This is a genomic window from Prevotella sp. AM23-5 (assembly GCF_003473645.1).
Lineage (GTDB): Bacteria > Bacteroidota > Bacteroidia > Bacteroidales > Bacteroidaceae > Prevotella > Prevotella copri_A.
In genome coordinates, this window is record NZ_QUCG01000006.1 from 1 (window position 1) to 81,846 (window position 81,846).

The window sequence follows — 81,846 nt, forward strand, 5'->3', positions numbered from 1 at the left end:
GGCTGCGACTGAAGAGGGAGCAGCCGAAACCAAAAAAGAGGTAACAAATCAACTTTGCCACCTCTCTTTGTCTTAATACTCAAAGTTCTTTAGACCATTTCTTACCCCATGGGGTATAAAGCCATGCTAAAAAAGCCAATGCTGGCACTAAGCAAATAGCAAAAGTTAATCCTAAAGCATTCATAATTCTATCTTTTTGATATTATTAATCCAATTATAGCCAAGACTATTGTCAAGACAATCCCCAAGTATATAGCCGATACCGTGCCATCTTGGTCTGTCTTTATTATTTTAAAAAGTGCCGCCAATCCACCCAAGACCATGATAGTGTATGTAGATTTGCTCATGTCAAAGAAATACTTGATTACAGTTTCTCTGATAAACCTTTCTTTCTCATTTTTCTGTTTCATTTTCTTAATTGTTGGCAAAGTTACGAAAAAGTTTCGTAACTTGCAAGTTATTACTAATATTTATTTCACTATTCTACTATAATCCTTAGTTTGCCCCTTATCTTTGTTTTCGATACGGATTTGAACCATCGTTCTTGCAGGGATGGTATCTGGCATTCTAGCCATAAGATATTCAATAACATCATTTACATTATTGAAGCCGACATCTTCCACCTTCACTAGAGCCTTGCCTCTATAATACAGCGTACCTTTGATGAGCTGCTTATATGAGAATCTTTCGAAATGGTCACCTTTCTCATCTGAAACATGAGTAGTAGAGCGATCTTCCGTGAAGAAAATCTTCTCCACCACCTTTTCATTGAGTTCCCAGGCTGGCGTAAAATCTAGCTTCACATAAGTTCTCGTAACTCTATAGCGATCAGAGTGGTTCATTGCAAAGCCAACCTCTGCCAACGTAGCCCCACATTCATTTTGAGCCACAGTAGCCCACGTATGGCGAAAAGTATAGACGCAATAAGTTTCATCATGCTTCATACCAAGTGATTTCTCGCAAACTTTTCTTATGCCAATGTTGACATTGGCACCGAAAGAGTCACTGGAAGTCATTCTTTGGTGGAAATTAAACAAGTAAGGCGACTCGGTCTTATCCAAATACTTCTCAAATAAAGGCAGGATGATTCCAGGCACTCGCATCTCGATATAAGCATTATCTCGTCGGGCATTTCTTGTCTTTGCTCGCTCATAGCCAATTATTCCATCATGATAGTCCTTTTTCTTCAACCTGTAAATATCAACGGTATTGATACCAGCCAAGCACATGACCATCATAGCAACATCCCTGCCTAATTCTGGCAAAGGAAAGACTCTGTCGCTCTCTGGAAGTGGGGCAGCAAAGAACGCCCGAACTTCTTCCATGGTGATGGCCTTCTTCTCAGGAACATCAGAACTTGGTATTTTCACCTTTAGCCAAGGATTTGTAGTGATTCGAATCATACCATTATCATAATCATTGAACTCAGCCAATGCTTGCTTGAAAATCTGTCTCACACAAACAGGGTACATCTCCTTGGCTCTAGCTGTCTTAGATAGAGTTTTTATCCAACCATTGATAAACTGGGTAGTAAGCTGGGAGAACATAACCTTGTTGCTTCCGGCATATCTTTCCAAATGCTGATAAGCCAATTCGTAGTTTCTTGCATTTCGCTCATGCCCATCATTATACATTTCATCATGATATTTTCTAGCGTAGTCAGAAAAACATATGTCCGCAGTACCTTTCTCCAAATATGCCACAACATCATGGACGCTCCACTTTCTAATCTCCACCTTATTCAACAACTCTGCAAACTTTGCGATTCTTGCAGAACAAGACTGAATAACAAAAGGATCCTTAACCTCTCTGTTTTTCTTGTCCACACCTTTAGAATCAACTATCTTATCCGTCCTTATATATTTCACTCCACGATTGTGAGTGATACGGATGTAAACTGGCCAAAAGCCATCATTTCTCTGTTTCTGAACAATTACCTTAAATGTAGCCATAAAACTTCTAAACACGCTCTAAACGTTAAACAAAATTACTCTAAAACTTTTCTAAACATTTCGTTTCATTTTTAGCATTTTAGTGCTACTATTGCTAAAAACGAATTAAGAGGAAAGCCCCTGTTTAAAGGACTTTCCTCTTAATTAACTGATAATCAACAAATATTCTTTATTCCTCAACAGCAGCCTGAGCCGCAGCCAAACGTGCGATAGGCACACGGAATGGAGAACATGAAGCATAGTTCATACCAACCTTAGCACAGAACTTAACTGATGAAGGCTCACCACCATGCTCACCGCAGATACCTGTGCGGAGGTTAGGACGGGTAGCACGACCATTCTCTACTGCCATTTTGATGAGCTGACCAACACCCTCCTGGTCGAGAACCTGGAATGGGTCAACCTTCAAGATCTTCTTCTCCATATATGCAGGGAGGAATGAAGCGATGTCGTCACGAGAGTAACCGAAGGTCATCTGTGTCAAGTCGTTAGTACCGAATGAGAAGTACTGAGCCTCTTCTGCAATCTGACCTGCAGTAAGGGCAGCACGTGGAATCTCAATCATAGTTCCTATCTCGAACTCAACCTCTACGCCGTACTCGATGAATACTTCCTTAGAAGTAGCGAGGATGATAGCCTTCTGCTGCTTGAGCTCCTGAACGGTACCGATAAGAGGAACCATGATTTCTGGACATGGGTTGTAACCTTCCTTCTTCAACTCGCAAGCTGCACCGAGGATGGCACGAGTCTGCATAGCTGTAATCTCAGGGAATGTGATACCGAGACGGCAACCACGATGACCGAGCATAGGGTTGTTCTCTGCCAGAGAGTTCACGCGCTTCTTGATTTCCTCAACGCTTACGCCCATCTCCTTGGCCATAGTCTGCTGACCAGCCAAATCGTGTGGTACGAACTCGTGGAGAGGTGGGTCGAGCAAGCGGATGTTCACGTGGCAGCCATCCATAGCCTTCAAGATGCCGTAGAAGTCAGCCTTCTGATATGGGAGGAGCTTGGCAAGAGCCTTCTCGCGACCCTCTACAGTACCTGCCAGAATCATCTCACGCATGGCAACAATCTTCTGATCATCGAAGAACATGTGCTCTGTACGGGTCAAACCGATACCCTTGGCTCCGAATGCACGAGCTACCTCAGCATCGTGTGGAGTATCTGCATTGGTACGGATCTCCATCTTAGTATACTTGTCGCAGAGGTCCATCAGCTCCTTGAAGTCGCCTGAAAGCTCTGCAGCCTTTGTCTCAATCTGTCCTGCGTAAACCTGACCAGTAGTACCGTTCAGAGAGATGTAATCACCCTCCTTGTAAACTACGCCCTCAATCTCTACAGTCTTAGACTTATAGTCAACGTTGATAGAGCCGGCACCTGATACACAGCACTTACCCATACCACGGGCTACAACGGCAGCGTGAGAAGTCATACCACCACGAGCGGTAAGGATACCCTCGGCAGCAGACATACCAGCGAGGTCCTCAGGAGATGTTTCGATACGAACCATGATGACCTTCTTGCCATCCTCGTGCCACTCCTGAGCATCGTCAGCGTGGAATACGATCTGACCGCAGGCAGCACCTGGAGAAGCAGGGAGACCCTGAGTGATGACCTTAGCCTTAGAGAGCGCCAGCTTATCGAATACTGGGTGCAAAAGCTCATCGAGCTTCTGAGGCTCACAGCGCAGGATAGCAGTCTTCTCATCGATCATACCCTCGTGGAGGAGATCCATAGCAATCTTCACCATAGCGGTACCTGTACGCTTACCGTTACGTGTCTGGAGGAACCAGAGCTTGCCTTCCTGTACGGTGAACTCCATGTCCTGCATATCGTGATAGTGGTGCTCCAGCTTATCCTGGAGAGCATCGAGTTCCTTGTAAAGCTCAGGCATAGCCTCTTCCATAGAAGGATACTTAGCTACGCGCTCCTCCTCAGAGATGCCAGCACGCTCAGCCCAGCGCTGAGAACCGATCTTTGTAATCTGCTGTGGTGTACGGATACCAGCTACAACGTCCTCACCCTGCGCATTGATAAGATACTCACCATTGAAGAGGTTCTCACCATTACCTGCATCACGAGAGAAGCAAACACCAGTAGCAGAAGTTTCACCCATGTTACCGAATACCATCGCCATCACAGAAACGGCAGTACCCCACTCATCAGGAATACCTTCCATCTTACGGTAGAGGATAGCGCGCTCGTTCATCCAAGAACGGAATACTGCGCAGATAGCACCCCAGAGCTGCTCGATAGGATTGGTAGGGAAATCCTGACCAGTCTGCTCCTTGATAGCAGCCTTGAAGAGCTCAACGAGCTTCTTGAGAGACTCTACAGAGAGGTCCTTGTCGAGAGTAACACCCTGCTCTTCCTTCACCTTTTCGATGATAGCCTCGAATGGATCGATGTCTTCCTTGTTAACTGGCTTAAGACCCATAACAACATCACCGTACATCTGTACGAAACGACGATATGAATCGTAAACGAAATGAGGATTACCGGTCTTCTTGACCATACCCTCAGCCACCTCATCATTCAAACCAAGGTTGAGGATGGTATCCATCATACCTGGCATAGATGCGCGAGCACCTGAACGTACTGAAACGAGGAGAGGATTCTCTACGGAACCGAACTTGCTGTTCATCAAAGCCTCTGTATGAGCTACAGCAGCCATTACTTCATCCTGAAGAAGTTCCTTGATTTTTTCCTCACCTACCTCATAATACTCATTACAAGTGTCAGTTGTGATAGTGAAACCTGGAGGAACAGGTACACCGATAAGATTCATCTCAGCGAGGTTTGCACCCTTACCGCCAAGAACTTCGCGCATCTTCGCATTTCCTTCGGCTTGTCCATTGCCGAACGTATAAACTCTTTTTTCGTTCATTTTGTTATAGGTTCAAAAATATTATATAATTCTAGTTATTATCAATTTTTTGTTGATGATGCAAATATACAACATTTCTCTGAAACTACCAAACTTTTATACTCTTTTTTGCTATCTCGAGATTACATTTCACACTGTTGCCGCACACACGGGACTATTTTTAACAATCTACTATCAATATGCAACGATTGAGAGGAATTTATAAGTTGGCGAAGAAAGAGATTCTGACACTCTGAGGGGCAGAATATCCCCTCAGGGCCCCCTTTTTCCTACGTCGCGACGCGGGAATTATTACGTCGGGACGCAGGAATTGCTACGTCGCGACGTAGGAAAAAGGGCATCGGGAGAGGAAAGGTGAGGGTGTGTCATAAGAAAGTCTTCCGCCAGGCGTCCCGGCGGATTTGACCCCGGCAGGCGTCCCGGCGGATTTGCAATCCGTCGTTAAAAAAGGTTCGACCTATAGACAACGGGGGATTTGTAATCCCCCTATAAAAGAAAAAGCATACTCCTTTGCTGCGGATTACAAATCCGCAGAGCCGAAATAGGTTAGGACATTTTTTAACGCCGGATTGCAAATCCGGCGGGACGCCTAGCGGACTTGCGTTCTAGAAAAAGTAAAAAAGTCAAAAGGTCAAAAGGTCAAAAGTCACATTTGACAAAAGTGAAAATGTGAAAGGGAAAAAGTGAAAGTGAAAAGGTGAACGAGGTGAATGGTGAATTGGGTGAATCAGTCGGTTTTGCGAATGTGATTTTTCAAAGAACAGAAATGAGACGAATCCTAAACATCATATAACAATAATCAAATATCAAGATTAAGACTATTAAATACCATTAATTATCAAAAAAGCATTTAATAATGTACGCGCGTAAGTACTACTTTATTATATATAGAAGAAATCTTATACCAGAATATTCAAGAAACAGGCATCAACAATAATCAAGAAACTGGCATCAACCCATCTCTTTTTACGAAAAGTCACTTTTGACCTTTTGACCTTTTGACCTTTTTGCCATTCGCAGCATATTCATCAAATTCACCCAGTTCACCATTCACCTCATTCACCTTTTCACTTTCACCTCATTCACCTTTTCCTCTCGTCTTTCTTTCCCTTTCCCCTCCTATCTCCCTCACCATTCATTCCTCTCTACCTCACAACATCCGGAACAAAGACTGAAAAAATCCGGGACAACTCTTTCATTTCTCGCAAAAATGTATTAACTTTGCAGCCATAAAAAAACAAATTTGAATTATGGCAAGAAAACGTAAACCATTACCTCTCTTGGAGAACATCACCATCGAGGCCGTAGCAGCCGAGGGTAAGTGCATCACTCGCGTAGATGACCAGGTCATCTTCGTGCCTTTCTGCGTGCCTGGCGATGTGGTAGATTTGCAGGTAGTTAAGAAAAAACATAAGTATTGCGAGGCGAAGGTAGTTCGCTTCATCAAGAAGAGCGACGTAAGACAGGAGCCTATGTGCGAGCACTTCGGCATCTGTGGCGGTTGCAAATGGCAGAACCTTCCTTACGAGGAACAGATCAAGGCGAAGCAGAAGCAGGTGGAAGACCAGCTCACCCGCATCGGCAAAATCGAACTCCCTGAATTCCGCCCTATCATGGGCAGCGTGAAGACCCAGGAGTACCGTAACAAGATTGAGTTCGGATGCAGCAACAAGCGCTGGTTTACTTCTGAAGAGTTGGCTCAACTTCCTCAGAAAGAGGATGATACCGTAACTTCACTCAAGGAGCGTCACGCACAGAATGCCATCGGTTTTCATATCACCGGAGCCTTCGACAAGATTTATCCTATCAAGAAGTGCTGGCTGATGGATGACCTCTGCAACGAAATCCGCAACTTCGTTTTCGAATACGCAGACTCCCACAACTATACCTTCTACGATCTTCGTGAGCAGCACGGATTGCTCCGCGACATGATGATCCGCAATTCGAACACAGGCGAGTGGATGCTTGTATTCCAGTTCCACTACGATGAGGAGGGAGATGAGCAGAGAGCCTTGGAACTGATGCAGCAGGTGGCAGACAAGTTCCCTCAGATCACATCGCTCATGTATGTGGATAACCAGAAGGGAAATGATACCATCAACGATCTGGACCTCAGCCTCTTCAAGGGCAACGACCACATCTTCGAGCTGATGGAGGATTTGAAGTTCAAAGTAGGTCCTAAGAGTTTCTATCAGACTAACACCGAGCAGGCTTACCACCTCTACTGCGTGGCTCGCGAGTTTGCCAACCTCACCGGAGATGAGCTGGTTTACGACCTCTACACCGGTACCGGAACCATCGCCAACTTCGTGGCTCACAAGGCAAAGAAGGTGATCGGTATCGAGTACGTACCAGAGGCTATCGAGGATGCCAAGGTGAATTCCCAGGTAAACAACATCGAGAACACCCTCTTCTATGCAGGCGACATGAAGGATATTCTGACCAACGAATTCATCGCCCAACACGGTCGTCCAGACGTCATCATCACCGACCCTCCACGTGCCGGCATGCACCCGGATGTAGTGAACGTGATTCTGAACGCAGCACCTAACCGCATCGTATATGTAAGCTGCAACCCAGCTACCCAGGCTCGCGACCTGCAGCTGATGGACGACCACTACAAGGTGGCTGCCGTTCAGCCGGTAGATATGTTCCCTCATACTCCTCACGTAGAGAACGTGGTATTGCTCGAAAAGCGCAGCGATGCTGAAATCAAGCAGAAGAAGAAGGAGCGCAAGGAGCGTGAGAAGGCGATAGCAGAAGCCAAGGCTGCCAAGGAGGCTGAAAAGCTTGCATTGGAAGCAGCCAAAGCAGAAGACCTCACAGCAGAGGAACTCGCTGCCAAGAAATAAACCTAAAAACAAAATAGAAATAAGATGAAAAAAGGTATCATCCTGGCGCTCATGGCTTTGACTGCAGTCTCAGCCAGCGCCCAGAAAAAGCAGACCATCGAATTGCCTTCATGGTTGAGCAATGTGAAATTGTCGGGTTATGGAATGACCCAGTATCAGTACAGCGGGCAAAAGAATGCGGAATCCAACTCGTTCAACATCCGAATGGGCCGTATCGCCTTGGAGGGTCGCATTGCAGACGACTTCTACTGGAAGACTCAGATTCAGTTTAACGGCAACACTTCCAACCTGGGTTCAAGCCCAAGAATGGTGGATCTGTTTGCTGAATGGCAGAAGTACGACTATTTCAAGGTGAAGATTGGTCAGTTCAAGAACCCATTTACCTTCGAGAACCCGATGCATCCTATCGACCAGGGCTTCATGGGTTATTCACAGAACGTGAGCAAGTTGGCGGGTTTCAGCGACCGTGCCGGCGAACACGCATCCAATGGACGTGACATCGGTCTGCAGCTCCAGGGTGACTTCCTCAAGAATGCCAACGGCCGCAACCTGCTGCATTATCAGATTGGTGTATTCAACGGACAGGGAACCAACACCAAGGACGTTGACAATCAGAAGAATGTGATTGGTGGCGTATGGGTAATGCCAGTAAGCGGCATGCGTATCGGTGCCTTCGGATGGACGGGGTCTTATGCAAGAAAGGGTAACTGGACGGAAACCGTAGCCGACCCAACCTCTAGCGTAACTCCTGGCGCAGCAAAAGAGATTACTCATACCAACGAGGTTCGCAATCTGAACCAGAACCGCTACGCCTTCTCTTTCGAATACAAGAAAGACGGTTGGATTGTACGTTCTGAGTACATCCACTCTACCGGCAAGGCATTTGCCAAGAGTCTCACCAGCTTCAACGATGCCAACTCCAAGGATTGCAGCCTGAACGAGAAGATTGGCGATAAGGCACAGGGTGTTTACGGATTAGTGATCGCCCCATTGGCTCAGCTGCCAAAGAACAGCCGAATCGACTTCAAGGCACGTTACGACATGTATCAGCCTAACGGCAAGAGCAACATGCAGAAGACGCAGTATGAGGCAGGTTTGAACTTCCACATCGGCAAGCGAATCAGCATCCTCACCGAGTATGCATTGGTGAATGACAAGACCCTCGCCAAGCACAATTACTCCATGGCAGATGCAGAAGTCTGCTTCCGCTTCTAACACGCCCTGAAAGGGCAGAAGCTCCTAGCCCAGGGCAACACCCTGGGTAAAAAAGCGCATTCAACAGGACGCCCTGTAAGGGCAAAAGCTTTAAAGATATTAGAAAGCTTTTGCCCTTACAGGGCGTCCTGTTGAATGCGCTTTTTTACCCAGGGTGTTGCCCTGGGCTAGGAGCTTCTGCCCTTTCAGGGCGTGTGGGGCAAACCATTAAAGGGCGTGGGGAGCAAACCGTCACAGGGCGTGTGGGGCGATCTCTCTAGAAAGAGTAAGAGAATCCGATAGACATGAACTCCTTGAACTGCCAATAGCTCTGATCATCCTTACGCTTTGCTCCATCATCGAAACGAGGATAGAGGAAGATATTCGATGAAATATAACGATTGAACTGGAAGGTAATCGTATTTTCCCATTCTATCTCAGCACGCTTGTAAGTAGTATATGCCCAGAGACGGGTCTTCCACTTCAGGTTCTCCATCACCTGCCAAGACAGATCGAAGGTACACTCAGAACCGTAATCGGTCATACCATGCTGTCCCTCCTTCAAACCATATCTTGTGGCAAGATCCTCACGGCCCACATACTTCCAGTTGAACGCCAAAGGAGCCAGATGGGCACTACCCTTCAACCTGTGGTTGAGCCAATCCACCGAATAATCCATACCGACAGAGAGGTTCAGATTGAATGGTGAGAAGAAATCGGAATAAACCTTCTTGTCATTACTCTTGTAACCATGGGCAAACTGCGTCTGCGCCACCATCTGGATGGTATAATACCATTTTCTGGATGCCTGAAGACCCAACTTGCTGGTGTATCGGATCAAGTCGTCAGATGTCTTGAGCGAATGCACCGAGTCTCCCTTGGAAGTCTGGTAGCCCAATCGCATCTCCAGCTTATTCTCCCACTTCACCTTCTGCTTGTTGTTGTAGTTCGCCATCATCGTTACACGTCCCAACAGAGAGTAGTTGCTCTCACCACCCTTATACCAATTGTCAGACACATAGTTTTGCAGGAACTGCAGATAGTAATCACCTCCGAAAGTCCAGAAGTTAGGCTTGAAAATCACGATATCCGATGGCGCAGTTTCCGGTTCGAAGACCTTAGGCGCCACCTCTTCTATGATATCGCGCTTCGGCTTTTTGGCTTTAGAATCCGCCACAATCGGAGCGCCCACCTCTTCCAGATGTCGCTGCGTAGTCTTCACCAGGTCTGGACGGTTGAGATAGACATCCATCAAGGTCTTATCGAGCATCACGCCAAGCGAATCACCTACCCCTCCCTCAGGACGGAGGCGCAGGAACTGATTGGCAGGTGAACGATAATACGTGAGTGGGGTGAAGAGCATGGCATATCGGGAATCATCCGAAGACATCTCAGCAGAGTCGATACGCTCCCTGATGTGAGCCAGCGAGTCCACATAACTTTTCACTATCGATGGAGTTTTCACCACCACATTATGCCTGCGGGAACGTTGGGCATCTGCCGTCACAGCACCCGCAAGCAAAGCTAAAATGAGTAATCCAAATCTTATTTTCATTCCTTCATATACTAATTTGGGCACAAAGGTAACAAAATAATTCTAAATTCAACGCCATTCTTTACAAATATTTTGGCTAATTCATAATTTTATAGTAACTTTGCACCCAAATAATTCTAATTTAAATTATAAACATCGTGGCTGATACAAAGTACATCTTCGTTACCGGTGGTGTGGTTTCTTCTTTGGGTAAAGGAATCATATCTTCATCCATCGGTAAACTTCTTCAAGCAAGAGGCTACAACATTACTATCCAAAAGTTTGACCCATACATCAACATCGACCCGGGTACACTGAACCCGTACGAGCATGGTGAGTGCTACGTAACGGTAGATGGTATGGAGACCGACCTCGACCTCGGACACTACGAGCGATTCACCGGTATTCAGACTACGAAAGCGAATTCTCTCACCACTGGTCGTATCTACAAGGCAGTCATTGACAAGGAACGTCGCGGCGATTATCTTGGCAAAACCATCCAGGTGGTGCCTCACATCACCGACGAGATCAAGCGCAACGTGAAGCTGCTCGGCAAGAAGTATCACTATGACTTCGTGATTACCGAAATTGGCGGAACCATCGGCGACATCGAGAGTGCCCCATATATGGAAGCTATCCGACAGCTGAAATGGGAGCTGGGCAAGAACGCCGTCAATGTGCACCTCACCTATGTGCCTTATCTGAAGGCTGCAGGCGAGTTGAAGACAAAGCCTACCCAGCACTCCGTGAAGGAACTGCAGAGCGTAGGTATTCAGCCAGATGTTCTGATTCTCCGCACCGAGAAGCATCTCGATGAGGGAATCCTGAAGAAGGTGGCTAGCTTCTGTAACGTAGATATCGACTGCGTAATCCAGAGCGAAGACCTTCCTAGCATCTACGAGGTGCCTGTAAACATGCAGAACCAGGGCCTTGACACCGCCATCCTCCGCAAGATGGGAGAACCTATCGGCGAGAAGCCTGCGCTGGGTCCATGGAAAACTTTCCTCGACCGCAGAAACAAGGCTACAGAGGTGGTAAACATCGGTCTCGTTGGAAAGTACGACCTGCAGGATGCCTACAAGAGCATCCGCGAGAGCCTCTCGCATGCCGGCACCTACAACGACCACAAGGTGAACATTACATTCATCAACTCGGAATATCTCACAGAAGAGAACGTGGCTGAGCAGCTGAAGGGGCAGGATGGTATCGTCATCTGCCCAGGATTCGGCCAGCGCGGCATCGAGGGCAAGATCATCGCTGCCCACTATACCCGCACCCACGACATCCCTACCTTCGGCATCTGCCTGGGTATGCAGATGATCGTCATCGAATTCGCCCGCAACGTATTGGGCTACAAGGATGCCAACTCGCGTGAGATGGATGGGAAGACTCCACATAATGTCATCGACATCATGGAGGAGCAGAAAAACATATCAAACATGGGTGGAACCATGCGACTCGGCGCCTACGAATGCGTGCTGAGACAAGGCAGTCGCGTGTTCAACATCTATAAGAAGGAGCATATCCAGGAGCGCCACCGCCATCGCTATGAGTTCAACAACGAGTTCCAGAAGGAATTCGAGAAGCACGGCATGATGTGCGTAGGCCGCAATCCGGAAAGCGACCTGGTAGAGGTAGTTGAAATCCCGGGCTTGAAGTGGTACATCGGAACACAGTATCATCCAGAGTACCAGAGCACGGTATTGAAGCCACACCCATTGTTTGTTGACTTTGTAAAGACAGCCATCGCTAACAAGAAATAGCGCAGGCTGGCTTTAGGCAGCAGAATGGCACAGCATTTGCTGTCTTCTCAGAGAAAATAAAACAATAAAAATAATAATGAATAAGAACAACATTATCGGTTTCCTCCTGATTGCCGTAGTGCTGATAGGCTTTAGCTGGTACAACCAGCCATCAGCCGAAGAGCAGAGAGCGGCATTCGTTCAGGACTCCATCGCCAAGGCGAAGCACGCCGAGATGGAAAAAGCCAGCAAGACTGCCGCTGTTAAGCGCCAGGCGAATGCTAAGGCTAAAATTGAGGCAGACTCTACAGCCCTCTTCTATTCGGCGCTGAAGGGTCAGGCTCAGAAAGTAGTTTTGAAAAATGAGAAGGTTGAGTTGACTCTCAACACCAAGGGTGGTACTGTCGAGAAGGCAGTCATCAAGGGATACGTGGGTCACAACCTCAAGGTGAAAGATGGTTCTGCCGACCAGAAGGACGTAACTCTCTTCGACGGCAACGACCAGAGCCTCAAGTTCATGCTCGAGGCGAAGGAGGCCAACATCATCACCAGCGATTTCTATTTCACACCATCCAACGTGACCGACAAGTCTGTCACCATGACTGCAGTGGCTGGTCCAGGCAAGACCCTCAGCATGACCTATACTCTCGGCGACGACTATATGCTCCACATGAGCCTGCAGGCTGAGGGAATGGCAGGACTGTTCTCACCTAACTGCAACAAGATGAGCATCGACTGGAGCGACAAGGCGCGCCAGCAGGAGCGTGGCTTCATGTTCGAGAACCGCTACACCACCCTCACCTATCATGAGGCTGAGGGCGGCACCGACCACCTGAACGAGGGCAGCGAGAAAATCGACGAGAAGATTGAAGAGACTATCGACTGGGTATCTTTCAAGAACCAGTTCTTCTCAGCTATTATTGTAGCTAAGGACAACTTCGACAAGGATGCCTTCATGACCTCTATTCCTCAGGAGAAGGGTTCGGGCTACCTGAAGCAGTTCCAGGCTAAGATGAAGACAGCCTTCGACCCAACCGGCAAGAAGGCATCTGAGTTTGAGTTCTACTTTGGTCCTAACGACTTCCAGATTCTGAAGAATACAGAGAAGGAGAGCACCTTCGGCAAGGACCTGGAGTTCCAGAAACTCGTTTATCTGGGATGGCCTATCATCCGCTGGATCAACCGTTTCTTCACACTCTACGTGTTCGACTGGTTGAGTAATGTATTCCCAATGGGTATCGTATTGATTCTCATCACATTGCTCCTCAAGCTCATCACCTACCCTATGGTAAAGAAGAGCTATATGAGTTCTGCCAAGATGCGTGTGCTGAAGCCAAAGCTCGAGGCAGCTACCGCTCAGTTCAACAAGCCTGAGGACCAGATGCAGAAGCAGCAGGCGATGATGGCAGAATATGCCAAGTATGGTGTTAGTCCACTGTCAGGTTGCTTGCCAATGCTGATTCAGATGCCTGTTTGGGTTGCGATGTTCAACTTCGTGCCTAATGCCATCCAGCTTCGTGGTGAGAAGTTCTTGTGGATGAACGACTTGAGCACCTTCGACCCAATCTTCGAGTGGAACACCAACATCTGGTTGATTGGCGACCACTTGAGTTTGACCTGTATTCTCTTCTGCGTAGCCAACCTGTTGTACTCATGGATGACGATGCGCCAGCAGCGTGACCAGATGGTAGGTCAGCAGGCAGAGCAGATGAAGATGATGCAGTGGATGATGTATCTCATGCCATTGATGTTCTTCTTCATGTTCAATGACTACTCAGCAGGTTTGAACTTCTACTACTTCATCTCATTGTTCTTCAGTGCCGCAATCATGTGGACCTTGCGCAAGACCACCAACGACGAGAAACTCCTCGCCATTCTGGAGAAGCGCTACCAGGAGAACAAGAACAACCCTAAGAAGGCAAGCGGCCTCATGGCAAGAATGCAGGCCCTCCAGGAATTGCAGCGCCAGCAGCAGGAAGAGATGCAGCGTAAGCAGGCAGAACTGAACGAGAAAAAGAATAATCTCGGAAAATAAAGTTTTCTAGATAATAATGAAAGCGTAATGATTACCGGTAAAGGTATTCGTTACGCTTTTTTATTTCCCAAAGGATATATTTCGCTTTTCTACCCCCGAAAAGGTATAATTTGTTAAATGATATTATAAATTATACCTTTTCGGGGGTATTTTCATTTTTTATTCGTATATTTGCCACCGAAAGGGTATAATATAATATCATTAATAATAGGATTTTACCCGAAAGGGTATAAAAGAAATAAAATATGAGCAATACATTATCATCATACGTCAAGGAAATGCGCAAGCAATTCGGATTGACCCAAGTAGATCTGGCGGCGAAATCGGGCGTAGGCCTAAGATTCGTAAGAGAACTGGAACAGGGAAAGGAAACGCTGCGACTCGACAAGGTAAACCAGGTCCTCCTCTTGTTCGGTCAGGAAATCGGTCCCGTTCCCATCAGAAAAGAATAACGCTAGGTCTGCCCCATACGCCAAGGCAAGGCTATATGCCAGATTTGCCCCATACGCCCTGAAAGGGCAGAAGCTCCTAGACCAGGGCATCGCCCTGGGTATCAGCAATATATACAAAAACGCCCTGTAAGGGCAAAAGCTTTAAAATCCCATGAAACAAGGAAAGATTTATCTCTACGACCAATACGTAGGCCTGCTGACGGAAGACGAAACGGGCTTTACCTTTGCCTACGATGCAGATTATCTGGCATCGGATGGCGCCGAAGCCGTGAGCCTCACACTCCCGTTATCCGACGAGCCCTACCACGACACCGTTTTGTTTCCCTTCTTCGATGGATTAATCCCCGAAGGATGGCTGCTGAATATCGCAGAAAGCAGTTGGAAAATCAACCAACGGGATAGAATGTCACTCCTCCTCGCCTGCTGCAAGGATTGCATCGGAGCCGTCAGCGTCATCCCCGCAGAAGAACCTCCTGTAGAAGAAATGAACAGTTCAGCTGCAGAAGGAACAAACGCTTCATCTCAAAACTAGAAAGGAAAAAGAAATATGGAGAAATGTCTATATTGCTATAAACCACTCAAGCCAGGGCAGATAGATTACCACCCCGCTTGCGCCCGAAAACTCTTCGGCACCAAGGAAGCCCCTGTCCTACCCTATATTAGAAAGGAAATAGGCGACCTGGCTAAACAGGTAGTGCGTGCCCAGACCACCCTCACCGGTGTACAGGCAAAGCTCTCGCTCGATGTGAACCCAGGCGGAAAGAACGAACCATCCCGCTTCACCATTGTAGGACTCTGGGGAAAATACATCCTCAAGCCCCAGACCGACCGCTATCGCTGTCTTCCAGAAATAGAAGACCTCACGATGCATCTTGCCGAAGCCGCCAAAATCGCCGTGGTTCCGCATGGTCTGATTCGCTTTGCCGATGGCGAACTCTGTTACATCACCCGAAGAATTGACCGACTGGATGATGGCACCAAAGTACCAATGGAGGATATGTGCCAGCTGTCAGAGCGCCTTACCGAATACAAATACAAAGGTTCTTACGAACAGGTTGCCAAGCTCATCAAGAAGTATTCCTCCTTCTCGCAGCTTGATCTCGTGAACTATTGGGAGGTAGTCATCTTCTCGTGGATTACCGGCAACGCCGATATGCACCTCAAGAACTTCTCGCTCTATAACAACAGGAAGCTGGGCTATGGACTAACCCCAGCATACGACCTGCTCTGCACGAAGATAGTGATGCCAGAAGATACCGAGGAACTCGCCCTGACGCTGAATGGAAGAAAAAGAAAAATTCTGAAATCAGATTTCATCAAGGTGATGACAGCATCGGGACTCAGCGAAAAAGTGATCAATAACATCGCCAAGAAGTTCCGTCGCTCCATCGTGAAATGGCTCGACCTGATAGACGCCTCCTTTCTGCCGGATAGTATGAAGAAGGAATATAAAAAACTGATACTCAGCCGAGTCATGGCATTAAGATAAATTCTTTCTGTAATTGTTTCTGCCAAGCAGAACAAACAAGAAAAAAACAAAAAAAGCAAGAATAGTATAAACAAAACAAGATATGAAGAAAATACTCTTATCACTTTTAGCAGCTGTTGGCTTATCAACCACCGGCTGCTCAGCACAGGTTGACAAATCGGCCTCATCAGCAAAAACAGCCCCATCCGACGGCATCATCGTATTGGCTCCTCAAGCCTTTATCAACCAGGCAAAGGCAGATACCACCAGCTTCCTTCTCGATGTCCGCACTTCCAAGGAATATGCAGAAGGACATCTGGCTGGTGCCCAACAACTGGATTACCTCAATCCCGAGGCATTCGATGCCGGCATCAAGCAGCTGGATAAATCCCGCACCTACTACATCTATTGCAGAAGCGGAAAGCGGAGCCATGGTGCATGCCTGAAAATGAAGAAGCAAGGCTTTAAGGTCTATGATATGGAAGGGGGAATCCTCAACTGGACAAAGCTCGGAATGCCGGTTGAAAGATAAAAAAGTACCTTTTCCAAAACGCCCTGTAAAGGCAAAAGCTTTAAAGAAACAGGCAATAAACAAAGCTTTTGCCCTTACAGGGCGACGGGTTTGCGTTCATAATTACCCAGGGCGATGCCCTGGGCTAGGAGCTTCTGCCCTTTCAGGGCGTATTGGGTAATTTCAACCGTACAGGTCGAATTTACTTCTTCAACACAGGCTCGCAGGTGATATTCACTCCAAGCTTCTTGAAGATCTTCTGATCTACATCACTCAGCATCACGGTGCAATGAGCCTGGCAGCCACGGAGCTTAGGCAATTGCTCCAAAGCTTTCTTGCAGTTATCATCATTCTCTGAGAGAACAGAGAGGGCTACAAGAACCTCATCGGTATGAAGACGAGGATTATGACCGCCGAGATAATTAATCTTGGTATGCTGGATAGGCTCAATCATCGACTGAGGAATCAACTTCAACTCGTGGTCGATGCCAGCCAGATGCTTGGTTACATTCAAGATCAATGCCGCACTGCAACCCAGCAACTCACTGCTGTGACCGCAGATAATCGTTCCATCCTCCAACTCAATCGCAGCAGAAGTATGGCCTGTCTCCTTCTTATGATCCTTAGCCGCTACAGTCACCTTGCGATAATCCGTAGTAATCTTAGCCTGCTTGAAAAGCAGCTGAATCTTGCTGATCTCCTCCTCGTTGCACGCACCGGCAGCCAACTTGTTGGTAGCCGCATAATAACGGCGGATAATCTCATCCTTCGAAGCCTCGCAGCAAGCCTCATCATCCGAAATGCAGAAGCCCACCATATTCACACCCATATCCGTAGGCGACTTGTATGGATTGCTTCCGTAAATTCCCTCAAACAAAGCATTGAGCACTGGATAAATCTCTACGTCACGGTTGTAATTGATGGCAATCTTATTGTAAGCTTCCAGATGGAATGGGTCGATCATGTTCACATCGTTGAGATCGGCAGTAGCTGCCTCGTAAGCGATGTTCACCGGATGCTTCAATGGGAGATTCCATACAGGGAATGTCTCGAACTTAGCATAGCCTGCACGCACACCACGCTTGTTCTCGTTATAAAGCTGGCTCAGGCAGACAGCCATCTTACCGCTACCAGGACCCGGAGCAGTAACAATCACCAGCGGACGCTCAGTCTCTACATAATCATTCTTGCCAAAACCCTCATCAGAAGCAATGAGATCTACATCGTGAGGATAACCCTCGATGAGATAATGGCAGTAAGTCTTGATGCCCTCACGCTCCAAGCGCTGCTTGAAGGCGATGGCTGCAGGCTGACCATTAAAATGAGTAATAACAACAGAACCCACCATAAAACCACGGTTTTGGAATTCACCACGCAGGCGAAGCACATCCTCATCGTAAGTGATACCCAGATCGGCACGCTTCTTGTTCTTCTCAATATCGGCAGCACTGATCACGATAACAATCTCGATGCTATCGCTAATCTTCTGAAACATGCGCAGCTTACTATCAGGCTGGAAACCTGGCAAAACGCGGCTGGCGTGATGGTCATCGAAAAGCTTACCTCCCAATTCGAGATAAAGCTTTCCATCAAACTGTGAGATTCTCTCCTTGATATGTTCGGACTGAATCTTCAGATACTTCTCGTTGTCAAATCCTATTTTCATTGTGTTTTATATATTTTGCGGTGCAAAATTACAAAAAAAGTATCGTACTAACAAATCTTTTATCCGAAAAAATAAAAGAGAACTGCTACATATAGGCATCCAAGACATGAAAATGCTTGTTGTCATACTCCTCAAGATAGTTTTTATAATCCATCCACATCAGGGAACCGGTTTTTCCGAACAGAGTCTCTCCATTGTCCTGGTGTAAATCCCGTCTTAGCCTTGAAAATCTTATAGAGATGAGCGTGGGATGAGAAGCCGCATTCTGAAGAAATGGTATCATTGCTGTACCTGCATTCTTCCAGCAGCATACGCTGCGCCTCCTTGAAACGGATATCGCTGAGCCAGATTCTGAAACTGCTCTTCAGATAGTTCTCGAAATACAGGCTCAATTCATTGCGAGGAATGCCCAACTTAACAGAAAGCATCGGCATATTTACCGTACTGTCTCTGAAGCCACCCTTGTCACACCAACTGGTAAGCATCGATTCTATGATAGAGATTTTCTCAGAAGCCAATCCCACGTCCTCACTCTCTTCCATCACTTCAAGAGGTTCATCGGCTGTATCCAGCTCCAGTCTCACCTCCGCAGGAATCATATTATAGCCATATCCCAGGAAACTGATGGTAAAGGAAATCAAGGAAAAAAGCATCAGGGGTCCCACACAATAAAGAAGCGGACGATAGCAGATAGCGCCTACCATCGCCAAAACCATTATACCCGCCAATCCGTAAGTGGTATAGGTATATTTATCAAAAGGAAGCAAGTCTTCCGTGGTGTTTTCTTCGATAATCTTTCGATGATAACGCATCTCAATAACCGTGGTATAAGTGCTATACATGATGGTAACAGCAAATAATGCGAGCATCACATAAAGCCATTCGCCCATATGCATCCCCCTAGGAGTATCATTGTATCCGAAAAAGAAACAAATCAATATCAATGCATAACTCACACATCCCAGCAAGGCAAACTTTTTCCGCCCGCCACGATAACAAATTAAGTTATAAGTGGCATAGGAAATAAAGGAAGAGACAGGAGAATAGAAGAGAACATTGACAACAGCTCCAATCTCATCGCCTTTAGCACGGAAACCACAAACCATTTGCAAGACATAATGCCAAGCAAGTACAAACATGGAAAAAGCAAGGAGCCAACGAGACACCTCGTAACGACGGTTGGACCAGCGAATCTGAAACCTAGACAAAACCAATATCAAGCCCAACATCAACATTATAATGCAGCAAGCAAACTGCACAAGAAATAATGTATTCATTTACTAAATATTTATATCTTTACTTATATCCCTGAAAATTTAGCATTTAAAGCTAAACTGTATCATTTGAGATGCAAATTTACGAAAAAAAACGCAGACTTTAGTAAAGAAAGAAGAATAATTTTGTTTTCTCATTAATTTTCTGTAACTTTGCACGGAATATTTAGAAGATTGCAACAAATTATTAATAATATCTTAAAAATATGATTAAAGCGATGATTTTGGCTGCAGCTGCTCTCACCATGGGAGCAAATACAGCCGATGCACAGACTATGATTGAAAAGAACAACATCAAGGTGGAGAACCACCTGATGACCCCAGAAGCTCTTTGGGCGATGGGTAGAATCGGTGCCGCTGAAGCTTCGCCTAACGGCAAGCAGGTGGTTTACCAGGTAGGTTACTACAGTGTAAAGGAGAACAAGGGCCATCAGATGCTCTTCATCATGGATGCCAATGGCAAGAACCAGAAGGCACTGACCACTGATGCCAAGAGCGAGACTGATGCTGCCTGGATTCAGGGCGGACAGAAGATTGCCTTCATCCGTGGCGGACAGCTCTGGAGTATGAACCCTGATGGTACTGACAGAAAACAGCTCACCAATGATGAATTGGGCATCCAGGGATTCCGCTTCTCTCCAGATGGCAAGAAGGTAATCCTCATCAAGGAGTTGCCTTATCACGGAACCATCAAGAAGAATCCTTCTGATCTTCCTCTGGCTACAGGTCGTCTCGTTACCGACATGAACTATCGCCACTGGGATCACTACGTAGAGAGTATCCTTCATCCTTTCGTGGCTGATGTTGCAGAGGATGGCACCATCAACGCCGGCGAGGATATCCTGAAGGATGAGCCTTTCGAGTGTCCTATGGCTCCATTCGGTGGCATCGAGCAGTTGGCCTGGAGTCCGGATTCCAAGACCATCGCCTATACCTGTCGCAAGAAGGAGGGCGTGCAATATGCCATCTCTACCGATTCAGACATCTACCTATATAATATAGGTACGCGCGAGACCAAGAACCTCTGCAAGGAGGCTGGTTATGTAGAGCCTAAGATTGATGCAACCAAGAGCATGAAGAACCAGGCTGTAAATGCACCTGAGAATCTGAAGAACAATCCTGGTTACGACATCAACCCTCAGTTCTCTGCCGACGGCAAGTACGTGGCTTGGCAGAGCATGGCTCGCGACGGATACGAGAGCGACCGCAACCGCCTCTGTGTCTATGAGCTTGCTACCGGCAAGAAGAACTATGTATCAGAGAAGTTCGACTCCAACGTAGAGGGCTTCGTATGGAACAAGGACAACAAGAGCCTCACCTTCATCGGCGTATGGCACGGAACCCTGAACCTCTATCAGGCTAACTTCAAGGGCGAAGTAAAGCAGATTACCAACGAGTGGGCAGACTACGGAAGCATCGCTCTTGCCAACAACGGCAACAAACTTCTCGCTACCAAGGCTAGCATGAGTCACCCTACCGATATCTACATCGTAACACCAGGCAAGAATGCCAAGAGTACCAAGGTAGAACAGATTACCCGTGAGAACGACCACATCCTGAGTCAGTTGAACATGGGTAAGTGCGAGCAGCGCTGGGTAAAGACCACCGACGGCAAGCAGATGCTGGTATGGATCATGTTGCCAGCTAACTTCGATGCCAACAAGAAGTACCCTACCCTTCTCTTCTGCGAGGGCGGTCCTCAGAGTCCGGTCAGCCAGTTCTGGAGCTATCGCTGGAACATTCAGATCATGGCAGCCAACGGTTACGTCATCGTATTGCCTAACCGCCGTGGTCTTCCAGGTTTCGGAAGTGCATGGAACGAGGAGATTTCAGGAGACTGGACTGGTCAGTGCATGAACGACTATCTTTCTGCCATCGACGATGCAGCCAACAATCTTCCATACGTAGATAAGGATCGCCTGGGCTGTGTAGGTGCCAGCTTTGGTGGTTTCTCAGTTTATTATCTTGCAGGTCATCACAACAAGCGTTTCAAGGCATTCCTCGCTCACGATGGCGCATTCAACCTTGAGAGCATGTACACAGATACCGAGGAGGCTTGGTTCTCTAACTGGGAGTATGATGATGCTTACTGGAACAAGGATCAGAGTGCCAACGCTAAGAAGACATACGAGAACAGTCCTCATAAGTTCGTTGACAAGTGGGATACTCCAATTCTCTGCATCCACGGCGAAAAGGACTATCGCATCAATGCCAACCAGGGCATGGGCGCCTTCAATGCCGCTCGCATGCGTGGCATCCCTGCCGAGCTTCTTATCTATCCTGACGAGAACCACTGGGTATTGAAGCCACAGAACGGCGTGCTCTGGCAGCGCACCTTCTTCGGCTGGTTGGACAAGTGGTTGAAGAAATAATATATTAAAAACGAAAAAACGAGGTAACAGGTTACGCCTGATACCTCGTTTTTTCCTTAAAGACTTTTAAGCCATTTTTTACCAGATTTGGTACTTAACCAAATATTTAATACCAAAGCTACTACTCCAGTACCAGCCAATGTCATAATTAATGCTTCCATATCTTTACAATTTAGAAATTCTGTACCCAATCGTAGACAACAAACTTGTTGTAACTAAACCAGTAACAAAGAGCCAAACAGCAGTAGTTGTTACATCTTCTTTTAAAAACATAGTTACTACATCACCCACAACCATAGCTGTGAAAGTAGCCTTAGCCAAATCATAGAAGAATTTACTCAAGTTCTCACGGCTAGACCTTAACTTTTCTCTATCTTCCCGAGCTGTCATACGCTTTTATGTTTAAAACATTGCAAAAATACAACTTTCTTTTCAAACTAGCAAAGAAAAAGATGTTTTTTTCTGGAAATATGATAAAAAGGCTTGCTTCGGAAATGAAGCAAGCCTTTTTTGTATATGATATTTTTGATTTAGCTTACGCGATTCAACTTCTTGATGATAGAGAAGATGAAGAGGGCTGAAACCAGGCAGATACCTGCGAGAACACCCCAGATGGCAATGAGGTTGAAGTTCTGACCCCACATGATGCCAGGAATCATAACCAACTGGTTACCGATGGCTGTTGCACCAAACCAGAGACCCATCATCAAACCAGCATACTTTGGAGGAGCTACCTTCGATACAAACGAAATACCGATAGGAGAAAGCAGAAGCTCAGCGAAAGTAAGGATGAGATAGGTAGAGATGAGGAGGTTAGCACTTACACGTGTACCCTCTGTAGCAGGATCGCCCTGTGTCAAAGGAAGCTCCAGCCCCATAGAACCTACAGCCATCCATACGAAACCGAGAGCTGCAACGAGCATACCCAAACCAATCTTCTCAGGAGATGTAGGCTCCTTGCCTATCTTGTGAAGCCATGAGAACAAAGCAACGCTCACTGGTGTCAATGCCACTACATAGCATGGGTTGAACTGCTGGAAGATAGGAGCCTCAACATCTACGGCACCTTCAAGGTTGCTGTACTTGTAGAAGAGGAAAGCGATGGCAGCAACAATGACACCAAGAGAGATGCCCTTACCCTTGCCAGTCTTGCTCTGTGCCAGACCGAAGCAACCGTAAACCACGAAGATGCAGGCTACGAGGTTGGTCACATCGAATGCCATTGACTGCAAGCCCTCAGATGTCTTCTGAGTATAGTCGCGTGCAAAGAGTGTCAATGTATTACCATTCTGGTGGAAAGCCATCCAGAAGAAGATAACCACAGCAAATACGAGACAGAGGCAGATGATGCGCTCCTTGGTCTCAGCCTTGGAAAGCTCATTAGTCTCCTTAACCGGAGTCTTGTCGTCCTTACCCTTGGTCTCAGAAGCAAGCACGTGCTTATATGTAAAGCTGAAGGCATAGTAGATGGCGATACTAATGATAAGCGAAGCACATGCCACAGCGAATGCAAAATGGTATGAATCCTCCACTGATACGCTCAGACTCTCCTGCGCCCACTTCATAATCTTGATGGCTGCTGTAGGAGCGAACATAGCGCCAATGTTGATAGCCATATAGAAGAGAGAGAAACCGGAATCACGGTTGCTGGTAAACTGTGGCTCGTCGTAGAGACGACCTACCATCACCTGCAGGTTACCTTTGAACAAGCCGGTACCCAAAGCGATGAGGATAAGCGAAATGCCCATGGCAGCAATGGCAACAGTATCCTTGCCAAGAGGAAGCGAAAGCACAAGGTAGCCGATGAACATAATGAAGATACCCGTGGTAACCATACGTCCAAAGCCAAACTTGTCGGCTGCGATACCGCCGATGATAGGGAGGAAATAAACCATCATCAGGAAGGTAGAGTAAATTGTACTTGCCAATCCGGTTTCAAAACCGAAGTTAGCCTGCAAATAGAGCAAGAACACTGCAAGCATGGTATAGTAACCGAAACGCTCACCCGTGTTAGCCAAAGCTAAGGCCCACAGACCTTTTGGTTGATTTTCAAACATAATTTTTTGTTATTTTATAATTTTATTATTTAGTTATTCTTTTCTCGCAAATTCTGTGCAAAGATACACAAATTATTCCATATTTCAAACTCAATGCCTAAAAATCGTTATATCAAATACCATTTTTATATTCAAAAACGTCTAAATTTCTAAAAAATAGACAAATAATGCAAAAGTTTTCCATTTCTATTACAATAAGATTGCGTTTTTTTTTGTACCTTTGCAGCCCGAAACCGTAAAGGTGGATTCCGACAGTATAAATATTGGATTAAAACAAAAAAGAAAGGTAAAAGGATATTTATGAGACAACTTAAGATTAGCAAGAGTATAACCAATCGTTCCAGTGAAGCACTCGACAAGTACTTGGTGGAGATTGGTAGAGAACCTATGGTCTCTATTGATGAGGAGATTGAGCTGGCCCAGAAGATTCGCAAAGGCGGTCGTGAGGGTGAGCGTGCCAAGGAAAAACTGGTCAAGGCAAACCTCCGATTCGTTGTATCTGTTGCTAAACAATACCAGCATCAGGGTTTGGGTCTGACAGACCTCATCGACGAGGGAAACATCGGTTTGGTAAAGGCTGCAGAGAAATTTGATGAAACTCGTGGTTTTAAGTTCATCTCATACGCAGTATGGTGGATTCGCCAGAGCATCCTCCAGGCTATCGCTGAGCAGAGCCGTATCGTTCGCCTGCCTTTGAACCAGGTAGGAGCATTGAGCAAGATCAGCGCCGAAATCAGCAAGTTCGAGCAGGAAAACCAGCGCAAGCCTTCTGTTGCAGAGCTGGCACAGATTACCAAGATGGAGGAAAGCAAGATTGACCAGACCATCAAGGCAGACAACCACCATATGAGTATCGATGCTCCATTCGGTAGTGATGACGATGACAATGCGATGGTAGATGTGATGGCTTCTGGTGATGATAGCCGTACCGACAAGGGTGTTGACTTCGAGTCTATGGCGAGCGAGCTCCAGCGCGTATTGGCAACAGTATTGAAGGAACGCGAGCGCAAGATTCTCTGCTACTGCTATGGCATCGGTTGCCACGAGAAGGGTTTGGAAGAAATCGGAAGCGAATTCAACCTCACCCGTGAGCGTGTACGCCAGATTCGCGAGAAGAGTATCATCAAGCTCCGTGAAAGCGGAAAGATCAAGATCTTGATGAAATACTTGGGATAATTCTGAAACAGAAACCAAGAATTAAGAAACAGAAATTCTGAATTCTGAAACAGGAATTCTATCCATATCGAAGACGAGAGAAAAATAAATAAAGCTCAGTTGTGTTACCCACAACTGAAACAAAAAGGGCAATCAGTTGGTTCATCCCAATCTGATTGCCCTTTCTCTTTTTACACACACGCCCTGAAAGGGCAAAAGCTCCTAGCCCAGGGCAACACCCTGGGTTGTCATAGGTGCTAACCTGTCGCCCTGAAAGGGCAAAAGCTTTATTAACAATTAATTGTTAACGAAGTTTCCGAACTTATCAATCAATCCGTTTACTCCGTCTCTCACCGCCTCGAAATATGGATACTCATCTCTCAGACAGATTTCATCATAAAGGAAATCAGCCACGATGGTATCCTTTCCGTCAGGCATCACGAGTCCCATCTTGCCATTCTTCTCTGCAATAACCGGCATGATGCTCAAGTCATCATTATAGATATAGCAAGTGCGGAGGAAATCATAGACAGGCTGAAGCATCACGTTGCCCTGATGATCTTTCATGCCAAATTTGCCGTTTTCCTCGAAGACCTCATGGTAACGGATATACTTCTCCTTCAAGCGATGATAATAGAACACCATCTTACGCTTGTCGTTCACAAAGTCGAGCATATACTGGAAGGTATCACAGTAGTTAGCCACCGAACGGACGAGAATCATCTTCAGATCCAGTCCATCCAAAGCCTTGCGATTCAAATCAATATACTTGGCAATCGCCTTCTCTTTCTCTGAGACAGAGAGGCTCGCCAGCTTTTCCTCAAACTTGAGCATAGCCTGTTTGGTTCCCGACATACCCTTGATATATCGGTGAATCTGCCTGCTCATTTCAGAACAGATAAACTTGTCTATTTCCTGCTGCTCAATAGGGTCAGCATATTCCTTAATCAATGATTCAGGTGTAGCGTTCATGGTTATTTCCTTTCTTTTAGTTTATGGAGATTCCCCCGTGAACTTGGAAGGGAAATCTCCTGTTAGTATTATTTCTTCACGTTAGGCTGCTGCAATCCATAGCCCTTTCTCTTATCTTCCAACAAGAGGAGGAAGGAGATGACAATAGCAATCACACCAAAGGCTGCAAATATGGTCATCGTCTCTGTATAGTCGATGACACCATCGGCACCCGTGTTAGCCTGATTCACCTTACCAATCCATACTGGAATAAGAGCCAGTCCGATATTCTGAATATAGAAGATAAGGGCGTATGCAGTTCCTAAGAGTTTCATTGGGATAATCTTTGGTACAGAAGGCCACATTGCTGATGGTACCAAACCAAAAGCTACGCCAAGGATGAGCATCATCACGATGGCAAGCACCCATGAGTTGAGTGGAAGGGCAAATACTACGTGTACCAGTGTCAGGAGGCAACTGCCGATAATCATCAGCGTGGCACCCTTGCCATACTTGTCGTATATGCTACCAAAGAACGGTGTAAGGAAGATAGTACCGAATGGCAACATCGCAGGAATCAGACCTGCCAAATTAGCATCGACACCATACTTGAAAATCATCAACTTGGTTGCAAACTTCAGGAATGGGAATACACCTGCATAGAACATCAGGCAAAGGAAAGCCACATACCAGAAACCTGTTGTCTTGAACAGACCACCCAAGTCTGAAAACTTGAAACCTTCTTCCGGCTCAGTAGCCACAGCTGCTGCAGAAGCATCCTCCTTCTTGTCCATCACACAATAAACCAGATAAACCAGTACACCAGCGCAAAGCAAAGCTGCACCCAAAGCAATAGAAGCAGACACACCGCCCATTGCCTTTGCAAAAGGAAGAGAAAAGCCCAGGGCAGCGGCTGTTCCCAAACGGGCCGTAGCCACCTGCACTCCCATTGCCAGAGCCAACTCATGACCCGTAAACCACTTCACAATGACCTTGCTCACTGTGATACCGCATATCTCGCAGCCCACGCCATAGATGGCAAAGCCAAGTGCAGCTATCACTACCTGTGTACTGTAAGTACCGAAGAATGGTACTACTACCGAACCGCCAAACTCATGACCTACAGCATACCATTTCACCAAAGCTCCACCAAACATCAAAACAGTTGAGAGGATACCAGTGAAACGGATACCAAACTTATCGAGGATAAGACCACCGAAGAAGAGGAGCAGAAGGAACACATTGAAGTATCCATAGGCTCCTGAGAAGAAGCCGTACTCATCCGAACTCCATCCGAGTCCGAGGCCATTCTCAGCCCCCTTGGCAGCTGTCAAGAGAGGCTCCAGTGGAGACATTACATCTGTAAAAAAGTAACCGAACATCATCGTGACGCTCACGATGAAGAGGGCGGTCCAGCGAGCTGACTTCGAGTCGCTCAATTTCATCTGAATTTTTTCTGTTGTACTCATTTTATATTATTACTTATTTTTCCATAACCATTGTCGGAAGTTACTTTCTCTTCACATTCTTCGTTCTTGAAATATCAAAGAGATAAGATACCTTGAACACAATCTGTCCGTAGTTACTTTTTCCGAAATAATCTCGTTTGGATGAACCATAGATATTACCCAATCCATAATAATAGCGAGCCTCAGCCAGAAAATGTCCCACTTTCGGGATGCTGTACTCTGCACCCAAACCCAGGGCGATACCATAATCCAGCTTATTCTCTACAGCCATCGTATCTTGTGCCACTACCATACTTACCCGGTCATTATCTGTCTTAGGCATATTCTTCACGTCGAAGTTGGTAGTCTGAGAATCGTTGAGGTAGAGTCCGAACTGCGGACCGGCATTCACGAAGATGTTCAAGCCTCTCTCTTCCCTACCCCAAGCCAAGTGAGCGAAAACAGGTACCTGGATATAATTGATGGTACGGCTGTAAGCCATCGGCTGCTTGGTTTCGGTGATGATGACAGGCTGGTTGTCGATGTCGAGAATATCCTCCTTCCATCCCACCTTAGCATAGTTGACCTCTGCATAGATGGAACAGATGGTCTTGAAGTACTTCTCGCAAGTATATTTCATCGAGAGTCCGGCAGTCATTCCTCCATGCTGCTTCTGCTGAACCTCCGGTTCGAATCCTACAGAGCTGAGCACATAGCCACCGTTGAATCCGATGGAAAAATCGTTGCGATGCTCACCTATCTGAGCCTGTGCCGAGAGTCCTCCCCAAAGGAGAAGTCCCATCAACAGCGCCCCTATCTTGACTTTATTCATTCTTTCTTTTCTTACTATAAACGATTAACTATAAAAAACTACCGGTCCTAGTAATTCACAGATTCAATCTGGTGATTGAAGGTGTAGTGAATCAACTGGAAGTTCTTGTTCTTGTATCCACCCTTTGTCGTTTTCACGAAATGCAATGGAGTCTGCACTGGCTGATAGTTCACCTGCTGGCGTTCACCCGTAAACTCCTTGCCCTTCTTCTTGATACCCTGGATGAAGAACATACCATGATCATAACCCGTGATGGCGAAGCGAGGCTGCGCAATCATCATCGGCTGATGGAACCATCCCTCGTACGCCTTCTCCAGGTTCTGCGTTCTTTCGGCTACCGGATTGTAATAGAAGGTAGAAGGGATATAAGTATCGTACTTATAGAATCGCTCCAGATTGTACTTGGCGTACATCAACCACTCTGTATAGCCGAAGAGAGAGATAGATGCACCCGGATACTTGCTGTCAAACTCATCCAGCTTGTTGAGCACGGCTGTCAACTGTGGAGAACGGCCCGTATTCAAGATTACCACATTCTGCTTGCTTGGCAGGAAAGCCTTGGCAAACTGGTCGATGCTTGAGCTCACATTGGTGATACTATAGTTGATGTTTCTCTTCTCCAACTCCTTGCGAAGTCCGAAAGTGAAAGCTCCCTTACGAGAAGTAGAATCATTGCAATCTACAAAGATTGGATGCACATTGGTAAATCTGTTCAGGAAAGCCTTGATGGTGCATTCGTTCAATGTTTCAGGACTCTGATATACCTGGAAGATTTCCTTGTTGCGCTCCACATCGTCACCGCTGATGGAGAAAGGAATCACAAGCTTGATGCCATAGGTCTTGCAGAAGCCGGCAAGCGGAGCCACCTGCTTGGTATAAAGCGGGCCAAAGATGACATCACACGTATTGGCACCCTCCTGCAACAAGGTGGCGCGGATATCAGCGTCTATCGGCACGTTCCATGCATGGACATCGGTAGAGATGCCCTTCTTTTTCAGATAATTGCAAGCCATCAGGAGTCCACGATAATACTCCACCATACGCTTGCCATCACCATCCACATCATGCAAAGGCAACATCACGCCAATCTTCACCGCATCACTAGCCGCCACCTTCTGCTGAGCGGCAGCGGTTCCAGCTACAGCCGGTTTGCTGGAAGCAACAGCATTCTTATCCTCCTTCTGTGCCTTTTTAGGCGCATTAGGATTCTGCTGGTCGCTGGCAAAAGGAATAAAGAGGGTAGTTCCCTTCTGGAGCATGTAACCTTCCTGCTTCATCTCAGGGTTTGCCTCCATCAGTTCCGGCAGACTCAATCCATACTTATTGGCAATACCAAAAATAGTATCCTTTTTCTTCACTGTGTAGATGTCACGCCATTTCGTTGTCTGAGCAAAGATACCAACACTGAGCATGAGCCCCACAATCATCAAGAAATATCTTATGTTTCTTTTCATATCTTCCTGTTTTTAATGTTTATATGATCCTAAAATCTTGCCGTAACCGACATGATTTAAAGTTTTCTCCTGCAAAAATACAAAAAATCTCGCATCTAGCGCAATATCTCTCAGCTTTTTATTATCTTTGCACAAATAATTTGCAAAATGAGACAAAAAATAGGATTACTTGGTGCCTTATTGGCACTTTTTACCCCTCCAATGATGGCACAGGAAGAAATCGGAGAGGAGGAAGGCACACAGACCAGTGTCCTTCTGATGCCGAACGCATTCTCGCCAAACGGAGATGGCATCAACGACATCTACAAGCCCAAGGAGGGTTACCAGAACATCAAGGAGTTTCACGCCTATATATATAATAGGTGGGGACAGAAACTCTTTGAGTGGAGCGACCCTGCCACGGGATGGGATGGAACCTACAAGGGAAAGCCGGTAAAGGAAGGAGTCTATTTCTGTCTGGTCAAGGCAAAAGGAGCAGATGGCAAGACCTATCAGATTAAAAGAGATGTCAACCTGCTCAGAGGATATACAGCAGAACAATACAGTAACAATTAAGTGAGCGGAAATTAGAATATGAATTCAGAAGAAAAGATAAATGTATGGGGCGCCAGAGTACACAACCTCAAGAACATTGATGTTGAGATTCCACGCGACTCCCTCACCGTGATAACCGGACTTTCGGGTTCGGGCAAGTCGTCGTTGGCTTTCGATACCATCTTTGCCGAGGGTCAGCGCCGCTATATCGAGACGTTCTCTGCCTATGCCCGCAACTTTCTGGGCAATATGGAGCGCCCGGATGTAGATAAGATTACCGGTCTGAGTCCGGTCATCAGCATCGAACAGAAGACCACCAACAAGAACCCTCGTTCTACCGTAGGTACCACAACAGAGATTTACGATTATCTCCGTCTGCTCTTTGCCCGTGCCGGTACAGCCTACAGCTACCGCAGCGGTGAAGAGATGGTGAAATACACCGAAGAACAGGTCATCGATATGATTCTCGATGAATATGCCGGAAAGGCCATCTTCCTGCTGGCTCCTCTGATTCGCCAGCGCAAGGGACATTATCGCGAACTCTTCGAGAGTATGCGCCGCAAAGGTTATCTCTATGTACGTGTGGATGGAGAAATCCAGGAAGTGGTAAGCGGAATGAAGCTCGACCGCTACAAGATGCACAACATCGAGGTTGTCATCGACAAGCTCGTGGTGAAGGAAGCTGATGAGGAACGCATCCGCAAGAGCGTAGCTACCGCCATGAAGCAGGGCGACGGCATGGTGATGGTGATAGAGAAAGGTGAAAAGACGGGCAAGAACTTCTCAAAACGCCTGATGGATCCAGTTACCGGTATAGCCTACCAGGATCCGGCACCTAATATGTTCTCGTTCAATTCGCCGGAAGGTGCCTGCCCTCACTGCAAGGGTCTGGGAAAGGTAAACCAGATAGATATCAAGAAGGTGATTCCGGATGACAGCCTGAGCATCTACGAAGGTGGAATCGCCCCTCTCGGCAAATACAAGAACCAGATGATTTTCTGGCAGATTGAGTCTTTGCTCGAGAAATATGATCTGAAACTCAAGACTCCTATCGCAGAGATTCCGGGAGATGCCATGCAGGAAATCCTCTATGGATCACTGGAAAACGTAAAGATCGGTAAAGAAAAGGTGCATACCTCTTCGGATTACTTCTGCGCCTACGATGGCATCATCGACTATCTGCAGAAGGTGATAGAGAATGACGAGAGTGCGGCAGGAAAGAAATGGGCTGACCAGTTTATATCTACCATCGAATGCCCGGAGTGCCATGGACAGCGACTCAAGAAGGAATCGCTCGCCTTTCGTATCTGGGACAAGAATATCTCGGAAGTTGCCAATCTCGACATCGACGAACTGCGCGACTGGCTCGAACAGGTGGAAGCTCACCTCCCTTCCATGAAGGCAAAGGTGGCTCACGAAATCATCAAGGAGTTGCGCTCACGTGTCAACTTCCTCCTCGATGTGGGCCTGAACTATCTCTCTCTCAATCGCCAGTCGGCGTCACTCTCTGGTGGTGAAAGCCAGCGCATCCGTCTTGCTACCCAGATTGGCAGCCAGCTCGTCAATGTGCTCTACATCCTCGATGAGCCAAGTATCGGTCTGCACCAGCGAGACAACGAGCGACTCATCAACAGCCTGAAGGAATTGCGCGACCTGGGTAATACCGTCATCGTAGTAGAACATGATGAGGATATGATGCGAGCAGCCGACTGGATTGTAGATATCGGTCCGAAGGCAGGCAGAAAGGGAGGCGAAGTGGTTTTCCAGGGTACTCCGAAAGAGATGCTGAAGACCGACACCATCACCGCCCAGTATCTGAATGGCAAGATGGCAATAGAGATTCCTGAGCATCGCCGCAAAGGAAACGGCAAGAGCATCACCATCCGTGGAGCCAGGGGCAACAACCTGAAGGGAGTAGATGTAGAGTTTCCGCTCGGCAAGCTCATCGTTGTAACGGGAGTCAGCGGATCGGGTAAATCTACCCTGATCAATGAAACCCTGCAGCCTATCCTCTCCCAGCACTTCTACCGTTCCCTGAAGAAGCCGATGCCATACGACAGCATCGAAGGCATTGAGAATATCGACAAGGTAGTGAATGTTGATCAAAGTCCGATCGGCAGAACCCCTCGCAGTAATCCAGCTACCTACACAGGTGTATTCAGCGACATCCGCTCGCTGTTTGTGGGTCTTCCAGAAGCCAAGATCCGTGGTTACAAGCCAGGCAGATTTTCCTTCAACGTGAAGGGTGGCAGATGCGAAGCCTGTGGCGGAAATGGATACAAGACCATCGAGATGAACTTCCTGCCAGATGTCTATGTACCTTGTGAGGTATGCCACGGCAAGCGCTACAACCGTGAAACGCTGGAGGTAAGATACAAGGGAAAGAGCATCGCCGATGTACTGGACATGACCATCAACCAGGCAGTAGAGTTCTTCGAGAACGTGCCTCAGATTCTCAACAAGATCAAGGCATTACAGAGCGTAGGATTGGGTTACATCAAGTTGGGACAGAGTTCCACTACCCTTTCGGGCGGAGAAAGCCAGCGAGTGAAACTTGCTACCGAACTATCCAAACGTGATACCGGCAAGACGCTCTATATCCTGGATGAGCCTACCACCGGTCTTCATTTCGAAGACATCCGCATTCTGATGGATGTGCTTCAGAAACTGGTAGATAGAGGCAATACGGTGATTATCATCGAGCACAATCTGGATGTCATCAAGCTCGCCGACTGGCTCATTGACATGGGTCCCGAAGGTGGACGAGGTGGAGGTCAGCTTCTCTTTGCCGGCACACCGGAAGAGATGGCAAAGAGCAAGATAGGCTATACCTACAAATTTCTGGCACCCTTGCAGAAGAAGAAATAGCCATTCTTTGCTAGCAGGAGATAAAAGAATCCCGATTTCCAAGACTTTGCTCATCAGATGCAAAGTTCTGAAAATCGGGATTTTATATTTTAATCTTCGTCTGCAAATTCATTCAAGGTATAAGCACTACTGCCATCAAAGCAGTGGGTACATACCTGGCACTTAGGCAAACCGATAGCTTCCACGAGCTGCTCGATGGTATTGAACTTCAGTGTAGTCAATCCAAGCTGGTTGGCAATTTCATCCACCATTCTCTGATATTCAGGAGAACCTGTGGTAGCATACTTCTCCAGATTCTTGTTGGCATCGCCCTCAAACTTCTCGATGATTCTGCGGGTAATCAACTCCATGTCACTCTTGGAAGAAGTAAAGTTGATGAAAGGACAGCCATAAACCAATGGAGGACAAGCGATACGCATGTGGCATTCCTTCAGACCAGCCTGATCGAAAAGCACCTTCACATTGTCGCGAAGCTGGGTACCGCGCACGATACTGTCATCGCAGAACAACACACGCTTACCCTTCAACATAGCCTTGTTAGGAATCAGCTTCATCTTGGCTACCAGAGAGCGCATGCTCTGGTTGCTAGGTGTAAAGCTTCGAGGCCACGTAGGAGTATATTTGGCAATACAACGCTGGTAAGGTACGCCCTTACCGGCAGCATATCCCATCGCCATACCTGTACCAGAATCAGGAATACCACTGCAGCAATCTACCTCTACATCATCTGTCTTGGCAAGATTGAAGCCATTGGTAAAGCGAGCTTCCTCTACATTCTTGCCCTCGTAGGTAGAAGTTGGGAATCCATAATATACCCAGAGGAAAGAACAAACCTGCATCTTCTTGTTGGCAGGACGGATCTGCTCCATACCCTCTGCAGTAATCTTCACGATTTCGCCAGGACCTACCTCGTGTGCAGTCTCGAAGTCAAGGTTAGGGAATGAAGTAGTCTCACTGGAAGCTGCATAAGCACCCTCCTTCTTGCCTATAATAATAGGTGTACGTCCCCAACTGTCGCGGGCACAGATGATGCCATCCTCTGTAAGGATCATCATGGTGCAGGAACCCTTGATATGATGGAACACGTTCTCGATTCCCTCGCGGAAATTCTTGCCCTGGATGATGAGAAGAGCCACCAACTCGGTTGGGTTGGTACTTCCTGAAGACATCTCTGCAAAGTGCATATTCTTATCCAACAGGTGCTGAGTAAGTTCATCCTTATTTAATATCTTGGCTACTGTGCAAATGGCAAAGCGACCAAGATGAGAATTCATGATCAATGGCTGCGCATCTGTATCGCTAATCACACCGATACCTGATGTCGCACCCTCGAATTTGTCGAGTATAGGTTCAAACTTCGTTCTAAAATAAGAACTTTCTAAGTTGTGGATAGAGCGCACGAAGCCCTTCTCACTACTGTAGGTTGCCAAACCGCCTCGGCGTGTACCGAGATGTGAGTTGTAGTCGGTGCCGTAGAAAAGGTCTGCGACACAGCTTTTCTTGGAAATAGTTCCGAAAATGCCTCCCATAAGAGTATAATTCTATGTTTTATGTTTGAAATATGGGTGCAAAGGTAATATAAATCCAGAAAATATGCAAAACTTTTTGCGATTTTTCTACATTTTTATGTATATCGTTTCCCTTTGCACCCCTAATTTCTGCTAAAAGTCGGCTAAATATCTACTAATAAGACGACTGCTCCTAGAACTTGTATTGCAAACCCAGACTCATATCAAAGGTTTTAGACTTCACATCGTCATGATATGAGTAATGGGTATCACGCCAATAGTTGGACACATTGAAGTCCAGGTTCAGCCGATTGGACAGCGCCAGACCGAAGCGGGCATTCAGCACCAGCAGAGATGCATTTCCCTTGTCGCCCTGGGCATTGAGATAGAGCGGATCGGTCGTTGCCAGATCCTTTCCCTCATATCCCTTCCAGGTGAAGATGCGATAATAGTCGGCACCTATCTGGAAGGTAGCTACCTTGCCGAACTCCATGAAACTGATAGCCTTCACGCTATAACCGCTACCCATGTTGTAGTCGCGGTCTATCACATTATAATAATCGGTCAGACTTCCACCCAGCAGGATACCATCCAGGAAGACACGCTGCTCAAACCTGGTGAGATTGCCCACCTGAGGGAAGCGGTAGATGATGCCCGGACCGAAAGAGGCTGCCTCGGATATGCGGTAAGGCACCAGACTGGTACCATCCTTCACCGGCTGCGAATCGTAATAGTTGAAGTGCTGGAAGATACCGAACTCCATCTCCGTGCCCTTGCTCACCTCCACCGGTACACTCCACAATCTTCCCAGAAGATGCAGACCGGTAATCAGAGGCTGGTTGCTGCTCAAGCCGAAAGTGGCATCCAGTGTGAAGTAGTCGTATGGCTTGGTGGTTTCGCCATCAAACGGATCGCCATAAACCAGATTGAAACGGACGTATGGATTGCCCTCACCACGGAACAGCGTATTGTTGTCTGCGAGGTATCTGTAACCTGCCGATGCAAAGAAACTGACAGGACTGCGCTGGTAATCGTGATATTTATAATATTTGCCTCTCACCCGCCAGGCATCGCCACTCAAGATTCGATTCAACCCCTTGATCGGACAGATGAGGGTTCCCAGGAACTCTCGCATGAAACGAGGGAAACCAGACAGGCGGTCATCAAATACCAGATTGCTCACACGATGCGTCACCTCTCCGATGGCAATACCACCAAAAGTAGTAGCCATCAGGTCGTTGATGGCAGGCGGTTCTATCTCGCAGGTAGTCTCCCACATCAAACTTCCACAGAAAGAGTATGGCACCGATTCCCAGAAATTCATACCATGACTTCTCGCAGCATTGAAATAGAGTCCGCCATGGTATGGATGGGCAAACAGATTGGTAGAGAACTGGTCGTTATCCCAAACAAATCCCGTTTCAATATTGTGCTTGATGCTATGGAAGGAAATCTTGGCAAACTCCTCGTTCATCACAAACTGGTCGAAGCATTGCACACCCACATTGATGGCAAAAGCTTCCAAGGCAGCCTTCCAAGGATGCTTCTTCTGTCGCTCCGGATCATCGAAGGCAAAAATGGTTCCTTCCTTCCATGCCTCCATATCATATTCATTCTCCTTCCTGGCAGAGACATTCCCAAAAGATGAAGTGCGCTGGAGGCGCACAGCCAAGCCTGCTTCTACAATGGCACGACGGCGATACCTGCCACCATGATAATAATGGGTATCCCCATAGCCCACAGAGGCAAAGGCACTGGTGTATCTGCCCAACTGATAGTCGGCATTGATGCGAGCCTGCAGCGAATAGAGCCGTTCCGGCTTATCCTGAGAATGTTCCTGAAACGATTCAACGTGATAGAAACCCAGATCACCACTCAGGGAGAACTTAGGCGACAACTGGAAATACTGACCGATGCGATAGAACAAGGCACCCGAAAACTTCTCATCCAATCCGAAATAATGGGTTCCGATACCGAGGATGTTATACGTACTCCGGTTGCGGAATCTGATGGCAAGATTGGCTTTGGTAGCAGAACCGCCATAAAACATATAGTCGATACGCGTCTTTGGGTTCACATTCACCAGTCCTATCTTATGGGCTACAGTATCCCGGCTATAGTTGATGACACCAATCTGCACACCACGAGGATGGCTAAGGCAAACATTTAACAAACCAATCTGAGAACCATTCAGGGTATCAGCATAATTGTAGCCACCCAACTGCATGCCACGCATATAGGAAGAGCTGACATTGGCTGCTGCAATCTGCAAGCCTCTCTTCATACCCATGGAAATATTGGAAAGTCCACTCAGCTGAACTCCGCGGAACGGAGAACTGGACACATTATTAAATAAAGACAACTGCACGCCATTGCCACCCTTCACCACATTGGAAACACCCGAAACCTGCACACCGCGCATATCATCGCCCACCGAATTGATGATACCAGCCAAGCTCACACCACGCATCTGCTGGCGAACCACACTGGAAAAGACACCTATCTGGGCACCCCTGAGTGTATCGGGCGAGCAAAACAGAGACACGTTGCCAGAACTATACCCTTGGGCATAGACAGACTGACCTCCTAGCGAGAGTCCCATCAAAAGGGCAATAATCTTTCTCTTATTATCCATATACCTATCAAATTCAAAATGGCGAGAAGTCAGGATGACTTCTCGCCGGGAAATTGCATTATTCAAAGTTGGAGCTAAATAATGCATCAAAAAAAATATCTTTCAGAGGAATGTGCAGGCGAAGATTTCTCCTCCCCACACATTCTTATAAAGTTCAATTGCTTTTATTAATCCAGGTTCAAGCTCTTCTTGATAGCCTCAATCTTATCCATAGCAGCAGCTGTGCAGCGGTTGTAGCAGCCAGCGCACTTGAATGAAGGATCCTTTACCTCAATATAGAACTTGATCTTAGGCTCTGTACCAGAAGGGCGAACGCTGATCTTGGTATTGTCATCACAGAACCACTGGAGTACATTGCTTGTAGCAGGCATATCGAGCTTCTCTACACTGCCGTCAGCATGCTTCACCTCCAGACTCTGGTAGTCCTTCCAGGTAACCACCTTGCTGCCACCGAGTTCCTTAGGAGGGTTAGCACGGAAGTCTGCCATCATCTGCTTGATCTCGTCAGCACCCGTCTTTCCTGGGCGAACCACGTTTACTGTAAACTCCTTACTGAAGCCATACTCTGCATAGATCTGCATCAGGAGATCGTAGAGAGTCTTGCCCTGATCCTTAGCCCAGGCAGCAATCTCACAAATCAGGCAGATAGATGCAGGAGCATCCTTATCGCGTACCTTGTCGTATGGCAAGAAGCCGAAGCTCTCCTCACCACCACCGATATACTGCTGCTTGCCCTCAGAGATTGCAATCTCGCGTGCAATCCACTTGAAACCTGTGTAGCAGTCGCGCAACTCTACGTTATTCTTCTTGGCAATCTCAGCAATCACCTCTGTTGTAACGATGGTCTTTACGAGGAAGTCTGTTGGCTTCAACTTACCCAACTTCTTCTTGTTCTCGATGATATAGTAGCAGAACATCATGGCTGTCTGGTTACCGTTGATGATCATCCACTCCCCCTTGTCATCGCGGCAAACAATAGCGAGGCGGTCTGCATCAGGGTCAGTAGCTACTACGAGGTCAGCGTTCAACTTGGTACCGAGCTTCATACCGAGAGTCATAGCCTCAGCATTCTCTGGGTTAGGAGAAACCACTGTAGGGAAGTTGCCATCTACAACCATCTGCTCAGGAACTACATTGATGTTCTGGAAGCCCCAAGAACGCAGACAGAGAGGCACGATGACACGACCTGTACCGTGCATAGCTGAATAAACGATGTTGAGGTCTTTCTGACGGTTGATGACATCCTGGTCGATCATAGCAGAATGAACGGCTGTCATGTAGTCGTAATCCATCTCACCACCGATGATCTGAATCTTATCCCAGTTAGCCTCGAACTTCACCTGGTCGATAGTAACCTTGTTCACCTCCTCGATGATACCAGTATCGTGTGGAGCCAGAACCTGAGCACCATCACTCCAGTAAGCCTTGTAACCGTTGTACTCCTTAGGGTTGTGAGAAGCAGTAACGTTGACACCAGCCTTGGCACCGAGCTCGCGGATAGCGAATGAAATCTCGGGTGTTGGGCGGAGGCTCTCGAAGAGATAAGCCTTGATATCATTAGCTGAGAAGATGGCAGCAACAGTCTCTGCGAAGAGACGAGAGTTGTTACGGCAGTCATGGCCTACAACAACAGAAAGGTTCTCCTCACCTGGGAAAGCCTTGAGGATGTAGTTAGCAAAGCCCTGTGTAGCCATACCAACGATATATTTGTTCATTCGGTTGGTACCTGCGCCCATAATACCGCGCAAACCACCAGTACCGAACTCCAGGTTCTGATAGAAAGCATCTACGAGTGCTGACTTATCCTCAGCCTCGAGCATTGCCTTTACTTCGTTACGAGTTTCTTCATCAAAAGCAGGTGTGAGCCACTGCTGTGCTCTTTCTTCACACTGCTTAATCAATTCTGCGTTATTAGCCATAGTTTGATTCTATTTTGTTATTAATATTATTCTATCAGAGGGTTGTGCCCGAAAACAGCACAATATTTCTCTTTTTGCGTACAAAGATATATAAAATATTCGAGAAACCAAACAAGATTGGAGTTTTTTTTGTATTTTTGCACATTGAAACAAAAAAGTAATAAAAAAGAGGCTTATGGAATTATATTATACTGGCGTCATCATCGCCGTTTCCACCTTTTTAATAATAGGACTCTTCCACCCTATTGTCATCAAGGTAGAGTATCATACGGGCACCCGCTACTGGTGGGTGTTCCTGGTTGCGGGTATTATCAGCGTGGGTGCAGCCTTCCTGGTTGCGAATGTTCTCTTCTCTGCCCTTCTCGGTGTGCTGGGTGCTTCCTGTCTCTGGAGCATCGGGGAACTCTTCGAACAGAAAGAACGCTGCGAGAAGGGATGGTTCCCTAAGAACCCGAAGCTGGAAAAGAAAGGATACTATAAAAAATGAAAACTGAACTGATATTGGTCGGCAAGACCGTAAACAAGCATTTTATTGCGGGCATCAAGGATTATGCCGAGCGCATCACCCACTATATGCCCTTCAATATAACAACGATTCCTGAACTCAAGAACACCAAGAGTCTCAGCGAACAGCAGCAGAAGGAACGGGAGGGTGAACTGATTCTGAAACTGATTCAGCCTTCTGATACCGTGGTGCTGATGGATGAGCACGGACTGGAGTTCCGAAGCATCGAGTTTGCCAAATGGATAGAGCGCAAGCAGGCTACTGCCAGAAGACTCGTGTTTGTCATCGGGGGTCCTTACGGATTCTCGCAGGCTGTATATGACCGCGCCAACGAGAAGATCTCCCTTTCCAAGATGACCTTCTCGCATCAGATGGTACGCCTCATCTTTACAGAAGCGCTCTATCGCGCATGTACTATTATAAAAGGCGAACCTTATCACCACGAATAAGGGTAATAGGGTAAAGAGATCCCAAGTCTTCATCTTAAAAGTAAAAAAAAGAAAATGGGGAAAGAAAAATATATAGAAATCAAGGGGGCGAGAGCCAACAACCTGAAGAACATCGACGTGAAGATACCGCAAGGCAAGTTTGTTGCCATTACGGGAGTCTCCGGGTCGGGCAAGTCTTCATTGGCTTTCGATACCTTATATGCCGAGGGACAGCGCCGGTATGTGGAGTCGCTGTCTTCGTATGCCCGCCAGTTTCTGGGCAGAATGAGCAAACCGGAATGTGATTTCATCAAGGGATTACCTCCTGCCATCGCCATCGAGCAGAAGGTGATTTCCCGAAACCCACGTTCCACCGTGGGCACCAGTACGGAAATCTACGAATACCTGCGCCTGCTCTTCGCCCGTATCGGCAAAACCTATTCGCCTATCAGCGGACAGGAAGTGAAGCGCCATACTACCGAGGATGTGCTTGCCTGCACCCGACAGTTTTCCAAGGGCACCAAGTTTGTAATCCTTGCCCCTCTACATATTGTAGAAGGCAGAAGCCTGGAAAAGCAACTGGAGATGTATCTTCAGGAGGGATACGCACGCATTCTGGTGAAAGGTGAATTCATCCGCATCGACGATTTCAAGGGCGATGCCAAGCCGGAGGATATCTTCCTCGTCATCGACCGTGCTTCGGTAAGCGATGAGAAGGACGACATCAGCCGCCTCATCGATTCTGCCGAGACTGCTTTCTATGAGGGCGACGGTGCCTGCCGTCTCCTCTTCCTGCCGAGCAATATCAGCTACGATTTCTCTACCCGGTTCGAAGCCGACGGCATCACCTTCGAGGAACCAACCGACAACATGTTTGCCTTCAATTCCCCACTGGGTGCCTGCCCTACCTGCGAGGGATTCGGAAGCGTGATAGGCATCGACGAGAAGCTCGTCATCCCAAACACTTCCATGAGCCTCTACGATGGATGCGTGGTATGCTGGCGTGGAGAGAAGATGGGCATGTGGCTCAAGGAATTCATCCGACGTGCGGAGCCATACAACTTCCCGATCTTCAAGCCTTACTACGAGCTCACCCAGAAGGAGAAAGACTGGCTCTGGCATGGATTGCCTTCGGACAAGAAGCGCGACCCGCACGACCGGGTGAGCATCGACGAATTCTTCAGAATGGTGAAGGAGAACCAGTACAAGATACAATACCGTGTGATGCTGAGCCGATTCCGAGGCAAGACCATCTGTCCGGATTGCCATGGCACCCGACTCAAGAAGGAAGCCAACTATGTGAAGATTGGCGGAAAGAGCATCACCGAGCTGGTAGATATGTCGATTACCAATCTCAGCGCATGGTTCCAGAAGCTGGAGCTGACAGAGCATGAGCGGGAAGTGGGCAAGCGACTCTTGACCGAGGTTACCCACCGCCTGCAATTCCTTCTGGATGTGGGACTTGGCTACCTCACCCTCAACCGTCTCTCCAACTCCCTTTCCGGAGGAGAGAGCCAGCGCATCAACCTGACCACCAGCCTCGGTTCTTCGCTGGTAGGCAGCGTGTATATCCTCGACGAGCCAAGTATCGGACTCCATAGCCGAGATACCGACCGACTCATCAAGGTACTGAGAGAGCTGCAGCAACTGGGCAACACCGTGGTAGTGGTTGAACATGACGAAGAGATTATGCGTGCTGCCGATTATCTCATCGATATCGGTCCGGATGCAGGAAGACTGGGTGGAAGACTGGTATATGCCGGTCCGTCATCCGAATACTCATCCACCGACCCAGAGCAGCAGAAAGCCCTTCTGGAGAAATTCCCGGAGAGCCATACCATCCAGTATCTCACCCACAAGGAGGAGATTGCCGTTCCTGCCAGTCATCGTGCATGGAACAGAGCCATCGAGATCAAGGGAGCCCGAATGAACAATCTCCGCGGCATCGATGTAAGGATTCCGCTCAACATCTTCACCGTCATCACCGGCGTATCCGGTTCGGGCAAGAGTTCCCTCATCAAGGGAATCCTCTACCCTGCCCTCCGCCGCCATCTCGACCTGGTGGCAGATGCACCTGGCGAATACAGTTCGCTGGAAGGCGATGTGGATGCCATCAAGCACGTGGAGTTTGTAGATCAGAACCCTATCGGCAAGAGTACCCGCAGCAACCCTGCCACCTATCTGAAGGCATACGATGCCATCCGCACCCTCTTTGCCAACCAGCCACTCGCCAAGCAGATGGGATTCACCCCACAATTCTTCTCCTTCAATACCGAGGGCGGAAGATGCGAGGAATGCAAGGGAGCAGGATACGTAACCATCGAGATGCAGTTTATGGCTGACCTCACCCTTACCTGCGAGGCATGCAAGGGCAAGCGGTTCAAGCACGATATTCTGGAGGTACACTACGGAGGAAAGAATATCAATGATGTGCTGAACATGACCGTGAACGAGGCGATAGAGTTCTTCAGCGATGAAAGACTTCAGCACCATGTGGGCGATTTCGATGCCTGCCGCATCATCGTCAGCAAACTCAAGCCTCTGCAGGAGGTTGGATTGGGCTATATCAAGCTCGGTCAGAACTCCAGCACCCTCTCCGGCGGTGAGAACCAGCGTGTGAAACTCGCCTACTTTATCGGCAAGGAAGACCAGTCGCCTACGCTCTTCATCTTCGATGAGCCAACCACCGGTCTGCACTTCCATGATATCAAGCGTCTGCTCCATGCTTTCCAGGCGCTGATAGAACGAGGTCATTCCTTGGTAGTTATCGAACATAACCTGGATGTCATCAAGTGTGCCGACCATATCATCGACCTCGGACCAGAGGGTGGCGACAAGGGCGGTAACCTCGTGATAGCCGGTACTCCAGAGGAAGTTGTCGCATGCAAAACCAGCTTAACTGGTAAATTTCTTAAGAATTATATAAAATAATGTAAAAAAGTAGCGCTATAATAAACTTTATATGTACTTTTGCATCCAATTAGCATATAATTAATATATAATAAGGTACATCAATAAGTAAATTTAATAAAGAAAGGATATAAAGATGAAAAGAATCATATTGGCTTTGACGATGCTCGTAGCTATGGTAGCAACAGCCTCAGCTCAGGCAGAAATCAAGTTTGAAAAGGTAGTGCACAACTTCGGTACCTTCGAAGAGACCGCTCCTGTGCAGAAGGCTGTATTCACCTTCACCAATGTGGGAAACAAGCCTCTCGTCATCAACCAGGCTATCGCTAGCTGCGGTTGCACCGTGCCATCTTATACCAAGCAGCCAATCGCTCCAGGTCAGAAGGGACAGATCAGTGTTACCTACAATGGCAAGGGTATGTTCCCTGGTCATTTCAAGAAGAGCATCACCGTTCGTACCAATGGCAATGTAGAGATGTCACGCATCTATATTGAAGGCGTGATGAACGAGAAGAAGTAAGCTTGATATGATATTTTATTTTTCTGGAACAGGAAATACCAAGTGGGCGGCGTCGAAACTGGCGGCGGCTACTCGTGAAGACTTGATTTCCATCGCTCCTTACATGAGGGCAGATGATTCAAGCCATAACTTAGCCGAGCCGTTTATTCTGAAAGAGAATGAACGGCTCGGATTCGTTTTCCCCGTACATGGATGGCGTGTGCCGAAACTGGTAAGGGAATTTATCTGCAAGATGAAGATTCAGAGAGTATCATCTGATGCCACTGGCGGAAACAAGGCGAAAGCCGATGACTGTCAGAAGAATCGCCCCTTCGCCTATTGCGTCTGCACGGCAGGCGACAGCATCGGACTAACTATAGAGAATCTCAACGAGGTGATTTCCCTGAACCCATCGCTTCAGGCTCTGGGCATTACGGAGGTTTCATCCTCCTACTCTCTCATCATGCCGGAATCGTACATCGGTCTGCCGTTCATGGATGTGGATCCGAAGGAGCGTGAAATCCGAAAGAAGGAAACGGCGGCACAGGAACTTGCCGTAGTATGTGAAGAAATCTTCGACCGCAAGGAAGGCATCAGCCGATTGGTCAAAGGTCCTATCCCATGGTTCTTCACCAAGGTGGTGGGTGGTTTCTTCGAGAATGTACTCATCACCGACAAGCGTTTCCACGTAGAGAAAGACCGTTGCGTGAAGTGCGGCATCTGTGCCAACGTATGTCCGGTAGGTGATATCAAGGGCGGACATGGCGAATATCCAGTCTGGCTGCACCATAAGGATTGCCTCACCTGCTTTACCTGCTATCACCATTGTCCGCATCACGCCATCGAGTTTGGAAACCAGACTCAGAAGAAGGGACAATACTATTTCAGATAATTGCCCCTTCTGAAGCGGGATCCAGAACCAATCCATAATAATGATTCAGTAACTAATCCATAATAATGATGAAAAAGATTATCCTATGCCTAACACTCGCTTTGATGTCTGCCACTACCATGTTTGCAGTCAAGGCGAAACCAGGTATCACCCAATTACAACTGGTGGATGGTACCATCGTATCAGCAACTCTCAATGGAGATGAGCATTTTTCGTATTACTCGCTTCTCGACGGCACTCCGCTGAAGAAGAGTGATAACGGAAAATACGAAATCATCTCTACCGAGACGCTCAATGCCCGAAAAGCTACAGTTATCAATACTCTCAAGACAAGAGCAAGTGGCATTGGCTCAATACGCCCAGCCTATTTTCCTCATACAGGATCGCCCAAGGCGCTGGTTATCCTGGTAGATTTCAAGGATGTAAAGTTCAAGAGCAGCGACCCCGTTGCCACCTTCAACCATTACCTCAATGCTGATTTCGGCACACCAGTACCTAGCCAGGATGCTTCGGTATTCAACCAGGAAGATGTCAACTACGGTTCGGTAAAGGAGTATTTCAAGGAATGCAGCATGGGGCAATTCACCCCACAGTTCGACATCGTAGGTCCAGTTACTGTCAGTCAGAAATCTGCATACTATGGAGCAGATGATAAAAATGTTCAAAATGGTACAGATAAGAATTTCAAGCAGATGATCTGTGAGGCCTGCAACAAGGTTGCCGACAAGATTGATTTCTCTAAATATGATTCCGATGGCGACAAGTTCGTAGATTTGGTTTACATCATCTATGCCGGCTATTCGCAGAGTATCAGCGGCAATTCCGACGACTATCTCTGGCCTAAGTCGGGTACCGATAATTTCTATAAATATGATGAGAACGGCAAAGAGATTTCACCACTGAAGTACCTGATTTTCAACGGATGCAGAGTCTGTCGCTTTGGTCTCAACAACGAGTTGAATGGTTCGCCTGATTCAAAAACCCCTTCCATCAATGGCATCGGACTCTTCTGTCACGAGTTCTCTCATACCATGGGCTTGCCTGATCATTATGATACCGAGTATAAGAATGCCGACAACCAGTCGCCAGAGTTCTGGGATCTGATGGATGCAGGCGAATATACATACGATGGTTACTGTCCTACCCCTTATACACCATGGCAAAAGATGCTGATGGGATGGGCTACCCCTATCACGCTCGATGGAACACAGGCAGGACAATATACCCTGGAACCATACGACTTAGCATCAAAAGCTTACAAGATAGAGGCTGATGTGAACGAAGATAATTTCCGCATCAACGAGAATTACTCTTCAACCGAACTTAGTGATAAGAAAAAGAAGGAATTAAAGGAAAGGGCCAAGGGTGAATTCCTCCTCCTCCAGAACATCAGAAACGAAGGTTGGTACAAGCATCTTCTAGGCTATGGCCTGCTGGTATGGCGCATCGATTACAGCGATATCGACCAGGTACACCTCACGGACAACCCTAACGACACCATCGGTATTCCTAGAGTAACCATCGTTCCAGCTGATGGTCTGATCATCAACCAGGCAAATGTTGGTAACAAAAAATATACTATAGACGAATACTGGGAGAACTGCGCAAACGACCCATTCCCTGCCTATGGAATCGGAAAGGATGGAAGCGACATCAACAGTCTTACAGAAGTGAAGTTCAACTGGAGCACGATGACTACCCGCCCACTCTACAACATCGCAAAGGATGAGGCTACCGGCATCGTCAGCTTCGACTACCTCAAGGATTTCAAGGCTACGGGTATCGAGAACACCCTTCTTGACAAGGATGCAACCTCCACCCCAACCGAATACTTCGACCTGGAAGGCAGGAAGATTGCCACCCCTCTCAAGGGACATCTTTACATCACCAATAAGGGAAAGAAGGTAATATACTAAGAGGAAAAACTTCCGCTATGAATAGAAAGTTATGTTCAGCGACGTTGAATGTGTGTTCAGCAGTGTTGAACTTAAGTTCAGCAGTGCTGAACATAGGTTCAACACTATTGAACATAGATTATCATTAAGGATAAGAACAAATGCCATTAATGATGAAGACAATCATCATTAACAGTGAAGACAATCATTAAAAACATCAGATATAATTTCCATTAGGAACAAAACAAAAATCCCTAGGCGATATCAGCTATCGTCTAGGGATTTTTCATATTCTTTTAATAGATTCTAGGACCGAAGATGGTAGTACCCACGCGCACCATCGTACTGCCGTGCTTGACAGCGATATGATAGTCGTGGCTCATACCCCAGCTGCGCTCGCAGAAGGCATCATCATCGGCGAAATACTTTGCCTTTACCTCATCGAAGAACTTGGCAGCCTCATCAAATTCAGAGGCAATCTGCTGTTCATCATCGGTATTCGATGCCATCATCATCAAGCCGCATATCTGCACATGAGGCATCTCTCTCCACTCGCCAGACTCCAGGAGTTCACGGCAGGCATCGAGCGAAAGCCCCGATTTGGTATCTTCCTCCGCAATATGCAGTTCCAGCAACACCTTCACCACGCGGTCGTGCTTGGCTGCCTGCTTGTTAATCTCCTTCAGGAGCTTCAGGCTATCCACCGACTCAACCATGGAGATATAAGGAGCAATGTACTTCACCTTATTACTTTGCAAATGACCGATGAAATGCCACTGGATATCCTTAGGCAGGGAAGCCACCTTCCTGGCGAGTTCCTGCTCATGGCTCTCGCCAAAGATGCGCTGCCCCTCGGCATACGCCGCCTCAATAAACTCGTTGGGATGAAACTTGCTGATGGCTACAAGGCTAACCCCTGCAGGCAAGCTGCCCAACACTTCATGAAGATTTCCTTTTACATCATACATAGTTCTTCCTCCCTCTCTTTACTGATTCTGCTGCTCGTACTCAGGTACGTCGTTCTTCTCCTCCTTCTTCTCGCCAGGAGCGTGATGCTCGAAAACATCCATCAGCTTGGTCTCGTTCAAGCCTACTACATCATAGTCGATCATGGTCTTGCCCATCACCTCGTCGATATAGCGGAGTGCACGAGCCAAAGACTTAGCCTGTACGAGATATGTAACGTTAGAGCGCTTCTCCTTTTCAGACTTTTCATCGATGGTGATGAACTGGAGCTTAGCCTTGTACCACTTGTCATCATCATCAATATCGCTGAAGAAGATCTCTCCATAGCAAGCCTTACCGATACCGCTGACCTTCAACTCGCCGCTTACATAGACAGACATCTCGTCGATAATAGCGCTCTCTGCCTCGGTGAAACTCAGGGCATCAACCACGTATGCTTCAGAAACCACCTTTTCTGAACCATCCTCCATTGTCTTCTGATATTTAACCTTTGTCTCAAACCAAGTGCTTGTTCTACTTCTCATAATTTCTTTTCCTTTTACTAATGTTTAAAATCTTTGTTTTATTATCCTTTTCCTGACCACCTTTTCCCTTTCCACCTATTATATGATAGGCAGGGTGAAAGCGCCGAAAGATGATGCAAAGTTATAAAAAAGAATGGAGAAGAACAACAGAATAAAGAGTTTTTTACTAAAAAATCAAATTTTAACCCAATCTATTACGTATTTTCAATGAAATTACGTATCTTTGCAGTCGATTTGCGAGATATTGTTTCATCTGATAAGGCTGGGTAAGTACCGTGCCTGGAAGAGGAAACTGCTTGCTAGGGTTAATAACAGAAAGAATTATTTAGAAAAGATGCCAGAAATATCTGTACGCGGTCTTGAAATGCCAGAGTCACCTATCAGAAAGTTGGCTCCACTGGCTGCCGCAGCAAAGAAACGTGGAGTTAAGGTTTATCACCTCAATATTGGTCAGCCTGACCTGCCTACTCCACAGTGTGGTCTCGATGCGCTGAAACACATCGACCGCACCATCTTGGAGTATTCTCCAAGTCAGGGCTATCTCAGTTATCGTGAGAAGCTAGTAGATTATTACAAGAAATTCAATATCAACGTAACTGCCGATGATATCATCATCACATCGGGAGGTTCTGAGGCTGTGCTCTTCTCGTTCATGAGTTGCTTGAACCCAGGAGACGAGATCATCGTGCCAGAACCTGCCTATGCCAACTATATGGCGTTCGCCATCTCGGCGGGTGCCAAGATCCGTACCATCGCCACTACCATCGAGGAAGGTTTCTCCCTGCCTAAGGTGGAGAAGTTTGAGGAACTCATCAATGAGCGCACCCGTGCCATTCTGATCTGTAACCCGAACAACCCTACCGGATATCTCTATACCCGCAGAGAGATGAACCAGATTCGCGACCTGGTGAAGAAGTACGATCTCTACCTCTTCTCTGATGAGGTTTACCGCGAGTATATCTATACTGGCAGCCCTTACATCAGTGCGATGCACCTGGAGGGTATCGAGCAGAACACCGTGCTCATCGACTCTGTATCCAAGCGATACAGCGAGTGTGGTATCCGTGTGGGTGCCCTGATTACCAAGAATGCCGAGATCCGCAAGGCGGTGATGAAGTTCTGTCAGGCTCGCCTCTCTCCTCCACTGATCGGTCAGATTGTTGCCGAGGCTTCACTCGATGCACCCGAGGAGTACTATCGCGATGTATATGATGAGTACGTAGAACGACGCAAGTGTCTGATCGACGGTCTCAACCGTATCCCTGGCGTTTACTCTCCTATCCCAATGGGTGCCTTCTATACCGTAGCCAAGTTGCCTATCGACGACTCAGACAAGTTCTGCCGTTGGTGTCTGGAAGAGTTTGAATATGAGGGCGAGACCGTGATGATGGCTCCAGCCTCAGGTTTCTACACCACTCCTGGTGCCGGAAGAAACCAGGTGCGCATGGCCTACGTATTGAAGAAAGACGACCTGAACCGCGCATTGATTGTTCTTGCCAAGGCACTCGAAGCTTACCCGGGAAGAGTAGAGGATGAAGGACTGTAAGAAAGTGAAGAACGAAATATGAATTTTCCTCTGTTTATAGCAAAGAGATTATATCGTGATCAGGGCGACAAACGTAAGGTTTCTCGCCCTGCTATTCATATTGCCACAGCCGGTGTTGCCATCGGACTTGCCATCATGGTCATGTCGGTATGCGTGGTGCTGGGATTCAAGCACACCATCCGCGACAAGGTGATTGGCTTCGGAAGCCATATCCAGGTGGCCGACTTCATGACCCTGCAGCAGCAGAACCAGTATCCGGTGGTGATGAACGACTCGATGGTGAAGGTGCTCCAGAAGATTCCGGGCGTGAAACATGTGCAGCGCTTTGCCATGAAAGAAGGAATCCTCAAGACCGACAACGATTTCCTGGGCGTAGTGCTCAAGGGTGTGGGACCGGATTTCGACTCTACCTTCATCCATCAGAACATGGTGGAAGGAAGCATACCGAAGTTTGATGACAAAGCCAGCCATAACCAGATTCTGATTTCCAAGCTGATGGCAGACAAGTTGAAGCTGAAGAACGGCGAGCGCATCTTCGCCTACTTCATCGACAACCAGGGCGTGAGAATGCGCCGGTTCACCATCGCAGGCATCTACGAGACCAATCTCAAGAAGTATGATGAACTGATGGTCTATACCGACCTCTATACAGCCGTGAAGCTGAATGGATGGGAGGATGACCAGGCAAGCGGTGCCGAACTGACCGTGAAGGACTTCGACAAGCTCAACGAGACGGAAGACTATGTTATCAATAAGGTGAACCGTACCGTAGATCATTACGGAGAAACCTACAGCAGCGCCACCATCAAGGAACTGAATCCGAACATCTTCCAATGGCTCAGCCTGATGGACCTGAATGTATGGATTATCCTGGGACTGATGCTCATCGTGGCAGGCGTAACGATGATCAGCGGATTGCTCATCATCATCCTGGAGCGCACTTCGATGATTGGAGTGATGAAAGCCCTGGGTGCCCGCAACAAGACCATCCGCCACACCTTCCTCTGGTTTGCCGTATTCATCATCGGCAAGGGAATGTTACTGGGCAATGTCATCGGACTGGGACTTCTTGCCCTGCAGCATTTCACGGGAATGGTGAAGCTCGATGCCCAGACTTACTACGTAAGTACGGTACCGGTGGAGTTCAACTGGCTCTTTATCGTGGCACTTAACGTAGCCACCCTCCTCATCAGCATCTTCATGCTGGTAGCGCCAAGTTACCTCATCTCTCATATTCATCCAGCCAAATCGATGAGATACGAATAAGATTCACGGCTGATGAATAAATGATTCACGATAGATGAATAAGTGTAAAATTATCCCATTATTGCCACCAGTAAATGGCAATAATGGGATAAAACTATATATTTTTACCTAGTTCCTAAAATATTTTACGCTAATCTATAAAATAATGCACATTTTATTTTGCGATGTGCAGTATTTTCCGTACCTTTGCACAAAATTTTGTAAATTGTGCAATGAATTCAATACCAAGTTTTAACTCGTATATTGAGAGAAGCATCATCAAGAATTGGCACTTGGATGCGCTCACCGATTACAAGGGCGCTACACTCCAGTACCACGATGTTGCCAGAAAGATAGAGAAACTGCACATCCTGTTTGAAAACAGCGATGTGAAGAAGGGCGACAAGATTGCCGTCTGCGGTAGAAATAGTAGCCAGTGGGCAGTAGCTTTCCTGGCTATTATTACCTATGGTGCAATCGTCGTGCCTATACAGAACGAATTCAAACCAGAGCAGATTCACAACATCGTGAACCATAGCGAGAGCAAGCTCCTGTTTGTGGGTGATGTGGTGGCTACGGAGATTACTCCCGATGAAATGCCTACACTGGAAGGCATCATCTATCTGCCGGATAATTCACTCGTCATTTCCCGTTCAGAGAAACTGACTTACGCCCGCGAGCATCTCAACGCAATGTTTGGTCATAAATATCCCAAGTACTTCCGCCCTGAGCATGTGAAATATCATGTGGATGATCCGGAAGAACTGGCGATGATCAACTACACCAGCGGAACTACAGGTTTCTCCAAGGGTGTGATGTTGCCATACAGAGCCCTTTGGGGTAATCTCGATTATCTGATGGATACGGTAAGTCCCAAGATCGGCAAGAACTGCAACATCCTCTCTACCCTTCCGATGGCTCACATGTATGGACTCATGACCGAGTTCATCTACAATATGGCGATGGGTAACCATATCTTCTTCCTCACCCGCCTTCCGAGCCCTACGCTCATCTCTGAGGCGCTGGCAGAAATCAAGCCAGACATCATCTTTGCCGTACCACTCGTGGTAGATAAGATCGTGAGAAAAGAAGTATTCCCACATATCCAGACCAACCGTGCCCGACTGCTGATGAACATGCCTGTCATCAACAAGCGCATCAAGGAGAAGGTTCGCGAGTTTGTACTGCGCAAGTTTGGCGAGCGTCCTTACGAGGTGGTTGTGGGTGGTGCTCCACTCAACAAGGAGATTGAAAACTTCTTCATCAGCATCGGCTTCCCTATCGCCATGGGTTACGGTACTACGGAAACCGCTCCGCTAATCACCTTCGCCCATCAGGACAACTATGTGGCAGGTAGCTGTGGTGTTGCCGTGAAGCACATGGAGGTAAAGGTATTGAGCGATGACCCAGAAAACGTAGCAGGCGAACTGGTTTGCCGCGGCATCAATGTGATGAAGGGCTACTACAAGAACCAGGAGGCTACCGATGCCGTGATTGATGAAGATGGATGGTTCCATACCGGCGACCTGGCAACGATGAGTGCCGACGGACATTTCTTCGTAAGAGGTAGAAGCAAGAACATGCTGCTCGGTCCTAACGGACAGAACATCTATCCGGAGGAGATTGAGGATAAGCTCAACTCTATGGCTATGGTCAACGAGAGCATCGTGCTGCAGAAGGACGACAAGCTCGTGGCCCTCGTTCATCCTGAAATGGAAGAGAGCAAGGAACTGGGATTCTCAGACGAAGACCTCGCCAACATCATGGAGCAGAACCGAAAGGAACTGAATATGCAGATGCCTAGCTTTGCGCAGATATCACGCATCCAGCTGCACGACACCGAATTTGAAAAGACAGCCAAGAAGTCTATCAAGCGTTACCTATACCAGGACGTGATATAACAAGCGTTACCTATACCAGGACGTAATATAATACGCGAAACAAAGCGTAACCCAGAGATAGAGACTTCAAGTACGAGAAAAATATGAACTTAGAAAAATCGTTAAATAATAAGAATATGGAAATTCCTAGCTTTAACGCACTTATCCAGCAGAGCATCATAGACCATTGGGATATGGATGCCTTGACCGACTACAAGGGAGCTACCTTGCAGTATCACGATGTAGCACGCAAGATCGAGAAGCTGCACATTATGTTTGAGAACTCCGGCGTAGTAAAGGGCGACAAGATTGCTCTTTGCGGTAGAAACAGTGCCAATTGGGCAGTGGCTTTCCTCGCTACCCTAACCTATGGTGCCATCGCAGTGCCTATCCTGCATGAGTTCATGCCAGAACAGATTCACAATATCGTGAACCACAGCGACGCCAAGCTGCTCTTCGTGGGCGACGTGGTTGCTACACAGGTAGATGCAACCAAGATGCCGGGGCTGGAAGGTATCATCTACATTCCAGATTACTCGCTCGTGGTTTCACGTACCGACAAGTTGACTTATGCCCGTGAGCACCTCAACGAGATGTTCGGCATCAAGTACCCAAAGTACTTCCGCAAGAACCACGTCAGCTACTATATCGACCAGGATCCTGACGAGTTGGCTATGATCAACTATACCAGTGGTACAACCGGTTTCTCCAAGGGTGTGATGGTTCCATACCGTGCGCTGTGGGGCAATGCCGACTTTGCCGAGAATGTATTGGGCAAGAAGATCAAGGCTGGAGATTCAGTCATCAGCATCCTGCCGATGGCACACATGTATGGTATGGCTTTCGAGTTTATCTTCGAGTTCATCAAGGGCTGCCACATCTTCTATCTCACCCGCATCCCTAGCCCAGCCATCATCGCCGAGGCATTCGGACGCATCAAGCCAGCAGTTATCATCGCTGTGCCTCTGGTTATCGAGAAGATTATCCGCAAGAAGGTATTCCCTAAGATTCAGAACAACCGTATGCGCATGCTCCTCCACATGCCTGTTATCAGCAAGAAGGTGAAGGAGAAGATCTGCGAACAGGTATCCAATGCCTTCGGTGGCAACTTCTATGAGGTGATTATCGGCGGCGCTGCGTTCAATCAGGAAGTAGAAAGATTCCTCCACGGCGTGGGCTTCAAATATACAGTGGGTTACGGTGCTACAGAATGTGCTCCTATCATCTGCTACGAAGATTACAAGAACTTCGTACCGGGCTCTTGCGGTAAGGCTGCGCTCCACATGATGGTTCGCATCGACAGTCCGGATCCGGAGAACGTACCAGGCGAAATCCTTGCCAAGGGTCCTAACGTGATGCTGGGTTACTACAAGAATGAGGAGGCTACCAAGCAGACCATCGACGAGAACGGATGGTATCATTCCGGCGACCTCGGAACGATGGATGGCGACGGCAATGTATTCATCAAGGGCCGCAGCAAGAACATGTTGCTCGGTGCCAGCGGTCAGAACATCTATCCTGAGGAAATCGAGGATAAGCTCAATTCTCTCGCCCTCGTTGCAGAGAGCGTAGTTGTTCAGAAGGGCGACAAGCTGGTGGCTCTGGTATATCCAGACTTCGATGAGGCTCAGTCTCTGAACCTGGGCAGAAGCGAACTGGAAGAGATTATGGAGCAGAACCGTCAGGAGCTCAATACGATGGTTCCAGCCTACAGCAAGGTAAGCGAGATCCGCATCCACGATGAGGAATTTGAGAAGACTCCTAAGAAGAGTATCAAGCGATTCCTCTATACTGCTGAATAATAAGAAAACTCCTGATAAAGGAATAAAAGAAATAAAAGAGATACAAATACAAAAAAAATGGTGTAGCTTCAAAAAAAGAAGTTACACCATTTTTTTATGATTATAATTACAACAAAGTGTTTGATCGGATACGAGACAGCGTCTCAGGCGTCATCTGCAGATAACTGGCGATATAAGTAAGCGGCGCACGGAGCACCACCTGCGGATTCAGCTCGCACAGACGCTTATACTTATTAGGCGCAGTTTCGAATCGCATCAGGTCGGCATGTACCTGCGACTGAATCAAACTTTCTTCCAGAATCTTACGGTAAAGCATCTGGATGTTTACATTTCTTATGGCAGCCGCCTCGAGCTTCGCCTTCGGCAAAGCATACACCAAGGTAGGCTCCAAAGCCTCAACCTGGAGGTAGGAAGGGGTTTCCTTGAAAAGACTTTCAATACACATGAAGATAGAATGGTCAACACCTAAGTGTTCTGTTACCTCCTTATCATACTTGGTATAGAATTGGCGCACCAATCCCTTCTCTATATAAGAAATGTTTCTGCACACTTCACCCTCTACCAGAATCTTTTCGCCCTTGCCATACTTGATTGGCTCCAGGATTGATTCCAGTACATCCAACTCGTCATGAGTCATCGTACTATACCTACGGGCAAGCTCTCTGGCTATGTCTCGTTTAGGGGTGATAACCTTAAAATCACTCATAATTTAAGTTCCTCCTAGTTATTAAAATTTATTTCGTCGAATCTCTTAGTCAAGCTTCAGCACCGCAAGGAATGCCTTCTGCGGCACCTCTACGTTACCAATCTGCTTCATACGTTTCTTACCCTTCTTCTGCTTCTCCAGCAACTTACGCTTACGGCTCACGTCACCACCATAACACTTGGCAGTAACATCCTTGCGCACCTGCTTCACAGTTTCACGGGCTACGATTTTCGCACCGATAGCAGCCTGAATGGCAATATCAAACTGCTGACGTGGAATCAGATCCTTCAGCTTCTCGCACATTCTGCGGCCGAAGCTCACAGAGTTGTCGCGATGGGTCAAAGTACTCAGGGCATCCACCGGCTCTCCATTCAAGAGGATATCCAGTTTCACCAGGTCGGAATGACGGAAGGAATCGATATGATAGTCGAACGAAGCATATCCCTTGGAAATACTCTTCAGCTTATCGTAGAAATCGATCACAATCTCGCCCAATGGCAGCATGAAATGCAGCTCCACACGGTTACCACTCACGTATTCCTGATTGATAAGCTCACCACGCTTGTCGAGACAGAGCTTCATGATAGGACCGATATAATTGGTAGCTGTGATGATGGTAGCTCGGATATACGGCTCCTCGATATGGTCGATCATCGTTGGATCTGGCAGTCCCGATGGGTTATGTACCTCTTTCTCACCACCTTGCTTGTCATATACCATATAGGATACGTTAGGAACGGTGGTGATGACATCCATGTTGAACTCACGGTCCAGACGCTCCTGTACAATCTCCATGTGGAGCAATCCGAGGAATCCGCATCGGAAACCGAAGCCCAGTGCTACCGAACTCTCAGGCGAGAAGGTGAGCGAAGCATCGTTGAGCTGCAGCTTCTCCAATGAGGCACGCAGATTCTCGTAATCGCTAGGATCGATAGGATAAACGCCGGCAAAGACCATAGGCTTCACTTCCTGGAATCCTGCAATCGCCTTTTCACAAGGACGCGCGATGTGGGTAATGGTATCACCCACCTTTACCTCGGTAGCATTCTTGATACCCGAGATGATGTAACCTACCTCACCGGCACCCAATTCCTTGCGGGGAATCATATCCATCTTCAGTACGCCAATCTCATCTGCATCATATTCCATTCCGGTGTTGAAGAACTTCACCTTGTCGCCCTTGCGTATTACACCGTTCTCAATCTTGAAGTAGGCGATGATACCACGGAATGAGTTGAATACAGAGTCGAAGATCAAAGCCTGGAGTGGTGCCTTGTCATCTCCCTTAGGAGCCGGAACACGGTTTACCACCGCTTCCAGAACATCCTCGACACCCTCGCCGGTCTTACCGGATGCACGGAGGATATCCTCGTGCTTGCAACCGATGAGATCCACAATCTCATCTTCCACTTCCTCCGGCATAGCCGAAGGCATATCTATCTTGTTGATGACCGGAATAATCTCCAGGTCATGCTCAATAGCCATATAGAGGTTAGAGATAGTCTGGGCCTGGACACCCTGGGTGGCATCCACAACCAAGAGCGCTCCCTCGCACGCTGCGATGGAACGAGAAACCTCGTATGAGAAATCGACGTGTCCCGGAGTATCAATGAGGTTGAGGATGTAAGTGTCTCCATCCTTTGCCTTGTATTCCATCTGGATGGCATGGCTCTTGATGGTGATACCACGCTCTCTCTCCAGGTCCATATCATCAAGCATCTGACCCTCAGTAATCTTGATGGTCTGAGTTTTCTCTAACAATCGGTCTGCCAAGGTACTTTTACCATGGTCAATATGTGCTATAATGCAGAAATTTCTTATCTTATTTATATTCTCCATACAATTTTTCTCTCTTTGGAGTGCAAAGATAGTATTTTTTTTCGTATCTTTGCAAAAAATTTATATAATAATGATGAAAAAAGTAATTTATAGCATATTTTTAGCTAGTTTGGTCGTATCTTGCACTGAAAGTCTGGAAGATAAGGCGGTTCGTGAGGCTAAGGAATACACAGAGAAATACTGCCCTACCCCATACGTAAATGACAGCAGAACAGACAGTGCTGTGTTTGACAAGAACACCCGCGTATTCTCTTATTACATGACTCTTCGCAACAAAGCGGACAACAAGAAGGCGATTGATGCCAACAAGGATAAGCTCCACAAACTTCAGAAAGAGGCATTGGACAACAACCCTGGCCTGAAGGTTTACAAGGATGCCCACTTCACCTTCCGCTTCGTTTATTATTCAGCTAAGAATCCGAAGGAGGTTCTGCTGGATGATGTCTTCAAGTATTAGAAAAGAGGGTGTGTCATGGATTGATGACACACCCTCTTTATTGTATTAATATCCCATTTCCTGCAAGGCTGTAGCCAGCTGGTCTGGACAGCTTGTAGGCTTGTTACCACAAGTGATACCCTTCAGTCGGGCGATGACTTCCTTTGCCTTCATACCCTGAATCAAGGCACAAACGCCCTTGGTGTTGCCATCACAACCGCCGATGAACTGGGCATCCTGCACTTTTCCATCCTCATCAACACTGATACAGATGTACTTAGAGCAGGTACCATGAGTCTGATAAGTTACTTTCTTCAACTTATCCTGATTTTCATTGTTCGAATTGATCATAATGTTTTCTCCTTATTTTAAAGCTTTTGCCCTTACAGGGCGCGTGGGGAAATAAACACAAAACCCAGGGCGATGCCCTGGGCTATGTGCTTCTGCCCTTTCAGGGCGTGCCGGTAAAAAGCAGCGCCCGAATTGGGCTACTCCTTTCAGGGCGTGCCGGTAAAAAGCAGCGCCCGAATTGGGCTACTCCTTTCAGGGCGTGCTCGTATGATTATTTAAATTCCGCCAAGCGCCCTGAAAGGGCAACCACTCCTAGCCCAGGGCAACACCCTGGGTTTAAACGGCAATGGCCCAAGCGCCCTGAAAGGGCAAAAGCTTTAAAACAAAACTAAAATATCATACGAAAATAATGCTTATTCAGCGATTGCCTCAGGCTTCATGTTGGTATAGACAGTCTGAACATCGTCAAACTCCTCCAACTTCTCAACCATCTTGTCGATAGTCTCGCGCTCCTCAGCAGTAACCTCCTTCAAATCGTTAGGAATGTAGGTGAACTCAGCACCAGTTACCTCGAAGCCCTCAGCCTCCAGGTGCTTCTGAATCTCGCCGAAGCTTGTAGGAGCACCGTAGATAGTGATTTCGTTGTTCTCCTCATCCTCATCGAACTCGTCCTCTACACCGTAGTCAATCAGGTCGAGAATCATCTCGTCCATATCCAGACCTTCCTTCTTCTTGAATGTAAACACAGCCTTGTGGTCGAAGAGGAAAGACAGAGAACCTGTTGTACCCAAGTTACCGCTGAACTTGTTGAAGATAGAACGAACGTCAGCCACTGTACGGGTTGTGTTATCTGTCAATGTATCAACGAACACAGCAACTCCGTGAGGGCCATATCCCTCGTATGTTACCTCCTTGTAATCGCTGGTATCCTTGCCACAAGCGTTCTTGATGGCACGAGCGATGTTATCCTTAGGCATGTTCTCACGCTTACAGTTAGCGATGATAGCACGCAATGTTGGGTTGTTCTCTGGCTCTGGACCGCCTGCCTTTACTGCAATAGCAATCTGCTTACCCAACTTAGTAAATGTCTTGGCCATGTGGCCCCATCTTTTCAGCTTTGTAGCTTTACGATATTCAAATGCTCTTCCCATTGGAATAAAATTTTAAATGTTTATCGTTTTTGTTTATAATATTATCTCAATTCTGCGTCAATCGCATTCTGCATTATCTCAGTTCTGCGTTGAGCTTACCTGTGAGGTTGGCAATGAGCTTCTTCATGATGGCATCAATCTGCTTGTCGTTCAATGTCTTCTCCTCATCCTGCAGGATGAAGTTTACTGCATAGCTCTTCTTGCCCTCAGGCAGGTTCTTACCCTCATATACGTCGAAGAGAACCACGCTCTTCAGGAGCTTCTTCTCTGTCTGATGGGCAATCTGCTCAATCTGTGCAAACTCCACGTTCTTGTCAACGAGCAGTGCAAGGTCGCGGCTCACAGATGGATACTTGCTGATATCTGTGTAAGTAAGGTTCACCTTCTTCACAGTCTTCACCAGGTTATCCCAGTGAACATCAGCATAGAATACATCCTGCTCGATGTCGAATGCCTTCTTCAGCTTGTTGCTCAGGATACCCATCTCTACCAATACCTTGCCGGCACGGGTCTCGTAGTTCACGCCCTTGGCAAAGATGTTGTTGTCGCTGTGCTTGATTACGAGGTTGTTCTGTGGCATACCCACACGGCGGAGGATATTCTCTACCACTGCCTTCAGCTCGTAGATGTTGCTCTGCTCATCTGCATGAGCCCAACTGCCCTCTACTCGCTTACCGGTGATGAAGAGTGACATGTGAGCCTCCTGGGAGTAAGCCTTGATAGGACTCTCCTCGCTCCACTTCTCCTTATTATATATATAGGTGTTACCCACCTCGAAGAACTTCAGGTTCTGGCTCTTGTGGTTGATGTTGCGGGCTACGCTCTCCAAACCGCCGAAGAGCATGGTCTGACGCATCACGCCGAGATCAGCACTCAATGGGTTCATCACCTTCACGGTAGTCTCATTAGGATACTTGTTCAGCTCCAGGTCTGTATAGTAGCTAGCCTTGCTCAGAGAGTTGTTGAGAATCTCCATGAAGCCCTCGCCTACCAACTGCTCTGCCACGAGATTCTGGCTGTGATAAGCCTTGTCCTCATCACCCTGAACAGTCAAAGAACTCTTCAGCTGAGTAGGAATCTCCACATTATTATATCCATAGATACGGAGGATATCCTCTACCACATCGCAAGGACGCTGAACATCCACGCGATAAGCAGGAACCAGGAGGTCGATGCCCTCAGCATCTTCCTTCACGATCTTCATCTCCAGAGATGTGGCGATGCTCTTGATAGTCTCAGCACCAATCTCCTTACCGATGAGGCGATGTGCATACTCATAGTTCAGGCGAACTGGGAAATTCTGCATTGGCTCTGGATATACATCCTTGATCTGCATGGAAATCTTGCCGCCAGCCAACTGCTTGCAGAGGATGGCAGCCTGCTTCAAAGCATAAATCTGACCGTTTGGATCTACGCCACGCTCAAAACGGTAGCTGGCATCTGTGCTCAAGCCATGACGGCGAGCGCTCTTGCGGATCCATGTCGGGTGGAAGTAAGCACTCTCCAGAACCACGCTCTTGGTGGTCTCGTAAGTACCGGAACCCTTACCGCCGAAGATACCTGCGATACACATAGGCTCCTCAGCATTGCAGATGCTCAGGTCGTGCTCGCCCAGGGTGTGCTCCTCGCCATCCAGGGTCACGAACTTGGTGCCCTCTGGCTGGGTGCGGACTACAATCTTATGACCGGTAACCATGTCGGCATCAAAGCAGTGCAATGGCTGACCGTATGCCATCATGATGTAGTTGGTGATATCCACGATATTGTTGATTGGTCTGAGGCCGATGATGTTCAGCTTATCCTGCAACCACTTAGGGCTTTCCTTCACCTCGCAGTCGGTGATGCTAACGCAGGCATAGCGCTTGCAAGCCTCGGTGTTCTCAATTTCTACATCGATAGGAAGGTTCTCGTTATCTACCACGAATTCATCGCAAGATGGGCGATGCAGGCTGGTCTCATAACCATTCTGCTTCAACCAGGCATAGAGGTCGCGTGCTACTCCCCAATGACCGAGTGCATCGGCACGGTTGGCAGTGATATCAATCTCGATGAGCCAGTCGCTCTCCAGGTGATAGTACTCAGCAGCAGGCTGACCCACTGGAGCATCCTCAGGGAGCACGATGATACCGTCGTGAGATGTACCCACGCCAATCTCATCCTCAGCACAGATCATACCCAAGCTCTCTACACCGCGGAGCTTGCTCTTCTTGATGGTAAAACTCTGGTCGCCGTCGTAGAGCACGCAGCCCAGGTCGGCAACGATTACCTTCTGACCGGCAGCTACGTTAGGCGCACCGCAGACAATCTGCTGTGGCTCGCCCTTGCCCAGGTCAACGGTTGTTACGTGGAGGTGATCGCTGTTAGGATGCGCCTCGCATGTCAACACTTTACCTACGTAAAGACCTTTCAGTCCACCCTTGATAGACTGTACTTCCTCCAAAGCGTCCACTTCGAGTCCGCAAGAGGTCAGCGCATCGGCAGTCTCCTGTGGTGTCAGGTCGAAATCGACGTATTCTTTAAGCCATTTGTATGAAACGTTCATTATAATGTTTTTTTATTATTTTCTCTTTATCAAGTGTTTGGGAACCTCCTCGTCATCACGCATTTGTGGCACAAGAGCCCTAAAACTTTGCAAAAATACAAAAAATAATGGAGATAAGCAAAAAACATCCGCCATTTTTGCACTATTTAATTATTAGCAGGACTTTCGCAAGTAAGTTCCACACGCCCTGAAAGGGCAGAAGCTCCTAGCCCAGGGCATCGCCCTGGGTATAATAGCAATCAGTAATACGCCCTGTAAGGGCAAAAGCTTTCAAATTCCAGGCGATATATAAAGCTTTTGCCCTTACAGGGCGACAAACTTGCGTTCGTAATTTCCCAGGGCGATGCCCTGGGCTAGGAGCTTCTGCCCTTTCAGGGCGTGTGGGGCATGAAAAATACTTATTCAAACAATTCGTATTATTCGAATACTTCGTCGATGGCATCTACCTGTTCGAAATCATCCTGCTCGCCACCGCTGCCCACATGATAGCATGGGTTGTAATCGGCAGGGATATCAAACTTCACCTCCGGACTGTAGCCCAGCGAGACATCGGCATAAACCTTCTTCATGAAGATAGCCCAGATAGGAAGAGACATGGTAGCACCCTGACCCATACTCATGGAATCGAAGTGGATATCGCGATCCTCACCGCCTACCCAGCAGCCACTTACCAGTTGCGGAGTAAAGCCGATAAACCATCCATCACTGTTGTTGTTGGTGGTACCCGTCTTGGCACCTATCTGTCCCTCCAGCTTATAACGGTAGCGCAGTCTTCCTGCCGTACCATTATCCACTACGCCCATCATCATGGTGAGCATCTTCATGGCATTGTCGGCACTGATCACCTCGTTCATTCGTGGCTGGAAGGTGGCGATGGTGTTACCCTCGTTATCCTCGATGCGGCTCACGAACATCGGAGCCGTACGGATACCATGGTTGGCAAAGGCTGTATAGGCGCTCACCATCTCGCTCACGCTCACCTCACACGGTCCGAGACACAAGCTCAGAGATGCGTGAATATCAGGGTTGTTGATACCATAGTCATGCAGCAGCTGGACAAACTGCGATGGGTTCAGCTTACTCATCAGATAGGCACTGATCCAGTTGTTACTCTGTGCCAATCCCCAGCTCAGCGGAACCATCTGTCCGTATCTCGAATGGTTGGCATTGCGCGGCGTCCATGGTCTGCCAGCCACCATATAGGTCTGCTGGCGGTTAGGTGCCAGATCGCAAGGCGAGAATCCGTTCTCCATCGCCAGACTGTAGAGGAACGGCTTGATGGTAGAACCCACCTGCCTTCTTCCCAAACTTACCATATCATACATGAAGTGGGTATAGTCCAATCCACCCACGTATGCCTTCACGGCACCCGTCTTAGGATCCATGCTCATGAATCCGCTGCGCAGGAAGGTCTTGTAATAGCGGATGGAATCGAGCGGACTCATCAGCGTATCGATGTCGCCATGATAGGTAAACACGGTCATCGGAATCTTCTTGCGGAAGGTATCGTGAATCTCTTCTGCCGAGCATCCCGCTTCCTTCATCTGTCGGTAGCGCTCACACTGGGTAACGCTGCGGTTCAGGATAGCCTTGATCTGCTTAGGGGTCAGCTTGTCACTGTATGGCGAACTTGGCTTGCGGGAAACCTCCTTGCTGAAGGCTGGCTGCAGATAGCGTGCCACGTGCTGATATACAGCCTCTTCGGCATATCGCTGCATACGGCTGTCCACGGTGGTAAACACCTTCAATCCATCACTATATACATTATATGGAGAACCATCCTTCTTGAAGTTCTTGTTGCACCATCCATACAGAGGATCTGTATTCCAGAGGATGGAATCGGTAACAAACTGAGCATAGTTCCACGATGCATAATCCTTTCTTTCCGGACGGGTAGCCATCAGATACTTGCGCAGATATTCACGCAGGTAGGTAGCCGAACCATCCTTATGGTCGGTACGGTGGAAGTTGAGCGTAAGCGGTTCTGCCGAATACTGGCTGTATTCAGCATGATCCAGATAGCCCGCCTTCTCCATCTGCGAGAGCACCACGTTTCTTCTGTCGCGGGCACGCTCCGGATAGCGCACTGGGTTGAAGAGCGAAGGGTTCTTGCAGAGACCGATGAGCGTAGCCGCCTCGGTGAGGGTAAGATCCTTCGGTTCCTTATTAAAATAGGTATTCGCCGCCGTCTTGATACCCACGGCATTGTGCAGGAAGTCGAAGTAGTTGAGATAGAGTGCCAGGATTTCCTGCTTGGTATAGTATCGTTCCAGCTTGATGGCGATGACCCACTCTATCGGTTTCTGCAGCAGTCGCTCCAGGGTACTCGATGCCTTTTCGGAATAGAGCTGCTTGGCAAGCTGCTGGGTGATGGTAGATCCACCTCCGGCATTGGTCTGCCCCAGGAGTCCACGCTTCACGATGGCACGACCGAGCGCACGGAAGTCGATGCCCGAATGCTCATAGAATCGTTCATCCTCCGTGGCAACCAGTGCCTTTATTAAATAAGGTGACATCTTCTTATAAGGTATCACGATACGGTTCTCCTTGTTCAGGTTCCATGTACCCAGCACCTTTCCATCAGACGAATACACCTGGGTGGCGAATCTGCTGATAGGATTCTGCAGATCCTCAATGTCTGGCATGTAACCGATCCATCCGTTCCAGATGGCAAAGAAGGCGAGCATAGCCGACACGATAAAGGTGGCAAAAATGCCCCATAATGTATAGATAAAATGTTTTCTCATCTCTATTTCTTCATTTATTTTGTGCAAAATTACTAAAAAGTTTCGAATTCTCGCACATAAATCAGAAATTATATGTAACTTTGGGGGCGATTTCAGAACATTCAATCAAAATTCGTATGGAAAAACATAATTTTGTGACGATTGCCGACCTCTCGAAGGAGAAAATCATGTACCTCCTCGAAATGGCGCAAGAGTTTGAAAAGCATCCCAACAGGGAGTTGTTGAAGGGAAAGGTCGTAGCGACCCTTTTCTTCGAACCATCTACTCGTACCCAACTCAGTTTCCAGACAGCTGCCAATCGCCTTGGCGCACGTGTCATCGGCTTCTCTGATGCCAAGACATCCAGCACTACCAAGGGCGAAACGCTGAAGGACACCATTCTGATGGTGAGCAACTACGCCGACGTCATCACCATGCGCCACTTCATCGAGGGCGCAGCTCAGTATGCCAGCGAGGTAGCTCCAGTGCCTATCGTCAATGCCGGTGATGGTGCCCACATGCATCCATCTCAGTGCTTGCTCGACCTCTACTCTATCTTCAAGACCCAGGGAACCCTGGAGAACTTGAACATTTATCTTGTGGGTGACCTCAAGTATGGCCGCACCGTTCACTCACTTATCACCGCTATGCGCCACTTCAACCCTACCTTCCACTTCATCGCACCTAAGGAGCTTGCCATGCCAGAGGAGTACAAACTCTACTGCAAGGAGCACAACATCAAGTACGTGGAGCACGAGGATTTCAACGAGGATGTGATTGCCGACGCCGATATTCTCTATATGACCCGTGTACAGAAGGAGCGTTTCAGCGACCTGATGGAGTACGAGCGTGTGAAGAACGTGTATATCCTGAAGCGAGACATGCTCTGCAAGGCGAAGGAGAACATGAAGATCATGCACCCACTGCCACGTGTCAACGAGATTGCATACGATGTAGATGATGATCCACATGCATACTACATCCAGCAGGCTCAGAATGGTCTCTATGCACGTGAGGCTATCTTCTGCCACTGCCTCGGAATCACACTGGAGGATGTGAAGAACGACAAGACTATTATTGAATAGTGTTTAGTGATTATTTATTAGTGATTAATTATGGGAAACAATAAAAGTCAATTAGTGGTTGCGGCTATCGAGAACGGTACCGTAATCGACCATATACCAGCCGAGAAAACCTATCAGGTAGTCAACCTGCTCCAGTTGGAGAAGATGGACACTCCTGTTACCATCGGCTACAACTTGCCTTCCAAGAAGATCGGCAAGAAGGGCATCATCAAGGTTGCCAACAAGTACTTTACCGATGAGGAAATCAACCGCCTCTCTGTGGTGGCTCCTAACATCGGACTGAGTATCATCAAGGACTACGAGATCGTAGAGAAGAAGACCGTAGAGACTCCAGATACACTCAGGGGCATCGTGAAGTGCAACAACCCTAAGTGCATCACCAACAACGAGCCTATGCAGACCCTCTTCCACACCGTAGATAAGGTACTCGGTATCGTACGCTGCCATTACTGCGACAAGGAGCAGCAACTGGGCAAAGTGGAGCTTTGTAAGTAGCATCAATCACATAAAATAAATAAGAATGGTTAAAGATCAAGAGATTTTCGACTTAATCGAAAGAGAACATCAGCGTCAGCTGAAAGGTATGGAGCTGATTGCTTCTGAGAATTTCGTGAGTGACGAGGTGATGAACGCTATGGGTTCTTACCTTACCAACAAGTATGCAGAGGGTCTTCCTGGCAAGCGCTACTATGGTGGATGCCAGGTGGTGGATATCGTAGAGAACCTTGCCATCGAACGCGTGAAGAAAGTCTTTGGTGCTGAGTATGCCAACGTGCAGCCTCACTCTGGTGCTCAGGCTAACGCTGCTGTATTGCTCGCCGTACTGAAACCAGGTGATACTTTTATGGGATTGAACCTCGATCACGGCGGTCACCTTTCTCATGGCAGCCACGTCAATACTTCTGGCATTCTCTACAATCCTATCGGCTACAACCTGAACAAGGAGACGGGTCGTGTGGATTACGACGAGATGGAGAAGCTGGCTCTGGAGCACAAGCCTAAGCTGATTATCGGTGGCGGTAGTGCTTACAGCCGTGAGTGGGATTATGCCCGCATGCGCAAGATTGCGGATGAGGTGGGTGCCCTCCTGATGATTGATATGGCTCACCCTGCAGGTCTGATTGCAGCCGGTCTGCTCGACAACCCATTGAAGTATGCCCACATCGTTACTTCTACTACCCACAAGACTCTCCGTGGTCCTCGTGGCGGTATCATTCTGATGGGTAAGGATTTTGACAATCCATGGGGATTGACTACCAAGAAGGGCGAGGTTAAGAAGATGAGCATGCTCTTGAATTCTGCCGTATTCCCTGGTCAGCAGGGCGGTCCGCTGGAGCACGTCATCGCAGCCAAGGCTGTTGCCTTCAATGAGAACCTGCAGCCATCTTGGAAGGATTATGCCATGCAGGTGAAGAAGAACGCAGCCGTTCTTGCTGACGATCTGATGGGTCGTGGCTTCGGCATCGTAAGCGGTGGTACAGACAACCACTCTATGCTCGTTGACCTCCGAAGTAAATATCCAGTCCTCACAGGTAAAGTAGCTGAGAATGCGCTTGTTGCAGCAGACATCACAGTAAACAAGAACATGGTTCCATTCGACAGTCGTTCTGCCTTCCAGACATCAGGTATCCGCCTGGGTACAGCTGCCATGACAACCCGTGGCGCCAAGGAGGATATGATGCATCTCATCGCAGAGCTCATCGAGGAAGTATTGAATTCACCAGAGGATGAGAAGGTCATCGCCCGCGTTCGCGAGAAGGTAAACGAGACCATGAAGGATTATCCTCTCTTCGCTTACTAAGCAAAGAAAAATTCAATTCGATATATATTTACAAAAAAGACTGCGGGTATTATGTTCGCAGTCTTTTTTATCATATTTTATTTTTTACTGAAGTTTCGCATGTGGTTAAAGTACGGGCTGAAGGCCCAAAAGCTCCTAGCCCAGGGCATCGCCCTGGGTATAATGGCAATCAGCAAGGCGCCCTGTAAGGGCAAAAGCTTTGTATATTGCCAGGTATTTGAAAGCTTTTGCCCTTACAGGGCGACAGGTTTGCGTCCATAAACACCCAGGGCGATGCCCTGGGCTAGGAGCTTCTGCCCTTTCAGGGCGTGTAGGGCTTACTTGCGAAACTTGAGTTTTCAGTTTCAAATCATATTTTAAACATCATCATCAAAAACAAGAAAACATTGTCATGAGAAAATTAAAAAGCCTCCTGCTGATGGCATTGGCATTGCTTCCAGCAAGCAAGACTCTTGCACAGACCAATGCACAGATTCTTTATGATTTCGGTAACGACCGTAAGTATGTAACCCTGACCTTGGAGATGTTCAAGCAGGACAAATGGGGAAGCACCTACTTCTTCGTTGACCACGATTTCAACTACGATAAGATGGACCCTAACAGTCCAAACGTAGCACAGGGCGGCACCTATACCGAGATTTCACGTGCCTTGAACTTCTGGCAGAACAGCAGCATGAAGAACTGGAGCCTGCACGTAGAGTACAATGGCGGTATCACCAAGAACTACCCTATCAACAATGCCTGGCTCTTCGGTGTGGAGTATCTGATTCACGATGCTACCTACAAGAACACCCTGAATCTGGACGTTCTCTACAAGACCATCCGCAAGACCGACCAGAATGTTCCAATGCAGTTGACTGCCGTATGGACCTGCAACGACCTTTTCGGAGTAAAGGGACTGAAGTTTGACGGCTTCGCTGATTTCTGGTGGGAAACCCACGGAACCGTAGATGGCGACGGCAAGGCTAAGACCCGCCACACGGTATTCATCACCGAGCCACAGCTCTGGTACAATGTAGGCCAGCACTTCGGCTGCGAGAACCTGAGCCTGGGTGGTGAGGTAGAGATTACCAATAACTTCGGCAGCACCGATGGAGCAAAGGTTCGCCCTTGCCTGGGTGTGAAGTGGGACTTCTAAGGACTGCTTCTTGACAATTCTGCAGATTTTTGTGCAAGCTAGAGATGCTTAGTATTAATTATATATATTAAAAAGAAAATATATAAAAGAAAAATATAATATGTTAAGCATCTCCAGCATGCATTTTTTGTTTTTGAAAGTCAGATTATCTGCCAACCTTCAGACCTCCATCAGAGATGCTTCCAACGCCATCCTTATGACGGGTATATTTGCCGGCAACACCGCTCAGATGCACGCCGCCAACACCATCCAGATCAACATTTAGAACCTGGCAGTCAACCTTGGCGCTTACCTTACCCACGCCATCATTGTTGATCTTCAGATTTCCGCCCTTGAAGAAATCGAGCGTAACGGAGCCTACACCCTCGTTATCCACCTTCAGGTCGCCCATCGCCACGTTGCCAACCTTTACGGAGCCTACGCCTTCGTTGTCAATCTTCATCACATCGCCCTTGGCATGCTCGATGCTGACGGACCCTACACCCTCGTTGGTAACATCCAGTCTATTGGCAAGAATCTTATTGATGCAGACAGAGCCTACGCCCTCGTTATCGATTTCCAGTCGGTCACTGTTGATAGACTTAGCATAGAAAGCCCCTACCCCTTCCTGAGTAATCTTCACCAGATCAGGACTGGTGATATAAATCTTCAATCTATATTTTTCCGAGCTGCACATAGTAGGCACCTTGAGTCTTCCAGTGAGACCGATCTTCACCTCGCCGTCACGATAAACCACCTTGATTTTCTCCTTGAGTTTCTGAGCGAACTCAGCATCCTTGATGGCGGAGTAATCCAGTCGAACGCTGCATTCATCGCCATCGTTCTGTGTATAATAGACACTGGCAACCACATCCACGTCGATAGCCTTGAAAGGCTTCTCTCTCAAATCATTCTGCGTAAACTCCAGGTTCCCCTTCATTTCAGAAGTGGTGGTAGAACCCATACTGCAGGAACAGATGCCCATAGAGGCAAGAAACAAAGTTGCCGAAGCAACCCAAATACTCATTGTTTTCATACTCTTTCGATTTTAAATTTTCTATATTCTGATGCTTAGACGCAAAAGAAACCCGAAAGGTTGCAAAAAAGCCCAAAAAGATTGCAAAAAGAGCCACAATTGCCTTACAATAGAGCCTCAATTGTCTTACAATAGAGCCTTACTTACCATCCAATTAAGCCCCAATTAAGCGTTACGTTAGGCTTAATTGAAAGTTACGTTAGGCTCTTTTGGACAGCAAGTAAGGCTTAATTCATCGTCAAGTAAGGCATAAGCCAACGTCGCATACTTTTGAAACATATATGATACCATAAGAAACATGCCTGGATTTTAGGCTTTTTCACAACTCCATTATCGCTAACAAAAGGTAACTCCATAGCACTCAATACAAAAGTCTATAATGCCTTCTGCAATATAGATTCGGCATGAGCCACACGATCTCTGCCAGGAGGTTCTATGCCATCTAGCGGATAAGGGATTCCCAGCTTCTCATATTTGTAGATGCCCATCGTATGATAAGGCAATACATCTATGCGCTGGATATTGCTGAGCGTAGAGAGGAAGTCTCTCAACTCTTCCAGGTATTCATCCTTGTCAGTAATACCTGGAATAAGGACGTGACGAATCCATACCGGCTTGTGAATCTCGCTGAGATAGCGGGCACAATCGAGTATATTCTTATTGCTATGAAGCGTCAACTTGCGATGCTCTTCATCATTGATATGCTTGATATCCAGAAGAACCGTATCGGTAACGGCCATCAGACGCTCAAATTTCTCAAAAATCTTTCCATCTCTTCTGAAAGGCTGGGCTGATGTATCGAGACAGGTATTGATGCCACGCTGATGGGCTTTCTCGAAGAGTTCGATGAGAAAGTCTATCTGCATCAGGGCTTCTCCACCGCTCACGGTAATACCGCCCTTGTCTCCCCAATAACTCTTGAATCGCTCTGCCTTGTCCAGAAGGTCATCAGCAGTCCATTCCTCTCCCACTCCCGTCTTCCACGAATCCGGGTTGTGGCAGAACTGGCAGCGCATAGGACAACCTTGCAGGAAAATCAAAAATCGGATGCCTGGTCCATCTACAGAACCAAAGCTCTCTATACTGTGAACAAAACCTTTATGCATAACAATTAAGCTAAAAATGCCCGCTAAATATCCTCGGAAAGAAAATCTAGCGGGCAATATTTATTCTTCTAATTGATTAGAGTCTCTCGTGAGCCTGACGAGCGATTACGTCGAGCTGCTGCTCGCGTGTCAAGTCGATGAACTTAACTGCGTAACCACTTACACGGATGGTGAAGTTCTGGTACTCTTCCTTCTCTGGGTGCTCCATCGCATCCTTGAGCTTGTCGATACCGAATACATTCACGTTCAGGTGGTGAGAACCCTGGTTGAAGTAACCATCCAATACACCTACCAATGTCTGGGCACGCTCCTCGTCGTTGTGTCCGAGAGCACCTGGACTGATGGTCTGAGTATTAGAGATACCATCGAGGGCATACTCGTATGGCAACTTAGCTACTGAGTTCAATGAAGCCAAAAGACCGTTCTTCTCTGCACCGTAAGATGGGTTGGCACCTGGAGCCAAAGGAGCACCGGCTGGACGACCATCAGGCATGTTGCTGGTGAACTTACCATATACTACATTTGATGTGATAGTCAGGATAGATGTAGTTGGCTCAGAATTGCGGTATGTGTGGTGCTTCTTGATCATGTTCATGAAGGTCTTGAGCAACCATACTGCAATCTCATCAGCACGCTCATCATCGTTACCGTAACGTGGGAAGTCACCCTCGGTCTTGAAGCTGAGAGGGAAACCAGTCTCATCACGGACGATGTTTACCTTGGCATACTTGATAGCTGAGATAGAGTCAACCACGTGGCTGAAACCTGCGATACCTGTAGCGAAAGTACGACGAACATCTGTGTCGATGAGCGCCAACTCTGCTGCCTCGTAGAAGTACTTATCGTGCATGTAGTGGATGAGGTTCAATGTCTTCACATAAACGCCAGCCAACCAGTCCATCATATCCATAAAACGTGGCATGAACTCATCGTATGTCAATACATCACCCTCAACGGCGCGATACTTAGGACCGCACTGCTCGCGTGTCTTTGAGTCAACACCGCCAGAAACAGCGTATGTCAAGCACTTAGCCAAGTTGGCACGGGCACCGAAGAACTGCATCTCCTTACCTGTCTGTGTAGCTGATACACAGCAGCAGATGCTATAGTCGTCACCCCAAACTGGGCGCATTACATCGTCGTTCTCATACTGGATAGAGCTTGTCTTGACTGAGATGAGAGAAGCATAGTGCTTGAATGCCTTAGGCAAGCGAGAGCTATAGAGTACTGTCAAGTTTGGCTCTGGTGAAGGACCCATGTTCTCCAATGTGTGGAGGAAACGGAAGTCGTTCTTGGTAACCATTGAGCGGCCATCCTGACCCATACCACCTACTTCGAGAGTAGCCCATACTGGGTCACCTGTAAAGAGCTCATTGTATGAAGGGATACGGGCGAACTTCACCATACGGAACTTCATAACCAAGTGGTCGATGAGCTCCTGAGCCTCATCCTCGGTAAGAGTACCCTCGTTCAAGTCGCGCTGGATATAAATATCGAGGAATGTAGAGATACGACCTACAGACATCGCAGCACCATTCTGAGTCTTCACTGCTCCGAGGTAACCGAAGTACAACCACTGAACAGCCTCGCGAGCGTTCTTAGCTGGCTGGCTGATATCGTAGCCATACAACTGAGCCATCTCCTTCAAGCCCTTGAGAGCCTTGATCTGCATAGAGACCTCTTCACGAAGACGGATTACATCGTCAATCATCTCACGGTCACCCATGTTAGCGAGGTCGTTCTGCTTCTCCTTAATAAGGAAATCTATACCATAGAGAGCTACACGGCGGTAGTCACCTACGATACGTCCACGACCGTATGTATCAGGCAGACCAGTGAGGATATGGTTATGGCGCACGAGTTTCATCTCTGGAGTGTAAGCATCAAACACGCCGTCGTTGTGAGTTTTGCAATACTTGTGGAAAATCTCATGAAGCTTCTCTGATGGCTGGTAGCCGTATGTAGTACAAGCCTGCTCTGCCATCTTGATACCGCCGTAAGGCATGAAGGCACGCTTCAAAGGCTTATCGGTCTGCAGACCAACTACCTTCTCCAACTCCTTAGTACCCTCGCCAATATAGGCAGCACCGTAAGCTGTCAATCCAGAAACCACCTCGGTCTCCATATCAAGCACACCACCCTTGGCACGCTCCTCTTTCTGGAGTTCCTTCAACATACCCCAAAGGGTGTTGGTAGCCTGAGTAGGTTCTGCCAGGAACGACTCATCGCCGTCGTAGCTAGTGTAGTTGTTCTGAACGAAGTCACGAAGATTCACTTCACTCTGCCACTGGTTTCCCTTGAAACCTCTCCATTCTGTTTTCATCATTTTCGTTTATCCTTTATTTTATAAGTTAATAAATATATATATAATTGTACACACTGTCATTCTTCTAAACGAGTCAATTTCCACCTTATTATATATAGGCAATTTCCACCTTTATTATATATAGGCAAATTCCACCTTATTATATATAGTGGGGATAAAAAAAGCCCGAACACGTTTGTGCCCGGGTTTTTATACACCTTGTCCGCAAGGTGTCTGTACGTTGATGTTACCGATGAGTCCATTCCCACCAGCATTATCTTTCTTGGCCTGATAGCCTATATTTATCGTCTTTGACTTGATCATTCCTGTTACAATTTGATTTCGAGTGCAAAGATACGATATTAAAACGAGAAAAGAGAAGAAAACCCAAAGATTTTCTTCCCTTTCTCTTAAAATCCCTATTATTGAGTATTCAACCAGCGCAAATCAAGATATTTGTGCCATACCAATATTACATATTCTGCAATTTCTTGAGATATTCAGAAGAAAACAAGCCCAGCGCAACGATATCGCTATCACTTCTGCCGATGGATTCATGCAAAAATTCATCGTTCGCCCGGGTCCATACGTTTGTGCAGAATGGGAAATGGAATGACTTTTTGTTTTTTTATACATTGATATGCCATTATGTGAATACTTTTGCGTATCTTTGCAGCAAAATACAAATACATTTTTTATGTTGACAGATATTGAAATAGCTAAATCAGTAAAATTGCGCCCCATCAATGAGGTTGCAGCTGAACTTGGAATCCATGAAGACCAAGTAGAGAACTACGGCCGTTACATCGCTAAGATTACTACGGACAAGATCGACACCAACAAGTTTAAAAACCATCATCTCATCCTCGTCACTGCTATCAGCCCTACCAAGGCAGGCAATGGCAAGACCACCGTATCTGTAGGTCTCGCCCTCGGTATGCAGAAGATTGGCAAGAAGGCTGTCGTTGCCCTGCGTGAACCATCTCTCGGACCTTGCTTCGGTATGAAGGGTGGTGCTGCCGGCGGCGGTTATGCCCAGGTATTGCCTATGGATAAGATCAATCTTCACTTCACTGGCGACTTCCACGCTATCACAGAGGCAAACAACATGATTGCTGCCCTGCTCGATAACTACCGTTTCCAGCACGAAGCTGAAGGCTTCAAGCTCAAGAAGATTCTCTGGCGCCGCGTGATGGATGTGAATGACCGTGGTCTCCGCCGCATCATCACCGGTATCGGTGATAAGAACGGTATCGAGACAGAGGCAGGATTCGATATCACTCCAGCTTCAGAGATCATGGCTATTATGTGTTTTGCAACAAGTGTTGACGACCTCCGCCGTCGCATCGACAATATTCTCCTGGGTATCACTGAGGATGACAAGCCATTCACCGTCAAGGATATGGGGGTAGGTGGCAGTATCGTTGCCCTCCTCCTCGATGCCCTGAAGCCAAACCTGGTTCAGACCACAGAGGGTACTCCTGCTTTCGTTCACTGCGGTCCTTTTGCCAACATCGCTCATGGCTGTAACTCTGTGATGGCTACAGCAGCAGCTCTCGAATATGGCGACTATGCCATCACTGAGGCTGGATTCGGTGCTGATCTCGGCGCAGAGAAGTTCTACAACATCAAGTGCCGCAAGACTGGTTTGCAGCCAGACCTTACTGTTCTCGTCGTTACTCTCCAGGCATTGAAGATGCATGGTGGCGTAGCTCAGGAAGACATCAAGAAGCCAAACGTAGCTGGTATGGAAGCTGGCTATTGGAACCTCGACAAGCATGTGAAGAATCTCCAGAGCTTTGGTCAGACTGTAGTCATCGCCTTCAATAAGTTTGCTACAGATACCGATGAGGAAATCGAGGTATTGCGCAAGCACTGCGAGGAGATGGGCTGCGAATTCGCTGTCAACAGTGCCTTCGCCGAAGGTGGCAAGGGTGCAATGGAGTTGGCAGAGCTCGTTGTGAAGACCATTGATGAGCATCCATCTGCTCCTCTCTACTTCACTTACGATGACGATGAGCCTGTAGAGAAGAAGATTGAGGATGTTGCCTTCAACCTCTATGGTGCCGGCAGCGTAACCTTGAGCGATTCTGCCAAGTCTATGATTGAGGAAATCAAGAAGTTGGGTGCCGAGAAGTTCCCTATCTGTATCGCCAAGACTCAGTATAGCTTCTCTACCGATGCCAAGGCATACGGTCCTACAGAAGGCTTCGAGCTCCACGTTCGCGACATCACCGTGAATATGGGTGCCGAGATGATCGTAGTCATCGCTGGTCCTATCATGCGTATGCCAGGTTTGCCAAAGAGCCCACAGGCTGAGCGCATCGATGTGGTTAATGGTGAGATTACAGGTCTTTCATAAATACGATAAAAGGCTGCTTCCCGAAGCGGGAAGCAGCCTTTTTTAATCTTATCTCATACTGAATTCACAACCGCAATATAGCTGATTATAGAATTCATTCTGTTTCAGCAATTCTCCTCGGCGGTTCTGCAAACCACCCTTTCTCCAGTTCATATCCCACCACTCTACATCCGGGCATCCTTTTACCGCAATATGTCCTGCGGCATCTATCTGCTTGATGTTCTTCCATCTCGATGAAGCCAGCGTGGTGGTAAGCAGATGGAATCCATGTTCCTGGGCATACCTGGCAGCATGAGTCAGACGATATTGGAAACACACCGAGCAGCGGCTTCCCCGCTCCGGTTCCTTCTCCAATCCCCTGATGGTAGCCAGCCACTCCTCATGGTCGTACTCATCCTCAACATAGGGTACCTGCTGCGCCTCCAGGAATCTCATCAGCTCGTGTTTGCGGATATCGAACTCCTGCTGCGGATAGATATTGCTGTTGCTGAAATACACGGTTGGCTTCATGCCATTGCGAAGCATACACTCTACGATTGCCGATGAACAGGGTGCACAACAGGCATGCAGCAACACCGACATTCCTTCAGCCTTGCTTCCATCCGGGAGAGTAAGTTTCACGAATTTATATTGTTCTTCTACGGGAATCTTCATTTTACTTTGAACTTTAAACTTTGAACTTTATGATGAGTATTCTTGGCGAATACCTTGCTTATTTCTAATGATAAAGTGAGCGGAAAAAGCGGGATTTCGCTTTTGGGCAAAAAAAACAAATGGAGTACAGTCTCTCGACACCCCCCATTTGCCCAAATATATGCGAAAACTGATGCAAAGATACGATTAATTTTTGAGTTACCAAATTTTTAAGCGATAATTTTTCATCAAAATGAATAAATATCGATTTTTTAACCAAAACTTAACAGTTTACACCAGTAAATTAACGTTTTTATCCAATTCTTCGGGAACTGTGAGATGTCTGACTACCAGCCTGTTTTCTACCCCAGATCACGCTTCAGGGTGATGACCGTCATCTCCGGCCAGGCACCCAGTCGGAATGGGAATGATCCGCCCAATCCGGCAGAAACATAGAGCAGCTGCTTGCCCAGCCAGTATTCTCCACCCCACTCCTTGAAAGCCATGTGGGCAGGAGTGAAGTTACCTATCTTCAACTGTCCGGCATGGGTATGTCCCGCCAGGGTCAGATGAACTCCGGTCTTCTGTACTTCCCTTCTCCAATGGTGCGGATCGTGGGTAAGTACTATCTTGAAAGCATCCTTCGCCACTCCCTTCATCGCCTTCTTCAGGTTACTGCGATTGGTAAATGGAGGCTGTCCGGCATTCTCCACACCGATGATTTCTATCGAAGCCATACCGTGCGATACCGTAAAATGCTCGTTCATCAACTGATGCCATCCCATCGCATTCTGCAACTGGAAGAGGAGCCGGCGGTTCTTTCTCAAGGCACTCAGACTGTGGTTGGTATTATATTCGCAGTAATCGTGGTTACCCCAAACCGAGAAGATACCATCAGGAGCATGCAGCTTCTTCAGATCTTCCACATAAGGTTCCACCTCATCGGCAGCATTGTTCACCAGGTCGCCGGTAAAGAGCATCATCTCCACCCCTTCGGCATTGGCTCTTTCCACCACCTTTCTCACGAAGTCGGCACCCTTCGGAAAGGTACCGAGATGCAGATCCGTGAAATGCAGAATCTTATAGCCATCGAAGTAAGGAGGCAGATCGGCAGAAGAATAAGTCACATATTTCACCTCCAGTCGCTTCCATCCCTCCACGAATCCATAGAGGAACCATCCCATCACCGCCAGGGCAGGCAGGATGGCGAAGAACCAAGGCATGAAGAATTCGAAGAGGATGAATACCACCTTCGGCATCACAGAGAAAAGGATGAGAGAGAAAAGCACTCTCACCGATGTGCGATGAAACTTGCCCAACTGCAGTCCCACCTCAGCCAGGATGATGAGCAGAGAGGGAATCCACCAGAGGATGGCTAGCGGCAGAGGCCACTCCCCCACTCCGATATGCCACAGCCAGGCATCGGGCACCAGTGTCATAGCTCCGATGCCAACTATATACATAAGTGATCTGAAAAACTTCTTGATAACCTTATTCATCTACCTATTTCTATTTAGCTATTCGCTGCATTCCCTGTCAGGGCGCAACATCTTTCTGCAAAGGTAGTGTAAATTGAAGACACTACAAAATAAATGGGAATCTCAAAAATACATTTAACTTTCTTTTGCCAAATCAGAAGCAAGATTTCGCATCTTCGGGCATTTTATAGACAGAAAGATTTAAAAAGGAAAAGTTATGAGAAAGATCAATTTCAAGAAAATCGGGCTCGCAGTAGCCCTGCTGATGTCAGCATTCACCTTCCAGTCGTGTGATTCTGATGATGATACCAACTGGGATCAGGTTTTACCTAATGCCCTAGTAACAGTCAAGCAGAATGCAGATGCCTGCTATCTGCAATTGGATGACAACACCACATTGCTCGCCAAAAACCTCAAGACTTCAGTCTTTGATGGCAAGGAGGTGAGAGCACTCGTCAACTATACAGCTACCGATGAGAAGAGCGACAAGTATTCTCAGGTAGTACACGTCAACTGGATTGACAGCATTCTCACCAAGAAGCCAGCACCTTATCTCTCTACTCCGGCAGAGAACGATGCGAAGTATGGCAATGATGAGGTAGATATCGTTCGCGATTGGGTAACAGTAGCAGAGGATGGTTATCTCACTCTCCGTTTCCGTGCTCTCTGGGGCGGTCAGAAGCCACACATCATCAACCTTCTCACCGGTGTGAACCCAGAGAATCCATACGAGGTAGAGCTTCGTCACAATCAGAATGGTGATGCCAAGTATCGTGTAGGCGATGCCCTGGTAGCCTTCAACCTCAACGATGCCCTGCCAGATACCAATGGCAAGACTGTGAAGCTCACCATCCGCTGGAAGTCTAGCACTGGTGACAAGAAGGTGGATTTCAACTACTGTTCGCGCAAGGCAATCAGCAATGCCAAGCAGTTGGACGGCTACAGCCAGACAGGTAAGGCTATAAAGTAAAAGATTGATAAAGTAAAACGCCTATCCCCTGATGCTTCTCTTCAGAGAATCCATCAGGGGATTTTCTATCAGTTTTTGCATTATCTCAACATACTCTTCAATAATTTCATTAGAGCCCCCCATTCGATACAAAAATAATTTTTTCTCACGAAACCACAAAAGAAATCCCCCAAAAACTTGCATAAAAGAGAAATATTGCTTATTTTTGCATTATCTTTGTAGGAATTAAGAGGAAAGTACGAAAAAATGGAAAAAAACAACAGAATACAATTACCCCTAGAAGAAATCAAGCTCGCTTTTGCTGCATCATGCGTTGAGGGAGCCGCTAGAAAGCTCGGGGTGCCATATATTGAAATATACGACAGAATGAAAAAGGTTGATTTAATCAACAAGTTCATTCTGCCCCATTATGATACACTCCATACCGAAAGTAGAGAGTATCTTATAGAAGATGTCATAGAGTGTCTAACTAATTGGGAGAAGAAAAACTGATGAAAGTAACAGTCTATCATGGAGCCACAGAAATTATAGAAGCTCCACTTTATCATGTAGGAAGACCAAGGTTAGACTTTGGTCAAGGTTTCTACGTAACTGATTTAAAGGAACAGGCTATAAAATGGGCTAAAACCATTGCAGATAAAAGAGCAGCAGAACCCCTACTCAATATCTATTCCTTGGATAGGGATGCAATTCTCGCCGAGGCTCGCTGCAAGATATTCACCGCATACGATAAAGACTGGCTAGACTTTATCGTAGCCAACAGACGAGGAAAAAATCTAGCCAAAGATTACGACTATGTGGAAGGTGGCATAGCAAACGACAGAGTGATTGATACCGTAAACCTATATATGACCGGCTTTTACGATACAGAATCAGCTCTACAGCAGTTAACTTTTCATAAGCCCAACAATCAGATTTGTTTACTCAATCAAGATCTCATCAATAAATACTTAATCTATAATGGTACAGAAAAAATATAACCAGATAAATACCAAGACTCCTGAGATTCAAGAAATGATTCTCAGCTATCAGATAGGTGGCGTTGCTTACGAATTATCAAAACGCCTGAAAATATCTCCAGCCATGGCTCTTGATCTTTTCTATCGCAGCAAGACCTGTGCCCAGCTCCACGATAAGCGCACCGGCTTGTATCTTATGAGCAATGGATACATCGCCGACGATTTCATTTACGAGAAACAGAGAGGGTATTAATCACGATGCCTTGGGTCCGGCTCCGCCGCCATTGCCGGCTTTTCTTCCGGCAACTCATATCTCCTGATATGATGATCTTCCAGGAAGATATGGTTCAGCGTAAAGGCCAGCGACTCCAGAGTCTTCTCCCTGACAGCCGGTTTCAGCTCGCATTCCCAGATGACGATGGTATGCCATCCCATTTCTGCCAACCGATGCAGCACCTCATGGTCCCTCTCCCGGTTCCTCCTGATCTTATCCTGCCAGAACTGGGTATTCGATTTCGGCACCACATAATACTTGCATCCCTCATGTCCATGCCAGAAGCATCCATTCACCAGAATGCAGGTACGATACTTCCTCAGCACAATATCCGGTTTTCCCGGCAACCGTGGATGATTGAGCCGATACCTGAATCCCCTAGCCCACAGGAACTTCCTGACAAGAATCTCTGGTTTGGTATCCTTGCCTCTGATTGCCGCCATATTGTTGTGGCGCTGCTCTATGGTCATTTTATCTGGCATACGCTTTATTTATTAAGACATCTTTTTCTAATCTAATCACACCATTCGATGCAAAATTAATCTTTTCTCATGAAACCACAAAAGAAAAAGCCAAAAAACTTGCATAAAAGTAAGCCATCGGCTAACCCCAGTCAGACTCGTGGAAAACATCACAATGCAAAGATACAACATTCAGAATCCGCCATTCACGGTTTCTCACGTTTACTCACGGATTTTCACGTCTTTTTCTGAAGAAGAGACTTACTTACGGCCCGTAAGAGACTTGCTCAGGATGCCTAAGTGACTTATTTACGAAGCATAAGTGACTTACTTACGACCCGTAAGAGACTTGCTTAGGATGCCTAAGTGACTTATTTAGGATGCAGGAATGAGACTTACTTCCGGATGACAAGATGACACCAGTGACAGGCTTTTCTTGAAATCTCTCTCACGTAGGCGGGCGGGAGGCCTTTCTGGAAAATTTTTCCTGCCCGCCCGCGTGAGGAAAGTTTTAAAAAATAGGTGTCACTGCCGTCACCCGTCACCAGAATGGGAGTTTCTGGAAGAGTTCATTTCCTGCCAAAAAAGGTATTTTGTCCAATATACTCATACTATTTTATTCTATTAAAAGAAACTATTCTTATATCAATTGACACCATTAATTGGCTAAATTAATCTTTTTCTCTTGAAAACACAAAAGAAAAAGCTAAAAACTTGCATAAAAGAGAAATATTTCTTATTTTTGCAGCAGATTTAAATTCCCATCATGTGACTTATCCAAAACATTTAAACTAGAGGAGGGAAAATTATGAAAACAATAAAAGGTATTTGCATCAAGAAGCGTAACTTTGACAAATTCAAGAAAGTGGCCGATCTTATATATTTCGATGGGCCATTATTGTCACATTATGTTACCAACAAAGGTGACAACTATCTCTTCTATTGGATAGACCAAGATGATACAAACAATCGTTGGATGTTCATCAGAACCGATTACGACAATATACAAAAGTACACGAATAAAAAGCAAACATTGCGTAACGTATTAAGTTCGCCATTAGACGACATTGTATATACTGTCGATATTGATGAAGAAGGCAATCATCACAACTTCCAGGCCCACTCCATAGAAGATCTTCCAGAGGATTATCTCCCTACTGAAGATTCTTATTATGAATTTGAGCCAGAAGATGTGAACAAAGAGAACTTATCCATAGCAGAAATGAGCGGCAAGAAACTCGACTGGTTCCGCAAGGTCTGTGCAGCGGTACTTTAGATACCTTGCCCCCCACACGCCCTGAAGGGGCAGAAGCTCCTAGCCCAGGGTAACACCCTGGGTATAAGCGCAATCAGCCTTGCGCCCTGTAGGGGCAAAAGCATTAAAAATGCAAGAATAGTAAAAATGTAAACAAGGGAAGAATACATAGCTCTCATCGTTTCTCATGCCGAAGAACTGCAGAACACCTTCGGCATCACCTCCTTGCGTCTCTTTGGCTCTGTTGCAAGAAACGAGCACCACGAAGGCAGAGATGTTGATATATACGTAGAAATGCCCCCTAAATTTTCTTAGTAGTCCGTCTGAAGGCATACTTGGAAGAACTTCTAGACAGCCCTGTTGATATTATCCGGAAGCATCAGCATCTCAATCCCATTCTGCTCAAAGAGATTGAGAAAGATGGGATTGAAGTGATAGTACCTTATAAAAATAAATGAGGTCAGAATATACAAATCTGTCCTACCCTTACTTTTCCTTTTCAAAAAAAAGCTGCTGCTCTTCAACTATATTCTTACAGAATTCAAAAAAATGATCGGAAATAACAATATATTCATAGTTAATACTACGCATTACTCCTCTATTTTCCATTTCATTTTCAAATTCTTTTTTACCATCTTCATTATGATAAATTACAACAACTTCCGTATCTTTATTTTTTTCTAGAAAATCTGCGTAATACTCGTAATCTATACCATATATACTATGCCCAAATATAATAATTCTTTTAGAGTTTTCTATTATATCACTAAATCTTTGTTTTGCATTAATACTAATGTGATTAGATTTTCTTAATGATATGAACGCATTAGGTATATCGCATTCACTATCTATCCCAAATATTACTTCAGAATCTAAAGCACCATGAATTCTACCTTAATTCCGCAACACTATAATTTA

Annotated in this window: 62 protein-coding genes and 2 pseudogenes; 34 read left to right on the forward strand and 30 right to left on the reverse strand. The window is 47.1% G+C overall.

Annotated elements, in window-relative coordinates; translation table 11 throughout:
- Window positions 1-188: 188 nt before the first annotated feature.
- From DW657_RS02650 to ppdK, 3 genes are all read right to left on the reverse strand, one after another.
- A complete protein-coding gene (locus DW657_RS02650) occupies window positions 189-410 on the reverse strand; it encodes a hypothetical protein (RefSeq protein WP_147381872.1) in 222 nt (73 codons plus the stop codon).
- Between the two features lie 60 nt (window positions 411-470).
- A complete protein-coding gene (locus tag DW657_RS02655) occupies window positions 471-1,952 on the reverse strand; it encodes a phage integrase SAM-like domain-containing protein (protein ID WP_118311305.1) in 1,482 nt (493 codons plus the stop codon).
- 169 nt (window positions 1,953-2,121) lie between these two features.
- Complete coding sequence (gene ppdK, locus DW657_RS02660; RefSeq protein WP_118311306.1) at window positions 2,122-4,842, reverse strand: pyruvate, phosphate dikinase; 2,721 nt, start codon at window positions 4,840-4,842, stop codon at window positions 2,122-2,124.
- A 1,250-nt stretch (window positions 4,843-6,092) separates the two neighbouring features.
- On the opposite strand from ppdK, the pseudogene rlmD reads away from it, so the two are divergent.
- Together rlmD and DW657_RS02670 are read left to right on the forward strand one after the other, a co-directional pair.
- A pseudogene (gene rlmD / locus DW657_RS02665) lies at window positions 6,093-7,541 on the forward strand (23S rRNA (uracil(1939)-C(5))-methyltransferase RlmD); the annotation flags it as partial.
- Window positions 7,542-7,718: 177 nt separating this feature from the next.
- Window positions 7,719-8,909 (forward strand): porin, encoded by a 1,191-nt coding sequence (locus DW657_RS02670; protein ID WP_118311307.1) that lies wholly within the window; start codon window positions 7,719-7,721, stop codon window positions 8,907-8,909.
- Between the two features lie 256 nt (window positions 8,910-9,165).
- Here DW657_RS02670 and DW657_RS02675 read toward each other — a convergent pair whose 3' ends face one another.
- Window positions 9,166-10,443 carry a DUF3078 domain-containing protein gene (locus tag DW657_RS02675; protein WP_118311308.1) on the reverse strand — a complete coding sequence of 426 codons (1,278 nt, stop codon included), beginning with the start codon at window positions 10,441-10,443 and terminating at the stop codon, window positions 9,166-9,168.
- Window positions 10,444-10,580: 137 nt separating this feature from the next.
- Here DW657_RS02675 and DW657_RS02680 point away from each other — a divergent pair, with 137 nt between their 5' ends.
- The 6 genes from DW657_RS02680 (at window position 10,581) to DW657_RS02705 (ending at window position 16,651) form a co-directional block, all read left to right on the forward strand.
- Entirely contained in the window at window positions 10,581-12,185 is a 1,605-nt protein-coding gene (locus tag DW657_RS02680) for a CTP synthase (RefSeq protein ID WP_118311309.1), read from the forward strand.
- 76 nt (window positions 12,186-12,261) lie between these two features.
- Window positions 12,262-14,199 carry a membrane protein insertase YidC gene (gene yidC, locus DW657_RS02685; protein ID WP_118311310.1) on the forward strand — a complete coding sequence of 646 codons (1,938 nt, stop codon included), beginning with the start codon at window positions 12,262-12,264 and terminating at the stop codon, window positions 14,197-14,199.
- A 245-nt stretch (window positions 14,200-14,444) separates the two neighbouring features.
- On the forward strand, window positions 14,445-14,651 hold the full coding sequence (locus DW657_RS02690) for a helix-turn-helix transcriptional regulator (protein ID WP_118311311.1): 207 nt from the start codon (window positions 14,445-14,447) through the stop codon (window positions 14,649-14,651).
- 151 nt (window positions 14,652-14,802) lie between these two features.
- The gene (locus DW657_RS02695) at window positions 14,803-15,183 is read left to right on the forward strand and encodes a HipA N-terminal domain-containing protein (RefSeq protein ID WP_118311312.1); all 381 of its coding nucleotides are present in this window, start codon (window positions 14,803-14,805) and stop codon (window positions 15,181-15,183) included.
- A 15-nt stretch (window positions 15,184-15,198) separates the two neighbouring features.
- Complete coding sequence (locus DW657_RS02700; RefSeq protein WP_118311313.1) at window positions 15,199-16,140, forward strand: HipA domain-containing protein; 942 nt, start codon at window positions 15,199-15,201, stop codon at window positions 16,138-16,140.
- Window positions 16,141-16,222: 82 nt separating this feature from the next.
- The gene (locus DW657_RS02705; RefSeq protein WP_118311314.1) at window positions 16,223-16,651 is read left to right on the forward strand and encodes a rhodanese-like domain-containing protein; all 429 of its coding nucleotides are present in this window, start codon (window positions 16,223-16,225) and stop codon (window positions 16,649-16,651) included.
- A gap of 181 nt (window positions 16,652-16,832) precedes the next feature.
- Here the strand turns inward: DW657_RS02705 and DW657_RS02710 are convergent, their stop codons facing one another.
- Window positions 16,833-18,296, reverse strand: coding sequence for a DUF1846 domain-containing protein (locus tag DW657_RS02710; RefSeq protein ID WP_118311315.1), 1,464 nt, complete (start codon window positions 18,294-18,296; stop codon window positions 16,833-16,835).
- 143 nt (window positions 18,297-18,439) lie between these two features.
- Complete coding sequence (locus tag DW657_RS18280; protein WP_233546594.1) at window positions 18,440-19,573, reverse strand: AraC family transcriptional regulator; 1,134 nt, start codon at window positions 19,571-19,573, stop codon at window positions 18,440-18,442.
- Between the two features lie 203 nt (window positions 19,574-19,776).
- On the opposite strand from DW657_RS18280, the gene DW657_RS02720 reads away from it, so the two are divergent.
- Window positions 19,777-21,942, forward strand: a complete 2,166-nt coding sequence (locus DW657_RS02720) for a S9 family peptidase (protein WP_118311316.1) — start codon at window positions 19,777-19,779, stop codon at window positions 21,940-21,942.
- A gap of 165 nt (window positions 21,943-22,107) precedes the next feature.
- Here the strand turns inward: DW657_RS02720 and DW657_RS02725 are convergent, their stop codons facing one another.
- The gene (locus tag DW657_RS02725) at window positions 22,108-22,332 is read right to left on the reverse strand and encodes a hypothetical protein (protein ID WP_118311317.1); all 225 of its coding nucleotides are present in this window, start codon (window positions 22,330-22,332) and stop codon (window positions 22,108-22,110) included.
- Window positions 22,333-22,472: 140 nt separating this feature from the next.
- A complete protein-coding gene (locus tag DW657_RS02730) occupies window positions 22,473-23,999 on the reverse strand; it encodes a peptide MFS transporter (RefSeq protein ID WP_118311318.1) in 1,527 nt (508 codons plus the stop codon).
- Between the two features lie 300 nt (window positions 24,000-24,299).
- Here DW657_RS02730 and DW657_RS02735 point away from each other — a divergent pair, with 300 nt between their 5' ends.
- Window positions 24,300-25,175: an RNA polymerase sigma factor RpoD/SigA gene (locus DW657_RS02735; protein ID WP_089542826.1), complete on the forward strand. Its 876-nt coding sequence runs from the start codon at window positions 24,300-24,302 to the stop codon at window positions 25,173-25,175.
- A gap of 276 nt (window positions 25,176-25,451) precedes the next feature.
- Here DW657_RS02735 and DW657_RS02740 read toward each other — a convergent pair whose 3' ends face one another.
- From DW657_RS02740 to DW657_RS02755, 4 genes are all read right to left on the reverse strand, one after another.
- A complete protein-coding gene (locus tag DW657_RS02740) occupies window positions 25,452-26,126 on the reverse strand; it encodes a hypothetical protein (RefSeq protein WP_118311319.1) in 675 nt (224 codons plus the stop codon).
- A gap of 68 nt (window positions 26,127-26,194) precedes the next feature.
- Window positions 26,195-27,574, reverse strand: a complete 1,380-nt coding sequence (locus tag DW657_RS02745) for a nitrate/nitrite transporter (protein WP_118311320.1) — start codon at window positions 27,572-27,574, stop codon at window positions 26,195-26,197.
- A gap of 40 nt (window positions 27,575-27,614) precedes the next feature.
- Window positions 27,615-28,385: a porin family protein gene (locus DW657_RS02750; protein ID WP_089542829.1), complete on the reverse strand. Its 771-nt coding sequence runs from the start codon at window positions 28,383-28,385 to the stop codon at window positions 27,615-27,617.
- A gap of 47 nt (window positions 28,386-28,432) precedes the next feature.
- Window positions 28,433-29,839 carry a LysM domain-containing protein gene (locus tag DW657_RS02755; protein ID WP_118311321.1) on the reverse strand — a complete coding sequence of 469 codons (1,407 nt, stop codon included), beginning with the start codon at window positions 29,837-29,839 and terminating at the stop codon, window positions 28,433-28,435.
- 246 nt (window positions 29,840-30,085) lie between these two features.
- Here DW657_RS02755 and DW657_RS02760 point away from each other — a divergent pair.
- Together DW657_RS02760 and uvrA (DW657_RS02765) are read left to right on the forward strand one after the other, a co-directional pair.
- Window positions 30,086-30,394, forward strand: a pseudogene (locus DW657_RS02760) (gliding motility-associated C-terminal domain-containing protein); the annotation flags it as partial.
- 18 nt (window positions 30,395-30,412) lie between these two features.
- Window positions 30,413-33,241, forward strand: coding sequence for an excinuclease ABC subunit UvrA (uvrA, locus tag DW657_RS02765; protein WP_118311322.1), 2,829 nt, complete (start codon window positions 30,413-30,415; stop codon window positions 33,239-33,241).
- A gap of 89 nt (window positions 33,242-33,330) precedes the next feature.
- Here the strand turns inward: uvrA (DW657_RS02765) and DW657_RS02770 are convergent, their stop codons facing one another.
- The 3 genes from DW657_RS02770 to DW657_RS02780 all read right to left on the reverse strand — a co-directional run bounded on the left by DW657_RS02770 (window position 33,331) and on the right by DW657_RS02780 (window position 39,303).
- Window positions 33,331-34,770 carry an amidophosphoribosyltransferase gene (locus tag DW657_RS02770; RefSeq protein WP_118311323.1) on the reverse strand — a complete coding sequence of 480 codons (1,440 nt, stop codon included), beginning with the start codon at window positions 34,768-34,770 and terminating at the stop codon, window positions 33,331-33,333.
- Window positions 34,771-34,942: 172 nt separating this feature from the next.
- Window positions 34,943-37,384, reverse strand: a complete 2,442-nt coding sequence (locus DW657_RS02775) for a DUF3943 domain-containing protein (protein WP_118311324.1) — start codon at window positions 37,382-37,384, stop codon at window positions 34,943-34,945.
- Window positions 37,385-37,551: 167 nt separating this feature from the next.
- Window positions 37,552-39,303 (reverse strand): phospho-sugar mutase, encoded by a 1,752-nt coding sequence (locus tag DW657_RS02780; RefSeq protein WP_118311325.1) that lies wholly within the window; start codon window positions 39,301-39,303, stop codon window positions 37,552-37,554.
- 175 nt (window positions 39,304-39,478) lie between these two features.
- Between DW657_RS02780 and DW657_RS02785 the strand changes: the two genes are divergently transcribed.
- The 6 genes from DW657_RS02785 to DW657_RS02810 all read left to right on the forward strand — a co-directional run bounded on the left by DW657_RS02785 (window position 39,479) and on the right by DW657_RS02810 (window position 46,453).
- On the forward strand, window positions 39,479-39,790 hold the full coding sequence (locus DW657_RS02785) for a DUF4491 family protein (RefSeq protein WP_118311326.1): 312 nt from the start codon (window positions 39,479-39,481) through the stop codon (window positions 39,788-39,790).
- Window positions 39,787-40,257 (forward strand): 23S rRNA (pseudouridine(1915)-N(3))-methyltransferase RlmH, encoded by a 471-nt coding sequence (gene rlmH, locus DW657_RS02790; RefSeq protein ID WP_089542837.1) that lies wholly within the window; start codon window positions 39,787-39,789, stop codon window positions 40,255-40,257. The genes DW657_RS02785 and rlmH overlap by 4 nt, the downstream gene beginning before the upstream one ends.
- Window positions 40,258-40,311: 54 nt before the next feature.
- Window positions 40,312-43,167 (forward strand): excinuclease ABC subunit UvrA, encoded by a 2,856-nt coding sequence (uvrA, locus tag DW657_RS02795; protein WP_118311327.1) that lies wholly within the window; start codon window positions 40,312-40,314, stop codon window positions 43,165-43,167.
- A gap of 115 nt (window positions 43,168-43,282) precedes the next feature.
- The gene (locus tag DW657_RS02800; protein ID WP_089542839.1) at window positions 43,283-43,666 is read left to right on the forward strand and encodes a DUF1573 domain-containing protein; all 384 of its coding nucleotides are present in this window, start codon (window positions 43,283-43,285) and stop codon (window positions 43,664-43,666) included.
- 7 nt (window positions 43,667-43,673) lie between these two features.
- Complete coding sequence (locus DW657_RS02805) at window positions 43,674-44,537, forward strand: EFR1 family ferrodoxin (RefSeq protein WP_118311328.1); 864 nt, start codon at window positions 43,674-43,676, stop codon at window positions 44,535-44,537.
- 68 nt (window positions 44,538-44,605) lie between these two features.
- Window positions 44,606-46,453: a M6 family metalloprotease domain-containing protein gene (locus DW657_RS02810; RefSeq protein ID WP_158577305.1), complete on the forward strand. Its 1,848-nt coding sequence runs from the start codon at window positions 44,606-44,608 to the stop codon at window positions 46,451-46,453.
- Window positions 46,454-46,728: 275 nt separating this feature from the next.
- Here the strand turns inward: DW657_RS02810 and DW657_RS02815 are convergent, their stop codons facing one another.
- A complete protein-coding gene (locus tag DW657_RS02815; RefSeq protein WP_118311330.1) occupies window positions 46,729-47,400 on the reverse strand; it encodes a YggS family pyridoxal phosphate-dependent enzyme in 672 nt (223 codons plus the stop codon).
- 18 nt (window positions 47,401-47,418) lie between these two features.
- The gene (locus DW657_RS02820; RefSeq protein ID WP_118311331.1) at window positions 47,419-47,922 is read right to left on the reverse strand and encodes a DUF4494 domain-containing protein; all 504 of its coding nucleotides are present in this window, start codon (window positions 47,920-47,922) and stop codon (window positions 47,419-47,421) included.
- A 334-nt stretch (window positions 47,923-48,256) separates the two neighbouring features.
- On the opposite strand from DW657_RS02820, the gene DW657_RS02825 reads away from it, so the two are divergent.
- The 4 genes from DW657_RS02825 to DW657_RS02840 all read left to right on the forward strand — a co-directional run bounded on the left by DW657_RS02825 (window position 48,257) and on the right by DW657_RS02840 (window position 54,395).
- Window positions 48,257-49,468, forward strand: coding sequence for a pyridoxal phosphate-dependent aminotransferase (locus tag DW657_RS02825; RefSeq protein ID WP_089542970.1), 1,212 nt, complete (start codon window positions 48,257-48,259; stop codon window positions 49,466-49,468).
- An 18-nt stretch (window positions 49,469-49,486) separates the two neighbouring features.
- Entirely contained in the window at window positions 49,487-50,734 is a 1,248-nt protein-coding gene (locus DW657_RS02830) for an FtsX-like permease family protein (protein WP_089542844.1), read from the forward strand.
- 212 nt (window positions 50,735-50,946) lie between these two features.
- Window positions 50,947-52,614, forward strand: a complete 1,668-nt coding sequence (locus tag DW657_RS02835; protein ID WP_118311332.1) for an AMP-binding protein — start codon at window positions 50,947-50,949, stop codon at window positions 52,612-52,614.
- 116 nt (window positions 52,615-52,730) lie between these two features.
- Complete coding sequence (locus tag DW657_RS02840; RefSeq protein ID WP_118311333.1) at window positions 52,731-54,395, forward strand: AMP-binding protein; 1,665 nt, start codon at window positions 52,731-52,733, stop codon at window positions 54,393-54,395.
- 106 nt (window positions 54,396-54,501) lie between these two features.
- On the opposite strand, the gene DW657_RS02845 is transcribed toward DW657_RS02840, so the two are convergent.
- Both DW657_RS02845 and lepA read right to left on the reverse strand, forming a co-directional pair.
- A complete protein-coding gene (locus DW657_RS02845; RefSeq protein WP_118311334.1) occupies window positions 54,502-55,101 on the reverse strand; it encodes a Crp/Fnr family transcriptional regulator in 600 nt (199 codons plus the stop codon).
- Between the two features lie 45 nt (window positions 55,102-55,146).
- Complete coding sequence (lepA, locus tag DW657_RS02850; RefSeq protein WP_118311335.1) at window positions 55,147-56,940, reverse strand: translation elongation factor 4; 1,794 nt, start codon at window positions 56,938-56,940, stop codon at window positions 55,147-55,149.
- Between the two features lie 70 nt (window positions 56,941-57,010).
- Here lepA and DW657_RS02855 point away from each other — a divergent pair, with 70 nt between their 5' ends.
- Complete coding sequence (locus DW657_RS02855; protein ID WP_118311336.1) at window positions 57,011-57,397, forward strand: hypothetical protein; 387 nt, start codon at window positions 57,011-57,013, stop codon at window positions 57,395-57,397.
- A 45-nt stretch (window positions 57,398-57,442) separates the two neighbouring features.
- Here the strand turns inward: DW657_RS02855 and DW657_RS02860 are convergent, their stop codons facing one another.
- The 4 genes from DW657_RS02860 to DW657_RS02875 form a co-directional block, all read right to left on the reverse strand.
- Window positions 57,443-57,727: a TIGR03905 family TSCPD domain-containing protein gene (locus DW657_RS02860; protein ID WP_118311337.1), complete on the reverse strand. Its 285-nt coding sequence runs from the start codon at window positions 57,725-57,727 to the stop codon at window positions 57,443-57,445.
- 353 nt (window positions 57,728-58,080) lie between these two features.
- Window positions 58,081-58,818, reverse strand: a complete 738-nt coding sequence (locus DW657_RS02865; protein ID WP_118311338.1) for a YebC/PmpR family DNA-binding transcriptional regulator — start codon at window positions 58,816-58,818, stop codon at window positions 58,081-58,083.
- A gap of 73 nt (window positions 58,819-58,891) precedes the next feature.
- The gene (gene pheT / locus DW657_RS02870) at window positions 58,892-61,360 is read right to left on the reverse strand and encodes a phenylalanine--tRNA ligase subunit beta (RefSeq protein ID WP_118311339.1); all 2,469 of its coding nucleotides are present in this window, start codon (window positions 61,358-61,360) and stop codon (window positions 58,892-58,894) included.
- Window positions 61,361-61,776: 416 nt separating this feature from the next.
- On the reverse strand, window positions 61,777-64,107 hold the full coding sequence (locus DW657_RS02875) for a penicillin-binding protein 1A (protein ID WP_118311340.1): 2,331 nt from the start codon (window positions 64,105-64,107) through the stop codon (window positions 61,777-61,779).
- A gap of 116 nt (window positions 64,108-64,223) precedes the next feature.
- Here DW657_RS02875 and pyrB point away from each other — a divergent pair, with 116 nt between their 5' ends.
- The 4 genes from pyrB to DW657_RS02900 all read left to right on the forward strand — a co-directional run bounded on the left by pyrB (window position 64,224) and on the right by DW657_RS02900 (window position 68,110).
- On the forward strand, window positions 64,224-65,171 hold the full coding sequence (gene pyrB, locus DW657_RS02880; RefSeq protein ID WP_089542854.1) for an aspartate carbamoyltransferase: 948 nt from the start codon (window positions 64,224-64,226) through the stop codon (window positions 65,169-65,171).
- Window positions 65,172-65,201: 30 nt separating this feature from the next.
- Window positions 65,202-65,666 (forward strand): aspartate carbamoyltransferase regulatory subunit, encoded by a 465-nt coding sequence (pyrI, locus tag DW657_RS02885; protein WP_089542855.1) that lies wholly within the window; start codon window positions 65,202-65,204, stop codon window positions 65,664-65,666.
- Window positions 65,667-65,691: 25 nt separating this feature from the next.
- A complete protein-coding gene (glyA, locus tag DW657_RS02890; RefSeq protein WP_118311341.1) occupies window positions 65,692-66,972 on the forward strand; it encodes a serine hydroxymethyltransferase in 1,281 nt (426 codons plus the stop codon).
- Window positions 66,973-67,363: 391 nt separating this feature from the next.
- Window positions 67,364-68,110, forward strand: a complete 747-nt coding sequence (locus tag DW657_RS02900) for a DUF5020 family protein (protein ID WP_118311343.1) — start codon at window positions 67,364-67,366, stop codon at window positions 68,108-68,110.
- A 145-nt stretch (window positions 68,111-68,255) separates the two neighbouring features.
- Here DW657_RS02900 and DW657_RS02905 read toward each other — a convergent pair whose 3' ends face one another.
- The 3 genes from DW657_RS02905 to pflB form a co-directional block, all read right to left on the reverse strand.
- On the reverse strand, window positions 68,256-69,125 hold the full coding sequence (locus DW657_RS02905) for a GIN domain-containing protein (protein ID WP_118311344.1): 870 nt from the start codon (window positions 69,123-69,125) through the stop codon (window positions 68,256-68,258).
- A gap of 374 nt (window positions 69,126-69,499) precedes the next feature.
- Complete coding sequence (gene pflA, locus DW657_RS02910) at window positions 69,500-70,231, reverse strand: pyruvate formate-lyase-activating protein (RefSeq protein WP_089542859.1); 732 nt, start codon at window positions 70,229-70,231, stop codon at window positions 69,500-69,502.
- Between the two features lie 76 nt (window positions 70,232-70,307).
- The gene (gene pflB, locus DW657_RS02915) at window positions 70,308-72,554 is read right to left on the reverse strand and encodes a formate C-acetyltransferase (RefSeq protein ID WP_118311356.1); all 2,247 of its coding nucleotides are present in this window, start codon (window positions 72,552-72,554) and stop codon (window positions 70,308-70,310) included.
- A 679-nt stretch (window positions 72,555-73,233) separates the two neighbouring features.
- Between pflB and DW657_RS02925 the strand changes: the two genes are divergently transcribed.
- The gene (locus DW657_RS02925) at window positions 73,234-74,898 is read left to right on the forward strand and encodes a formate--tetrahydrofolate ligase (RefSeq protein WP_118311346.1); all 1,665 of its coding nucleotides are present in this window, start codon (window positions 73,234-73,236) and stop codon (window positions 74,896-74,898) included.
- Between the two features lie 48 nt (window positions 74,899-74,946).
- On the opposite strand, the gene DW657_RS02930 is transcribed toward DW657_RS02925, so the two are convergent.
- A complete protein-coding gene (locus tag DW657_RS02930; RefSeq protein WP_118311347.1) occupies window positions 74,947-75,552 on the reverse strand; it encodes an epoxyqueuosine reductase QueH in 606 nt (201 codons plus the stop codon).
- A 341-nt stretch (window positions 75,553-75,893) separates the two neighbouring features.
- Window positions 75,894-77,030, reverse strand: a complete 1,137-nt coding sequence (locus DW657_RS02935; protein WP_118311348.1) for a metallophosphoesterase — start codon at window positions 77,028-77,030, stop codon at window positions 75,894-75,896.
- Window positions 77,031-77,226: 196 nt separating this feature from the next.
- Here DW657_RS02935 and DW657_RS02940 point away from each other — a divergent pair, with 196 nt between their 5' ends.
- From DW657_RS02940 to DW657_RS02955, 4 genes are all read left to right on the forward strand, one after another.
- Window positions 77,227-77,979 carry a NigD-like protein gene (locus tag DW657_RS02940; protein WP_118311349.1) on the forward strand — a complete coding sequence of 251 codons (753 nt, stop codon included), beginning with the start codon at window positions 77,227-77,229 and terminating at the stop codon, window positions 77,977-77,979.
- A 246-nt stretch (window positions 77,980-78,225) separates the two neighbouring features.
- Entirely contained in the window at window positions 78,226-78,471 is a 246-nt protein-coding gene (locus DW657_RS02945; RefSeq protein WP_118311350.1) for a DUF3791 domain-containing protein, read from the forward strand.
- Complete coding sequence (locus DW657_RS02950; protein WP_118311351.1) at window positions 78,471-78,959, forward strand: DUF3990 domain-containing protein; 489 nt, start codon at window positions 78,471-78,473, stop codon at window positions 78,957-78,959. Before DW657_RS02945 ends, DW657_RS02950 begins: the two co-directional genes overlap by 1 nt.
- Window positions 78,940-79,191, forward strand: coding sequence for a hypothetical protein (locus tag DW657_RS02955; RefSeq protein ID WP_117661561.1), 252 nt, complete (start codon window positions 78,940-78,942; stop codon window positions 79,189-79,191). The genes DW657_RS02950 and DW657_RS02955 overlap by 20 nt, the downstream gene beginning before the upstream one ends.
- Here DW657_RS02955 and DW657_RS02960 read toward each other — a convergent pair.
- Window positions 79,188-79,694 (reverse strand): very short patch repair endonuclease, encoded by a 507-nt coding sequence (locus tag DW657_RS02960; protein ID WP_118311352.1) that lies wholly within the window; start codon window positions 79,692-79,694, stop codon window positions 79,188-79,190. The two genes, DW657_RS02955 and DW657_RS02960, sit on opposite strands and share 4 nt — an antisense overlap.
- A 787-nt stretch (window positions 79,695-80,481) precedes the next feature.
- Here DW657_RS02960 and DW657_RS02965 point away from each other — a divergent pair.
- Complete coding sequence (locus tag DW657_RS02965) at window positions 80,482-80,949, forward strand: DUF6575 domain-containing protein (protein WP_118311353.1); 468 nt, start codon at window positions 80,482-80,484, stop codon at window positions 80,947-80,949.
- Window positions 80,950-81,153: 204 nt separating this feature from the next.
- Window positions 81,154-81,243, forward strand: coding sequence for a nucleotidyltransferase domain-containing protein (locus tag DW657_RS18285; protein ID WP_233546595.1), 90 nt, complete (start codon window positions 81,154-81,156; stop codon window positions 81,241-81,243).
- Window positions 81,244-81,414: 171 nt separating this feature from the next.
- Here the strand turns inward: DW657_RS18285 and DW657_RS18655 are convergent, their stop codons facing one another.
- Window positions 81,415-81,816 carry a hypothetical protein gene (locus DW657_RS18655; protein ID WP_367400149.1) on the reverse strand — a complete coding sequence of 134 codons (402 nt, stop codon included), beginning with the start codon at window positions 81,814-81,816 and terminating at the stop codon, window positions 81,415-81,417.
- Window positions 81,817-81,846 lie beyond the last annotated feature (30 nt).

What these genes read in the sequence shown, in the direction of transcription:
- DW657_RS02650 (WP_147381872.1), bottom strand. Translation starts at nt 410, where the DNA reads ATGAAACAGAAAAATGAGAAAGAAAGGTTTATCAGAGAAACTGTAATC.
- DW657_RS02655 (WP_118311305.1), bottom strand. Translation starts at nt 1,952, where the DNA reads ATGGCTACATTTAAGGTAATTGTTCAGAAACAGAGAAATGATGGCTTT.
- ppdK (WP_118311306.1), bottom strand. Translation starts at nt 4,842, where the DNA reads ATGAACGAAAAAAGAGTTTATACGTTCGGCAATGGACAAGCCGAAGGA.
- DW657_RS02670 (WP_118311307.1), top strand. Translation starts at nt 7,719, where the DNA reads ATGAAAAAAGGTATCATCCTGGCGCTCATGGCTTTGACTGCAGTCTCA.
- DW657_RS02675 (WP_118311308.1), bottom strand. Translation starts at nt 10,443, where the DNA reads ATGAAAATAAGATTTGGATTACTCATTTTAGCTTTGCTTGCGGGTGCT.
- yidC (WP_118311310.1), top strand. Translation starts at nt 12,262, where the DNA reads ATGAATAAGAACAACATTATCGGTTTCCTCCTGATTGCCGTAGTGCTG.
- DW657_RS02690 (WP_118311311.1), top strand. Translation starts at nt 14,445, where the DNA reads ATGAGCAATACATTATCATCATACGTCAAGGAAATGCGCAAGCAATTC.
- DW657_RS02695 (WP_118311312.1), top strand. Translation starts at nt 14,803, where the DNA reads ATGAAACAAGGAAAGATTTATCTCTACGACCAATACGTAGGCCTGCTG.
- DW657_RS02700 (WP_118311313.1), top strand. Translation starts at nt 15,199, where the DNA reads ATGGAGAAATGTCTATATTGCTATAAACCACTCAAGCCAGGGCAGATA.
- DW657_RS02705 (WP_118311314.1), top strand. Translation starts at nt 16,223, where the DNA reads ATGAAGAAAATACTCTTATCACTTTTAGCAGCTGTTGGCTTATCAACC.
- DW657_RS02710 (WP_118311315.1), bottom strand. Translation starts at nt 18,296, where the DNA reads ATGAAAATAGGATTTGACAACGAGAAGTATCTGAAGATTCAGTCCGAA.
- DW657_RS18280 (WP_233546594.1), bottom strand. Translation starts at nt 19,573, where the DNA reads ATGAATACATTATTTCTTGTGCAGTTTGCTTGCTGCATTATAATGTTG.
- DW657_RS02720 (WP_118311316.1), top strand. Translation starts at nt 19,777, where the DNA reads ATGATTAAAGCGATGATTTTGGCTGCAGCTGCTCTCACCATGGGAGCA.
- DW657_RS02725 (WP_118311317.1), bottom strand. Translation starts at nt 22,332, where the DNA reads ATGACAGCTCGGGAAGATAGAGAAAAGTTAAGGTCTAGCCGTGAGAAC.
- DW657_RS02730 (WP_118311318.1), bottom strand. Translation starts at nt 23,999, where the DNA reads ATGTTTGAAAATCAACCAAAAGGTCTGTGGGCCTTAGCTTTGGCTAAC.
- DW657_RS02735 (WP_089542826.1), top strand. Translation starts at nt 24,300, where the DNA reads ATGAGACAACTTAAGATTAGCAAGAGTATAACCAATCGTTCCAGTGAA.
- DW657_RS02740 (WP_118311319.1), bottom strand. Translation starts at nt 26,126, where the DNA reads ATGAACGCTACACCTGAATCATTGATTAAGGAATATGCTGACCCTATT.
- DW657_RS02745 (WP_118311320.1), bottom strand. Translation starts at nt 27,574, where the DNA reads ATGAGTACAACAGAAAAAATTCAGATGAAATTGAGCGACTCGAAGTCA.
- DW657_RS02750 (WP_089542829.1), bottom strand. Translation starts at nt 28,385, where the DNA reads ATGAATAAAGTCAAGATAGGGGCGCTGTTGATGGGACTTCTCCTTTGG.
- DW657_RS02755 (WP_118311321.1), bottom strand. Translation starts at nt 29,839, where the DNA reads ATGAAAAGAAACATAAGATATTTCTTGATGATTGTGGGGCTCATGCTC.
- uvrA (WP_118311322.1), top strand. Translation starts at nt 30,413, where the DNA reads ATGAATTCAGAAGAAAAGATAAATGTATGGGGCGCCAGAGTACACAAC.
- DW657_RS02770 (WP_118311323.1), bottom strand. Translation starts at nt 34,770, where the DNA reads ATGGGAGGCATTTTCGGAACTATTTCCAAGAAAAGCTGTGTCGCAGAC.
- DW657_RS02775 (WP_118311324.1), bottom strand. Translation starts at nt 37,384, where the DNA reads ATGGATAATAAGAGAAAGATTATTGCCCTTTTGATGGGACTCTCGCTA.
- DW657_RS02780 (WP_118311325.1), bottom strand. Translation starts at nt 39,303, where the DNA reads ATGGCTAATAACGCAGAATTGATTAAGCAGTGTGAAGAAAGAGCACAG.
- DW657_RS02785 (WP_118311326.1), top strand. Translation starts at nt 39,479, where the DNA reads ATGGAATTATATTATACTGGCGTCATCATCGCCGTTTCCACCTTTTTA.
- rlmH (WP_089542837.1), top strand. Translation starts at nt 39,787, where the DNA reads ATGAAAACTGAACTGATATTGGTCGGCAAGACCGTAAACAAGCATTTT.
- uvrA (WP_118311327.1), top strand. Translation starts at nt 40,312, where the DNA reads ATGGGGAAAGAAAAATATATAGAAATCAAGGGGGCGAGAGCCAACAAC.
- DW657_RS02800 (WP_089542839.1), top strand. Translation starts at nt 43,283, where the DNA reads ATGAAAAGAATCATATTGGCTTTGACGATGCTCGTAGCTATGGTAGCA.
- DW657_RS02805 (WP_118311328.1), top strand. Translation starts at nt 43,674, where the DNA reads ATGATATTTTATTTTTCTGGAACAGGAAATACCAAGTGGGCGGCGTCG.
- DW657_RS02810 (WP_158577305.1), top strand. Translation starts at nt 44,606, where the DNA reads ATGAAAAAGATTATCCTATGCCTAACACTCGCTTTGATGTCTGCCACT.
- DW657_RS02815 (WP_118311330.1), bottom strand. Translation starts at nt 47,400, where the DNA reads ATGTATGATGTAAAAGGAAATCTTCATGAAGTGTTGGGCAGCTTGCCT.
- DW657_RS02820 (WP_118311331.1), bottom strand. Translation starts at nt 47,922, where the DNA reads ATGAGAAGTAGAACAAGCACTTGGTTTGAGACAAAGGTTAAATATCAG.
- DW657_RS02825 (WP_089542970.1), top strand. Translation starts at nt 48,257, where the DNA reads ATGCCAGAAATATCTGTACGCGGTCTTGAAATGCCAGAGTCACCTATC.
- DW657_RS02830 (WP_089542844.1), top strand. Translation starts at nt 49,487, where the DNA reads ATGAATTTTCCTCTGTTTATAGCAAAGAGATTATATCGTGATCAGGGC.
- DW657_RS02835 (WP_118311332.1), top strand. Translation starts at nt 50,947, where the DNA reads ATGAATTCAATACCAAGTTTTAACTCGTATATTGAGAGAAGCATCATC.
- DW657_RS02840 (WP_118311333.1), top strand. Translation starts at nt 52,731, where the DNA reads ATGGAAATTCCTAGCTTTAACGCACTTATCCAGCAGAGCATCATAGAC.
- DW657_RS02845 (WP_118311334.1), bottom strand. Translation starts at nt 55,101, where the DNA reads ATGAGTGATTTTAAGGTTATCACCCCTAAACGAGACATAGCCAGAGAG.
- lepA (WP_118311335.1), bottom strand. Translation starts at nt 56,940, where the DNA reads ATGGAGAATATAAATAAGATAAGAAATTTCTGCATTATAGCACATATT.
- DW657_RS02855 (WP_118311336.1), top strand. Translation starts at nt 57,011, where the DNA reads ATGATGAAAAAAGTAATTTATAGCATATTTTTAGCTAGTTTGGTCGTA.
- DW657_RS02860 (WP_118311337.1), bottom strand. Translation starts at nt 57,727, where the DNA reads ATGATCAATTCGAACAATGAAAATCAGGATAAGTTGAAGAAAGTAACT.
- DW657_RS02865 (WP_118311338.1), bottom strand. Translation starts at nt 58,818, where the DNA reads ATGGGAAGAGCATTTGAATATCGTAAAGCTACAAAGCTGAAAAGATGG.
- pheT (WP_118311339.1), bottom strand. Translation starts at nt 61,360, where the DNA reads ATGAACGTTTCATACAAATGGCTTAAAGAATACGTCGATTTCGACCTG.
- DW657_RS02875 (WP_118311340.1), bottom strand. Translation starts at nt 64,107, where the DNA reads ATGAGAAAACATTTTATCTATACATTATGGGGCATTTTTGCCACCTTT.
- pyrB (WP_089542854.1), top strand. Translation starts at nt 64,224, where the DNA reads ATGGAAAAACATAATTTTGTGACGATTGCCGACCTCTCGAAGGAGAAA.
- pyrI (WP_089542855.1), top strand. Translation starts at nt 65,202, where the DNA reads ATGGGAAACAATAAAAGTCAATTAGTGGTTGCGGCTATCGAGAACGGT.
- glyA (WP_118311341.1), top strand. Translation starts at nt 65,692, where the DNA reads ATGGTTAAAGATCAAGAGATTTTCGACTTAATCGAAAGAGAACATCAG.
- DW657_RS02900 (WP_118311343.1), top strand. Translation starts at nt 67,364, where the DNA reads ATGAGAAAATTAAAAAGCCTCCTGCTGATGGCATTGGCATTGCTTCCA.
- DW657_RS02905 (WP_118311344.1), bottom strand. Translation starts at nt 69,125, where the DNA reads ATGAAAACAATGAGTATTTGGGTTGCTTCGGCAACTTTGTTTCTTGCC.
- pflA (WP_089542859.1), bottom strand. Translation starts at nt 70,231, where the DNA reads ATGCATAAAGGTTTTGTTCACAGTATAGAGAGCTTTGGTTCTGTAGAT.
- pflB (WP_118311356.1), bottom strand. Translation starts at nt 72,554, where the DNA reads ATGAAAACAGAATGGAGAGGTTTCAAGGGAAACCAGTGGCAGAGTGAA.
- DW657_RS02925 (WP_118311346.1), top strand. Translation starts at nt 73,234, where the DNA reads ATGTTGACAGATATTGAAATAGCTAAATCAGTAAAATTGCGCCCCATC.
- DW657_RS02930 (WP_118311347.1), bottom strand. Translation starts at nt 75,552, where the DNA reads ATGAAGATTCCCGTAGAAGAACAATATAAATTCGTGAAACTTACTCTC.
- DW657_RS02935 (WP_118311348.1), bottom strand. Translation starts at nt 77,030, where the DNA reads ATGAATAAGGTTATCAAGAAGTTTTTCAGATCACTTATGTATATAGTT.
- DW657_RS02940 (WP_118311349.1), top strand. Translation starts at nt 77,227, where the DNA reads ATGAGAAAGATCAATTTCAAGAAAATCGGGCTCGCAGTAGCCCTGCTG.
- DW657_RS02945 (WP_118311350.1), top strand. Translation starts at nt 78,226, where the DNA reads ATGGAAAAAAACAACAGAATACAATTACCCCTAGAAGAAATCAAGCTC.
- DW657_RS02950 (WP_118311351.1), top strand. Translation starts at nt 78,471, where the DNA reads ATGAAAGTAACAGTCTATCATGGAGCCACAGAAATTATAGAAGCTCCA.
- DW657_RS02955 (WP_117661561.1), top strand. Translation starts at nt 78,940, where the DNA reads ATGGTACAGAAAAAATATAACCAGATAAATACCAAGACTCCTGAGATT.
- DW657_RS02960 (WP_118311352.1), bottom strand. Translation starts at nt 79,694, where the DNA reads ATGCCAGATAAAATGACCATAGAGCAGCGCCACAACAATATGGCGGCA.
- DW657_RS02965 (WP_118311353.1), top strand. Translation starts at nt 80,482, where the DNA reads ATGAAAACAATAAAAGGTATTTGCATCAAGAAGCGTAACTTTGACAAA.